At 41.8% G+C, this 115343-nt stretch carries 103 protein-coding genes and 3 tRNA genes (1 of these 106 cut by a window edge); 53 read left to right on the top strand and 53 right to left on the bottom strand.

All coding sequences use genetic code 11. The features are described from left to right. From V7L07_RS32540 to V7L07_RS32505, 8 genes are all read right to left on the bottom strand, one after another. Positions 1 to 1276: the 5' portion of a slipin family protein gene (locus V7L07_RS32540; RefSeq protein WP_335063912.1), read on the bottom strand. It extends 251 nt beyond the left edge of the window; the window shows 1276 of its 1527 coding nt (coding positions 1-1276); its start codon is at positions 1274 to 1276; its stop codon lies off the left edge, out of view. A gap of 893 nt (positions 1277 to 2169) precedes the next feature. Next, positions 2170 to 2244: transfer RNA gene (locus tag V7L07_RS32535), tRNA-Ile, on the bottom strand. Then, a tRNA-Met gene (locus V7L07_RS32530) sits at positions 2244 to 2319 on the bottom strand. Before V7L07_RS32530 ends, V7L07_RS32535 begins: the two co-directional genes overlap by 1 nt. Before the next feature lie 335 nt (positions 2320 to 2654). Next, positions 2655 to 3149: a COP23 domain-containing protein gene (locus V7L07_RS32525; protein ID WP_335063664.1), complete on the bottom strand. Its 495-nt coding sequence runs from the start codon at positions 3147 to 3149 to the stop codon at positions 2655 to 2657. A gap of 130 nt (positions 3150 to 3279) precedes the next feature. After that, positions 3280 to 3537 carry a hypothetical protein gene (locus V7L07_RS32520; protein WP_335063662.1) on the bottom strand — a complete coding sequence of 86 codons (258 nt, stop codon included), beginning with the start codon at positions 3535 to 3537 and terminating at the stop codon, positions 3280 to 3282. A 190-nt stretch (positions 3538 to 3727) separates the two neighbouring features. Next, positions 3728 to 5311, bottom strand: a complete 1584-nt coding sequence (locus tag V7L07_RS32515; RefSeq protein ID WP_335063660.1) for a phytoene desaturase family protein — start codon at positions 5309 to 5311, stop codon at positions 3728 to 3730. A gap of 23 nt (positions 5312 to 5334) precedes the next feature. Continuing rightward, positions 5335 to 5913 carry a hypothetical protein gene (locus V7L07_RS32510; RefSeq protein ID WP_335063658.1) on the bottom strand — a complete coding sequence of 193 codons (579 nt, stop codon included), beginning with the start codon at positions 5911 to 5913 and terminating at the stop codon, positions 5335 to 5337. A gap of 134 nt (positions 5914 to 6047) precedes the next feature. Beyond that, positions 6048 to 6884: an oxidoreductase gene (locus tag V7L07_RS32505; protein ID WP_335063657.1), complete on the bottom strand. Its 837-nt coding sequence runs from the start codon at positions 6882 to 6884 to the stop codon at positions 6048 to 6050. 692 nt (positions 6885 to 7576) lie between these two features. Between V7L07_RS32505 and nifE the strand changes: the two genes are divergently transcribed. The 3 genes from nifE to V7L07_RS32490 all read left to right on the top strand — a co-directional run bounded on the left by nifE (position 7577) and on the right by V7L07_RS32490 (position 11468). Next, a complete protein-coding gene (gene nifE / locus V7L07_RS32500) occupies positions 7577 to 8965 on the top strand; it encodes a nitrogenase iron-molybdenum cofactor biosynthesis protein NifE (RefSeq protein WP_335063655.1) in 1389 nt (462 codons plus the stop codon). A gap of 577 nt (positions 8966 to 9542) precedes the next feature. Continuing rightward, positions 9543 to 10340, top strand: a complete 798-nt coding sequence (locus V7L07_RS32495) for a class I SAM-dependent methyltransferase (protein ID WP_335063653.1) — start codon at positions 9543 to 9545, stop codon at positions 10338 to 10340. Between the two features lie 702 nt (positions 10341 to 11042). After that, positions 11043 to 11468, top strand: a complete 426-nt coding sequence (locus V7L07_RS32490; RefSeq protein WP_335063651.1) for a hypothetical protein — start codon at positions 11043 to 11045, stop codon at positions 11466 to 11468. A 162-nt stretch (positions 11469 to 11630) separates the two neighbouring features. Here V7L07_RS32490 and V7L07_RS32485 read toward each other — a convergent pair whose 3' ends face one another. Further along, positions 11631 to 12515, bottom strand: coding sequence for a glycoside hydrolase family 75 protein (locus tag V7L07_RS32485; RefSeq protein WP_335063649.1), 885 nt, complete (start codon positions 12513 to 12515; stop codon positions 11631 to 11633). Between the two features lie 335 nt (positions 12516 to 12850). Further along, positions 12851 to 14044: a calcium-binding protein gene (locus tag V7L07_RS32480; RefSeq protein WP_335063648.1), complete on the bottom strand. Its 1194-nt coding sequence runs from the start codon at positions 14042 to 14044 to the stop codon at positions 12851 to 12853. A gap of 545 nt (positions 14045 to 14589) precedes the next feature. On the opposite strand from V7L07_RS32480, the gene V7L07_RS32475 reads away from it, so the two are divergent. The 7 genes from V7L07_RS32475 to V7L07_RS32445 all read left to right on the top strand — a co-directional run bounded on the left by V7L07_RS32475 (position 14590) and on the right by V7L07_RS32445 (position 19903). Further along, positions 14590 to 16785: a sensor histidine kinase gene (locus V7L07_RS32475; protein WP_335063646.1), complete on the top strand. Its 2196-nt coding sequence runs from the start codon at positions 14590 to 14592 to the stop codon at positions 16783 to 16785. A gap of 234 nt (positions 16786 to 17019) precedes the next feature. Beyond that, positions 17020 to 17667 (top strand): class I SAM-dependent methyltransferase, encoded by a 648-nt coding sequence (locus V7L07_RS32470; RefSeq protein WP_335063644.1) that lies wholly within the window; start codon positions 17020 to 17022, stop codon positions 17665 to 17667. A 289-nt stretch (positions 17668 to 17956) separates the two neighbouring features. Further along, positions 17957 to 18880, top strand: a complete 924-nt coding sequence (gene ppk2, locus V7L07_RS32465) for a polyphosphate kinase 2 (protein WP_335063642.1) — start codon at positions 17957 to 17959, stop codon at positions 18878 to 18880. A gap of 22 nt (positions 18881 to 18902) precedes the next feature. After that, positions 18903 to 19175 carry a hypothetical protein gene (locus V7L07_RS32460; RefSeq protein WP_335063640.1) on the top strand — a complete coding sequence of 91 codons (273 nt, stop codon included), beginning with the start codon at positions 18903 to 18905 and terminating at the stop codon, positions 19173 to 19175. Between the two features lie 207 nt (positions 19176 to 19382). Then, entirely contained in the window at positions 19383 to 19532 is a 150-nt protein-coding gene (locus V7L07_RS32455; RefSeq protein WP_335063638.1) for a hypothetical protein, read from the top strand. Positions 19533 to 19547: 15 nt separating this feature from the next. Next, positions 19548 to 19652: a type II toxin-antitoxin system HigB family toxin gene (locus tag V7L07_RS32450; RefSeq protein ID WP_335063637.1), complete on the top strand. Its 105-nt coding sequence runs from the start codon at positions 19548 to 19550 to the stop codon at positions 19650 to 19652. Between the two features lie 17 nt (positions 19653 to 19669). Next, positions 19670 to 19903, top strand: coding sequence for a hypothetical protein (locus V7L07_RS32445; protein ID WP_335063635.1), 234 nt, complete (start codon positions 19670 to 19672; stop codon positions 19901 to 19903). Here V7L07_RS32445 and V7L07_RS32440 read toward each other — a convergent pair. Next, on the bottom strand, positions 19886 to 20026 hold the full coding sequence (locus tag V7L07_RS32440; RefSeq protein WP_335063633.1) for a hypothetical protein: 141 nt from the start codon (positions 20024 to 20026) through the stop codon (positions 19886 to 19888). The two genes, V7L07_RS32445 and V7L07_RS32440, sit on opposite strands and share 18 nt — an antisense overlap. 313 nt (positions 20027 to 20339) lie before the next feature. On the opposite strand from V7L07_RS32440, the gene V7L07_RS32435 reads away from it, so the two are divergent. The 3 genes from V7L07_RS32435 to V7L07_RS32425 all read left to right on the top strand — a co-directional run bounded on the left by V7L07_RS32435 (position 20340) and on the right by V7L07_RS32425 (position 21934). Continuing rightward, the gene (locus V7L07_RS32435) at positions 20340 to 21056 is read left to right on the top strand and encodes a hypothetical protein (protein ID WP_335063631.1); all 717 of its coding nucleotides are present in this window, start codon (positions 20340 to 20342) and stop codon (positions 21054 to 21056) included. Positions 21057 to 21417: 361 nt separating this feature from the next. Continuing rightward, positions 21418 to 21711, top strand: a complete 294-nt coding sequence (locus V7L07_RS32430; RefSeq protein WP_334943645.1) for a BrnT family toxin — start codon at positions 21418 to 21420, stop codon at positions 21709 to 21711. Beyond that, entirely contained in the window at positions 21674 to 21934 is a 261-nt protein-coding gene (locus V7L07_RS32425) for a BrnA antitoxin family protein (RefSeq protein WP_335063629.1), read from the top strand. The genes V7L07_RS32430 and V7L07_RS32425 overlap by 38 nt, the downstream gene beginning before the upstream one ends. 255 nt (positions 21935 to 22189) lie before the next feature. Here the strand turns inward: V7L07_RS32425 and nifD are convergent, their stop codons facing one another. From nifD to nifB, 7 genes are all read right to left on the bottom strand, one after another. Further along, a complete protein-coding gene (nifD, locus tag V7L07_RS32420; RefSeq protein WP_335063627.1) occupies positions 22190 to 23632 on the bottom strand; it encodes a nitrogenase molybdenum-iron protein alpha chain in 1443 nt (480 codons plus the stop codon). 166 nt (positions 23633 to 23798) lie between these two features. Further along, positions 23799 to 24680, bottom strand: coding sequence for a nitrogenase iron protein (nifH, locus tag V7L07_RS32415; RefSeq protein ID WP_179064204.1), 882 nt, complete (start codon positions 24678 to 24680; stop codon positions 23799 to 23801). A 349-nt stretch (positions 24681 to 25029) separates the two neighbouring features. Next, a complete protein-coding gene (locus tag V7L07_RS32410; RefSeq protein ID WP_335063626.1) occupies positions 25030 to 25386 on the bottom strand; it encodes a globin domain-containing protein in 357 nt (118 codons plus the stop codon). 317 nt (positions 25387 to 25703) lie between these two features. After that, entirely contained in the window at positions 25704 to 26603 is a 900-nt protein-coding gene (gene nifU / locus V7L07_RS32405) for a Fe-S cluster assembly protein NifU (RefSeq protein WP_335063625.1), read from the bottom strand. 98 nt (positions 26604 to 26701) lie between these two features. After that, the gene (gene nifS, locus V7L07_RS32400; protein WP_335063623.1) at positions 26702 to 27910 is read right to left on the bottom strand and encodes a cysteine desulfurase NifS; all 1209 of its coding nucleotides are present in this window, start codon (positions 27908 to 27910) and stop codon (positions 26702 to 26704) included. A 30-nt stretch (positions 27911 to 27940) separates the two neighbouring features. Beyond that, positions 27941 to 28297 (bottom strand): indolepyruvate ferredoxin oxidoreductase subunit alpha, encoded by a 357-nt coding sequence (locus tag V7L07_RS32395; RefSeq protein WP_335063621.1) that lies wholly within the window; start codon positions 28295 to 28297, stop codon positions 27941 to 27943. 118 nt (positions 28298 to 28415) lie between these two features. Continuing rightward, on the bottom strand, positions 28416 to 29861 hold the full coding sequence (gene nifB / locus V7L07_RS32390; protein ID WP_335063619.1) for a nitrogenase cofactor biosynthesis protein NifB: 1446 nt from the start codon (positions 29859 to 29861) through the stop codon (positions 28416 to 28418). A gap of 1376 nt (positions 29862 to 31237) precedes the next feature. On the opposite strand from nifB, the gene V7L07_RS32385 reads away from it, so the two are divergent. Next, the gene (locus V7L07_RS32385; protein WP_335063617.1) at positions 31238 to 31816 is read left to right on the top strand and encodes a Uma2 family endonuclease; all 579 of its coding nucleotides are present in this window, start codon (positions 31238 to 31240) and stop codon (positions 31814 to 31816) included. 61 nt (positions 31817 to 31877) lie between these two features. On the opposite strand, the gene V7L07_RS32380 is transcribed toward V7L07_RS32385, so the two are convergent. Both V7L07_RS32380 and V7L07_RS32375 read right to left on the bottom strand, forming a co-directional pair. Continuing rightward, positions 31878 to 32219, bottom strand: a complete 342-nt coding sequence (locus V7L07_RS32380) for a XisI protein (protein ID WP_335063615.1) — start codon at positions 32217 to 32219, stop codon at positions 31878 to 31880. Continuing rightward, positions 32201 to 32623, bottom strand: coding sequence for a XisH family protein (locus V7L07_RS32375; RefSeq protein ID WP_335063614.1), 423 nt, complete (start codon positions 32621 to 32623; stop codon positions 32201 to 32203). Before V7L07_RS32375 ends, V7L07_RS32380 begins: the two co-directional genes overlap by 19 nt. Before the next feature lie 319 nt (positions 32624 to 32942). Between V7L07_RS32375 and V7L07_RS32370 the strand changes: the two genes are divergently transcribed. The 5 genes from V7L07_RS32370 to V7L07_RS32350 all read left to right on the top strand — a co-directional run bounded on the left by V7L07_RS32370 (position 32943) and on the right by V7L07_RS32350 (position 38818). Then, positions 32943 to 33881 carry an NAD(P)-dependent alcohol dehydrogenase gene (locus tag V7L07_RS32370; RefSeq protein ID WP_335063612.1) on the top strand — a complete coding sequence of 313 codons (939 nt, stop codon included), beginning with the start codon at positions 32943 to 32945 and terminating at the stop codon, positions 33879 to 33881. Between the two features lie 548 nt (positions 33882 to 34429). Then, positions 34430 to 38053, top strand: coding sequence for a HEAT repeat domain-containing protein (locus V7L07_RS32365; RefSeq protein WP_335063610.1), 3624 nt, complete (start codon positions 34430 to 34432; stop codon positions 38051 to 38053). Between the two features lie 57 nt (positions 38054 to 38110). Next, positions 38111 to 38332, top strand: a complete 222-nt coding sequence (locus tag V7L07_RS33600) for a DUF6888 family protein (RefSeq protein ID WP_409339952.1) — start codon at positions 38111 to 38113, stop codon at positions 38330 to 38332. Beyond that, positions 38316 to 38564, top strand: coding sequence for a DUF6887 family protein (locus V7L07_RS32355; RefSeq protein ID WP_335063607.1), 249 nt, complete (start codon positions 38316 to 38318; stop codon positions 38562 to 38564). The genes V7L07_RS33600 and V7L07_RS32355 overlap by 17 nt, the downstream gene beginning before the upstream one ends. Positions 38565 to 38587: 23 nt before the next feature. Continuing rightward, on the top strand, positions 38588 to 38818 hold the full coding sequence (locus V7L07_RS32350) for a hypothetical protein (RefSeq protein ID WP_335063605.1): 231 nt from the start codon (positions 38588 to 38590) through the stop codon (positions 38816 to 38818). A gap of 57 nt (positions 38819 to 38875) precedes the next feature. On the opposite strand, the gene V7L07_RS32345 is transcribed toward V7L07_RS32350, so the two are convergent. Together V7L07_RS32345 and V7L07_RS32340 are read right to left on the bottom strand one after the other, a co-directional pair. Beyond that, entirely contained in the window at positions 38876 to 39103 is a 228-nt protein-coding gene (locus V7L07_RS32345) for a type II toxin-antitoxin system Phd/YefM family antitoxin (protein ID WP_335063603.1), read from the bottom strand. Between the two features lie 152 nt (positions 39104 to 39255). Next, positions 39256 to 41286: a tetratricopeptide repeat protein gene (locus tag V7L07_RS32340; RefSeq protein WP_335063601.1), complete on the bottom strand. Its 2031-nt coding sequence runs from the start codon at positions 41284 to 41286 to the stop codon at positions 39256 to 39258. Between the two features lie 252 nt (positions 41287 to 41538). Here V7L07_RS32340 and V7L07_RS32335 point away from each other — a divergent pair, with 252 nt between their 5' ends. Next, positions 41539 to 41766, top strand: coding sequence for a DUF433 domain-containing protein (locus V7L07_RS32335; RefSeq protein WP_335063599.1), 228 nt, complete (start codon positions 41539 to 41541; stop codon positions 41764 to 41766). 16 nt (positions 41767 to 41782) lie between these two features. Here V7L07_RS32335 and crtR read toward each other — a convergent pair whose 3' ends face one another. Next, positions 41783 to 42673 (bottom strand): beta-carotene hydroxylase, encoded by an 891-nt coding sequence (gene crtR / locus V7L07_RS32330; protein WP_334777967.1) that lies wholly within the window; start codon positions 42671 to 42673, stop codon positions 41783 to 41785. A 384-nt stretch (positions 42674 to 43057) separates the two neighbouring features. Between crtR and pyk the strand changes: the two genes are divergently transcribed. Next, the gene (gene pyk / locus V7L07_RS32325) at positions 43058 to 44827 is read left to right on the top strand and encodes a pyruvate kinase (protein WP_335063597.1); all 1770 of its coding nucleotides are present in this window, start codon (positions 43058 to 43060) and stop codon (positions 44825 to 44827) included. A 73-nt stretch (positions 44828 to 44900) separates the two neighbouring features. Here pyk and V7L07_RS32320 read toward each other — a convergent pair whose 3' ends face one another. After that, positions 44901 to 46682: a M61 family metallopeptidase gene (locus V7L07_RS32320; protein WP_335063596.1), complete on the bottom strand. Its 1782-nt coding sequence runs from the start codon at positions 46680 to 46682 to the stop codon at positions 44901 to 44903. A gap of 510 nt (positions 46683 to 47192) precedes the next feature. Here V7L07_RS32320 and V7L07_RS32315 point away from each other — a divergent pair. Both V7L07_RS32315 and purT read left to right on the top strand, forming a co-directional pair. Continuing rightward, the gene (locus V7L07_RS32315) at positions 47193 to 47675 is read left to right on the top strand and encodes a pentapeptide repeat-containing protein (RefSeq protein WP_335063594.1); all 483 of its coding nucleotides are present in this window, start codon (positions 47193 to 47195) and stop codon (positions 47673 to 47675) included. A gap of 64 nt (positions 47676 to 47739) precedes the next feature. Further along, a complete protein-coding gene (purT, locus tag V7L07_RS32310) occupies positions 47740 to 48903 on the top strand; it encodes a formate-dependent phosphoribosylglycinamide formyltransferase (protein ID WP_335063592.1) in 1164 nt (387 codons plus the stop codon). 401 nt (positions 48904 to 49304) lie between these two features. Here purT and V7L07_RS32305 read toward each other — a convergent pair whose 3' ends face one another. Continuing rightward, positions 49305 to 50666 carry a serine hydrolase gene (locus V7L07_RS32305; RefSeq protein WP_335063910.1) on the bottom strand — a complete coding sequence of 454 codons (1362 nt, stop codon included), beginning with the start codon at positions 50664 to 50666 and terminating at the stop codon, positions 49305 to 49307. A 297-nt stretch (positions 50667 to 50963) separates the two neighbouring features. Here V7L07_RS32305 and V7L07_RS32300 point away from each other — a divergent pair, with 297 nt between their 5' ends. Together V7L07_RS32300 and V7L07_RS32295 are read left to right on the top strand one after the other, a co-directional pair. Beyond that, positions 50964 to 51908 carry a hypothetical protein gene (locus V7L07_RS32300; RefSeq protein ID WP_335063591.1) on the top strand — a complete coding sequence of 315 codons (945 nt, stop codon included), beginning with the start codon at positions 50964 to 50966 and terminating at the stop codon, positions 51906 to 51908. Positions 51909 to 51965: 57 nt separating this feature from the next. Further along, complete coding sequence (locus tag V7L07_RS32295) at positions 51966 to 52355, top strand: hypothetical protein (RefSeq protein ID WP_335063590.1); 390 nt, start codon at positions 51966 to 51968, stop codon at positions 52353 to 52355. Here V7L07_RS32295 and crtH read toward each other — a convergent pair whose 3' ends face one another. Continuing rightward, complete coding sequence (gene crtH / locus V7L07_RS32290; protein WP_335063588.1) at positions 52356 to 53846, bottom strand: carotenoid isomerase; 1491 nt, start codon at positions 53844 to 53846, stop codon at positions 52356 to 52358. A 491-nt stretch (positions 53847 to 54337) separates the two neighbouring features. On the opposite strand from crtH, the gene upp reads away from it, so the two are divergent. The 3 genes from upp to V7L07_RS32275 all read left to right on the top strand — a co-directional run bounded on the left by upp (position 54338) and on the right by V7L07_RS32275 (position 55795). Further along, on the top strand, positions 54338 to 54988 hold the full coding sequence (upp, locus tag V7L07_RS32285) for a uracil phosphoribosyltransferase (RefSeq protein ID WP_334766317.1): 651 nt from the start codon (positions 54338 to 54340) through the stop codon (positions 54986 to 54988). A 75-nt stretch (positions 54989 to 55063) separates the two neighbouring features. After that, positions 55064 to 55417, top strand: a complete 354-nt coding sequence (locus tag V7L07_RS32280) for a hypothetical protein (protein WP_335063908.1) — start codon at positions 55064 to 55066, stop codon at positions 55415 to 55417. Positions 55418 to 55543: 126 nt separating this feature from the next. Then, entirely contained in the window at positions 55544 to 55795 is a 252-nt protein-coding gene (locus tag V7L07_RS32275; protein WP_335063587.1) for a YggT family protein, read from the top strand. Between the two features lie 193 nt (positions 55796 to 55988). Here the strand turns inward: V7L07_RS32275 and V7L07_RS32270 are convergent, their stop codons facing one another. The 3 genes from V7L07_RS32270 to V7L07_RS32260 form a co-directional block, all read right to left on the bottom strand. Next, the gene (locus V7L07_RS32270) at positions 55989 to 56420 is read right to left on the bottom strand and encodes a biotin carboxylase (protein ID WP_334711304.1); all 432 of its coding nucleotides are present in this window, start codon (positions 56418 to 56420) and stop codon (positions 55989 to 55991) included. A 167-nt stretch (positions 56421 to 56587) separates the two neighbouring features. Beyond that, the gene (locus tag V7L07_RS32265; RefSeq protein ID WP_335063585.1) at positions 56588 to 56773 is read right to left on the bottom strand and encodes a Uma2 family endonuclease; all 186 of its coding nucleotides are present in this window, start codon (positions 56771 to 56773) and stop codon (positions 56588 to 56590) included. Next, positions 56748 to 57098, bottom strand: a complete 351-nt coding sequence (locus V7L07_RS32260; RefSeq protein WP_335063583.1) for a Uma2 family endonuclease — start codon at positions 57096 to 57098, stop codon at positions 56748 to 56750. The genes V7L07_RS32265 and V7L07_RS32260 overlap by 26 nt, the downstream gene beginning before the upstream one ends. A gap of 310 nt (positions 57099 to 57408) precedes the next feature. Between V7L07_RS32260 and V7L07_RS32255 the strand changes: the two genes are divergently transcribed. Further along, positions 57409 to 58023: a hypothetical protein gene (locus V7L07_RS32255; protein ID WP_335063581.1), complete on the top strand. Its 615-nt coding sequence runs from the start codon at positions 57409 to 57411 to the stop codon at positions 58021 to 58023. 24 nt (positions 58024 to 58047) lie between these two features. Here the strand turns inward: V7L07_RS32255 and V7L07_RS32250 are convergent, their stop codons facing one another. From V7L07_RS32250 to V7L07_RS32235, 4 genes are all read right to left on the bottom strand, one after another. Beyond that, positions 58048 to 59250: an alpha/beta hydrolase gene (locus V7L07_RS32250; protein WP_335063579.1), complete on the bottom strand. Its 1203-nt coding sequence runs from the start codon at positions 59248 to 59250 to the stop codon at positions 58048 to 58050. A 77-nt stretch (positions 59251 to 59327) separates the two neighbouring features. After that, positions 59328 to 59993 (bottom strand): Uma2 family endonuclease, encoded by a 666-nt coding sequence (locus tag V7L07_RS32245; protein WP_335063906.1) that lies wholly within the window; start codon positions 59991 to 59993, stop codon positions 59328 to 59330. Positions 59994 to 60651: 658 nt separating this feature from the next. Beyond that, the gene (locus V7L07_RS32240) at positions 60652 to 62169 is read right to left on the bottom strand and encodes a M16 family metallopeptidase (RefSeq protein ID WP_335063577.1); all 1518 of its coding nucleotides are present in this window, start codon (positions 62167 to 62169) and stop codon (positions 60652 to 60654) included. A gap of 35 nt (positions 62170 to 62204) precedes the next feature. After that, the gene (locus tag V7L07_RS32235) at positions 62205 to 63848 is read right to left on the bottom strand and encodes a M16 family metallopeptidase (protein WP_335063576.1); all 1644 of its coding nucleotides are present in this window, start codon (positions 63846 to 63848) and stop codon (positions 62205 to 62207) included. 151 nt (positions 63849 to 63999) lie between these two features. On the opposite strand from V7L07_RS32235, the gene V7L07_RS32230 reads away from it, so the two are divergent. After that, positions 64000 to 64614, top strand: coding sequence for a TetR/AcrR family transcriptional regulator (locus V7L07_RS32230; protein ID WP_179063563.1), 615 nt, complete (start codon positions 64000 to 64002; stop codon positions 64612 to 64614). 59 nt (positions 64615 to 64673) lie between these two features. Here V7L07_RS32230 and V7L07_RS32225 read toward each other — a convergent pair whose 3' ends face one another. The 3 genes from V7L07_RS32225 to V7L07_RS32215 all read right to left on the bottom strand — a co-directional run bounded on the left by V7L07_RS32225 (position 64674) and on the right by V7L07_RS32215 (position 66269). After that, positions 64674 to 65120 (bottom strand): DUF4332 domain-containing protein, encoded by a 447-nt coding sequence (locus V7L07_RS32225; RefSeq protein ID WP_335063573.1) that lies wholly within the window; start codon positions 65118 to 65120, stop codon positions 64674 to 64676. A gap of 93 nt (positions 65121 to 65213) precedes the next feature. Further along, positions 65214 to 65447, bottom strand: coding sequence for a hypothetical protein (locus V7L07_RS32220; protein WP_335063572.1), 234 nt, complete (start codon positions 65445 to 65447; stop codon positions 65214 to 65216). 21 nt (positions 65448 to 65468) lie between these two features. Beyond that, positions 65469 to 66269, bottom strand: coding sequence for a PhzF family phenazine biosynthesis protein (locus V7L07_RS32215; protein ID WP_335063571.1), 801 nt, complete (start codon positions 66267 to 66269; stop codon positions 65469 to 65471). Between the two features lie 384 nt (positions 66270 to 66653). On the opposite strand from V7L07_RS32215, the gene V7L07_RS32210 reads away from it, so the two are divergent. After that, the gene (locus tag V7L07_RS32210; RefSeq protein WP_335063569.1) at positions 66654 to 66920 is read left to right on the top strand and encodes a hypothetical protein; all 267 of its coding nucleotides are present in this window, start codon (positions 66654 to 66656) and stop codon (positions 66918 to 66920) included. Positions 66921 to 66948: 28 nt separating this feature from the next. Then, positions 66949 to 68331, top strand: a complete 1383-nt coding sequence (locus V7L07_RS32205; protein WP_335063568.1) for an aminopeptidase P family protein — start codon at positions 66949 to 66951, stop codon at positions 68329 to 68331. A 474-nt stretch (positions 68332 to 68805) separates the two neighbouring features. Here V7L07_RS32205 and bchD read toward each other — a convergent pair whose 3' ends face one another. Then, the gene (bchD, locus tag V7L07_RS32200; protein WP_335063567.1) at positions 68806 to 70842 is read right to left on the bottom strand and encodes a magnesium chelatase ATPase subunit D; all 2037 of its coding nucleotides are present in this window, start codon (positions 70840 to 70842) and stop codon (positions 68806 to 68808) included. Positions 70843 to 70933: 91 nt separating this feature from the next. Between bchD and V7L07_RS32195 the strand changes: the two genes are divergently transcribed. The 4 genes from V7L07_RS32195 (at position 70934) to rnc (ending at position 74315) form a co-directional block, all read left to right on the top strand. Continuing rightward, positions 70934 to 71521: a Uma2 family endonuclease gene (locus tag V7L07_RS32195; RefSeq protein ID WP_335063565.1), complete on the top strand. Its 588-nt coding sequence runs from the start codon at positions 70934 to 70936 to the stop codon at positions 71519 to 71521. A gap of 43 nt (positions 71522 to 71564) precedes the next feature. Beyond that, a complete protein-coding gene (locus tag V7L07_RS32190; RefSeq protein ID WP_335063563.1) occupies positions 71565 to 72173 on the top strand; it encodes a hypothetical protein in 609 nt (202 codons plus the stop codon). A gap of 516 nt (positions 72174 to 72689) precedes the next feature. After that, a complete protein-coding gene (locus V7L07_RS32185) occupies positions 72690 to 73490 on the top strand; it encodes an NYN domain-containing protein (RefSeq protein WP_335063561.1) in 801 nt (266 codons plus the stop codon). Positions 73491 to 73628: 138 nt separating this feature from the next. Then, on the top strand, positions 73629 to 74315 hold the full coding sequence (gene rnc / locus V7L07_RS32180; protein WP_179067154.1) for a ribonuclease III: 687 nt from the start codon (positions 73629 to 73631) through the stop codon (positions 74313 to 74315). 151 nt (positions 74316 to 74466) lie between these two features. Here rnc and ftsH2 read toward each other — a convergent pair whose 3' ends face one another. From ftsH2 to V7L07_RS32140, 8 genes are all read right to left on the bottom strand, one after another. Next, entirely contained in the window at positions 74467 to 76353 is a 1887-nt protein-coding gene (gene ftsH2 / locus V7L07_RS32175) for an ATP-dependent zinc metalloprotease FtsH2 (protein WP_335063559.1), read from the bottom strand. A gap of 432 nt (positions 76354 to 76785) precedes the next feature. After that, positions 76786 to 77280: a hypothetical protein gene (locus V7L07_RS32170; protein WP_335063558.1), complete on the bottom strand. Its 495-nt coding sequence runs from the start codon at positions 77278 to 77280 to the stop codon at positions 76786 to 76788. Between the two features lie 223 nt (positions 77281 to 77503). Next, positions 77504 to 78949: a glutamate--tRNA ligase gene (gltX, locus tag V7L07_RS32165; RefSeq protein WP_335063556.1), complete on the bottom strand. Its 1446-nt coding sequence runs from the start codon at positions 78947 to 78949 to the stop codon at positions 77504 to 77506. Between the two features lie 138 nt (positions 78950 to 79087). Next, positions 79088 to 79161 (bottom strand) — tRNA-Asp (locus tag V7L07_RS32160). Positions 79162 to 79272: 111 nt separating this feature from the next. After that, positions 79273 to 80796, bottom strand: coding sequence for a serine/threonine protein kinase (locus V7L07_RS32155; RefSeq protein WP_335063555.1), 1524 nt, complete (start codon positions 80794 to 80796; stop codon positions 79273 to 79275). 104 nt (positions 80797 to 80900) lie between these two features. Continuing rightward, the gene (locus V7L07_RS32150) at positions 80901 to 82523 is read right to left on the bottom strand and encodes a serine/threonine protein kinase (RefSeq protein WP_335063553.1); all 1623 of its coding nucleotides are present in this window, start codon (positions 82521 to 82523) and stop codon (positions 80901 to 80903) included. A gap of 422 nt (positions 82524 to 82945) precedes the next feature. Next, a complete protein-coding gene (locus V7L07_RS32145) occupies positions 82946 to 84130 on the bottom strand; it encodes an esterase-like activity of phytase family protein (protein ID WP_335063551.1) in 1185 nt (394 codons plus the stop codon). A 264-nt stretch (positions 84131 to 84394) separates the two neighbouring features. Further along, entirely contained in the window at positions 84395 to 85855 is a 1461-nt protein-coding gene (locus V7L07_RS32140; RefSeq protein ID WP_335063549.1) for a TM0106 family RecB-like putative nuclease, read from the bottom strand. A gap of 126 nt (positions 85856 to 85981) precedes the next feature. Here V7L07_RS32140 and V7L07_RS32135 point away from each other — a divergent pair, with 126 nt between their 5' ends. The 7 genes from V7L07_RS32135 (at position 85982) to V7L07_RS32105 (ending at position 92877) form a co-directional block, all read left to right on the top strand. Further along, positions 85982 to 87175 (top strand): aminotransferase class V-fold PLP-dependent enzyme, encoded by a 1194-nt coding sequence (locus tag V7L07_RS32135; protein ID WP_335063548.1) that lies wholly within the window; start codon positions 85982 to 85984, stop codon positions 87173 to 87175. A 134-nt stretch (positions 87176 to 87309) separates the two neighbouring features. Then, complete coding sequence (locus V7L07_RS32130) at positions 87310 to 88392, top strand: glycosyl transferase (RefSeq protein WP_335063904.1); 1083 nt, start codon at positions 87310 to 87312, stop codon at positions 88390 to 88392. 368 nt (positions 88393 to 88760) lie between these two features. Next, the gene (locus V7L07_RS32125) at positions 88761 to 89174 is read left to right on the top strand and encodes a secondary thiamine-phosphate synthase enzyme YjbQ (protein WP_335063546.1); all 414 of its coding nucleotides are present in this window, start codon (positions 88761 to 88763) and stop codon (positions 89172 to 89174) included. Between the two features lie 386 nt (positions 89175 to 89560). Continuing rightward, complete coding sequence (locus V7L07_RS32120) at positions 89561 to 90310, top strand: hypothetical protein (protein WP_335063544.1); 750 nt, start codon at positions 89561 to 89563, stop codon at positions 90308 to 90310. A 32-nt stretch (positions 90311 to 90342) separates the two neighbouring features. Then, positions 90343 to 91131, top strand: a complete 789-nt coding sequence (locus V7L07_RS32115; protein WP_335063543.1) for a Nif3-like dinuclear metal center hexameric protein — start codon at positions 90343 to 90345, stop codon at positions 91129 to 91131. Between the two features lie 273 nt (positions 91132 to 91404). Beyond that, entirely contained in the window at positions 91405 to 91665 is a 261-nt protein-coding gene (locus V7L07_RS32110) for a hypothetical protein (RefSeq protein ID WP_335063542.1), read from the top strand. 900 nt (positions 91666 to 92565) lie between these two features. Continuing rightward, positions 92566 to 92877, top strand: a complete 312-nt coding sequence (locus V7L07_RS32105; protein ID WP_012408115.1) for a DUF6679 family protein — start codon at positions 92566 to 92568, stop codon at positions 92875 to 92877. Positions 92878 to 92935: 58 nt separating this feature from the next. On the opposite strand, the gene V7L07_RS32100 is transcribed toward V7L07_RS32105, so the two are convergent. Continuing rightward, positions 92936 to 94606, bottom strand: coding sequence for an MBL fold metallo-hydrolase (locus V7L07_RS32100; RefSeq protein WP_335063541.1), 1671 nt, complete (start codon positions 94604 to 94606; stop codon positions 92936 to 92938). A gap of 1051 nt (positions 94607 to 95657) precedes the next feature. Then, a complete protein-coding gene (locus V7L07_RS32095; protein WP_335063540.1) occupies positions 95658 to 96755 on the bottom strand; it encodes a hypothetical protein in 1098 nt (365 codons plus the stop codon). A gap of 369 nt (positions 96756 to 97124) precedes the next feature. Between V7L07_RS32095 and V7L07_RS32090 the strand changes: the two genes are divergently transcribed. From V7L07_RS32090 to V7L07_RS32070, 5 genes are all read left to right on the top strand, one after another. Next, on the top strand, positions 97125 to 98393 hold the full coding sequence (locus V7L07_RS32090) for a bifunctional sterol desaturase/short chain dehydrogenase (protein ID WP_335063539.1): 1269 nt from the start codon (positions 97125 to 97127) through the stop codon (positions 98391 to 98393). A gap of 410 nt (positions 98394 to 98803) precedes the next feature. Continuing rightward, positions 98804 to 100378, top strand: a complete 1575-nt coding sequence (locus V7L07_RS32085; RefSeq protein ID WP_335063537.1) for a CPBP family intramembrane glutamic endopeptidase — start codon at positions 98804 to 98806, stop codon at positions 100376 to 100378. Positions 100379 to 101472: 1094 nt separating this feature from the next. Then, complete coding sequence (locus V7L07_RS32080; protein WP_335063535.1) at positions 101473 to 101748, top strand: TM2 domain-containing protein; 276 nt, start codon at positions 101473 to 101475, stop codon at positions 101746 to 101748. A 498-nt stretch (positions 101749 to 102246) separates the two neighbouring features. Further along, positions 102247 to 104748: a heavy metal translocating P-type ATPase gene (locus V7L07_RS32075; protein WP_335063533.1), complete on the top strand. Its 2502-nt coding sequence runs from the start codon at positions 102247 to 102249 to the stop codon at positions 104746 to 104748. 322 nt (positions 104749 to 105070) lie between these two features. Continuing rightward, positions 105071 to 105568, top strand: coding sequence for an FHA domain-containing protein (locus V7L07_RS32070; RefSeq protein WP_334767028.1), 498 nt, complete (start codon positions 105071 to 105073; stop codon positions 105566 to 105568). Positions 105569 to 105650: 82 nt separating this feature from the next. On the opposite strand, the gene V7L07_RS32065 is transcribed toward V7L07_RS32070, so the two are convergent. Further along, complete coding sequence (locus tag V7L07_RS32065) at positions 105651 to 105998, bottom strand: hypothetical protein (RefSeq protein WP_335063530.1); 348 nt, start codon at positions 105996 to 105998, stop codon at positions 105651 to 105653. A 185-nt stretch (positions 105999 to 106183) separates the two neighbouring features. On the opposite strand from V7L07_RS32065, the gene thyD reads away from it, so the two are divergent. Further along, entirely contained in the window at positions 106184 to 107104 is a 921-nt protein-coding gene (gene thyD, locus V7L07_RS32060; RefSeq protein ID WP_335063528.1) for a thylakoid membrane protein ThyD, read from the top strand. Positions 107105 to 107205: 101 nt separating this feature from the next. Here the strand turns inward: thyD and V7L07_RS32055 are convergent, their stop codons facing one another. The 3 genes from V7L07_RS32055 to V7L07_RS32045 form a co-directional block, all read right to left on the bottom strand. Beyond that, positions 107206 to 107451, bottom strand: a complete 246-nt coding sequence (locus V7L07_RS32055) for a hypothetical protein (RefSeq protein WP_292845435.1) — start codon at positions 107449 to 107451, stop codon at positions 107206 to 107208. A 120-nt stretch (positions 107452 to 107571) separates the two neighbouring features. Further along, positions 107572 to 107994, bottom strand: coding sequence for a tetratricopeptide repeat protein (locus V7L07_RS32050; protein WP_335063526.1), 423 nt, complete (start codon positions 107992 to 107994; stop codon positions 107572 to 107574). Between the two features lie 86 nt (positions 107995 to 108080). Beyond that, positions 108081 to 108437, bottom strand: coding sequence for an iron-sulfur cluster assembly accessory protein (locus V7L07_RS32045; RefSeq protein WP_335063902.1), 357 nt, complete (start codon positions 108435 to 108437; stop codon positions 108081 to 108083). A gap of 593 nt (positions 108438 to 109030) precedes the next feature. On the opposite strand from V7L07_RS32045, the gene V7L07_RS32040 reads away from it, so the two are divergent. The 4 genes from V7L07_RS32040 to V7L07_RS32025 all read left to right on the top strand — a co-directional run bounded on the left by V7L07_RS32040 (position 109031) and on the right by V7L07_RS32025 (position 114835). Then, positions 109031 to 110662 (top strand): DUF6930 domain-containing protein, encoded by a 1632-nt coding sequence (locus V7L07_RS32040; RefSeq protein ID WP_335063525.1) that lies wholly within the window; start codon positions 109031 to 109033, stop codon positions 110660 to 110662. A 1793-nt stretch (positions 110663 to 112455) separates the two neighbouring features. Next, on the top strand, positions 112456 to 112632 hold the full coding sequence (locus tag V7L07_RS32035) for a CopG family transcriptional regulator (protein ID WP_292845444.1): 177 nt from the start codon (positions 112456 to 112458) through the stop codon (positions 112630 to 112632). A gap of 275 nt (positions 112633 to 112907) precedes the next feature. Then, a complete protein-coding gene (gene zds / locus V7L07_RS32030) occupies positions 112908 to 114347 on the top strand; it encodes a 9,9'-di-cis-zeta-carotene desaturase (protein ID WP_335063523.1) in 1440 nt (479 codons plus the stop codon). 44 nt (positions 114348 to 114391) lie between these two features. Continuing rightward, positions 114392 to 114835 carry an SRPBCC family protein gene (locus tag V7L07_RS32025; protein WP_335063521.1) on the top strand — a complete coding sequence of 148 codons (444 nt, stop codon included), beginning with the start codon at positions 114392 to 114394 and terminating at the stop codon, positions 114833 to 114835. Positions 114836 to 114909: 74 nt separating this feature from the next. Here the strand turns inward: V7L07_RS32025 and V7L07_RS32020 are convergent, their stop codons facing one another. Both V7L07_RS32020 and V7L07_RS32015 read right to left on the bottom strand, forming a co-directional pair. Further along, positions 114910 to 115128: a type II toxin-antitoxin system HicB family antitoxin gene (locus V7L07_RS32020; RefSeq protein ID WP_335063519.1), complete on the bottom strand. Its 219-nt coding sequence runs from the start codon at positions 115126 to 115128 to the stop codon at positions 114910 to 114912. Further along, positions 115121 to 115333, bottom strand: a complete 213-nt coding sequence (locus V7L07_RS32015) for a type II toxin-antitoxin system HicA family toxin (protein ID WP_335063517.1) — start codon at positions 115331 to 115333, stop codon at positions 115121 to 115123. The genes V7L07_RS32020 and V7L07_RS32015 overlap by 8 nt, the downstream gene beginning before the upstream one ends. Positions 115334 to 115343: the final 10 nt, after the last annotated feature.

Raw genomic sequence — 115343 nt, 5'->3', positions numbered from 1 at the left:
TCTCACCAGGTAAAATAATATCTTTGACACCTACAGAATCTACTTCAATTCCATATTCTGCGGCTTTCTGGCGAATGTATTCAGATATACTTCTATCAATTGCACCTTTATCTTCTAATAAACCATCTAAGTTGCGTTCGCCGACTGCACCACGCAAAGCAAACTGTAATTCCTTGTACAAGAAGCCGGAAATATCTGATAACCCGTTTTTTGCCCTCAATGGGTCTTGGATGCGGAAGCCTGCGGTCAAATTCAACCGCAGAGGTACTTTATCTTTAGAGAGGATGTCTTGACCAGATACTTCCATGTTTTGTAGTCGCAGGTCAATGGTTTCGGTTTGAAAAGAGCGTCCGAATAACCACCAAGCATGTACCCCTGGCGATCGCTGTCCTTGAAACTCTTGATTAATGTATACTAGTCCCACGTGCTGGGCGGGAACTTGGCAAATATGCAAACAGTTGCGACTGAGCAATTTCACTTCTGTTGAACCCTCAACCAACTCAGCCACTAAAGCAGGCTGTAACTGAGCATCAGCGCTGATATCGAGAATTTCCACTTCAACACCCTGCCAAAACAACTTACGGCTTGTAGGCGGCAAAATAGAAATTACTTTACCTCGATATCGGACAATTGCTACTTGTGAAGCCAGTAATTGCACGGTTTGACAGTAGGCAGCAATAAAGTCGGGATGTTTTTCAATGAGTACATCTTCCAGGGGAAAATCTGGGTTAGGGATAATTCGGCTGAGAGTTCTGACAGTAACATCTCTATCTACTGACCAAAAAGCATACTCTCCTGATTGTAGAGGTCGCACAAAATTATTTTGCAGATATAGCAAACCAATCTCAGACTCGGAGATTTGGAACTTTTTCAGTCCATTCAAGGCAACTGAGCGCAATTGCTGCACAAAAAAACTAGGCAATTCTAAGCTTTCTTCTAAGTTGAACAGGTGAGATTCTACCTCGATAAAACCACGCCAAAAAGCTCGTAATTGATTTGGTGCAACGCTTACCCAATTCTGACCACAACGGACTAAAGCAGCTTGGTTAAATGCGGTTCTGATAATCAATAAATGTTGTTGCAGTTCGGCTTCATGACTTCGCAACAACAATTCTAGGTTTTCAATCTGAGCTTGTGGCTGATTGAGGTCATAAATTTTGACTTGCCAATGCCGACCAAAATATGTGTGTGTACCTGGCTGCAAAATTTTCTTAAAGTCACTGCGGTGATATAAAATGCTGATTTCGTTGGGTTTAAGATAAAATGTTTGCCACATAGTAATTTGCATAAAGAATTTGCTTGATATTTTAGGTAAGCTTTGCAATGCCTGGGTTGGGTGTAGCGATGTCTACGACGGGCTACGCCAACGCAACCAGTTAAGAAGATTTGATAACAACATTTATAACCTTGCTTGAACTCAAATACCACCTATGTCTCACAGATCAAGTCCTGGAGTAGACAAAGGCTAAAGGATTGGTTTTCGCTTATGTACTACTATATACTACAAAAGATTTATTTACTCTGCCAGTGCAAGTTTTTACAGTTTCCCATTGCAAAGGCTATTTCGTCGGCAGTATTATATTCAGCTAAACCATGCGATCGCAAAAGTGCTAAATTATCAATTTACAACTTTTCTAGATTAGACATCTCCGAAAAAGAATTGTTTTGACGTAGCACTGCTACGTCTCTACAAGGGTTTTGGGTAACGCATCTTTAATTTCTGGAGATGTCTATTACTTTCAGTCGCTAATGGGGTAGTGCTGAGATTTTTGCTGTACAGAATACAAAATATTTTTTACTCTGCTAATGCAAGTGTTTACAGTTTAGGTGTGGGCAAAAGCTTCTCCAAAGCTGGATTAAGATTGCTGTTAATTTTCCCAAACTGCTCAATGGCAATCTAGAAAAAAGAACCGCGCTCAGATATGCCGTTCATTTGCCAATCTAGAATCCCACAGGAAAATTAGATGTAGGAAACGAAGGGACATACTCAAGTTAGGGAAAAATGCAGTTGCGCTTGCTCCTTAACTGTGGCTACCAAGCATCACGAGTGATGACCGACAGCAGAACACTTGCACCGCAGAGTTGAGAAAAGGAGGGGTCTCGAATCTGTTAAGATCCGTACCATATTGGCTACCTTGGGAGGGTATTGTCTTTTAACCCGGACAGGGTTGGGTGAAAGTATAGGAATCGAACCTACAACACATCGATTATAAGTCGATTGCTCTACCAGTGAGCTAACTTCCTGGGGTTTGATACAGGACTCGAACCTGTGACGCATCGATTATGAGTCGATTGCTCTACCAACTGAGCTAATCAAGCGATATAGTTTAAAGTACTCGGCGGTATACGCTTATGCAAAAGCTTGGCGCACCAGTTAGGCATACAGAACCTAAACTATAGCTTTGTAACTTTATTACTATCCCGCTTCAAATTTAGCACAGGAAAAACTATCTGTGGTAGCGGTACAGCAATGCTTGGGCGTGTCAAATGAAAGCCAGGGCGAATGGAATTCGCGGCTACACAAACGAAGTCCGCGGAGGCGGACTAAAGAAAAATTGAGTGTTTGAAACCCACGGAGGTGGGTTTTGCCTGTGTAGATACGGTTTATAACCGCCCTTTTCATGTTAAGTTGACTTACCTGGAAATAGCTGTATCTATTCTTTGGGAATCCCTAGATGTTCTCTCAAATCAACGTAAGGTGTTCTATTGCTTTTACTCAGGGGTTGGTGCCAAGCCAGGAGATTATTTAGCGCTTGCACACCATCTTCATTGGGTTTGAGGGTCAATATCAAGTTTTCACAGCGTCCACTAACTTGATTTGCGGTGCAAACCACATTTTGTCCATTCATTCTACCAACAGTAATAAACTTCAGTTCTCTGTTGCGACGGTAAGTTTCCAAGCGGTGGCTTACGTCTTGACAGCGCGTCAGTTTATTGTAACCAGCGTCTTTGAAGTAATTGGAAGTCCAGCGAATCCAAGGCTCAGAGACACCTCTGGAATTTGTGTACACAGTTACGGGTTTGTTTCCTGATGTGTCACAATAAAATCCTCGCCGACTTTCGGCTTGACTTGGCTGATTGATGGTTGCAGTCGCACCGAGAGCGATCGCACCTGCAACCAAAATATTTGTCAATGATGCCAATTTCATGAGTATCTCTCAAATATTAAGTAAAAAGTTTTTATTGCCTTGCATTTAACACTCTCCCTACTAAAAATAGAGAGAGAATATAAGAAGTGAAATCTTCTTATATCCTAATTGCTTAAGGTTTCAGGCATTTTTACTTGTATATATAATGAGCCGCAACCCACTTGCGACCATGATTTGTTTTTTCCCAATGTGCAGGAACTAGCACTTTCTTTTTCACTGGTGGTGTATAACGCTTAATTTGTGGTGGTTTGTTTGCGATTATTTGAGCAGGTCTATTAGGACTATGGGGATTAACAATAACCTGTGATGCTGACGCTTGCGAAGGAATGGAAGTAACAGCAAATGGTAAAAGAAGCACTGCACCAGCAAGAATTTGTTTGATATTCATGACTACATTTCCTTTGGTAAATTGTATGATTAAAGTTCTGGAAACCTTAATCTGGTTGATGTCTCATGTTTATAAGGATATGATTTCAAACAGCTATACACTAGTGATAAAAGTAACTAGTTAAATTATGACTTAAGTAACATCTCATGTCTGGGTTTATCAATGTCATATACTCGTAAAGCTTTCTCTGTCACCTTCTCATGATGGTTGTCATAATCTTAAAAAAGCCGAATGCTCCATTTAAAACACCTGCTGTTTTCACTCCACCCATCATCGCTCCCATAATGCCGAGTGAAAGTGTATCGACTCCAGTCAGGTATAGATTTTTAATTGGTGTTCTAGCCCCGATCCAGGATTGATCGAGGCGTTCAGGAATACAGGGAATGCCGAAGATAGCACCGCGATCGCTAGCATCAAAGTGTTCTACCGTCAGTGGAGTCGAGAGTTCGGCATACTCAATCAAATCCTGAAAGCCAGGATAGTGGCGCTCCACTAACTGAATCAGGGATTGGGTAATTTGGGCTTTCAGTTCAGTGTAATCCGTGCCTCGCCGTCGCCAGGATTGTTCCTGCCACTGCGAAAAGAAATCATAGTCAACGTAGGCAATGATTTCTGCCGTATGCCCCTCAGCTAATGGATCTTTCAGCGATGGAAATGAGAGATAGCAGAATTTAGGTAAATTATCAGCAGAGATGGGTGGATCTTGGGTAATTGCATCGTGGTTATAGGTCGTGTAAATCCAATGGTTCTCACCCTGAAACCCTAGTTGCTGTGGACTTTCTTTTAACCCTAAATATACCGTCACCATACTGTTACTTTTTGGAAACGCTTGAATTTTCTGGCGCTCTGCCAGCGCGTAGTTGGGTGGAATCAGCTTTACATAAGTATTGAAGGCTCCGGCATCAGACACCACAATAGGTGCAAAGTACGTTTCCAAGTCTGCCTTGGTATGTGCTGTATATTGGGCTTTCACTCCCACTGCCACCCCGGATTCCAACAAGATTTCTGTGACTCGGCGTTGGGTGATGACGACACCACCCCCCTGTTCAATCACGGGAATAATGGCTTGCGCGATCGCCTTTGCCCCACCCACAGGATACCAGCCGCCCTTAAAATAATGGGTAACAATCGCACCATGAATGCCAAAGCAACTTTGAGATGGCGGTAAGCCATAATTTCCCCACTGGGAAGCCAGTAATGCTTTGAGTTGGGCATCTTGAAAATGTCTGTTCAAATAATGCTGGGTCGTTTGTCTAGCAATAGCCCCAAAATGACGAACAAACCGCCTGAGTAGAGGATGCAGCAATACCGGAAATAGCTCCAACATTGAATGCGCCCCAAACCAAAATGCCGCTTTCTGGACATCCTTAAAGTACCGCCGAATAGCTGTCTGCTCGCGAGGAAAGCGCTGGATTAGATCAGACTGAAAGCGATTGGGGTCAGAATAAACCTCAAAGGTGAAGTTCGGGTAGACAAATTTTTCAAACGGATCGGGCATCTTATGCCAACTCAAATTGCCATTGGTGAGATAGTCAAACACAGCTTTGCCAGTGTCTCCATCTCCCATATTTCCAACATAGTGCAGCCCCACATCCCAAAGAAATTTTCCCTTGCGCTCAAAGGTATGGGTGAATCCCCCAGGGGTGAAATGCTGTTCTAACACTAAAACGCTTTTGTGATAAAGCTTAGATAGGAGCGCGGCAACCGTCAACCCACCAATTCCAGAGCCAATCACAATTGCATCAAACTGCTGCTGTCGAGTTGTTGTTAGCATAGTTCCTCTCACAAACTTATGGCTCAGTCTGGGAAAGCTAGACCAGTCATGGGGTCACGGATATATAACCCTAACGTGAGACTACGCATCGCTTCATCCCAAACGTGTATTAACTGTTCTGCTTGATCTGCCCAATAATCGAATGTAATCAAGCACTGAACATTTGAACCTAAACCAATGCAAGTCCGGGAAAAAGCTTCCCGTGGTTCTTCTTGAGTGTCAATAAACTTGATCTCTGTCCAGACAATTCTGGCAGTTTGACGCTTGATGGTAACAATTTCTCCTTTGGCAATAACGTTACGACTGTCGTCTTCCATAATTTTTTTCAAGGTGGGTTTTAGCGGAAACTGGCTCCAGTCGTTGGGTGGCAGGCGATTGAAAGATACTTCTAGGCAGCAATCATCGTTGGGCGGTTTTTTATCCATGAACTTAAAAGATTTTTCTTGTGGCTCAAAAACCCAATCCTGGGGAACATTGAAGCGAACAGCGCCTCTATCTGCTACAAAAATTTTGTAGCCTGATGGCGATTCCCAGCGATGATCGGGTTTGAGTTCAAGCGTTTCTTTAATCCACTGGAGATTGCTTTTTTTACGCTTTGCCATAGTGTTTTTGTTCTCTCTGCTGAAGAGGGCGTGACCCATCGTAGATATCGCCAAAGTTGGGTAACAGGCGATCGCTGACTTTGTTAATATTATCAAATTCCTAGTTAGAGAGATACGATAAATTGCCGTCTCTATTACCGTCGTGATGCTTGCTTAATCATAAATTGCATCAGGGAATCCATTAGCCCATCACTGGCAAATTTACGAAATGTTACTAAAAATGTTGCCCCACTTCCTGCTGCATAACGTGCTTTGGGTTTTTTCGCTTTGAGAGCTTTTGAGATTGTGTCTGCAATGACTTCGGGTTTTGATGCAAGTTTCTCGTCACTGGTGAAAGCTAATAATTTTGCTCCAGTTTGAGCCGCTGTTGCGTAGGCGGTGTTACCTGATGTCTGCAATAATTTTTCAACTGCGATCGCTCCCCACTCTGTCAGAGTTGCTCCTGGTTCCACAATAATCACATCAATCCCAAAAGGCTTAAGCTCCAAACGCAGACAATCACTCAGTCCTTCAACAGCAAATTTAGTTGAGTGATACCAACTACCCAAAGGCTCATAAATCTTACCTCCTATTGATGTAATATTTACAATCTTCCCAAAGGAGTTTTTTCGCATCTGTGGAAGCACTAACTGAGTTAGTCTTGCTAGTCCAAAGACATTTACTTCAAACTGATATTTAGCTTCCTCAATAGGAACATCTTCTAATGCGCCATAGGAGCCATAGCCGGCATTATTAACTAAAATGTCGATTCTGCCTGATTCACGAATAATAAAATCTACTGCTGACTTCATCGACTCATCTTGAGTAACATCCAATTCCAGAACTTTTGCACCCTTAGCAGCTAAAGTTTGCAATTTGTCAATGCGTCGTGCAGATGCGTAGACTAAATAACCATCATCAAGAAGTTTTTCGGCTGTAGCCTTGCCAATTCCGCTAGAAGCACCTGTAATCAGAACTATTTTGTTCATCATTAACTTCCAGAAATTCAAATATTGTTATATGCAAGCTATTGTAAACTGTGGAGTATCCTTTAGAGGATGTTTGAAAAGTATTAGGTGAATATAATTCGCTACTAAACAAACCAAGTCCACTTCCGTGAACTAATACAAAATCAAGGGCTTTTAACCCACGCAGGTGGGTTTTGTCTGTGTAGCCGCGATTTCTAATCGCCAGGAATTGAACAGTTAATTTGTGACAATTGCAAACCGCAGATCCCGATTGATCGCAAACGATTTAGTATTGCCATGAGTATTTTTACAGCAAAAAATCAAAAAGTTAATCATTTTTGAAAATTATGCTAGGCTAACATTTAGAGAAGCTAAGAATAGCAAAAGGATTAACAGGTCTTATTTCCTACGGAAACAAGATATGTGAGAGGAGTTGGCTGTTTTACCTGAAAGTGTTAGTGCATCAGTTACGATTTTTTGTAACTCTTTGAAGAACGCAAAAAGTGTCCAGATAGGGAATTTACTACCTGTTAAAGTTTGTGTGGTGTGTCGTTTGCAACTCAGCTTTCTCACAGGATATGTTCTAATTGCCCTTATTTAGTAGGGGTTTTAAACTCAGTTAACTTCAGTAATCAGCGAGGGTTACGCCCCGCGATGCTAACAGAATTCATTACTCTTCATCCCTTTTGTATTAATCTTCAGCGCGAGGCAAAGACATGAAAAATACCCAAGGAACAATCAAGGAATTACTCAACGATGCAGCTTGTGTACATAACCAAAAAAAATTGCATGAGAACAAAAAACTGTCTTGCAATAAAGCAGCACAACCAGGTGCAACTCAAGGGAATTGTCCTTTTGATGGAGCGATGGTTTCTGTGGGAGCAATTACTGATGCGGCTCATTTAGTGCATGGCCCTGTTGCTTGCACTCATAACCCTTGGGCAACTCATGGTAGCCTTTCATCAGGTTCTCAATTACACCAAATTGGTTTTACTACTAACTTTAGTGAAAATAATGTTGTTTTTGGTGGTGAAAAGAAGCTGTACAAAGCCATTCTCGAAGTTGTTCAACGCTACAATCCTGCGGCTGTATTTGTCTACGCTACCTGTGTCACTGCTTTGATTGGTGACGATATAGATAGTGTCTGTAAAACGGCTGCAAACAAAATTGGTATTCCAGTTATATATGTAGATGCACCAGGATTTTTAGGTAGTAAAAATTTCGGGAACCGCATCGGTAATGAAACTTTATTGAAATATGTAATTGGAACGGCTGAACCAGAATTTACCACACCATTTGATATCAATATCGTTGGTGAATACAACGTTGCTGGTGAATTGTGGAATGTTTTACCACTGTTCAAAAAATTGGGTATACGCGTTCTTTCTAAAATTACAGGTGATGCTCGCTATGAAGAAGTTTGCTATGCTCATCGTGCCAAATTGAATGTAGTAATTTGCTCGAATGTAGCAGTGCAAATGGCACTCTCAATGCAAGAAGATTATGGAATTCCTTATATTGAAGAATCTTTCTATGGCGTGGAAAACCTCAATCATTGCTTGCGAAATGTTGCAGCAATATTAGGCGATAAATCTCTGCAAGAACGGACAGAATGGTTAATTGGAGAAGAAACAGCAGCCTTAGATATTGCTTTGGCTCCCTACCGTTCTCAATTAAAAGGTAAGCGGATTATTCTTGCTAGTGGTGGTGTCAAAAGTTGGTCACTTATTTTAGCAGCCAAAGACTTGGGAATGGAAGTTATTGCCACTACTGACAAAAAGAGTACAGAAGAAGAGAAAGCTAAAATTAAGCAATTGCTTGGTGAAGATGGCATGGTTTTGGCTGATGGAACTCCCCCGACATTACTAAAGGTACTCAAGAATACAAAAGCTGATGTGTTGATTGCTGGGGCTGGCAATCAATATACAGCACTAAAAGCACAAATTCCTTTTTTGGATATTAACCATGAACGTCATCATGCTTACGCTGGTTATGCGGGGTTAGTGGAAATGGCACGGGAATTGCATGAAGCCGTGTATAGTCCTGTGTGGCAGCAAGTCAGAAAACCTGCTCCTTGGGATGAAAAAATTAGCTGTGGGGTATAAAAGAGCTAGTGAGTTGCATTATGCAACTTTTATCTAATAGACATCTCCAGAAATTAAATATGCGTTACCCAGAACCCTTGTAAAGACGTAGCAGTGCTACGTCTTTACATTCTTTTTCGGAGATGTCTAATGAGGGGCAATTTATGAATTGCCCCTACCTGAAAATTATGATTTTGGTTATTGTTTGCATAAGCTCTAGTTTTAACCAGCATAGTGCATCAGTGCGATCGCTGGTAAACTCGAATCAATAGTGACGCTTACTTTGTTAATGGTATCAAGTCGCTGTGCATTGCGCTTTGTATATTAGACATCTCCGAAAAAGAATGTAAAGACGTAGCACTGCTACGTCTTTACAAGGGTTCTGGGTAACGCATATTTAATTTTTGGAGATGTCTATTAGACATCTCCGAAGAAGAATTGTTTTGACGTAGCACTGCTACGTCTCTACAAGAGTTCTGGGTAACGCATCTTTAATTTATGGAGATGTCTATTCCATTTGCCCTAATGCAGACTTGTTAAACTGTTATCCAGGGCATAAGATAGCCAGCACTCAAAGAATAAACGACTGCATAAACCTATGACGGATGAGAGAAGTCAGTTAAAAACTACTTTTAATCAGGTAGCGCTGCTGTATGATCAGGTACGCCCAGGATATCCAAAGGCACTTTTTGACGATGTGGTGTCTCTATCAGGAATAACTCCACAAGCAAGGATATTAGAGATTGGTTGTGGTACTGGTCAGGCAACTATAACTTTTGCGCGTCGAGGTTATCGTATCCTTTGTATTGAGCTTGGTGAAAATCTTGGCTTAGTTGCTAAACAAAAGCTGGCTACCTATCCGCAAGTAGAAGTTCATATTGGAGCTTTTGAGGATTGGCCAGTAGAAAAGAATGCTTTTAACTTAGTGATTGCGGCGACTGCTTTTCATTGGCTCGATCCTACAATTGCCTATGAAAAAACTGTCCAAGCCCTCAGTCCTGGAGGAGCGATCGCGCTATTTTGGAATGAACACGTACACAGTGATGCTAGTAATGGCTTCTTTGAGGAGGTGCAGGAGTTATATCGTCGCTTAGTTCCTGAAATATTTAAGGATGACAAGCTTCTTCGTCCTGAGCATGAAGTACCTACTAAAACGCGCGAAATTGAGCAAACAGGCCTCTTCGGTGAAGTGACATATCGTTCTTATCGATGGGATGCAGAATATGATACTGCGACATATCTCAACCTATTAAATACCTACTCTGGGCATCTAAGTTTAGATAGCCTTAAAAAGGCGCATTTTTTCAATGCGATCGCTGAGTTAATTGATACTAAATTCAATGGTCACATTACCAAAGGTTACTTAACTACTTTGTACTTAGCCCAGCGATTGTAGTCTGAATTAAAGACCTTTTGCAAAAGTCCCTAACACCCCTCCCCTTGTTAAGGCTATCGTGTACACACAAATCGGAGTTACTTTGAAATCCAGGTTTTACCCCCTTAATCCTCCCTTACAAAGGCTACGGTGTACACACAAGTCGAAACTAAAATGCGGGGTGGGGTTCTTGATTTTTGATTTATCCAAGAGGTCTCAATACGGTTCGGTTAAAGCAAGAGACGCAATGAATCGCCGTCAAGACAAAAGACTGATTATTGTAGAGACGGCGATTTATCGCATCTTTGTGATCTAGAATTTTCATCAAAAAACCTTAACCGAACCGTATTGCAAGAGGTCTTTAGTAAGCAAAATGGCATTTGACTTACTCAAAATAAGCTTTTACTTACTCATTTTGGTGTTTTCCGCAAGTAAAATAAGCTTTTACTTACTCAAAATAAGCTTTTGCTTTCTCATTTTGGTGTTTTCCGCAAGTAAAATAAGCTTTTACTTACTCATTTTGGTGTTTTCCGCAAGCAAAATAAGCTTTTACTTTCTCAAACCCCAGTTTGCTTTCTCATTTCAGTATTTCGCGCATTTATGAGAGCGATCGCACTTGTAGCAAAAGCCATTGCAGATTTGCCAGAATTCTCTCAGGCTGATCTATACGCAAATTTTTTAAGGTAAAGAATATTAACCGTACTGGATTACAAGGTGCAGATCGTGGCTCGTAGAAAAAGAACTTCTTTAGTGTTAGAAAGAGCAGTGCGTCGTGCGGCTAGCATAAACTCTATTGATCCGAATTTAGATTTAGGCAATGGACTCACTTTACCTGCCTTCTCAACCCTGATCGAAACGATGCGAACTAGAGAAAATGCCTACAACACTGCTCTTTCCACTTTGGATAAATTATATCGTGAGATGCTAGAAACAGAGGGCGAGTTGGGAGATATGACAGAACACATGTTAATGGCAGTTGCAACTCGATATGGCAAAAGCAGTGTCGAGTACGGTATGGCGGGAGGAATTCCTAAAAATCAGCGACGTAAACGACTACGAGGCGAGTCACCAACTCCCAGCACTGAGCAACCATCATTCGTAGCCAGTGTGGAGAATAAGAATGGAAAGAAACCAGCAGCGACAAGTTAGAATGTGCGCTATTACTCAAAATGAAGGGAACAGGGAATAGAGAACAACTATCTATTCATCCGTTCCTTTTTTCTAAGAGTGATTCAGGAATCAAAGACGCTCGATAGCGCAGCGTTAGCGACGCAGGAGCGTCTGACTCGCTACCGCTTCGCTATCGGATTACTATAGAGACTTTATCCGTTCTATCCCACCCCATATTTCAAAAAGCCGTTTAGTTTCAGCTTCTATTTCTGAAGTTGTTCTTGGCTGTCCATTCCCCGAACCTGGAAAAACAACATAAACAATGTCTTTCGGAATTCCTCGCCTGACTCTTGAGCGGATTAATGGATCGTTTCCCAGAGCATGAGATAGAGCGATTGAACCCTCTCCTATCTGCTTTTTAGGGCCAATGTCAGCATAAATTGCAAAAGCAAGTTTTTCGTTACTAGTGTTGTAAACAACTGCAAAATCTCCTAATTTAACGCCTGTGAGCTTTGTAAACTCACTATTTCCCGGAAGAACAATATATGGAATTTTTGTGGAATCAACATATCGGCGTGGATCGTGTTTAACAAATCCAGAATCGAATAATGCAGTTGTAGAAATATAGTATCCAGGATATGGATCGGTACTGCTCTGAATAAAAGGATTGCCGTTTTTATTTACAACTACTGCCCACCAGTTACCTGGATTGCCAGCATTTGCCAAAAAATCAATTCCTGTATCTGCTGGATGATAAGCATTAGGCGCACCATCAGCATTAATGCTCATACCTGATTCATAAAAAATTGCAGATTCTCCATCTGCTTGTTTAATAGAAATTCCCCCAATTTCAATCAGAGTATTGATAGAAAAAGCTGTAATCTTACTAAGAAGTTTCTGAGATACAAAACCTTCTAAAATTTCCCCTTCGAGAATAGTTGCAACCTTAAACCACTTATCATCATTAGAATTTGCGATTTTAGATACAATGTGTGATTTCGGAAGAACCCCAATTAAATTAGTATCGTTAACAATAGGTGATGAACGTATATTTAAACTATCTGATGTTACCTTATATTGCTGCATAGATGACTCCAAATTGAAAAATTTAACTTATGAAACTAAATTTTAAAAAGCAAATTTAGTCATGTTGTTTGCAATCATGTTGCTGCTTTCTCCCTGAAAGAGAACTACCCCTACTTTGTTAATGGTATCAATTTAGTAGGGTAAGTTGTCACTTGTGTAACACACTACATCAATAATGTATCAATGTATCCTAAAAATAAACGCGATCGCCTGAATTGATACACTATATAAAATTTCCGCGCTAAAAATCCCCCAAACCCTCTTAAAATAAAGGTTTGGGGGATTTTAGATTTTACAGATTTTATGCAGTTAGGCGATCGCGCCAACTCCAACTTCTACGCCAAATTTACTGAACCTGTATATCCTTTGAGAATTCCCAAAGAACCACTACATGAACTAATTAGCGTATCATTTCCTACCTGGCTGAAGCTGGCATTTAAACCACTGACATTTAAGCGATCGTTGCTACCAAAGCCATAAATAGTAGCAAAGCCACTACTTCCCAAAATTATTGTATCTGTATCTTTCCCTTGACCCAAGTAGACCGTATCATTTCCCCCACCTCTTACCTCAATAGATGAACCAAAGAGGTTTGTATCTTTACTTAAAGAATTCGGTAGACAAACCGTTTCTCCTCGCAGATTGATTACATCATTTCCATTTCCACCATAGATAGTGTCATCACCTGAACCAGCAAAAATTAAGTCATCACCTGAGCCAGATCGAATAGTGCTGTTTGTATCGTTTGTAATAATTGTGTTGTTGCCATTACCTGCAAAAATTTTTGCAGAACTTGAGTTAGAGATTCCAGCAGCAAGAATAAAATCATCACCGCTACCGGTTTGAATTGTGGTTTCGCCATAGGAAACAACAGCAATTTGATTATCACCATTTCCAGCTTTGATAGTCTGGTTATATGATGGTAATTTTGCGTCAAAAATATAAGTCAATATTGAAGCATCACTGCTAATAACATCATTTCCTGAGCCTGTATTGATATTGGACTCTCCGCTTCCCAGCAAAATTAAGTTATTACCCTTTCCCGCATTAATAGTTCGGTTGGCAAATCCGCTTAAATAGAAAATATCATCGCCCGAACCGGCTGAAGCAACCAATTTAGAAATTGACTCTAAGCCAATAATATTACCATCAGTATCGAATCGATAATTTCCACCATAATCGTCCAAAAAGTTGTTTCCACTGCCCAAATAAATTGTGTAATTGCCTGATCCTAGACTGACGTAATCATCTCCTGCTCCAGTCCGAACAATTGCATCAAGCCCATTAGAATTACAAGGCAGTGGACTAGTTTGCAAAACCTGACCACTAAAAATGCTAGAATCAAAATTAAAAATTGAGTCTAGCTTTCTCCCTAATAAGACAACATCGTTGCCATTTCCCGTAGTCACAACATTTTTGTTACCTTCTACAATCAACCAGTCTGGATTAGCAGTACCTAAAACTTTTTTATTATTATCTGAAATAACTTTTTCAGTATAATTAATTCCACGAAAAAATTGTGTTGCCATCAACATTTCCTTTATAGTTAAATCCAGTGCAGCGAAGACAAAAAATGATGTAGATGAGCTATTATTCTGAAAAAATATATAGAATCCGGTGAATCTCAAAAAATCTTTCTCCGAATTATAAATTACACTTTACAAACATCTTTGAAGATATTTACCTTGTTCCCAGTCGGCAACTAGAAATACCTATTGGCATGGCAAGGCTAAAATGTTGCAAAAAAAATTGTAGGTTGGGGAGCCACTGCGTTGCGCGGGTTCCCCGCGTTGTAGCAAGTGGCGTTGGAGGCTTTGCCAAAGCCAACATCCTGATATCTGTTGGGTTGCGCTCCGCTCCACCTAACCTACGTCTGTATACACCCGTAGCCTTTTAGGAGAGAGTTCAATATATTGCATCGAAACGAGAACCGCTATATGGTAGTGCGTTGCACTTTGCTACAAAGCACTAACATAGTGTCTTTGACTCGAAAAAATTTAAACAAAGGTGAATATGTGGACATCTTGGGAACTATAGAAGTAAATAAAATTAGCAGAGCTTTCAGCTTCCAGCAATGAAGATCCACTATCTCAGTAAAGGTAAAGCGTTCCCGTTACAGATTGTTCTTGTTGTTCCTTTCCTGATCCAAATTTTTGGAGCAGTCAGTTTAGTGGGTTATTTGTCCTTTAAAAATGGGCAAAGAGCAGTTAACGATCTAGCAGGACAGTTAATAGATCGCACAACTGAGGTAGTGGATGAACACTTAAAGTCTTATCTTTCCATTCCGCAAACCCTGAATCAGATCAATGCAGATGCTATCCATAGGGGACTCTTGGATGTACGCGATCGCAAAATCCTGGGTAAGTATTTCTGGGATCAGATGCAGGCTTATAACCTGACTTATATTGGTATTGGACTAACAACGGGTGAGGGGCTAGGAGCCGCTCGTTATGATGGCAAGACGATCAGCATTGATGATTGGACTGCCAAGCTTCCCAATAATACTGTCACTTATGCCACAGATAATCAAGGTAATCGAACTCAGGTGAATACTCGATGGACTTGGAACAATTTTAGTGAATCTTGGTATACCCAACCCATCGCCGCTGGGAAACCTATTTGGGCAAAGATTGTGACTGCAAATTTTCCAACTGGCCCCTACATCAGTGCCTCTGCTAGTCGTCCGATTTATGATTCGCAAAATCGCTTATTAGGAATGATTGCAGCAGATATTCACCTGCTGAAACTCAGCGATTTTTTACGCAGTTTGAATATTAGTAAGTCTGGGCGGGTGTTCCTTTTGGAGCGGGATGGTACATTAATTGCCAGTTCTGGTAAGGAGAAGCCTTTTCTCCTCGTCAATCAAGAAATCCGACGATTACGGGCGATCGACAGTTCCGATCCAATCATCCAGAACATTGCCAGACACCTTCAAACCTCTGGGTTTAGGTCTATCAACAAAGATACAGATTTTCAACTTCAGGTACAAGGAAAACGGTATTTTGTCGATGTTTTACCTTGGCGTGACAAGTATGGCTTGAATTGGCTGATGGTTGTGAGTGTGCCAGAAAACGCATTCATGGAGCAAATTAACGCCAACACACGTACCACGATCGTGCTTTGTTTGGGTGCATTAGGCATTGCCTCAATACTGGGTGTGTTTACTTCCCATTGGATTGTACGCCCAATTCTGCGCCTGAATCGGGCAAGTGAGGCAATGGCATCTGGTAATTTAGCTCAGACAGTAGAAATTAGCGGCATTCAAGAACTGAATACCCTATCTAACTCTTTCAACCACATGGCAGGACAATTGCACGAATCGTTTACTGCTTTAGAAAAAAGCAAAGAAGAACTAGAAGATCGGGTAGAAGAACGCACTACTGAACTCAAAAATGCCTTAGGAGAATTGCAGCGTACTCAATCTCAAGTTATTCAAAGTGAAAAAATGTCTAGTCTGGGACAACTAGTTGCTGGAGTCGCACACGAAATTAATAATCCAGTCAACTTTATTCATGGCAACCTCGCCCATGTACAGGAATATACCCAGGATTTATTAGCAATTGTACAGTTGTATCAGCAGTATAATCCCAATCCTGCGACTGAAATTCAAACTGTTGCCGAAGATATCGATTTGGAGTTTCTACAAGAAGACTTGCCAAAAATGTTGTCTTCTATGAAGGTGGGAACCGATCGCATTCGCCAAATTGTACTATCTCTGCGTAACTTCTCGCGTATCGACGAAGCAGAATTCAAAAGTGTTGATATTCATGAGGGCATCGACAGTACCTTGATGATTTTGCAACATCGCCTCAAAGCTAAACCAGAACAAGCAGAAATTGAGGTGATCAAAGACTACGGTACTGTACCTTTAGTAGAATGCTATGCTGGGCAACTCAATCAAGTCTTTATGAATATTTTAGTGAATGCGATTGATGCCTTAGAAGAAAATAATACTAAGTATACTTATCAAGAAATCAAGGATAATCCCAGTCGAATTAAGATTCGCACATCGGTAGTTAATGCAATATGGGTAGAAATAGCGATCGCTGATAATGGAGTTGGTATTTCTCAAGAATTTCAGCAACGAATATTCGATCCCTTTTTTACCACCAAACCCGTGGGCAAAGGAACCGGCATGGGTATGTCCATCAGCTACCAAATCATCACAGAAAAACATGGCGGTAAACTAGAGTGCTTCTCAACTCCTGGAAAAGGAACCGAATTTATCATTCAAATTCCTCTCTGCTTGAAAGTTCATCAAATGGTTTAATGCGCCTCGAAATAAATGTTTCTATCCATTGGATAATTTATTTCTTGGAGTTTCCTAAATAAATTCAGGGGCTTGAATCCTCGCTTGCTAGGGAACTTAGAATCTTTCCCCCCTGCTCCCTGCTCCCCTGCCTCTTCTGGTCAAGTCATCTAAGTAGTAGTAGAATACACGAGGTTTGGGCGTTAACACACCACCAGTTGAACAGATACTTAAAAGAAGTAGTCTAAAAAATCTATGCAGATACATCAGGTAATTGAAACCTACGATCAAGGAGCAGTTGATTATGACGCAATTTTAAAGCGTTACTGGCACATCGAACGCGAACCCCTAATCGCTTCCTTGCAGCTGAAGCCCGGACAAACCGTACTGGATGCGGCGGTAGGAACTGGTCTTAATCTTCCAGCCTATCCTGAAGGTGTGCATGTCGTTGGTGTCGATCTTTCTCATAAGATGATGGATGAAGCACGTAAAAAGCGCGTATCCGCAGACATCACTTTCAAGGTATCGGATCTCTGCAATCTGGATTTTCCTGATAATAGCTTTGATGCCGCAGCGTCGGGATTTACCCTCTGTGTCGTTAGCGATCCAGTCCGCGCTCTTGCAGAGATTTTACGAGTTACTAAGCCTGGTGCATTGATTGCCATTCTCGATTACTGCAAATCGCAAGATCCAGAAGTTCAGAAATGGCAAGAGTTAATATCTGATGCTGCTTCACAGCTAGGCTTCCCAACTGGCAAGATCAAGTGGGATGCTTTGATGGATTACGACGAATTGATTTACAACAGTCAGCTGACCATTGAAGTACTAGCAGACGATCGCATAGAAAGTCCAAACCCATTCTCGTGTGGTTGTCAACTACTCCTGAAAAACTCCAAAAGTTAAAAACAGTCAACTTAAGACCTGGCGAATAGAATTCGCGGCTACACAGGCAAAGTCCGCCTCCGCGGACTAAAGTCAAATTAAGAGTTTGAAACCCAGGATTCGGTAGCTTTTGTTTGTATAGACGCGGTTTCTAACCGCCCATTTTACGTTAAGTTGACACTAATGAGCATTGCTGTGCCCTTACGACAGATGTGGTTCAAATACATCAAAACTGCTGTAAGGTATACATTTTATAGATAAACATAGGTAAACTCTAATTATGCCAATTAATTAGCATGGAATAGCTGTAATGTCAATTGATGAAGTTAAAAACCAACAAAATAATGATCTAGCTCAACCCGCTACAGACTTAAGAGAAAGCCTAGTAAAGACAAAAGACAAGAAAAAATCTAAGAAATCCAAACGAATTTTTGATGGTAGTACAGAAGCTTTTGCCAAAAAAATTCCCAAAAAGACTTTTGAGACTGAACTAGAGCAACTCCAAATTGAACTAGTCAAAATGCAATACTGGATTAAGCACGTCGGCTATCGGGTTGTCGTCATATTTGAAGGGCGCGATGCTGCCGGCAAAGGAGGAGTAATTAAGCGTATTGCCGATCCACTCAATCCTCGTGGCTGTCGTGTAGTTGCTCTGGGAACCCCCTCCGATCGCGAGAAAACTCAGTGGTATTTTCAGCGCTACGTGCAACATCTGCCGGCAGCAGGTGAAATTATCCTCTTCGATCGCAGTTGGTACAACCGAGCCGGAGTTGAACGAGTGATGGATTTTTGTACCGAAGCAGAATATCAAGAATTCATGCAATCTTGCCCAGAATTTGAACGAATGCTGGTGCGATCGGGCATTGTTTTAATTAAGTACTGGTTCTCCGTCAGCGATGAAGAACAAGAAAAACGCTTTCTTTCTCGCAGTCATGATCCAGCAAGGCGCTGGAAACTCAGCCCAATGGATTTGGAATCACGCGATCGCTGGGTAGAATATTCCAAAGCCAAAGATACCATGTTTGCATACACGAATATTCCCGAAGCCCCTTGGTTTACCATTGAAGCGGATGATAAAAAACGTGCGCGGCTCAACTGCATTCATCATTTGTTGAGTAAAGTTCCTTACGAAGACATGACACCTCCTCCCTTAGAGCTTCCGTCTAGACCTGTGGCTGAGGATTATGTTCGCGCCCCCCGCAATGAGCAGTTTTTTGTGCCTCAAGTCTATTAGGCAACATCCCTGAGTCAAAACTATGGCGTACAGCGACTTTACTCTAGAAAAAGTTTCGGCTGTTTTGGGAATCACTACCCAAGAAGCCGATCTATTTCCCAAGCTTGTACCTCTTTCTATTCCTTCGTGGTTAAATGAAACTTTAGGAAAGCGAACCCAATTAGCTCTGATTAGTGAAAAAGCTCGGAGCGAATTTATTATTGTACCGATTTTACTAACCTGTCGCGATCTCAGCCAAGATAGCTTGGCTATCTTCTCTATTTATCAAAAAAACTTTGGCGGTCAAACAACCTAACAACCTGCTTGGAGCGGACTGACAAAGTTAAATTGATGTGGTGCGTTGCGTGAAAAGTTTAGCCAATCACACCATTTAATCTAAACACACAACCTCTAAATATACAGTAGTGTGTTGTTGAATAAAGGCAATGATTAAAATATAAGATTATCACGGAGAGGTGAATTATATGCATTACAGAATTATTAAAACATCAGGGGTCTTCAGATGCACGTTATTACTCGTAAACGGCTGAATGAATTTGCTAAACTTTATCCAGATACAAATAACGCCTTGGCTCAGTGGTATCGATTGATCGAGGGAAATGAGTTTACCTCATTTGTGGAACTCCGTGAAATGTTTCCCTCAGCAGATTAAGTTGGTAAATTGACAGTGTTTAATATTGGTGGTAACAAAGTTCGACTCATTGCTGCAATTCATTACAACCGCCAAAAGGTCTACATTCGGGCTGTCTTAACACATTCAGAATATGATTAAGGAAAGTGGAAGGAATAATGCAAAGCTTAAACCTAGATCAAACCATTACTGCTTGGTCATCCATTGCCGAAAACGTCTTTGTTCCTCACACAGAAGAGGAATATGAACGCTTAGTTGAGATCCTTGATTGTCTCATCGAGCAAGTTGGTGAAGATGAGACGCATCCACTCGCGTCTCTAATAGAAGTTATCAGTGTTTTAATTGAAAACTACGAAACTGAACACATTCCTGAGTTAGAGGCGATCGCTTAACTTCACCCAGTATAAATATATAAATATGAGGATTGGACGGTTTAATGCGTAGGCGTAGCCCGTCGCAGACATCGCTACAACAGTCCACTTCTTGTGCATCTCACAGATAATCTTTAAAGGCACTTAACGCACCGTTACATAAGTATTAAACCACGTCTATCTTGAAACCTGTAGTTCTTCTGTGATGAAAAAGATTTGCCCTCATCCCCCAACCCCTTCTCCCAGATATGGGAGAAGGGGAGCTAGACTTCCAAAGTCCCTCTCTCAGATATGGAAGAGGGATTTAGGGTGAGGGCAAAAACTACGGTTCTCAACTTGGATGAGGTTTATATGTATGTTACATAAGAATTTTTCTACCATACTGACATAATATATTTATACTGCTTATTTACTTTCTAAGTAAAGAGTTTTACTAAAAAATACGTATACTAATGTAGTGAGTCTAGTTTTAGCCTCTATTAAGCGTGAATCAGCCCTGCTAGAGAATAAGAGAACTTATATCAATCCTGTTGAGCAAGTTGACACCTGTCATATTAAAAGTAAATCACTTCTGCTAGAAAATACAAAAATTATGTTGGAACAAATGTTTTTAGGAGTGAATCTTGTTGAAAAGATTCTAGATCAACTTCAAGAGGAAGACCGTAGAAAACATGAGCAAAAATTACAGGAACTTTCCATTATTGCTGACTCTAACATTCGAGATCAATTTGCAGCAGAACTATTAATGGATAAAATTCTGGCTCCTATTGAGAAAGCACAGTTTCAAATTCATGACGCAGCTAAACACGCTCAATATATGGCAGAAGTCATCGGTTATCACTATTCAGATCATGGACTTACTCAAGAGCAAGCCAGTAAGATTAGTACCCAATTCCGGTTTTTAGCTGTCCAATTGACAGCAGCTAGTTCCCTTTATAATTTGAAGCTTATCTATCAAGCCATAACACTATTCTTAGATCAGATTTCTGTGTTTAAGCATCGGGAAAGAAAGTATTCGATAGAGCGTGAAGTCCGTGAAGGAATTCTAGATCGCCTGAACACTTGCATAGCAAATTATGAGAATTTCCAAAGACGCACCGTTTTATTTTCAGGTAGCAGTCAGGATAATAAACTAAATATTGAGAAATCTAAGTTCCCTTTACCACCTACTTAGAGGTGTTAATCAGCGCTATCACACGAATAATATAGGGTGGCTTGTCACTTAGAGCAACGCACCATTTAATCTAAAAAATCTTCATTTTAAATAGTCTTTCATTTTACAGTTTTTCTTTGAGCAAAATGCAAGTAAAATCTAAAAACGAGACTGCATAAGAGTTATACTGTCTAAAGCATCAAAATAGATTGTTACTACATAACCCTAAAACTTGCATTTAGGCTAGAAATACGCTAATTTTTCTCTCGTCGCTAAAAAACCTTGCATTATATAATGTTGAGGAGCGATCGCTACCTCAGATTACCTATGTAGTCACATTACAGTTTTCATATTAATTGTCAGAATTCGATAAAATAAGTATATGAAGTTTGAATGGGATCAGCAAAAGAACGAGGTTAACATTGTAAAACACGAACTTGATTTTGCAGATGCGTATCGGATTTTCAGACTACCACTTCGGATTTCTCTGGATGACCGTCAAGATTATGGAGAAGATCGATTAATTGGGCTAGGAATGCTTGATGGACGTATTGTAGTTGTAGTTTTTACAGAACTAGACGAAGAAACAATCCGAATTATCTCACTTCGTAAAGCTTTACCTTATGAACGAAAACGCTATGAACAATACCTCAAGAACGAACTGGGAGAAAGTTGATTCTCTGACAGAAGAAGAAATTGATACATCCGATATCCCTCCTTTAGGTGAGGAGTTTTTTAGCAAGTCTCGATGGTGGAAGCCTGTTGCGTCGTTGAATGTTCTTGTTCAGATAGAACCTGAAACATTGGCTTGGTTCCAGTCTCAGGGTGAAGATTATGAAAAAAGAATGGCCGCAGCGCTGCGAATCTATGCAGAAGCTCACCAAATGGGGCAAAACTAAAAAGTTACTAGATAAACGTCATCGCACCAACGGTCTAGTCGATGTCTACGACGGGCTGTGACGCTCCTGCGTAGCGTTAGCGACGCTATCAGCGTCGCACCATTTAATCTAAAAAATCGTCATTTAAAATAGTCTTTTGTTTTACAGTTTTTCTTTAAGCAAAATGCCAACAAATCCTAAAAGCCAGACAGAATAAGAGTTATATTGTTTAAAGCATAAAAACAGATTATCCCTAAATAACCCTGCAACTTGCATTTAGGCTAGAAATAGGCTCTTTTTTCTCCTGCGGCGAAAAAAACTTGCATTATATGATGTTGAGGAGCGATCGCTAGGTTCGGAGTAATCCCAAGAGTGCATTTGACGGAAAGGAAGACCCATCTTTTGGAAGACGTACTTCTCTTTCACACCAGAAGCTACTAGGTCAGGCTTCAGCGCTTTGATAAATTCCTCGAATTCGTAAGCGGTAACGTCGTCATAAACGATGGTGCCGTTTTCGATGTAGTGAGTGGTACGTTTGTAGTCGTCATTATGAGCGAACTCATAACCAGTACCAATCATCTTCATGCCCAAGTCTTGGAAAGCTGGGACAACGTGGCGAGGACGTAGACCACCAACCATGATGGCTACAGTCTTACCATCCAAACGGGGGCGGTACTTAGCAACTACCGCATCCATTGTGGGTTGATACTTGGCGATAACCTTCTCAGCGTTTGCTTGGATTGTTTCGTCAAACTTGGAAGCGATTTCCCGTAAAGATTCAGCAATCTTGGTGGGGCCGAAGAAATTGTATTCCAACCAGGGTATACCATAAGCTTCTTCCATGTGACGGCTGATGTAGTTCATCGACCGGTAACAGTGGATGAGGTTCATCTTCACATTGGGGGTCATCAACATTTCGTTGATGGTGCCATCACCAGACCACTGAGCGACTACGCGCAAGCCGATTTCTTCTAACAGGATGCGGCTAGCCCAAGCATCTCCACCGATGTTGTAGTCACCAATGATGGCTACATCATAAGGAGTACCTTCAAACTTGAGTGTACCGTCTTTTTTCGCTTGGTCGGATCTGGTGAAAACCCAGTCACGAACCATGTCGTTAGCAATGTGGTGTCCCAAAGATTGGGAAACACCCCGGAAGCCTTCGCAACGCACAGGTACAACTGGCTTGCCGATTTCTTTCGATGTCTTCCGAGCAACAGCTTCGATGTCATCCCCAATTAGACCGATGGGGCATTCAGATTGAATGGAAACACCACGGTTGAGGGGGAAAAGTACATCTAGTTCTTGGATGAGTTTGACAAGTTTCTTGTCACCACCGAACACGATATCTCTTTCTTGGAAGTCAGAGGTGAAGTGCATGGTACCAAAGGTATCAATACCTGTGGTGCCGATGTAGTAGTTACGACGACCAGACCAAGACCAGTAACCGCAACCTACAGGCCCGTGGCTGATGTGGATCATGTCCTTAATAGGACCCCAAACCACACCTTTAGAACCGGCGTAAGCACAACCACGAGCGGTCATTACACCTGGAAGGGATTTGATGTTAGACTTAACGCCGCAATCGGACTTACCTTCTTCGTATACACTTAAGTGCTTTTCGCGCTTTTTAGCAGCTTTTTCTGGGTAAGCACTGAGAACTTCTTTAATTAGTTCTTTTCTTTCTTCGATGATGTTTTGATTTTCTGGAGGTGTCATACTTAGCCTCTGTGACTCGTAAGGATCGGGGCATAGGGGGACTAGGAGTCCCCTCTAAGGTTAGGGGGGAGATGGAAGAGAGAGGAAAAGGTAAGATATGAAACTCTTCCTTTTTCCTTGTGCTAAAGCGTTATTTCTTAGCAGCTACTACTTGACTACAAGAGCTTTATTCAGCAGCAGTCTGAGCAACTAACTTAGCAGTATTTTCTTCGCTTTCGAGAATACCGAATTCAATCAACAATTCTTCTAGTTCTTCCATTTCGATGGGTGTAGGAATAGCCAGGTTTTTGTTGTTAATGATCTTGGTAGCCAATGTCCGATATTCGTTAGCTTGGTTGCTTTCTGGTGCGTATTCGTTAACGGTCATGCGGCGCAATTCAGCGTGTTGAACAATGTTGTCACGGGGTACGTAGTGAATCATTTGGGTGTTCAACCGTTTTGCCAAGGTTTCGATCAATTCGATTTCCCGGTCAGTGTTACGGCTGTTACAAATCAAACCACCCAAGCGCACGCCACCTGTGTGAGCATACTTAAGAACACCACGAGCGATGTTGTTAGCAGCGTACATCGCCATCATTTCACCTGATGTCACGATGTAGATTTCTTGTGCCTTACCTTCGCGGATAGGCATTGCGAAACCACCACACACAACGTCACCTAATACGTCGTAAGATACGAAGTCTAGGTCTTGGTAAGCACCGTTTTCTTCTAAGAAGTTGATGGCGGTGATAATACCACGACCGGCGCAACCTACACCGGGTTCTGGACCACCAGATTCTACGCAACGAACGTTACGGAAACCGGTTAACATTACTTCTTCGAGTTCGATATCTTCTACTGCACCACGTTCGGCAGCCAAGTGAAGAACGGTTGTTTGAGCTTTGCTGTGCAGCATCAAACGGGTGGAGTCAGCTTTAGGGTCGCAACCGACGATGAGGATGCGTTGACCCATTTCTGCCATAGCTGCCAAGGTGTTTTGGGAGGTGGTAGATTTACCGATACCGCCTTTACCGTAGAAAGCTATCTGTCTAATGTTTTCTTCTGTCATTGTTCGTGTTTCCCTGCAATTGGTTGGTTGGTGGGTCTGTGCGTTTGTCAGTTGCGTTCACGCCAGTTGAGCGACAGTAGTGAGCGCGTGTAGAGCATCGTTGGTAGCGTTGGCATAAATGCCTGCTGGGGGCGATCGCTCCACAGCCAAAATTATTGACAGTAAGTTCATCGATCTTCCTCGTTAAAATTTTTTTCTTTTGGTTTTTTGTCCTTTGTCCTTTGTCATTTGTTTTGACAAAGAACAAAGAAAATTACGCAATTTACAAATACGTCATAATGTGTTTCAGCTTGCAAGATTCGATAGGACTTGATGTTGTTATTTGTCAACAATCAATGCATAAGTCCTATTACTTGTTCAAAATAGCGCCCTTCATGTTTGTGACGCGATCTAGTGCAGCTTTGGTGTTTTCTGCTGACACTCCACGCACAGCCATTGCTTCACCGAGATGCTTGGCGATCGCATCGAAGTGTGGTTGCTGTAAATTCAATCCTGCGTGGGTTTTGTCCATTGGACGACCGCCGTATTGCTTTGGCCCTTCAAATATTTGAGCTAAGAAAGCAACTAGATGATTACGTTGCTTCGCCATGTCTGTACCAGCAAAAACGGGACTGAGGAGGCTGTCTGTAGCAATGCGTTTGTGGAGTTCATCTACTACTTGTTCAATAGCCGGTTGTCCGCCAATGTTGTCGTACAATGTACTCATATTCTGTTCCTTTGAAGCGAGTTGGATGATGAAATTTGCAAGTAGGCACTTAATCTTTTTGCCTATATGCTATTAGCGGTAATTGTGGTAGGACTGATACCAATTCGTAATTCGTAATACCTTGGGGGGAGCGATCCTTCGGGTGTCTACGTAATTCGTAAAAAAGATAAGTTAGATTTCAATCTGTATCTTTCTTTTGGCGAATTGGGATGAAGCATTGAGTGGAGACAATGATTCAATTCAAATCCTACTTTCTGTTCCTGGCTGAATGCATATTAGGGCGTATTTGTAGAATACGTTAAGTCCTACAGCAATTCCTAAACTGCTTCGACTACAAGGCTCTTGCTGACACGATCTTGTAATCTGGCTTCGATCGCAATTTTGAGAGTTGCTGTACTACTAGAACAGGAACCGCAAGCACCTTGCAGTACAACTTTAACGCGATCGCCTTCGACATCATAGAGTTCTACATCTCCCCCATCTGCAATGAGTACGGGTCTGACTTCTTCATCAAGAACCTTTTGAATTAGAGCAATCTTTTGGACGTTGGTTAGCGCTCGTTCCTTAGATGTAACAATTTCTGTGGCAACTTTTACGCCGTAATTGTTGAGAGCAGGTGAGGCGTATTCCTGTTGAACTGATCTAATAATATCATCAATGTTCGCCAGACAGGAACCGCATCCGCCACCAGCTTTTACATAATTTGTTACTTGTTCGGCATCCGTGAGATGATTTTCTAGAATCACGCGACGAATCTTAGATTCGCTGATGCCAAAGCAACTGCAAACTAATGCACCTTCATCATCATCATCGTGGGTAGCTAGAGGTATGCCACGATAGTTATAGATAGCGGCTTCTAGGGCTTCTTGTCCCATGACAGAGCAGTGCATCTTTGCTTCTGGCAAACCACCCAGGTAATCTGCAATGTCTTTATTGGACACTTTCAGGGCTTCATCTAAGGTCAAACCTTTGATCATTTCGGTTAATGCACTAGAAGATGCGATCGCACTAGTACAGCCAAAGGTTTGAAAACGAGCATCTAGAATCTTATCAGATTCTACTTCCACTTTCAGGTGCAATCTCAGAGCATCGCCGCAAGCAATGCTACCGATTTCGCCCGTTGCAACCTTAACTCCAATTTCGTCCGTTTCTTCGATTGCTCCCTGGTTTTTGGGATCGTAAAACAGTTCTAATACTTTATCGGTGTAGTCCCACATATTTAGTGCTGAGTAATGAGTGCTGAGTGCTGAGTGGGGAGTGGGGAGTAGTAAATTCTTTATTCCCTATTCCCTATTCCCTATTCCCTATTCCCTAATTAACGATGCGCCAATGCTTGCTCTTGTCCTTGCAACCAACCCGCATCATCATTTTTGAAGGGTGAGAGGGCGCGTAAACGTTCTACAATACTGGGCATTACCTCTATTACTCGATCGATTTCGGCTTCGGTTGTGTAGCGACAAAGACTGAAGCGGATAGAACCGTGCAAAGTTGTGTAGGGTAAGCCCATTGCCCGCAGGACGTGGGAAGGTTCTAGAGAACCGGAGGTGCAAGCAGAACCGGATGATGCACAGATACCGTATTTATTCAAGGATAGTAAGATAGCTTCACCTTCAATATACTTGAAGCCGATATTTGTGGTGTTGGGCAATCTCTGCGTAACGTCACCATTGACTACACAATCAGGAATTTTAGCTAGTAAAGTTTGTTCGAGGCGATCGCGCAGCTTTCTTTCTCTGGCGATCGCTTCTTCTAAGTGTAATAGTTCTAGTTCGGCAGCTTTGCCCAAGGCGATAATTGCTGGAACATTCTCAGTTCCCGCCCTACGTCCGCGCTCTTGGTGTCCCCCAATCATGAAGGGACGGAACCGCACCCCGCGCCGAATATATAAAGCACCAATTCCTTTGGGCCCGTGTAGCTTGTGACCAGACAGGGTTAACATATCGATGGTGCTAGTCTTCATATTCAAGGGGATTTTTCCCACAGCTTGCACCGCGTCTACATGGAAGATAGCGCCAGATTCTTTGACGCGCAACCCAATTTGCTCAATTGGGAAAACCGTGCCAGTTTCGTTATTAGCATACATAATTGTCACCAAGGCGGTGTTACCCGTTAAGGAAGCTTCTAGTTCATCTAGATCCAGCTGCCCTTGATGATTTACTGATAGATAGGTAACACTATAACCTTGGGTTTCTAATTGTTTGCAGACATTCAGTACTGCTGGATGTTCAACTTGGGTGGTGATGATGTGTCGCTTTTCTGGTTGCGCTAACAGTGCGGCTCGAATCGCCGCATTATCTCCCTCAGTACCGCAACTTGTGTAGACAATTTCAGACTCATCGGCTCCCAGGATGGCTGCAAGTTGTTCTCTTGCGGTTCTCACTGCTTTACCGACTTGCCCACCAAAGGTATGCATACTGGAGGGATTGCCGTAATAATCTGTGAGGTAAGGTAACATTACCTCTACAACTTCTGGGTCTACCTTAGTGGTGGCATTATTATCAAGATAGATGCAGTTATTTTGCATTGTTGTCTTCAATTAAGAATTACGAATTATTTAAGCTTCTGCTGCCATTTTTTGGGGTTGGCGCTTTTGCAACTGTTCAGAGTATTTCTGGGAATAGCAGTTAAACCAACGTTCCCAGTAATCTTGTTTATTTGTTAATTTAGCGACTACGCGGTTGTAATTAGCAAACCAGCCTTCCCAATAATCGCTAGGCTGCTTAACGCAACCGTCGCAGGTGGGACAACCAGCTTTACACTGGGGCACGGTATGAATACTACCAATACAGTTTGTACAAAGTTCAGGGTCAATCCAGTGCTGTCCTTCAACCACTTTAATTGCATTTGTGGGACATATCGTTAGACAGAGATTGCAGGAAATACACTGGCTAGTAAGAATTTTGTAAGCCATGATTTATTCTCCTTTTGGGGATTGGGTACTGGGGATTGGGTACTGGGTAATCGATACTGGTTACTGGGTATTGATTGGGAAAATTCTTCCTTAATTCCCAGTCCCCAGTCCCTAATCCCTAATTCCCTAATTCCTTAACGTATTGCTCGTAGAACTCCAAAGCAACCTTTTCAATTACGTCGTAAGCTTCAATTGTCTGTATTCCAGCTTCTTGCAATTTTTCTTGAGGACAGTTACCAATCTTAGAGACTAAAACTGCTTTGCAATCTGCGATCGCTTTCATAATATGCTCAAAAGAAGCTTCTTCGCCGTATCCACCTTGGCAGTATTGGTCAATTTTGCGATGACCGATAAAGCGAACTTCGTTTCCACCCACTTCGTAAATTTGGAATTCTTTCGCATGACCGAAGTGTTGGTTAACTAATCCGCCGCCTTTGGTTGCTACTGCAACTAGAACTTTCGGACTGTTGACAATTTTCTTACCGGCTAGCGCCTTATCTTTGGCTACTTTAAGTTCTTCTTTAAACTTCTCAATTCCTTCATGAACAGTAGCGCGTTGTTCTATGTCATATTCGGGAGCCATTTCCAAGAATTTCTCTTTAGAAAACTCTTGGCTGCGGTCTTCTCCTAACAATCCGACTGCATCGGCACGACACTGGCGACAGTGGCGCATCATTTTCATGTTACCAGAGCAGTTGTCTTGAACTTCTTTGAGTTCTTTGGGTGTGGGGCCGCGTTGCCCGGTTAAACCGAAGTGTGTGCCATGTTCTGGTGCAGAAATCAATGGCATGATGTTGTGCAAGAATGCACCTTTTTCACGGATGACTCGATTCACTTCAACTAAGTGATGGTCATTAATTCCGGGAATCATCACAGAGTTGACTTTGCACAAGATATCTGCATCTTTGAGGGCTTGCAATCCTTCCATCTGTCTTTCGTGGAGGATTCTCGCGCCTTCAATGCCTCTATAACGCTTGCGTCTGTAGTGAACCCAAGGATAAATCTTAGCACCGATCTCTGGATCTACCATGTTAATGGTGATCGTTACGTGATCTATATTTAATTGTTTAATGCGATCGATGTAATCTGGCAGCATTAAACCATTGGTTGATAAGCACAGCTTGATGTCTGGTGCTTGCGCTGCAATCAACTCAAATGTGCGGAAAGTTTTTTCTGGGTTCGCCAATGGGTCACCAGGGCCAGCAATTCCCACAACTGTCATTTGGGGAATCTTGCCACCAATGACCAAAGCTTTGTGTGCAGCTTCTTCTGGTGTTAGCAATTCACTAACTACTCCAGGACGGCTTTCGTTAGCGCAATCATATTTGCGGTTGCAATAGTTGCATTGAATGTTACAAGCTGGTGCAACTGCAACGTGCATCCGGGCATAGTGGTGATGAGCGTCTTCGCTGTAGCAGGGATGTTTAGCAATGCGTTCTTGGAGTTTTTCGTCTCTTTCCACGGTGGCGCTGCTGTTGCTGTCGCAGCCGCAACCACCGGATTTTGCTTGGGTTGGCGATTCCGTAGCGTTAGAGTTGAGGAGTCGTGTAGACGGTGATGTCATTGAATTTCGCAAAAAGGTCGGTGGACTCGGCTGCCACTGTGGGAGATGCTGTTGCTACTCTTTCATGCCCAGAATTGAAGTCGCGTCTTCCACACTGCCTGCAAACCCTTGGGTTCGGGCGACTTGTTTTCAAGTCAGGCAGGCGATAGATATCTGATGTTCGGCTGGTGTGTGTCAACGTTCGGTTCTTGGGTAGAATTGGTGCTTACAGCCGCGACTTCTCTTCACTTCAGGCATGGTGCTATGTCATCCCTCCACTCACTTTTCGCTTTGTTTTGTTTCAGAGCGTTAAGTGATTGGCGATATAAGATTTATAGCAGCCGTCTCCCAGCTAGATATTGCGTCTCTCTAGGATAGAATTTATTGGATTTATTACTTTTGTACTCAAATACTAAAAACCCTAATTCTTCAAGCATTACAAGAATTAAAAAAGTTTTTTTCAGGTAGGGGTTCTAGTATTTTTTGGTTGGGGTTCTAGTGTTTATAGATAGGGGTTCAGGATTTCTTTGTACTCAGTCAAAACCCAACCCTAGCAATAACTTTAACTAAATTGAAACTGGGTTTGGGTTATTTAAATGTGTACTCAGATTGCCCTCAATTTCCGTCAAAAGCAATCAATGCCAAGGGTTTGAGGGTGAAAAACTGGAGTAGTCTATATCGTTCTACTCCAGAAACGTGCGAAATTCAATTCTGTATCTAACATATCATTTTTTTGAGGGTAAAAATGCAATTCATATTTTTTTAATTTTTGCTTTGACAAGCATATTCAGTTGTGGTTGTAAGTCTTGTCTGATCGGCGATATGAGGTAATGAAAATAGGTGTGTTGCTGCATATCATTTTCAAAAAACTTAACTTTTAACTCCTTTTTTTCATTCCCACAATGAGGAGATGGGTAGGAAACTGTCAGATTTTGTGTTTAAGAGAAACAACAAACTATAATCTAACATGATTGTGCGATCGCAATGAATTTTCTGAATTGCTCACTACAAACCTTAACGAAAAACCCCATTCCCGACACGGGAATGGGGAAAATTCAAAGTCTCTCTTCTAAAAGGCTACGGTTGTTACCCCCCTTACTCCCCCCGATGTATTGGGGGGAAAGCAAGAAATCTTGTTCCCTCCCCTTTATAAGGAAAATCTGATATTGACACGGATACTACTAAAAACCAGGGAAAGCAAGAAATCTTGTTCCCTCCCCAATATATCGGGGAGGGTTAGGGTGGGGTAAAACCTTGGGTTTTTCAGCTATTTCAGACTTGTGTGTACACCGTAGCCTTAAAGGAAGAGAGAAGTAGAAGAGAGGTTTTCCCGATACCGCTGAATTGTCAGAGTGTCATTTAGCTACAATCAAACCAACCGTGAAAAAATCTGAGTTATGATAGCCATCGCCCAACAGCCGCCAAAAATGACCGTTGAGGAATATCTAGAATGGGAACCTCAGCAAGATCTTCGCTACGAATATGCCAATGGCGAAGTATTTGCTATGACAGGCGGTACAATTCCCCATAACGACATTGCACTAAATCTCTACAGACCCTTGTACCCTCATTTGCGTTCCAGGGGTTGTCGAGTGAATGTGTCAGACGTGAAAATGCAACTTACTCCCCAGAGTCGCTACTATTATCCTGATGTTATTGTCAGTTGCGACCCTCAAGACCTCAATGCCCGCAAATTTATTCAACATCCCAAGCTGATTGCTGAAGTTCTTTCGCCAGGTACAAGCGCGAAAGATCGGGGTGAAAAATTCACTTATTATTTGACAATCCCCAGTTTGCAAGAATATATCTTGATTGACTCGGAACAAATCTCCGTTGAGCGTTACTGTCGAGGTGAGGGTAGGATGTGGCTTTACTATCCCTACACGGCTGGAGATATCGTCACTCTATCGAGCATTGAATTTGAATGCCCAATTGAATTGCTGTATGAAGGTGTTGTATTTAGCACTGAAGAATAAAGAGAATGTTCCGTGTTAACTTTTAAAGAGCGATGTCTACGACGGGGTGCGCCTACGCACCTTAAGCAACTGCATAGCCTGTGTAGGGTCTTAATTCCGGTGGACGAAACCCCAGAACAATATGTTCTTTAGGAATGCCAGCTCGTTCTAAATCGGCGGCAATGCCTTCTTCAGTGCCATCCCGTTGAATCCAGATTTTGCCATCAATCAGGTCAATATGAACCAGACAGCCATGAATGCGGCGATCGCCATCCCAACCTAGATCCATCCACAAATAGCGATCGCGGCTTCGATCGAACACCACTTCTGATTGAATCTTGGCATAGGAATAAGGTAGTGAAGCATATTCAGTGAGGATAGTTTCAATCACCTGGCGATAGTGGTCTAACTTGGTATAATCCATTGTTTAATGACCTCCTGTTTTGGATCAAAGGTAATCAGCTTTAAACGATGATTTCTCAGTAACAGTTTGCCGATAGGTTCTTCAAATAAATCATCAAAAACACTGTTAGGGACTGCAAGATATAGTACTCGTTCTGGCTCCAATTCAATCAATATATCCTGATATAAAATATACTGACCCAACGCTTTTTCTAAATCATCAACATCTGATCTACCGCTAAAACTTTTAATCTCAACTGCAATTTTAGATTCTGCTTTTTGCGCCGCTAAAAGTTGTCTAGCACCTAAATCAATATACAAATCTTTTTTACCAAATTTAAGAGTCAGTGGGTCATGAGTAATTATCCATTTATCTTTAATCAAAGCATTTTTGACACTATTATGATATATGTCTCTAGCTGGCATACAGGTGTAGTCTTAGACTGATATTGATATTTTAGGAAATTTCTGGCTGCGCCTAGCATCTTCGTTAAATGCCATGCTCCGGCGTAGCCAATCGTAGAAATCGCTACACTGTAGTCATAAGCTGTCTAAGAGGATGTCTGAAAAGTTTTTTGTATACACTGAACGCTTAGAGATCCCCCTAAATCCCCCTTATAAAGGGGGACTTCGAGACTCTTATTCCCCCTTTTTTAAGGGGGGTTAGGGGGGATCAAGAAATATTTGATACTTCTCAGACATCCTCTAAGTTCATTCACGAAAACAGGGTAACAGGAGGAATACAATGAAAGCAGTGCTTATTCGTCAGTATGGTGCGACTGAAGTTTTGCACTATGAAGATGTGGAACAGCCGAAAATTGAGCCAACTCAGTTACTTGTAAAAGTTCATGCTAGTAGCGTCAATCCCATTGATTGGAAAATCCGCAAAGGGATGTTGAGTTTGATTACCGGCAGTAAATTTCCGAAGATTCTGGGATTTGATGTAGCGGGAGAAGTCGTAAAGGTTGGCTCTGGGGTTACGCGTTTTAAACCTGGAGATGCTATTTATGGCAGTACTAGCTTCCCTGGAGGAGGTTACGCGGAGTTTGCAGCCATCCCAGAAAACTTGGCGGTGCTGAAACCAACGAATTTATCTTATGAAGAAGCTGCGGCTGTGCCTTTAGCAGCGCTCACGGCTCTACAAGCACTGCGAAATCAGGGAAATATTCAAACAGGACAAACTGTGTTGATTAATGGCGCTGCGGGTGGTGTAGGGATTTTTGCGGTGCAAATTGCTAAGGCTTTAGGGGCAGTGGTGACGGGAGTTAGCAGTACCAAAAACTTGGATTTGGTGAAATCTCTGGGTTCTGACCGCGTGATTGATTATACGCAGCAGGATTTCACCGCAGATACAGCACAGTATGACATTATCTTTGATGCAGTGGGTAAGCGATCGCTCTCAGAAACCAAAAGAGTTCTCAAACCCAACGGAGTTTATATCACAACCGTACCCAGCCCGAAAGTCTTCTTAGAGATCGTCTTAACAGCGTTCCTTCCGGGTCAAAAAGCCAAATCGGTGTTTGAAAAGCCTAACGCGAAGGATTTAGTTTATCTGAAAGAATTGATTGAATCTGGTAAAATTCGTGTGGTGATTGATCGCACATATCCCTTACAAGAACTAGCGGCGGCTCATGATTATAGCGAAACTGGGCGGGCAGTGGGGAAAATTGCGATCGCCATTTAGGGTAACTGAGATTTTTCACCCTCTAAGGCTTAATATCATTTGTGTCACAATTGAGGAAAATAATATATATCCTACGACCTGGCAAGCCCTTATGTGTGTGATGATTAATAATCAGGATTAGGTGTGTGGTTAGTACATTTTACTGAAAATCTTGGCGATCGCAATTTCCAATTAATCTAAAAAACCAACGCAAAACCTAACCCCCTAAGAGGATGTTTGAAAAGTTTTTTTTATACGCCTAACCCTTGGAGATCCCCCTAAATCCCCCTTAAAAAGGGGGACTTTGATTCCGGTTCCCCCCTTTTTAAGGGGGGTTAAGGGGGATCAATGAGTGCCTAAAATCACACCTAACTACTTTTAAAACAACCTCTAACGCTCTTCCCGACGCAGAAAGGGTGAAAATTCAAAGTCTCTCTCCTTTTAGGAGAGAGATTTAGAGAGAGGTTCTTCAGATACCTGTGATATTTCTGCAATCACCCTGAAATCAGGAAACATTACTCCAGCTAGTGGATATACTCGTAATCAAACTCTCAACAGAAGCGAGTATTATGCTGGACTGGTTAGCTTATTGGGGTGTAACTCAGGCCGCCGGGTTGATTTTTAAACCCATTCTGGAAGACTTAGCCAAGGATGCTGCTAAAGATTGGGCTAAAGATTTATTAAAAGGCATTCCTGGCAAGATTTTCCAGAAACTTAAGAAGGAAGACATAGAAATTGCTGCTGGTAAAGCCTTAAAGGAATTTTTGCAACTCATGCAGCAGCAGTTAAAGGTTCGTTGCAAACTGACTGAAGCTGAGATTAAAGAGTACACCACAGACATCCAGAAATTTATCAGCGATAAATCGGTTACAGAAATTCTTGGTAAGGCTTTTGATATTAATTGTGAATCTCTAGATGCTAAAACCCTAGAAGATAGTTGGAACAGGCTGCAATTAAAACCTCTGCCATCTAAGTTTAACTGGCAATCAATTACAGAACAGTATTTAATACAAGTCCAAGAAATTCTTTTAGATTCAAAAGAATTACACCATATCCTAGAATTACAAAATTTATCTGATATTGAAATAAATACCAAAGAAATTGCTGGTGTTATTGTAGATTTTAATTTAGTTAAATATCAAGAAGGAATCCGCGAACGCTATGGCAATCTCAAGTTAGATAGCTTAGATACTAGCGGCTATGCCTATAACGAACTTAAATTATGGCGGATTTTTACTGCTCAAAATGTCCGGGAAACTCATCAAGTTTTAGCACAAGTTCACGAACTGCCTAAAGAACATCTTAGACGGCTGCGAGAAAGCGATCAAGTAGAAGCAGAAGTGGAATTAGAAGAATTAGAACGCCACAAACGGGTTTATTTTGAACAGCCGATCCGTTCAGTATTAGATGTTGTCAATAAAAAGCAAGATTATAAATATCTTGTGATTTTGGGCGATCCTGGTTCAGGTAAGTCTACATTATTGCAATTTCTGGCTTTGAATTGGGCAGAGTCTCCACTGGATAATGTTATCTCATTACCAATTCCCTTGCTAATTGAATTACGCACTTATATGCGGCGACGGGAAGATAAAGAGTGCAATAATTTTCTAGAATTTTTTCATAACTGTAGTGGTGCTGTTCATCATCTCAATCAGCTTGAACTAGATAAACAATTAAAAGCTGGTAATGCCTTAGTAATGTTTGATGGTTTGGATGAGGTATTTGACCCTGGTAAGCGAGAGGATGTAATTACTGATATTCATCGCTTTACTAATGACTATCCTGATGTGCAGGTAATTGTCACATCTCGGATTATTGGCTATAAACCGCAACGATTGCTTAATGCTGAGTTTCGCCACTTTATATTACAAGATTTAGACTCAGAACAAATTCAGGATTTTATCTACCGTTGGCATGAGTTAACTTTTACCGATGCAGTAGATAAGGTGAGAAAACGGGAACGGCTACAAAGAGGAATTGCAGCTTCCAAATCTATTGCAGAATTGGCGGGAAATCCTCTGCTGTTGACGATGATGGCAATTCTTAATCGGAATCAAGAGCTACCAAGAGATAGAGCTACACTTTACGATCAAGCATCGCGGGTACTGCTACATCAATGGGATGTGGAACGCGTTTTGATAGAAGATAAGAGGTTAGATCCCAAAACGATTGATTATAAAGATAAGCAAGCGATGCTGCGTCAGGTTGCTTATCTTATGCAAACTGGTGATAAAGGTTTGGCAGGTAATTTGATTAATGAAAATGATTTAGTCAAAGTTCTGACTGATTATCTCAAAACCATAGAATTTGATAAACCCAGAGAAGTTGCGCGGGTGATAATTAATCAACTGCGGACTCGTAACTTTATGTTATGTTTCCTGGGTGCAGATTATTATGCTTTTGTGCATCGGACATTTTTAGAATATTTTTGTGCTTGGGAGTTTGTCTGGCAGTTTAAAGAAACGCAAATTCTATCAATTGATAACCTAAAAGAGGATGTATTTGGTAAGCACTGGTGGGATGAATCTTGGCATGAAGTTTTGAGATTGATTGCAGGGATGATTGATACTCAGTTTGTGGGGCAAATTATTACTTATTTGATGGCGATAGATGGGGAACACGAAAAGTTTGTTAACTTGTTTTTAGCAGCTGATTGTTTGGCAGAAGTAAGGAATCGTCGGGTAATTGAGTCAACAGCAGATGAATTACTGAAGCAAGTAAAAGATTTAATTAAATATGACTTGCCTTACTACTACTTCAGGAATCTTGTAGAATACACAAATCTATTCGATAAAATTCGCGCGCGCGCAGTCAAAGTAATTGCTGTAATTTGGACAGAAGAACGTAACACCCTCCCTTTTTTGAGAGAATGTGCTATTAATGATGACGATGAGTATGTGCGAAGTGCAGCGTTGTCAGCATTAGCTACCTATTTCAAAGAAGACCCGGATACCCTCCCTTTGCTCAAAGAATGTGCCATCAAAGATGCTTATGCAGTTGTGAAAGAAGCAGCAGTGGAAGCGTTAGTCAGCAGTTACAAAGAAGACGCGGAAACTCTCCCTTTCCTCAAGGAAGGCGCTACTAGTGATGATTATGGGTGGATACATCGTACAGCGTTGTCACCATTAGTTACCTATTTTAAAGAAGACCCTGACACTTTGAGTATCATTAAATACTGGTCTACTCTCGATGACTGGCGTAAGCGAAGTGCAGCAGTGGAAACATTAGGCAACAATTACAAAGATGATCCTGATACCTTTAGCATCCTCAAACACTGCACCTCTACTGATAATGACTGGCGTGTGCGAAGTGCAGCAGTACGAACATTAGGCAACAATTACAAAGATGATCCTGATACCTTTAGCATCCTCAAACACTTCGCCTCTACTGATAATGACTGGCGTGTGCGAAGTGCAACAGTATATGCAATAGTTAGCAACTTTAAGGAACACCCTGACACTCTCCCCTTCCTCAAACATCGCGCCACTGCTGATAATGATGAGAATCTGCAACGTGAAGCAGTATACGTAATAGCCAGTAACTTCAAGGAACACCCGGATACCCTTCCATTCTTGAAACACTGCGCTACTGCTGATGATCGTCAGGGTGTAAGAAGTACAGCCGTGGGAAAATTAGCCGAAAATTACAAAGATGACCCCGACACCCTCCCTATCCTCAAACACTTTGCCACTGCTAGCGATGAGATGGTGCAAAGAGCAGTGGTGCAAGGATTAGTCTACAACTACACAGATGATTGCGACACCCTTCCATTCCTGAAACACTGCGCTACTACTGATGATTATGAGCGGGTACGCCGGATAGCGGTGCAAGGATTAGCCGACAGTTATAAAGATGATCCCGACACCCTAGCCATCCTCAAACACAGTGCTACTAATGATGATCATGCCGAAGTGCGGAGTGCAGCAGTGGAAGCATTAGGCAAATATTTCCAATATCAGCCTGAGTTATTTGATATCTACTACAACTGTGCTGTAAATGACCCTTTTCAGCATCAAGAAAAACGGAAAATCGTATGGGAAATCAACCCTCGGCGCATTGCGCTGGAGATAATTATTAAGCAATTTCCTCAGCATCCCAAGACTTTACCACTGCTGCGCGATCGCACAGAGAATGACCCAGATGAGCAAGTGCGGGAATTTGCTCAGAAGAAGTTAAAGCAGTGGGAAGGGTAAATGTAAGCTGAGTTATGCCCAAGACAATCACAGAACTCAAAGCAAAAAAAGCTTACTATTATCTATGTCACAATTGAGGAACAGACAATAAACCCAACCAATGAACAAGCACAAGCCTGTGTGCGAGTCTGCCAAATGTTATCAAACACTTACAAAGATATCCACCTGTTTCGGTTTCAAATCCAAACTAGAGATGTGTATATTTTGGCAGGCGAGAATATTGAAATTATCGTACCCCCTAGTGGACTCTGGAGGTTTTTGAATGAAACCGAACTTTGAAGCAATGACTAACAAAGAACTGACAGCCTATATACTTGCACATCGAGATGATGATGAGGCTATTCGTGTCTTGTTTAGTCGCCGTAATCCTCCTGATTCAGAAGCAACATGGTACGGGCCAATGGTAGCTGAAGACGGTACGCCAATAGAAGAAAATATTCGCATTGCAGAAGAAGCAATTAGGCAACGCATTGAGCAAGCAAATCAAAGCAAGCAAGATTCTCAAAGTTAAGAATAAAAGATTGGCTAAAAATTATGAACAACACAGAAGTTCGTCAGCAAATCAACCAATATCTGGATGTATTATCTTCAGAACACCTACAACTTGTTGCTGACTTTTTAGCATATCTAGCAGATAAGGAGAGTGAAGACGCTACCCAAGAGTTGCTTGATATCCCTGGATTTATTGAATCTTTTAAAATAGGTAAAAAAGATATTGCTGAAGGTCAAGTAAAAAACTGGAGAACACTCTCATCTTCTCACTAAAATTTTCATTTCCTTGGAAAAACCAAATCAAAGTATGAGTATCTAATAACACCTGCATTACATATAATCCTGCAATTCTTCTAATGGCTCATCAAAGTCATCTGATATTGTAATCAAATCTTTGGCACTACCAAATAAAGGAGAGCGTTTTTTTTCTGAAATCACCGGAGTTAGCTTAACCATCGGCTGTTCGTCTTTGGTAATAATAATTTCCTCGCCATTGATTGCTGCTGCGATTAATTCATGTAAGTGTTGTGATGCCGCGTCAATCGTAATGTGTTGCATAACTATCACCATTTAATTAATTATTTTATAGCATTACGAATAGACTTTACCATTGTTGCGCGATCACGCCGCCCATCTATGCGAGTATTGTTTATATCCAGAATTAGACGGCTTAGGTTTTCAAGTTGCGAATTTTCTTCAGCACAGAGTTGCTAACCTAACTCAAGTTGTTTAATGCGTTTTAGAGCATCTTGATAGTCACTTTCTTTTCCTTGTTGCTTATACAAATCGGCAGATTTACGAAAATCTTCAATTGCTGCTTGCTTATTTCCTAAATTAGACTGAGAATTACCCCGGTTGTAGTAAGCATTTGCATAGTTGGGATTAATTTTTATGGCTTGGTTGTAATCTTCAATTGCTGCTTGGTTATTTCCTAAATTATACCGAGCTAAACCCCGGTTATAGTAAGTATTTGCATAGTTGGGATCAATTTTTATAGCTTGGTTATAATCTTCAATTGCTGCTTGGTTATTTCCTAAATTATACCGAGCTAAACCCCGGTTGTAGTAAGCATTTGCATAGTTGGGATTAATTTGAATGGCTTGGTTGTAATCTTCAATTGCTGCTTGGTTATTTCCTAAATTATACCGAGCTAAACCTCGGTTGTAGTAAGCATTTGCATAGTTAGGATTAATTTGAATGGCTTGGTTATAATCTTCAATTGCTGCTTGGTTATTTCCTAAATTATACCGAGCTAAACCGCGAGCCATGTAAACATTTGCATAGTTGGGATTAATTTTTATGGATTGGTTGTAATCTTCAATCGCTGATTGGTTATCTCCTAAATCATAGCGGACTAAACCGCGGTTGTAGTAAGGATTTGCATCATTGGGATTAATTTTTATGGCTTGGTTGTAATCTTCAATTGCTGCTTGTTTATCTCCTAAATCATAACGAGCTAAACCCCGATTTATGTAAGCATTTGCATAGTTGGGATTAATTTTTATGGCTTGGTTGTAATCTTCAATTGCTGTTTGCTTATCTCCTAAATCATAGCGAGCTAAACCCCGATTCATGTAAGCATTTGCATAGTTAGGATCAATTTGGATGGCTTGGGTATAGTCTTCAATTGCACCGCGAAAATCTTTGTTGTTGTATTTTTCTAATCCTTCATTATAGTAAGTCTCAGCACTTTTACTTTTCTGTTCTATTGTTACTGGATTTGTCGGTCTTAGCAAATAAACAGCACCACCACCCGTCAATACAATTAATGGAATAACAATAAGATATATAGGAATAGAGTTTTTTTGCCGAGGTGGTGGAGTAACTGGAGGTGTAACAGGCTGAGTTACTGGTATTGGCTCTGAATTTAACGCTTGTAAAACTTCCGTCGCTGACTGATAACGCTGCTGGTATTCTTCTTGCAACAATCTATCCAGTATTCGCCCTAAATCCTCACTTATTGGTTGCTGCAAATACTGTCTCCAACTAGCAACCCAACCATAACCTTGTCGTTGCCAAAGTTCCCAAGGGTGAATTCCACTCAACAGGTGAAAGCAAGTTGCACCTACACTATATAAATCACTCGCCGGGTAAGCTTTACCTCCCTGCATTTGTTCTAGTGACGCATAACCAAAAGAACCAATGGTTGTTCCTATTTGTGTCATCACTGTTGCTGTCAATTGTTTGGATGCACCAAAGTCAATCAGCACTAACTGCCCATCACTACGACGAATGATATTCTCTGGCTTGATATCGCGGTGAATGACTTGCTGTTGATGAACTGTTTTGAGAATATCTAACAAATCGAGCAATAATTCTCTAACTTTCTGCTGATTGAAAATTCCCTGCTGTTTTAATTCATCTAATAAATTCTGTCCGTCGATAAACTCCTGCACCAAATACAGGCGATTATCTTGGTTAAAATACGCCAATAGTGTGGGAATTTGGCGATGGTTTCCTAATTGTTGCAGTTGCTTTGCTTCTTGCTCAAATAGTTCTGTGGCTTTTTTTAGTGCGGCAGTTCCCTGGACTTGCGGTGCAAATTGCTTGATGACACAATACTCATTGAGTTTGTCTATATCTTCTGCTAAATAAGTTTTACCAAATCCCCCACCACCTAATGATTTAATCGGGCGATAGCGGTTTCTCAGCACTACCAGTCCTGTACCGCAGTTGAAGCAAAACATTGTGCGATCGCTATTGGGCGGATTGTGGCAATCTGGATTTAAGCAGCAGATCATAGCTATGCTTTCATTAGGAAATGTAATTATTATCGCTTAACTACAAGCTATTCCCCAGAGAAATCGCAAAAAACCTCGTCAGTACATCAGTGCGGAGTAAGTATTTAAAATGTCTCGTCCATATATTAATACAGAATTACGGCGTTTAGTTAGCGATCGCGCTCCGCAAAAGGATAATAAAATATATGCTGAGATTTCTGAGACTACGAGAGTTAGGATCAGAAAGTAGTCTGTCGAACACATGTTAACTATATGACAACCACATCGCGTGTTGTTCATAGCGACCCCGATATATTGGGGGGAACTCCTGTTTTTGTTGGTACTCGTGTGCCGATAAAAACCTTGCTTGATTATCTAGAAGCGGGTGACTCACTGGATGAGTTTTTAGATCACTTTCCCAGTGTCAGCCGTGAACAAGCGATGTCTACGACGGGCTATGCCTACGCCGCTCTAGAATTAGCAAAGGAAATGCTGACGTGAGCTTAATACAACAACTCTATTCTTTGTGATGATGAAACCGAATTCCTAAAAAGATGTCATAAACAAACTCAAAAAAGTCCTTTTTCTGCAACAATCCTGAAGTTTGATAACATCCTTTTTCATCTAAGAGTGGCTTCATGACATAGTATGCAGGCTGGTAATTATACCAAGGAATAGAAGGCCATAAATGATGAATTAAGTGGTAATTCTGTCCCATAATTAGGATATTGAGAATCGGGTTCGGATAGACGCGAGCATTTTTCCAGCGATCGCGCTCCGCAAAAGGACGATGGGGCAAATAGTCAAAAAATAATCCCAGTGCTATCCCCACCACAAAAGCCGGTAAAAACCAAAAATTCAGAATATAACCCAAAAAGTGGTATTGCACTGATATGTAAACAATTGCGCCTATAATTAAACGGCTGATAAACCATTCTAGTAGCTCATATTTCCGCCACAGTCGCCGTTGAAAGAAAAATACCTCGTGGTACAAAAACCGCACTGCAATCAGCCATAGCGGCCCACCCGTAGAGACATAATGATCTGGGTCGTCTTTGGGATGGTTGACATGACCATGATGCTGTAAATGCACCCGCGTAAATACTGGAAAAGCAAAAGCTAGCATCAAAGCGCTACCATGCCCTAACACCGCATTCATCACACGGTTACGATGGGCAGATTGGTGACAGGCATCATGAATTACTGTTCCAGCACAATGCAATGCAATGGTGTTAACGCTAAAACACAGCCAATGCGGCCATTCCCAAAGCCAGTAACCAAAATTGGATAACACCAACATTGCCACAGCTACGGAAAACAGCAGCAGCGTGGGATTGAAATCACCAGGAGGCGCTAAAAATTCCTTGGGTGGGATTGTCAGTGGCTTTTGTGCCTCCGATGCGATCATCTCTAACATTGACTCCTTCTCGATCAAACATTACGAATATACGATCAATATTAGTGAATAATAAAGATTTACAAAGTTTTGTATAGCAATATTTATCCGCAGCTTTGCATATCAGCAGATGAATAACGTTATGATTCCAGACGAGGACTAGTCTTTACTGATAAGTGGGGTATGACAATCGGCAAAAAGTTTATGGGATAAACTCCTTCGTGGGGAGGATGGATACAAAAATTGATGTAGTATATCTAGTCTATCCCACAGCCCCCACTCTCCAATAAATTCTCTCTAACTGCTTATATCTATTTATTGATATAGCAGTGACTGAAAAGGAGATGCGACTTAAGTTACGATGACTTCCCAGATAGCTCCCTAACTTCAGCCCCTATGCAATTAAGAGATTCTCTGCGCCGAACAAAAATTGTCGCTACTATTGGCCCCGCTACTAGCAGTCCTGAAATGCTCAAGGCGATTATTGAAGCGGGAGCCACGACGCTGCGGCTAAACTTCTCCCACGGAACTCATGCCGACCATCAGCGTAGTATTCGCTTAATTCGGCAAACCGCTTTTGAACTAAATCAGCCAGTGGCTATTCTCCAAGACTTGCAGGGCCCAAAAATTCGCTTAGGAAAGTTTGACAATGGGTCTATAGTTTTGGCAAAAGGCGATCGCTTCACCTTGACAAATCGTCCGGTGGTAGGTACTCAAGAAATTAGCTGTGTCACCTACGATTATTTAGCCGAAGAAGTCCCAGTTGGCGCAAAAATCCTCCTCGATGATGGACGAGTAGAAATGGTTGTAGAGGAAATTAACCGGGATAAAGGTGATTTGCATTGTCGCATTACCGTGCCTGGTAAACTTTCTAACAACAAAGGCGTAAACTTTCCCGGCGTTTACCTGTCAATTAAGGCAATGACCGACAAAGACCGAGAGGATCTAATGTTTGGTCTAGATCAGGGTGTCGATTGGGTGGCACTTTCCTTTGTCCGCAATCCTCAGGACATGATCGAAATTAAAGAACTAATTTCTAGTACAGGCAAGCAAGTGCCAGTGGTTGCCAAAATTGAAAAGCACGAAGCCATTGAACAAATGGAGGCGATTCTGGCTTTGTGTGATGGCGTGATGGTTGCCAGAGGCGATTTAGGGGTGGAATTGCCAGCAGAAGATGTTCCCGTACTCCAAAAACGGCTAATTGCTACAGCAAATCGCCTGGGAATTCCCATTATCACCGCTACTCAGATGTTAGATAGCATGGTGAGCAATCCCCGTCCCACTCGCGCTGAAGTGTCGGATGTGGCCAATGCAATTTTAGACGGCACGGACGCGGTAATGCTCTCCAACGAAACCGCCGTGGGTAGCTTTCCTGTAGAAGCAGTGGCGACAATGGCGCGAATTGCCGAACGTATGGAGCAGGAAGAAGCCCAACACTTAAACCTACGTTCTACGAGAGATGCCCGACGCTCCATTCCTAATGCGATTAGTCAAGCTGTCGGTCAAATTGCCGAACAATTAGGTGCAGCAGCAATTATGACCTTAACCCAAACCGGGGCAACAGCTCGCAATGTCTCTAAGTTTCGTCCTCATACACCGATTTTGGCAGTGACACCCCATGTAAATGTGGCGCGACAGCTACAGATGGTGTGGGGAGTAAAGCCGCTGTTGGTGTTAGGATTACCTTCCACTGGTCAAACGTTTCAAGCTGCGATTAACGTGGCTCAAGAGCTTAAGTTACTATCTCAGGGAGACTTAGTAGTGATGACTGCTGGCACACTCCAGGGGGTTTCTGGCTCTACAGATTTGATTAAGGTAGAGGTGGTAACGGCGGTACTAGGTCACGGAATTGGCTTGGGACAAGGTTCAGTAAGTGGTCGCGCACGGGTGGCAAATACTGGTATGGATGTGAGTAACTTTAATCATGGAGATATTTTGGTTGCATCCCGCACTAGTGCCGATTTTGTTGAAGCAATTCGGAAAGCTGCCGGGATTATTACCGAAGAAGAAAGTCTCACAAGTCACGCGGCAGTGATTGGCTTACGTCTCGGTGTACCAGTGATTGTCGGCGTGAAGCAGGCAACGCAGGTGATTCGCGATGGGGCAATTATAACGCTCGATCTGCAACGGGGTTTGATTTACTCTGGGGCGGTGAGAACGGCTTAGGAGTGGGGACTGGGGACTGGGGATTGGGGACATGGAGAAGAGTTTTCCCAATACCAATGCCCCATGCCCTTTATTAAACAGTTGCGATCGCAGCCCCAAGCCATCCAGCAAAGTTTTGCTGCTGGGTAGAGTTAGGATGTTCAACAGGTTTTACTTGATATCTCATTGGACGTGGTGAGGTGAGGGTGATGGAATAAGTACGCAGTTCGTCTTGGTGGAACACTGCAACTTGAATGGTGTCCCTTGGTTGGTAATCTTTTAGGCGATCGCTTAAGCCACCCGCCGCTAGCTTAATTCCATCAATTGCTAACAACTCATCACCTGCATCAATTCCGCCTACTTGTGCAGGTGATGCAGTCTCTACAAACTTAATAATCTCTCGCCCATTCTCTGTATTTATTTTCACACCCAAGTAAGGTTCTTCTTGCTGATCAGCTACCAAGTGCAAGCCAAAGGGTTCTAAATACTGATTGAAAGGCAAATCATCAGTACTATCAACGTAGCGTTTAAAGAAATCAGTCAAATCGATGCCGGCAACAGATTCTATAACTTCCTGCAACTCTTCTGGGGTGTAGCCAATTTCATCTTGTCCAAATTGCTGCCACATTTTCAGCATCACGTCATCGAGGGAACGCTGATTGTTATGAGTCGAGCGAATCAGTAAATCCAGCAACAACGATACCATTTCTCCTTTTAAATAGTAGGAAATTTGGGAATTGCCGCTATTGGCATCTGGGCGATAGAGTTTTATCCAGGCATCAAAACTCGACTCGGAAACAGGTTGTACTTTGCGCCCCGGTGTCGTTTCATATCTGGTAATTTCCTTACCCAAGTTATTCAAATATGACTTAACATCATAAATTCCCGCCCGCAAAGGAATTAACAAGTCATAGTAACTAGTAGTGCCTTCACAAAACCACAATGATGGTGTGTAATTTTCTTGATCGTAATCAAAAACCTCTAATGCTTTTGGGCGAATTCGCTTGACATTCCACAAGTGAAAGAACTCGTGTGCAACTAATTGGAGAAAGCGATCGTACTTATCCTGAAGGCGAAACCCAAAACGGTGGTAAATTAACGAGCAAGAATTTTTATGCTCCAAACCACCAAAAGCTTGGCTAAATAAATGTAGCAGAAACACATATCGTTCATAAGGCAAACCGCCGAACATCTGCGCTTCTACCTGAATAATTTTTTGGATATCAGCAATCAATTGCTGCACTTGGTAATTACCTTGCCCCCAGATTGCCAGTTCATGGGGTTTTCCCAAAGCCTCAAATTTATACAATTGGTGGCTACCAATCTCAAAGGGAGTATCCACCAGAGTATCAAAATCGTTAGCTAAGAAAGTATTTGTTTCTTCAGCAACGGGTGGTAAGGCAGTAGTTACCTGCCATTCTGGGCGTGGTGGTACGACAGTAACGCGAATGGGTTGCTTATCCCAGCTTGGTATTCTAAAAAATAGTGCCGCACCGTTGAAGTAACCGTGAGTGGTATCGAGGTGATTTGTCCGTACCGATAGCTCATTTGCAAAAATGCGGTAACGTACAGTTAATTCTGAAATACCTGTTTTGTCTACCTGCCAGTGGTTTTTACTAATCTTCCGCCAAGATAAAGGTTTATCCTCTGCAAAAGCCACAAAATCTTGTAAATTCTTGGCATATTCTCGAACTAAGTAGGAACCGGGTGTCCACACCGACAGTTTTAAATCGAGAATCGGCGAGTGGTAATCCACAAGGCGTAAAGTCACCTCAAACAGATGGGTTTCTGGTTGGGACATTGCCACCAGGTAATGAATCGTTGGCCCGGTTTCCTGAATGTAGGTGTTAGGACGAGTTGCTGTTGCTTCAGTCATCTTGTGTGCTGAGTTAATAGTAGATGGGTAATTTTTCCCATCATGACAAATTTACCGAAGAAGAATTCAGAATTTAGTAGCCCCAATTTTCTAAAAGCCAGTTTCAATTTCTGAAACCAGCCTGACAAAAGCTTTAGAAAAGGCTAGGTTAAGTGTTAATCAAAAGCCGCATCAAGTTTTAGAACTGATCCAACTAGTTATAGAATACTCTAGGGTCAATACGCTTGGGTTAAGGGCTACTGGCAAAAGTTTTGGGTTTTCGAGACGCAATAAATCGCCGTCTCTACAAATCTTTTTCTCTTATCTGAACTGTATTGACTCTGGGGTGACAACAATTTTTATGGCATTTCTAGCTGAGTTGAGTGTTCTAGCGTTGTTAAACTTCCAGTTGGCAAGGAGGGTAAAATTAGCAGGCAAATCTGCTACGAAAGCATTGTTGGTAGGACGTTAAATTAGATCCCCGACTTCTTAAATAAGTCGGGGATCTAACATCGTTAAAATCGAAGAATTATGTTAAATATCCCTAATCAAGACTTACGCCACAAAGCCATTCATTTTTTAGAACAAAGTCCCTCGCAGCGTCTACAATTTCTTAAACAGATGGGCATAGCTCGTTATGATTTTTTAACTAAAATACAACTCAATGAAGCCAATATCATTTGTATGATGCGGTTTTTAAAGTATCCAAGTCAGTTAAAGTTTCCGAATCTTATTGGAGCCGATTTATCTGGTTTAATTTTAGATGGTGTCAACTTCATTCGCGGAAACTTATCAGAAGCTAATCTACAAGGTAGTAGTTTAGTCAATGCAGACCTCTTATTTGTAAATTTTACGAAAGCTGACTTGAGAAATGCAGATTTGCGAGGTGCAACTTTGAATGAGACTATTTGGTTAGAGACTCTCGTGGATAAGTGTGAGTTTGGCGTGGGTACTGGTTTAGATTATCTACAACGTCAAGATTTACAACTACGCGGAGCTAGATTTAATTCTTGAGAAGACGGTAATTAAAACACAAAAAATTATAAGATTATTGAGTTGAAATTGACTGGATAAGTTAATGAGTATTAAGTTACCCCAAAAATTGATGTTGCTGGGTTCAGGAGAACTAGGCAAAGAATTTGCGATCGCGGCTCAACGTCTTGGTAATTATGTGATTGCTGTTGACCGCTACGCCAATGCTCCGGCGATGCAGGTTGCTGATGCTTATGAAGTTATTTCTATGCTCAGTGCTGATGATTTAGAAGCTGTAGTGACAAAACACCAGCCAGATATAATTATACCAGAAATTGAAGCAATCAGAACAGAAAAACTGATCGAATTTGAACAGCGAGGGATTACAGTTATACCAACTGCGGCTGCTACTAATTATACAATGAACCGCGATAGAATTCGGGAACTGGCACATCAACAATTAGGCATCAGAACAGCTAAATATGGTTATGCAACAACTCTAGAAGAATTGATTGCAGTTTCGGATAGAATTGGCTTTCCCAATGTTGTTAAACCTGTGATGTCATCCTCTGGGAAAGGTCAGTCTGTAGTGCCGGATCAGAGTGAGGTTGAGAAGGCTTGGAATTATGCCATTGCCAATTCTAGAGGTGACAGTCAAAAAGTCATCGTCGAAGAATTTATTAACTTTGAAATCGAAATAACTTTATTGACAATTAAACAGTGGAATGCACCCACAATTTTCTGTTCTCCTATTGGTCATCGCCAAGAACGAGGAGATTATCAAGAATCGTGGCAACCCGCAGAAATTTCTGAAGACAAGATATTAAAAGCTCAAGAAATAGCCATAAAAATCACTGATGCTTTAGGAGGAGCCGGAATTTTTGGCGTTGAATTTTTCATTACCAAAGATGAAGTGATTTTTTCGGAACTTTCTCCCAGACCCCATGATACAGGAATGGTGACGTTAATCTCACAAAATCTCAATGAATTTGAATTACATCTACGAGCTATTTTAGACTTGCCAATTCCTCATATAGAACAGCTAGGAGCCTCAGCCAGCGCGGTGATTTTAGCTTCAGAAAAATCTGATTCTATTGCTTTTGCTGGTGTCGCCGATGCTTTGTCAGAAAAAGATGTAGATATTAAATTATTTGGTAAACCTAATGCTCATCCATATCGGCGAATGGGCGTAGCTTTGGCGAAGGGTGTGAATATCCAAGAGGCTAGAGAAAAGGCTACGAAAGCTGCAAGTAAAATCACAATTATCTAATTACTATAGGGGCTTAAGTAAGCCTGGGCGAATGGAATTCGCTACTATACAGCAATACAGTTCAGTTAATACCATTTATTTGTGAGGCTGCGCCAAATTTTCTTTCTTTGTGTCCTTTGCGCCTTTGCGGTAGCCTACGGCAAGCCGCTCCGCGTCTACGTTTTTCTTTATATGGTTTAGCGCATCTTCATACAGAATTGTTATAAGGCTAAAACTTTTTGCCAAAGTCAATTTTTTTGACGAACCGCAAAGGACGCAAAGGACGCAAAGGGAAGAAATAAATGCTTAACTGAACCGTATTGGGCTATACAGGCAAAGTCCGCCGAGGCGGACTAAGGGAAAATTAAGGTTTTTTAACCCACGAAGGTGGGTTTTGTTTGTGTAGACGCGGTTTCCAACCGCTATCTCGTAACACCATAAGATGAATTAACCGCAGCAACCGGATTCATCTGATTCAGGTAATTGTAAACAAGTTGGGAAACTTGACGAATAAAGTCTCTCCCCCTGGTGTCTTTATAGGGACGGGTAACGAAAATGGAAGCTAAGTAGCGCTTACCATTGGGCATAGTTACAAATCCCGCATCGCCAATGAGAAAGCCGATATCTCCAGTTTTGTTGGCGATGACAGCACCTTTCCCCAAACCTGCGGGAAGCAGTGTGTGAATTGTGGTATGGCGCAGAATATCTAAGGCTTGCTCCCGACTTTGTGGCGAAACTAACTTGTTATTCACAACCAAAGCCAGCACCCGCGCCATATCTTGAGAACTTGTGGTGTTGGTTCCTCTCAAGTCAGCTAAAAGATGCCGAATTACTGTGTCTTTCAGTCCCCAACTACGGAAACGCTGATTTAGTTTCGCCGCTCCACCTAAGCGATCGATAATCATGTTGGTGGCGGTATTATCACTAATGGTAATCATCTTAGTGATGGTTTCCAAAGCTGTGTACTTCTTACCAACTCGTTCATACTGCATACTTCCAGAACCATTGGTAACTAAGTCACGCCGCATCGTCAGATTTTCCTGAAGGGTGACTTTACCTGCATCTAAATCCTGAAAAAAGGCGATGAGTATTGGCAGTTTGATTGTACTAGCAGCAGGGAAAACGCGATCGCCTCCAATATCCAAATAATCCCCAGTATCCAAATCCAGAAAAAACATTCCTGTTTTCAGAAAACTGTAGCGATTCATCAAGGCTTTAATTTGAGGTTCCAGCGCTTTCATTGGTGAATGCATCGGAACTACGCCAGCAAAGAGAGTGCTATTATCATTCACTCTTGGAGAAATACTCGGAGTTATTTCTAGATATTGCGGCTGGATTGCAGTCTGTTGTATTGGCTTGGGTAACTGCACAGACCAATGATTGGGGGATTCCTCTTGCAGTTGCACCTGTGCTAAATCAAAGGTGTAACCAGGTGCTAAAGCAACTACCATGCGGGTAGTCTCTGCGTTAAACTGCTCGATGCGAATATTTTGAATTACTGGCCCCACTCTTTGATTAGTCTGCGGATATCTTAATGTAACTCCAGGCAAATCAATTACCAAACGAGTCGGGTTGTTAAGTAATTGTACTTTCGGTTGAACATTCTTATCTGTAGTGAAGTCCAGATGATTTCGATTGCTATCAAAATGCCAATTGGCGATGGCTACGCCCGCCGCAGGCATCGCACCATTAGCTTTAACAGTGGAACCAAGCAGCAGCAAGCTTAAGAAGCTGGGTAGAAACCAGCTAAATTTTACAATGTTTTCTTTGTGTGTGAGTAGCATCAGCGATCGCTTTGTGTGTGAGGAAGATTTTAAACGAACAAAAGCCGCCACTATTAAAGCACAATTATAAAAATTTTTGTAAATTATGCGCTTATACGAAAAAGCATCTGTTAAAACAAGTGTTTAATTTAATCAGTATATAAGCTTTCCGCGATCCTCTACGGTTGCTCAAAATTCCAGATTATTGGGAAATAAAGATTTAATTCGGACACAATTAGCTTTTTCATCATTTCCATACTGATGATCTCATGTTGATAAATAAGTAATAACTATATCTGGGTACAGCTAAGTATGTCTATGAGAGTTTCCGATATCCAGAAATTCAAATTATGGAAATTTTGGATAGTAGCCTGTACTATCAGTTTCACCATCAGTGGTTGTACGCCTGAAAAACGAGCGATGCTACGAATAACTGCTGAGAATTTTCGCGATCGGGCTGCTGATGCTATTACATCGGTGAAAAAAATTTACCAACTGAATAATTTACCTATAGATGACAATTTAGTTGTCGATCAATTACTCACTGATACCAGTATTGAATTTGGAATTCCTACAGAAGTAAATAGCATTATCACCGGAGAAAGTCAGCAAAATTCACAGTCATCAGATGTCGATCAAACACTCGATGCTTTGAAAGCAGAATACGATACAGCAGTCGAGGTATTTAACAAGCTGGAAACAATTGATTATGAAAGTAAAAGGATAGTTGCTCAAACTGCCAAGCCAGCAAGATGTTTAACAGTAAAAATGCTACTTTTAGCCAAAAGAATTCAAGAAAAACCACCAAGACCAATGGATTGGGAAAGGGTAATCATCAGTTCCAAGTTAAAGGATCTCGGCGAACGATATAGAAAGTTAAGTACATCTTCACAACCAGAAGCAGAAGAAATTAAGCGTCAAGTTATTGAAAAGATAGATGATTGGCGCAAGGTTAATGCTACTGAACAACAAAGTTTAAATGAATCTATCTCTAAACTTTTAGTAGCGGCTGACACTGGTCGAAAATTATCAGAACTTATTGATGACTATCCTAATCTTAATTTTGAAGTCATTGCTGCTAGAGTTACTCAGATTTTTGGGGTAGCTACTAGTTTCACTGGTAACGACTACAGTTTAACACTCACAAAGATTAGCACTCTTGAAAGAGAAGTTAACAAAGATGAAGTTTTAAAGGAATTCATGAAAGAAGTATCCCTGAGAAACAGACAATTACAACCACAAAATTCTCAATTATGCCAATAATTTCTAGTGTAAAACTAGTCATAAATCATGTTAAAAACTTAACTGAATATATAAAACATGACCACCAATAATATTTTAGATACTTTTGCAGAAATAATTTCTCAGCTTAAAGAAGTTCCTGGCAATCAAATTGACTTAGGACAACTCAATAAGACAGAAGAAAAATTGCAAGATATTCTTTTTCAGCTTAATTTTGAGCTTGTCAACGCCCAACATCAAAAAAACTGGGAAAACGTCAACAAGTATAAGTTAGCAGTTAGCGAATGCAAACTTACTCTCGATCGGGTAAGAGCAGCAATTATAAATGTTAGTATCATCGGCATCGATCAAAAAAATCTGGCACAGATGCAGAAAATATTAGAGGAAATCGAGACTGCACGTAAAACTCAGGTAAACATAGATTTGGCTATCCGTTTACTAGGTTTTTTGCGTAAGCTGTTCCTTTAATCACAATCCTAAATCTACGGCGATGCGATGGGCACAAGCAAACCCAGAAAAAGCGACTGCATTCAACCCTTGACCGGGAAAGGTACTATCCCCTACACAATAAAGTCCTGGAATAGCTGTGCGATTAAAGGGCATATTCAATAACCCCCACAACTTACGCCGGGGAATTGGCCCATAAGTGCCATCTTCACGACCCAAAAAGCGGCGATGTGTGCGTGGTGTCCCCACTTCTAAATAATCCAATCCGGCATCTAAACCGGGAAAAAGCTTCTCTAGGCGGTCAATAATTCGCCAAGCTGCCTTTTCTTTCTTCGCTTCGTATTCACTCACAGAAAGTTTTTGCCAATCGTCAATCCAGTGAGGCGTAAATGCATGAATGATGTGATAGCCATTTGGTGCTAAATCTGGATCAAGTAATGTGGGAATCGAAACAAATATTGTGCCTTCTGCATCTGTCATCTTTTCCCAATCTTCCAGCAAAATATGGTGACACTCTGTCCCCACTGGTAAAACTGACTCCTTTACGCCAATATGCAAACTCAAAAAGCTGGGAGATTTTTGGTAATTTTGTTGCCATTTTTTCTCATTATCTGGCATTGCTTCTGGTAGTAATAATTGTGCAAATGTATCCCAGCGTGTAGCATTAGAAACTATGCGTTTACCCCGATATACTTTACCATTCGCTAGTTGCACACCTACTGCTTTTCCTTGTTCTGTAAGAATTTTGGTGACTCTAGCTTGGTACTGAATCTTACCTCCAGCCTTTTCTAGACCATCTACTAGTTTTTGGGCAATTTGTCCGACTCCGCCTTTGGGATAGTTAACTCCGCCATAATGCCTGTCAGAAAAGACCATCCCAGCATTAATCATCGGTGTCATATCTGATGGAACTACCGACCAGCAATAACATTCCATATCGATAAATTTCAATAATTGCGGGTCTTTGATGTAACGCCGCGCCACATCTCCGGCATTTTGAGGCAGATACTTGGCTAAACCGAGACAGGCTAAAGGATGCTGGAAAAATACGCGCAGTAGATACCGAGGTTCTTCCAGCGACAGCAAATCCATACTGTTGAGGCACTTGAATACTTTTTGGCATTCGTCATAAAAGCGACGAATCCCTTTTTCTTCATGGCGAAAATGAGCAATAAGATTTTGCAAAAATTTTTCATAAACCCGGTCAACCTTCAGGTCTAAACCTTGGGGTAGATGATAGTGAATCTGTACCGGATCTGCGATCGCTTCTTGGCTGACATTTACACTTGATAATGCACGAGTGAGTAAGTTGGTAGTACCATTTTTTCCCAGTCCAAAAATCATTGACGCCCCAACATCGAATCGATAGCCTTGGCGTTCAAAATAACCAGCGCTACCACCTGGAATCAAATAACGTTCCAGTACTAGTACTTTCGCTCCCTTGGCTGCTAACTGGGTCGCTGTTACTAATCCGCCAATCCCAGACCCAATCACGATCGCGTCATTTGTCATTTGTCCTTTGTCCTTTGTCATTTGTACTGAGCGTATCGCTAAAGCTCCACTAACGCGTAGCGTCTCCTAGAGAAGTATTTGTCCTTTATCTAGAGTCAATCAATATTTAATTTAGGGAACTCCAAGAAATAAATTATCCAATATTGTGGGGTGGGCGTCTCGCCCGCTCTATGGACTGGGCGCTCATGTTGCCCACCCCACAATAGTTAATTGAATATTTTTTATTTGGAAGTCCCTTAACTAATGACAAATGACCAATCAAAAAAAAGAGGGACGAGCCTGCTACTGCTGGCTAATCCCGTCTGCCGATCCTTAAAAGAGAGGAGAACACTGTATAAGAATATAGCCTTGATTGAGAATAGATGTCAACTACTAATGAAAAATATTCTCAATAGAATTGAGTGCGTTAATTTTTAGCTGTCAGCCGGATGCAGGAAAGAGTATTATGGTGTTTCAGTTCTTATACAATAAAAAGGCGCCTATTTCTGGCTATGACGCTACAATTGCGCGTTTATGTTCCACCCCATCCCCTGATCAAGCACTGGCTAGCAGTTGCCCGTGATGCAGGCACGCCTTCAGTATTGTTCCGCAGTGCGATGACTGAGTTGGGAAGATGGCTGACTTATGAAGCTGCACGAGACTGGTTACCGACCCAAGAAACGGCGGTGCAGAGTCCCTTAGATACCTGTCCCGCAACGGTAATTGATCCGCAAGTGCCGATGGCAGTAGTGCCAATCCTCCGGGCTGGCTTAGGATTACTAGAGGGAGCGCAGACTTTATTACCTCTAGCATCGATTTACCATCTTGGCTTGGCACGAGATGAAGAGACACTGCAACCTCATTGTTATCTGAACAAGTTACCAGACAAATTTGATCCTCAAACACGAGTGTTAGTTACCGATCCAATGTTGGCAACTGGAGGGTCAATCATGGCAGCAATGGCAGAATTGACACAACGGGGGGCCGATCCATCTCTGATACGAATTGTTTGTGTAGTGGCGGCTCCACCCGCTTTGCAAAAACTGAGTGAAGCTTATCCAGGTTTAATAATTTACACCGCTACTATTGACGAAAAACTAAATAGCAAGGGGTATATTGTACCGGGATTGGGAGATGCAGGCGATCGCATTTTTGGGACTTAAGCTACTATGCAGCTAGGGCAGGAAAATGGCATAACTACTGTAAAAGTTGCAAGCTTTGTTGAAGGCGGTAAAGATATGAGTCAGCGAGATGGTTTTGGCAGTGGCTTTTTAGCAGGGGCCTTTGTTGGTGGAATATTTGGCGGTGTGATCGGGGCACTGATTGTTTCTCGACGCGAGCCAGAATTGCTAGCAGAAGAAGAAACAGAACTGACAGATAGCCAAGCCGAAGCTAAGAAAATAGTAGCAAAGCGGCGTCAGATGAAAGCCTCAGAAAGTGAGAGCAACAGCATAGAAACGGCCAGGCGATCGCTAGAAGATAAAATTGCCCAGCTAAATGCCACAATTGACGAAGTACGAAATCAACTAGGAAACGTGAATAGTAGTTCACCCCAACCAAGCAATGACCGCTCCCTCACTAAAGACTCCTGAGTTTGTTCAGGCGTGGTGAAAGTGTCAAGTGTGATAAATGTGTAATCCGTAAACACCATGACATGGACTAAATTAAAATTAAAAGATAAGACCGCGTTTGACACTTAGTAGGAAACCAACAAATCCATGTACCTTCTGATTAACACTCTGTCCAGTTTCATCCAGATTTATACTGTTCTGCTAATTATTCGGGTTTTATTGACCTGGTTCCCCAATATCAACTGGTACAACCAACCATTTGCCACTTTGAGCCAGATAACCGATCCTTATCTGAATCTGTTCCGCTCAATCATTCCCCCTTTGGGCGGTATAGACTTTTCAGCAATGTTAGCTATCATACTGCTTCAAATAGTAGGTGGTGGTCTGCAATCCATCTGATAACACAGAATTTGCAGTTTGTTCCATGTCCAACTAATGAATTTTAGGTCTGGGCTAACTAGCTCAGACTTATCCAGTTTCAAGGCTAATCATGGATGCGATAATTGAAAACTGACGCTATATTTCAAGAATTTCCTAGTATTTTATCGAAAATCTGGGTTTGGGTTTAAAACCCCGTCCTTCTAGAACGGCTTTACTTACGTACTTGACCGCTAAACCCCGCAGCCTTGAATTGTTTCAGCTTCAACGGAGTAGGCTGATTCGCAGGTACAGAAATTCTCAATTCAAAATCACTAATACCTGGTGGCACCTCAGTAATGGAGCCTAAGCGAGTACGGTTTTGCATCACTGAGTCATTATTAGCATCATAGATACGTCCAAAAATATCTGCGTCGTAGACTGTTTTATTAGTGCCATTTTCTGCCTTGCCAATGACAATAAAACAATTGGCAGCTGTGCTACCACTACTGAGAACAGCCCCTTCTGCAAGTTCTGGTGGGCAATCTTTATAAGAGACATCAAATAGTTTAATCTGTGTCAGGGCTATAGCTGGGGGAACAATCACCCACGATAGAAAGGTGATAAGACAGGAAATAAAAATGACCGTGAGTGAGCGCAACCGCATAAAAAACCCCGTGACTTAATTTAATAATGATTTAACTTACAACCTCAGCTTACAACATACCCCTACTCCGTTTCTCTACTTCCCTGATTGATTAGCAACTGCAAATACCTGCTCTACTAGCAATTCACAATTGGGTGCTACATCTGATGCAATGGTCGCTGTATTCTTCAACACCGTATCCTCATACTGTCCCTCCACCACTTGCAAATGGTAATTTGTTTTAACTCTGGATCAACAATCCAGTATTCGGTAATGCCTCTAGCTGCATATTCCGTGCGTTTGTAACGGTAATCGCGGCTGCGGTTCTCAGTTCCGGGACTGACGATTTCAACCACCAGCGCAGGTGGGGGCATATCGCGGGTAATTAATTAGATTGCGGGGACTGCCAATCAAAGCCGCTTTCGACTCTTCTGTGTGTACTACCAGATCCGGTAGCCGACAGGTTGCTCGTCGCCCACTAACTTCAACTTCAATGTCTTTGTAAGCTAGCAAGGCGATCGGAAAATGCTTTGCCAACTCGAACAACAGAAATTTGACAATATCACAGTTTTCCTGGCTTTCAGTTGGCATCTCTACTAGCTCCCCATCCACTAATTCATAGCGGGTATCAGTGCGATCGTCATAAGCCAGAAATTCCTCAAAAGTCAGGAGTTTTGTGGGATGCTGAGTTTGAGTCATGGGAATTTTCCTAACTAAGTAGAAAATATCAAACCGATACCAAGAATTCAGTAGACAGAAGACAGAATAGAGTTTTTCTCCTTACTTCCCTGAATATTAAGCATCTTAAATTTAACGTGAGTTCGACAAGTCTTATTTGACCTCTCCCTCCCAACCTCCCTCTCCGTGTCGGAGAGGGAGGTTGGGAGGGAGAGGTTCATCGAACTCACGTTAAATTTAATTATGTCCAGATTTAACGACAAAGGGATTGGAGACTTTAATTTAACTTTTGTAATAATTAGGGAAATAAGCTCTCAATTGCTATTAAATTATGACTCCAGATGAGATTGAAACAGCTATGCTTGCAGCCTTTAGTAGTTGTGATGCCGCAAGCTGTCCTCTCACTGACACGCAGAAGCAGATATTACTGCGACTGGTCGAGCAAATTCAGGGAAATTCTACCTCTGGGATGGCAAATATTGCTAATCCCTTAGATGAACTTACCCCAGAGGAGTTAGAAGTATTTTTACAATTTGTTAAGGATGAAGAACAACGCAACCGTACTTGGAAGGTGCAATTACTCAACGACTGGTTGCTGGAAAATGACTCTGGAACGGTGCAATTCATTCGCCAACGCTATGGTTTACAGTGGTTGAATCGGGTTGAGGCGTGTCATTTTGACAAGTATTCTTATTTTGAGGATGCACTAAAGTTAAGAGTAGGCGATCGCATTGAAGTTTCTAATGCACTATGGGAATGGGTGCAAGAGGATGGGCCTTGTCAGCGCGAATGGTTTCCCTGTATGGTGATCAAGGTCGAGGAAATTAGCGAGCGCGATGATTCCTCTACTAATTGCGTCGTCCGCTTCTTCAACGGCGCCGAGTATGAAATTCAAGGAATTTATGAATGGAATCGCTATAACTGGCGCTGGCCTCATAAGGAGTAAAGAGTGCTGAATTTTATAATAAAATCATTGCTTGAACAACGCCCAAGCCAAAAATCTCTCAGTATAATACAACGCTAATTGATTGCTCACACCGTTGAAAACAGCATCAAAAGCGTGTTCCGCCCAAGGAATTTCTAGAAAAACCGCAGTATTACCAGAGTTACGTAAACGTTCATACATCTGTCTGCCAAATCGCGCTTCAACTAAATGGTCACGACTGCCGTAAATTAATAAAGTTGGCGGTAAAGGGTGCGTTAGGTAATTTATCGGTGAAGCAATTTGATACTGATTAGGCAATTCTTCTACAGAACCACCAAGAAATGCTTTTAAAACAGCGCGGCTATTTATAGGATCGGGATTTGGCGGTGTTTTGTATCCTTCTGTTAAGTTAACAGGCCCGTAATAATTCACTACAGCACGGATGGGTGGTGCATCTGTTTGATAAGCCGCTAACATTGCTAGATGTGCCCCCGCAGAACGTCCTAAAAGTACCATACGTTCTGAATCAGCTTCATATTCAGCCGCATGTTTGCGAATAAAATTTAGGGCTGTACGCACATCATCTAACTGAGATGGAAACTGATATTGAGGTGCGTGTCGATAATCGATCGCAAATACCGTATATCCATGATTAGCAAGATATTGATTAAACTCAGAATTGGCATGAGGATTTCCATATTGCCAAGCTCCACCATAAATTACTACCACTGCGGGATATTTTCCTACCTCTGAGGGTTGGTAAACTTCCATTTTTAAAGGCACTCCCGCAGGAGAAGCAAAGAGAATATCTTTTTGATGGCGCGTTTTACCTAATGGAATACCCCGCAAAAAATTAACTAAGTCAAAGGGATGGGTTTGCATTTTAGCCCTGACTTTGGGTGGAATTTGCTCTAAATAATTTGCTCCTAACCCTTGTTTCATGGCTTTAGCCATCTGTATTTGAGTTGGTGGGATATTTATTAGCACCCATCCACAAATTAGTAATCCAATTAAACTGAAAATGCAAACTATACGTTGTATTTGACGGCGACGAATATAGAATAAAGACAACAATAAAAAGAGCAAATTTAATAAAAATAACCAAGGACTGATTTCTGGCGCTCCTACTGCTAACGTGAGTAAAAACATATTTGGAGCAGGGAGAATAATCCAAGAACTAAGAATTAGACTGGCAAAACTGAGTAATAATACAAGCCAGGATAAAAGTATTTTGGGTTTAGCAAACATAGGTTAAAGTGCGGTATCCTTGGTAGGGACAATTCCTAAATTGTCCCTACGTCATTTTCGGAGGTGTCTATTGTGAATTATGGTGACAGCAATAATTTATGCTGTTGTATTTGCTCTTGTACCCAAATCCGAAAAGCTTTGAGCATTGCATTTCTGCCTGCTGTTATACTTTGCTCTAAATGTTGGGGAATTGCTTCAATTAGTGAGAATAGAGGAAAATTTAGGCTTTGCTGAGATTCTACATAATGACCATCTTGCAAAACATTAATTTGGAGCTTTCCTCGATCGAAACGCCAAAGTTCAGGCACTTTTAGCGCTTCATAAATATTAGGATGAGTGCGAGAAGTAATATCAATTTCTAGAGCTAAATCTGGAGGAGGGTCTACTGCTAAATCTAGCCGCTTCTTGCCGCGAATCTTAGATTCATTTTTTATATAGAAACACTGATCGGGTTCTATACCTTGAGCCATTGCTTGGTTTTTGAAAGTGGTAGAACCAAGGCATCTAAACTCAATGTCTAATTCTTCCAAAAGCGCTTTGACTAAATCGCTAATAATTTCTTTGTCAAATTCATGTTCTGGCAGTGGTGCCATAATTTCCAGTATTCCCCGATCATAAGCAATTCGTGCTGCTCGGTGTTCCCCTAAATCCTCTAGAATTGCTTCTAATTCTTGCCAGGTTACATCTCGTAGTAGCACTCTTTGTCCTGGTGGAACATGGATGCGCTTTAATTCCAACAACATCATTTCCACTCCCAGTAGTTGAAACCTAAATTTAGCTTACTCTAGTTGACTAATGCGCTGCGACAATTTTTGCTGCTTCATAGCTAGTGATACTGGGGCGATCGCTCCAAAAAACCAGAGTAAAGAAAAAACCTCTGGAATTCCCAGAGGTTTTGGTTCCTGATTTAGTTTCTAGTTGTTACTCCAATTTGTCCTCAGTCATTTCCTGATAATCAAAAAAAATTATTTGAACAATAAGATCCCCGACTTCTTAGAGAAGTCGGGGATCTTAGCCTTGCGATTTTATTTGTATAGGGACTTCCAACAAATAAATTACCCAATCTTGTAGGGTGGGCATCTTGCCCATACGTGTCAACTTAACGTGAAACCGCTTGTCCGCCGGAAATTGAAATTCCCGTCTCATAGCTAAAGTCATCTGAAGATGACTAAATATCGCCAAAAATCTCCAGTCTACTTCAGTAGACTTAAGCTATTAGCCAGAGAATTTATTCCCTGGCGGGCATGGAAGCCAACAGATAAGCTATTTCCAGCTTAAGTTGACACAAATGCATCTTGCCCGCCTTTAGATATGGGCGGGCAAGATGCCCACCCCACAAGAAGTAGTGGAGTATTTTTTTATTTGGAAGTCCCTATATTGAGTCTCAACCTATCTACGCGATTAATTCTTCGCCTGTGGCTGCGAACCAGGAATCGTTACATCTATTGGTGTCACCTTTGCTGCTAGCTGTGTCAACGGTGGTTGAATGGCGGTTTGATTCCCCACTACTAGAGTCACAATTTTTTCTGGCTTGAGGTATTCTCGTGCTACCCGTTGCACATCAGCAGCCGTGGTGGCGGCGACGGCTTTTTGATAGCGAAAGAGAAAATCAGCAGGATAGCCGTAATATTCGTATCGCATTAACCGAGATAAGGTTTGGCTGGGATCTTGAAAGTTAAACACAAAGGAATTGAGTGTAGACTCTTTAGCAAAAGCGAGTTCTTTTGCAGTCACTCTTTGAGTTTGGGTGCGTTTGATTTCAGCTTGTAAAGCTTTGACAAACTGGACAGTAGCATCCGATCGCGTTTGTCCACCAGCAATAAAGATGCCAGGATAATCGTAGCGGGGACTCCACTGCCCATAGACAGAGTAAGCTAAACCTTGACGCGATCGCAATTCATTAAATAAGCGTCCACCAAATCCATTTAACACCCCATTTAATACATCCAGCGCTGCATAATCGGGATTGTCGAAACGTCCACCTAAATGTCCCAGAAGTACACTACTTTGCGTTAGTTGTGGCTGGTTGACAAAAAATACTCCACCTGTATTAGCTGGCAAAACCTTTGGTAATGTGGGTTTAGCAATACCTGGATTACGCTGCCAATCGCCAAACTTAGCTTGAACGAGCGATCGCATTTTCTTACTATCAAAATCGCCCACAATCCCCAAAATTATATTATTGGGGTGAAAATATTGTTGATAAAACTTGAGCAAATCCTCACGCTCAACTTTATCAACCGTTGCATACTCGATAGTGCGAGAGTATGGGCTATCTTTGCCATAGATCAATTTTTTAAATTCTCGATTAGCAATCCCATCTGGATTGTCATTGCGACGAGCAATGCCACCTTTGGCTTGTGTCTTAGCTAAGTCTAGCTTTTCTTGAGCAAATACAGGCGATCGCAGCACCTCTGCAAACAGCCCAAACACCGTTTCTAAATCTTCGCTGAGTGCGTCAAAGCTAGCACCACCAGAAGTTTCACCAATACTAGCTTCTACAGATGCCGCCCGTTGTTCTAATATTTCGTTGAGTTCATCAGCCGAATGCTTCTTAGTTCCTCCAGTTCGCATTACCGCGCCTGTAAAACCAGCCAGCCCGACTTTCTCCGGTGGTTCTAAGCGATTCCCTGTGCGTACAAAGGCCGTTCCATTCACCAACGGTAACTCGTGATCCTCCATCAAATAGACAACCAAGCCATTTTGCAGCACAAACCGTTCATACTTAGGTAACTTAATCTCAGGTAGCGGTGGCAGTTGCAAATCTGTATAATGTTTTGCCTCAGTCGTCGCCGCCAGAGAAAAATTACAAGTTAAAAGTAAACACGCAAAAACAGCAACCAAAGCATAAATCAGCCCCTTCCTATTTTGAATTTTCAACCCTATCTGCCTTTTACCCTTCACCTTAAACCTCTGCATATTTCTCTTCCTTTGCGCCCTTTGCGGTTCGTTTCTCATGCTTCTTTCGACAACAACTTCCCAATCGTGCGATTTTCTGGCGTAAATGTCTCCTTTGCCACCCGCACAATATCAGTCGTCGTCACTGCTGCAATATCATCCAACTGCTTAAACAAATTCCGCCAAGAGCCAGTTTTCACCTCATATTCCAACAATTGTTGAGCCATCCCCGTATTAGAATCGAGGGTACGCAACAAACTTGCCCGTGCTTGGGTTTTCACCCGTTCTAAATCAGCCGTCGCTACAGGCTCAGTTTTTAATTTGTCAATTTCTTGCCGCAAAGCCACCGCCAACTCATCAACTGTATGACCAGGAGCCGTGAGAGCATAGAAAAATATCAGATTTGGGTATTTATCTCCAGGAAATCCGCTGTAACCTTGGGCATTTAGCGCCAAACGCTGCTTTTCTACCAAAGACTTATACAGCCGCGACGTGCGTCCATCACTTAATAAACTGCCAATAATTTCATAGATTGCATTATCTGGATGAGTTACAGCCGGACGGTGATAACCTTCTAAATACCAGGGTTGAGAAGATAGCTGTAAAGTAACTTCCCGTGTTTGTTTTTGTGGCGGTTCCACCGGAATTTTTTCCACAGCTTTGGTTTTTGCTTGAAAGCGGCCAAAATAAGTTTGCGCCAGTTTTTTCACTTGAGCCGGATTGACATCTCCGACAATGGCAATGGTCAAATTACTTGGTACATAGTGAGTATCAAAAAAATTCTGGACATCTTCTGGTGTCAGATTGCGAATATCTTGGTCATAACCAATCACCGGACGCCTGTAGGGATGAACTTTGTAAGCCGTATCGATAAATTTTTCTACCATCAAGCCAATGGGGGAATTCTCCACCCGCATCCGTCGTTCTTCTAAAATTACATCTTTCTCTTTATAAAATTCACGACGAATTACCGGATCGAGAAATCGTTCCGACTCCAGCGACATCCAAAGTTCTAGCTTATTGGCAGGAAAGCTATAAAAATAACGAGTGGCTTCAGTCGAAGTATTGGCATTTAAACCCACACCTCCCGCTTGTTCGACAATTTGCCCCAATTCGTTTTGCTTGACTAGCTTGGCTGCTTGCGATTCCACTTGCTTAAATTCAGTTTCTAACCGAGTAACCTCAGCTTTTTTGCCATCGGCTTTCGCGGTTTTAATTTGGGCATTCAATTGTTCTAAGGCGTCTAGTAGCGGTTTTTCTTTTTTGTAGTCTTGCGTACCGATGCGCGTTGTACCTTTGAATGCCAAATGTTCCAGAAAGTGAGCTACACCTGTTTTGCCATCGGCCTCATCAACACCACCAACATTTGCATAAGTGAGAAAAGAAACCACAGGCGCTTGATGCCGTTCCAAGACGATGAATTTCAAACCATTGTCGAGGCGAAACTCCGTTAACTGTTTGATGACTCGATCTAGATAAGGTTGGATCGAACTTTGAACTGGCGGGGTTTGAGTTTTGGTTTCTTGAGGAGGGGGTGCTGTCTGAGTTTGAGCTAGAGCAACTTCTGGTAACAATCCCCACGAGAAGACGATCGAAGTCAACAAAGCGATCGCCAACCGTCGCAATATGACAGATACTCGATCTGACCAATCCAAAATCTTCAATTTAAAATCCAAAATTGACCGACTGCTCTGGCTCATAAGCGAAAACTACGATAAAGTTACATTACCTAAACAACAGGATACTTAGCAAAAGAGCGTTAATCTTGTATTAAGCTTTCAGTGGCTCTTTATGCCTAACGTTAGACAATAATGCTACAAATCCTGTTACGGATATCTAACCATAACTGTTATGCGAATTTTTAATTCTTCCCCACCTTCAGAAGCTCAGACGCGCACCCGGATTTTAGAGGCTGCACAACGATTGTTTGCCTCTCAAGGATTTGATGGTACTACCACCCGCGATTTAGCACAACAAGCAGGTGTAGCTGAAGGCACTCTATTTCGTCATTTTCCCAATAAAAAAGCGATTTTGGTGGAAGTAGCCACGAGTGGCTGGGTAGAGATTCTTACAGATTTGCTCACAGAATTAAGTGAAATGGGCAGCTATAAAGCCGTAGCTCAGGTGATGCGCCGCCGGATGTGGAATTTCCAAAAAAATGCCGATTTGATGCGCGTTTGTTTTATGGAGGTGCAGTTTCACCCCGATTTACGCGATCGCATTCAATTAGAAGTCATTACCAAAATGACTGATGTAGGCGAAGCATTCTTTCAAACAGCAATGGATAAAGGTATTTATCGTCAAGGGGACGCCAAGCTAGTTGCAAAAGTTTTCTTAGGAATGTTTGCGATCGCAGGTTTTTCTAACAACACGCTCATCGAGCCTGACGCCTCGCCTCAACAAATGCAAGAAATGGCCGAAGGACTCGCTGATATTTTCCTGAATGGTGTTTTAGCTAAAGAGTAGGGATTGGGGATTGGGGATTGTTTATTTCTCCCCGTGCCTCCCCTGCCTCCTCTGCTCCCTTATCCCCCAGTCCCTAATGTTTTCGCTTGCTGACTCCACTGCTGTACTAGCTCAATTGCTGGACACAAATCTCGGCGCTGCATTGTGGCTACTTGCAAACGCATAATTTGTTGGTGCAATCTGTGAGTGGGAGTTTGAGCTAACTGCACTACAGAACCAATACCCGCATGAAGCAATAAACCACAATATTGTGTCCCGACGCTGGGAATACGCGCCAAGTCAGCTAAAGCCATCCATTTATTTACATACTGAAGATGAATTTGTAGTTTATTTGCTAACGCTAGTCTTGACTCTAGAGTTTTACCTTGTTTGAATAGCGCTACTGTGCTGGTAATTCCACAATTTTGCAGTTGCGATTGTTCATCGTGGCTCAGTCCAGGTAATTCCTCAATTGGCCAATCACGAGATTGGATAAGACTTCTAACATCTTTTTGTTTAGCAGACATATTTAAAATTAAAATATTAGGCTTCTTTAAATATTGTGACACTCACTTCTTGGCAAGAGCGTACTTTTGCAATTCAGTGTTTGTATTGCCGTGCTATTTTAACTCAATCTTCTGCAATAGGATTGTTTTGTCTAACAATGCGATTGTTTCGCCTGACAATGCAATTGTTTCGCCTGACAATGCAATTGTTTCGCCTGACAATGCGATTGTTTCGCCTGACAATGCGATTGTTTCGACTAACAATGCAATTGTTTTGCTTGACAATGCCATTGTTTCGATTAACAATGCGATTGTTTTGTCTGACAATACGATCGCATCGGCTTGCAAAAATTAATTAGTCTATGAGGTTTAGGCGGTAATTAACTCGCCTCGCAGTACAGTTACCGCTTGTCCAGAGAGAAAGACGCGATCGCCTCCGTCATAATATACTTTCACTACTCCGCCGCGACTGGATGCCTGATAAGCCAAAAACTCATTTTTGTGCAAGCGATCGCGCCAGAAGGCAGCAAGGCAACAATGAGCCGCCCCAGTCACCGGGTCTTCATTAATACCTAATTTCGGTGCAAAGAAGCGCGAGACGAAATCGTATTCGGAATCAGAATTGGCGGTGCTAGTGACGATTACATCACCAATAGACAACGTTTTCAGGAGTTGGAAATTGGGCTGTACTTGTCGTACTAATTCTTCAGATTCTAATTCCACTAAATAGCCGAGGGAATTTTGGAAGACAGATTTAAATGGTACACCCAAAGCTTCACTAAGTTCTGGAGGTGCGATCGCTACTTGTGAGTGATTCACAGGAAAATTTAATTCAATCCACTCACCTTGCAACTTTGCAATCAGCACTCCACTTTTGGTATAAAAACGCGCAATTTCATCAGATAATAAATGTCCTTCTGACCAAAGTACATGGGCGCTAGCTAAAGTTGCATGACCACAAAGCGGTACTTCCACTGTAGGCGTAAACCAACGCAGATTGAAACCATCATCCTGTCTGACAAGAAAAGCCGTCTCAGATAAATTCATCTCTTGGGCTACGTTCTGCATCCAGCCTTCATTTTGGGGAGTAGGCAAAACACAGACAGCAGCAGGATTACCTGCAAAAGGTGTATTGGTAAAAGCATCAACTTGAGTAATAATTTGTCCCATTAGAGTCACTTCGCTTCGCTCACAATTCAAAATTTAAAATTTAAAATTCAAAATTAATGATCCCTATAAATAAATTTAGACGTAGCGCAACGCAGTGCATTGGTGGTCTACTGAAGTAGACTGGAGATTTTTGGCGATATTCAGTCATCTTCAGATGACTTTAGCTATGAGACGGGAATTTCAATTCCCGGCGGACAAGCGGTTTCGCGTTAAGTTGACACTAATGAACGCAGTGGCTCCCCAACCTACATTTTTTGACAACATTTTAGCCTTGCTACGCCACTACGTTGTGTTAATCCAAATGAGAACCGCTATATACAGTACCTTATAAATTAGGAATATAATCTCCAAAAACTAGAGTCAATGTTAAAGCAAAACGAAAATATGAGGATAAAAATCTTCAGAAGCATCTTTGCTGCTGTCAACTTAGCGCTAATTTCTGGAGGATTAGTTAGCTGTGTTGTTGAAGTACCACAGCCACCTGTTCCAACTGAGCAACAAAAACCAGTCGTACAACCTAGCCAACAGCCTAAGCAGGCAAAGCAGAACGACAAAGATGATGATGACAAACATAGCGATCGCAAAAATGATCAAAAAGATGGCGATCGCAAGGATGATAAAAAAGATGACGATAAAGACGATAACGACTAAATAAAGGTAAAATCATCACCTTAAATTTATGCTTATCCCACAAACTTCTACTTCCCTCATCGAGACTTTACGCCGCCGCCGCCAACAATTAGCCAATCTCATTGATTTTCCAGTAATTCTGTGGTCAGGTAGCAACAATCCGCGCAACTTTCCGGCAAATTCCTTTCCGTTTCGTGCTAGCAGTCATTTCCTCTATTTTGCCGGACTGCCATTATCAAAGGCGGCAATTCGTTTAGAAGCAGGCAAGCTAGAATTATTCATCGACGATCCGTCACCCAGCAGCGCCCTTTGGCATGGAGAAACGCCAACGCGCGAGGAAATAGCCGAGAAGATTGGGGCGGATGTGGCAGGGCCAATGGCAGAATTAGAGTCTTGGGTAGAAAATGCCGCTACACTTGCTGCCCAAGATGCAGCGACTTGGACGCAGCAATCACAGATATTAAATAAATGGGTTTTACCGCAAAGTCCTCCCCAAGGAATTGACTTAGAGTTAGCTAAGGCGATCGTTTCTCTGCGCCTGATCCATGATGATGCGGCATTAATCGAGTTGCGAAAAGCTGCTGCTGTGACTGTAGAAGCCCACAAAGCTGGGATGGCTGCAACACCCCAAGCCAAATTAGAAGCAGAAGTTCGGGCAGCGATGGAAGGGGTGATTATTGCTCACAATATGACCACCTCTTACAACAGTATTGTCACTGTTCACGGTGAAGTTTTACATAACGAGCATTATCACCATAGTTTGCAACCAGGTGATTTACTCCTTGCCGATGTTGGCGCTGAAACCGAGATGGGTTGGGCAGGTGATGTAACACGCACGTGGCCAGTTTCAGGGAAGTTTTCATCTACCCAAAGAGATATTTATAATGTGGTGTTGGCAGCTCATGATGCCTGCATTGCCAAAATACAGCCTGGTGTAGAGTATGGGGATATTCATTTACTAGCGGCTATAGCGATCGCAGAAGGTTTAGTAGAGTTAGGCATTTTACAAGGAAATCCCCAAGATTTAGTAGAAATTGATGCCCACGCGCTGTTTTTTCCTCATGGTATTGGTCATCTACTGGGTTTAGATGTCCATGATATGGAAGATTTGGGTGATTTAGCAGGGTATGAAGAGGGACGTTCCAGGAGCGATCGCTTTGGCTTAAGCTACCTGCGTTTAAATCGTCCCCTGCGTCCAGGAATGTTAGTCACAATTGAGCCTGGTTTTTATCAAGTACCAGCAATTTTAAATGATGCTAATGTCCGTTCAAAATATCAGAATGTGGTGAATTGGCAGCGTTTATCTGAATTTGCCGATGTCCGAGGAATTCGCATTGAAGATGATGTTTTAGTTACTACAGAAGGCAGCGAAGTCTTAACAGCCGCATTGCCAAACGATGCTGATGCTGTAGAAAATCTAGTCAATGGCTGATTTCATTTCTTTGTGAGACTGCACCAAACCCTTTTAACTTCCTTCTTTCTTTCTTTGTGTCCTTTGCGCCTTTGCGGTAGCTTACGGCAAGCCGCTCCGCGTCTACGTTTTTCTTTATTACTTTTAGATATGGTTTAAATAGATATGGTTTAAAACCCCCTCATCCCCCAATACAGTTCGGTTAAGGTTTTGTGATGAAAATTATAAATCAATACAGTTCAGTTAAGCTTCTCTTCCTTTGCGTCCTTTGCGTCCTTTGCGGTTTGTTAAAAAAAGGATTTTAGCCTTAACTGAACCGTATTGAATTATAAATCTCAAAGACGCGATAAATCGGCGTCTCTACAATAATCAGTCTTTTGTCTTGACGCCGATTCATCGCGTCTCTTGCCTTTACCGAACAGTATTGAGTCATTAGTCATTAGCACCAATGACTAATGACTTCGATTTCCCCTCGACTTCAAGCCGGGGGATGAGTTAACGAGATTTTAAATCAGCGATCGCACCTTTGGTCATAGCAGCAATAGCTTGATCTGTCGCTTTCGGCAAATGATAATATTTACCGCCTGCTGTTTGCGATAATTCCTTAGCAAAACCCGTAGACACAAATTTACTTTCCGTATCAATTACTAATAGCTGCATCCCCAAAGCCCGGATTCTCGCAGCAATTTCTAATAATTCTCCTTTGATATCTGGCTTTTCTCCTGGTTCTAGCTGTTCACCTAAAGAACGCGCTAAGGGAATATTACCCCGCCCATCGGTGATTGCGACAAGAACAACTTGCCCAATATCTCCACTCATCTGAGCATTTAAGCCGACGCGCACAGCTTGAGTTAAACCATGTGCTAAGGGCGAACCTCCACCACAGGGCAACCTTTCCAAACGGTTACGCGCCAAAGCAATAGAACGTGTTGGAGGCAATAATACCTCTGCCTGTTCTCCTCGGAAGGGAATTAATGCTATTTGGTCGCGGTTTTGATAAGCTTCAGTCAACAGTTGCATCACCGCACCTTTAGCCGATTGCATTCGATTCAGTGCCATTGAGCCAGAAGCATCTACCACAAACACTACCAACGCCCCGGCTTTGCGTACCAGGCGTTTCGAGCGAATATCAGGCTGTTCGACAATAACTTTTCTATCTGGTTGTCTTTCTCTTCGTGCTTTTTGATAAGGAGCCGCAGCTCTTAAGGTGGCATCTACCGCAATGCGTCGCGCTTTCCCCTTGGGCAACATTGGCTTAATGTAGCGTCCCCTGTCATCAGAAAAGATGACACTGCGACTACCAGATTTACCTTGCCGCTTCGCCATTTGAGTAAAGTAAAGCACGTTGTCATCAAGAATTACCCCTTCTGGATCAAAAATGAATTCTTCCGGGATGCTAGGGGGTTCTTGCTCTTGATTTTCTTCCTGTTCTTCCTGTTCGTCTTGTTCTTCCTCTTCTGATTCGTCCTGGGGTTCTTCTTGATTCTGTTGCGGTGGCGGTGGAGGCGGTGGTGGTGCTTGATCTGGTGGTGGTGTCTGCACAACTGTGGCGCGTGGTACTATTACCAATTCCACAGCACGGCGCAAATCTTCGGCATTCACTGTTGTTCGTCCCTCCAAAGCCGCCGCCGCTTTGGCAACCCGCGCGGCGAATAACTCGGCGCGATGTCCCTGAACTCCGCCGCGAATCGCCTCATCTACTAAATAGGCAATTTGTTCATGGGTGATGATTACTTCTTTCAACCATTCCCGCGCCAAGATGATTTGGGTTTTGAGGGAGTCTAAGTCTTCGTTGTACTGTTTGAGGAAGTCTTGGGGGGATTTAGAATAAGCGATCGCTTGTTCAACTGCTTCTACTCTTTGATCTAAACCGAGTACACCGTCAGCAGAGAGTGCGATCGCAATTCTATCTAGCAAATGTTCCCGTAATCCGCCTTCTTCTGGATTATAGGTGGCAATAAATAGGGATTTACACGGATGCTGAAAACTAATCCCTTCCCGTTCAATCTGGTTACGTCCCTCAGATAATACTGTTAAAAGCTGATTTGATATTTGGTCATCTAATAAATTAATTTCATCTACGTATAGTACACCACGGTTAGCTGTAGCGAGTAAACCGGGCTGAAAAATCGTATCACCTTGTTTTACTGACTTTTCCACATCCACGGAACCTAATAGTCGGTCTTCAGTGATACCTAGAGGAATTTGCAAAAAAGGTGCAGGGATAATTTCGACAGGAACATCTTGAATGTCTTTATCTGCGTACTCCGCCAATAATTGATCGTCCCATTCTTCTGGGTGGTTGGGGTCACAATTACTGATTGAACCTTTGACAACTTCAATGGGCGGTAGTAGAGCATGGATAGCACGAGCCATCACAGATTTTGCCGTACCGCGACGACCTGCGATCGCCACTCCTCCCAAACCAGGATCAACTGCGGCTAACAGTAAGGCTAATTTTATTGCTTCTTGACCGACTACGGCTGTCAGAGGAAAGGCAGTGATTGTGGGATTGATAGTAGGCGCAGGCATTGTTTGCTTTCATAGCGAGTCTCGGCCTTTAGCATACCAATTTCTGACACATTTAGAATAAGTATTATGGCAATGAGAGAAAGGTAAGGTTATGAGTATTGCTCAGGCTAAACGCTTCACACTAGATGAATACCACAGGCTTGGAGAATTAGGCTTTTTCCATGAAGATGACCATATTGAATTAATTAACGGGGAAATTATTGAAATGGCATCCAAAGGTACAGCCCATGAAACTTGTTTAAGAAAACTGTGGAAGGAACTCCCCAAAATACTGGGGGACAAGGCTACTTTGCAATCACAAGCGCCGATTGCTTTGCCACCTAATAGCGAACCTGAGCCTGATTTTGCGATTGTTCAAAACCGTGCTGATGATTATCTGTCGGGTCATCCTAAAGCGGCTGATGTATTTTTAGTAATGGAGGTTTCAGATTCTTCTTTGGCCTATGACCAAGACGTTAAAATACCTCTCTATGCTAAAGGAGGTATTACTGATTATTGGATATTCAATTTATTCGATAATTATTTGGAAGCTTACAGTGAACCATATCAGGATAATCAAGGCAGATATGGTTATTCAAATAAGCGAATTTTCCTGTCAGATGAGATCATAACTTTTCCCTGCTTCCCTGATTTATCTCTTGATTTAGCTAAGGTGTTTCCGCCAAAGCGGAATTTTTAAACTTTGTTATATGATTCAGTCATAAGACAAAGGAGGAGGTTTTATGGCTTATAGTGATTTTAAACTTCTTGAAGTTATTGATTCTTTTGGGTTAGTTATCCACGAATCATCTGGACTATTTGCAAATGTGCAGGAGCAAGAATGTAGTGATTTATTATCTACTATTCTTAGGGAAAATGTTGACTTAGCAGTAGCGATAAGTTCGGAAAAAGCTCGAAGTGAAATGATAATAAGTCCAATTTTATTAGAAATTAGACGCAAATTTAATTATGAAATAAGCTTTTTTTCTGGAGTTGATTTTACTGTTGATAGTCAACGAGGATTAAACGGCTTTTGTGATTTTATTTTGAGTCTTTCTTCGGAACAGTTGCTTGTACGCAGTCCGGTGATTGTTTTAGTAGAAAGTAAAAATGAGAATTTGAGGTCTGGTTTAGCGCAATGTATTGCCGAAATGGTAGCTGCTCAGTTGTTTAATGAGAAAAGTGGAAATCAAATCAAAGCTATATATGGTGCTGTTACTATCGGTACTATCTGGCAATTTCTCAAGCTTGAAAGCAATGTAGTTTCGATTGATTTGAGTGAATATTATATTAAGGATATTAAGAGAATTTTGGGGATTTTGTATGGTGCGATCGCTCAAAGCAAACCGTAAATTATTTATTAAATAAAATATCTTTGAAAAAATACCATAGAGCATTTTTAAAGTTCATGAATATGGGTGAGCGCTTTTACGAAATCTTCATAAATAAGTATATTGACAATCCAGGGTCATCCATGTCACTCTGTACATAAGACAGAACAAACAACCGCACTCTAAAGCGCAGGTTTTTGGTGTTGTCTCAGCAGCAGAATTCCTAGTTTCCTGCCAAGCTTCGCGTCATCCCTCCGGCTGAATTTTCAGCCCGATGTCAGGTCAACTGATTGACTAGACATTCAATGGGAAGACAAGATATCTGGGTGAATATTCAGGGGAAGGGATGACGCGAAGCTTGCTAGGAGACTAGGAGTTCTACTGCTGAGACTTAAGCCAAACGAAAGCGATGGTAGAGAGCTTTATGACAGAGAAGTACTTTTTAAGTGCAAATTTCTCGTCTAAAGTTCTGCTGCTAGATGTATGTGTAATTTGTTGAAGCTGTCCAGTTCACTAAACAATACTGGATAAATTGCAATGACACACCCTGATCAATCTTCCAAAAAACAAACAAGCCAGCAGAAAAATTCTATCGGTATTTTTGCCGATATTCAAAATGTCTCTTCAATTAAAGGAAAGGGTCATTTATTGCTGAAATTTGCCCAATCTAAGGGGCATATAGTCTGTAAAAATCTCTACTATAATTCACACGATATAAACCAAGTTTGTACCAAAAATGAGCTAGAAATTCTTAGTATGAAGGGTGTTGATGTTCCTGATTATTCAGAGAATAGTGCAGATTATAGATTGATGGCTGACTGTGTTAAAGCAGTTGCCTTTAATCCTTCTCTAAAAACAATTATCCTACTTTCAGGAGACTGGGACTATGCTGGCTTAATTTGTATTCTAAAATCTTTGGGTAAAAAGGTGATAATTTTTGCTCAACGAGGTAGTGAGAGTCCAAAGTTGATTAAACTGGTTGGTAATGATAACTTCCACTTTGTAGATGAATTACCTCAGCTAGTTGCCAATAGCAATAAGACTCAACCTCAAAACACAGATATTGTGTCTCAGATTAATTACAAAGAGGCTATAGAGTATTTAATTGAAGCTATCAAAACTGCCTCAAGCCAAGGTAAGCCTACCGTATTTGGTTGCATTGATAAATTGATGCGTCAAGGTTGTGCTAACTATCAAGGATACTTATCTATTTCTACAGATGATAGTAAGAAATTTAAGAGTTTTAGCCAGTTTATTGATGTTGCTGTCAAGGATGGCAAAGTCCGAAAGCAAAATCAGGAGTTATTTTTAACTGAGTTAGATATACTGGCTGCCTAAAATAGTTTTGAAAAACCCAGTTGAATAAAAAACTGGGTTTTCCCAAAACACCGCGATTTGCGGTTTTTTCATGTCTGAAGACAATCACACTTGTAAAGTTTCCCAACAGTAAATTTCTGCAACAAGACACAAGATAAAATGCACAAACTTCTAATATTCCATAATGAAAAACTTCTACGCCGTGCGCTTACGCATCGTTCGTATGTGCATGAAAATCCCGGAGAAGGCGAACACAATGAACGCCTAGAATTTCTCGGTGATGCTTTGCTGAATTTCTTAAGTGGCGAGTATCTATATAGTTGTCACCCAGAAATGGGAGAAGATGAATTAACACGGCGGCGTTCGGCGCTGGTAGATGAAAAGCAATTAGCAAAGTTCGCTGAGGAAGTAGGTTTAGACTTTAGAATGCGGTTAGGAAAAGGTGCAATTCGAGATGGAGGCTACCAAAATCCTAATTTGCTCAGTAGCACCTTTGAAGCTGTACTTGGTGCTTATTATTTGGATAATGATTCGAATATTGAAGCAGTTCGCGCAATTGTAGAACCACTATTTGATTCTGTAGATCCAAAAAATATAGTTGTGTCTCGTTCTAATGTAGACTCAAAAAATCGCTTTCAAGAATGGGTGCAACGTAATGTTACTCCAAATCCCCCCAAATATTTCACAGAACAAATAGGAGGCCCTTCTCACGCGCCAGAATTCATCGCAAAAGTATTGGTAGATGAAAAAATTTATGGCGAAGGTAAGGGACGCAATAAAAAAGATGCAGAAAAAGCTGCTGCTGAAGATGCGCTTGCTAAGTTGAAAAAACAAGGTTTGTTATAGAGTTTATGGGTTCATAAATTTTAAGAATTTTAAAATTAGAAATTTCCTAACACTGAAAAAACGCAAAAAAATGAGGATGATATACTCCACCCTCATTTTATTTTTTGTCACTTTACTCATTTCCAGATAGTAGCCAGAAAAGAGTCAACTATTACAGTTGCGGTACGTACTGTTGCTTATCTGGGACTTCAGCATATTCAGCCACAATCTGGCGGAATTCTTCGCCATCAATGGTTTCTTTCTCGATGAGCAAATCTACTAAGCGATCGGTGACAGTGCGATGGTCACGGATGATCTTTTTAGCATTGTCGTAGCACTGCTCAACAATTTCCCTGACTTGTCCATCAATGCGGGAAGCGATGGATTCAGAATACTCAGATCGAGTTGTCCAATCACGACCCAAGAATACTTCTCCCTGCTGGCTTTCTAACGATAGTGGCCCTAAATCGGACATTCCGAAACGAGTCACCATCTGCCGTGCCATTCCCGATAACTGCTGCAAGTCTCCACCAGCGCCAGTTGTGACTTCCGCAGCGCCAAAAATTACCTCTTCGGCGGCGCGGCCACCCAAAGCACCAGTAATTCTCGCTTTCAACTGAGAACGGGAAATTAACCCCTGTTCTTCGTTGGGTGTAAACCAAGTTAAACCCTGTGCTTGTCCTCGTGGAATCAGGGTAACTTTCTGTACTGGGTCATGGTCTTTTAACAAAGTTCCCACTAAGGCGTGTCCGATTTCGTGGTAAGCAATTAAGCGCTTGCTCTTGCTATCAACCAAGGGAGTACCTTCCATACCAGCAACTACCCGATCTACTGCATCATCAATTTCGCGGAGGGTAATGGCTTCCTTGCGTCTTCTCGCAGTGAGAATTGCTGCTTCGTTGAGTAAGTTGGCTAAGTCAGCACCAGTGAATCCAGGAGTGCGGCGAGCGATCGCATCCAAAGATACACTAGGGTCTAGTTTCTTATTCCGCGCATGGACTTGCAAGATTTCCAAACGCCCTTTGATATCTGGTGCGTCGACTGTTACTTGGCGGTCAAAGCGACCGGGACGCAATAATGCTGAGTCTAGTACATCGGGACGGTTGGTAGCAGCAATAATAATGATGCCTGTGTTACCTTCAAACCCGTCCATTTCGGTGAGCAATTGGTTGAGGGTTTGCTCTCTCTCGTCATTACCGCCGCCGATACCAGCGCCCCGTTGTCTGCCCACAGCGTCGATTTCATCGATGAAGATAATACAGGGGGCGTTATCTTTAGCTTTCTTGAACAAGTCGCGGACGCGGGATGCACCCACGCCAACGAACATTTCTACAAATTCCGAACCGGAAATACTGAAGAAAGGTACACCTGCTTCGCCTGCGATCGCTTTTGCTAGTAAAGTTTTACCAGTTCCAGGAGGCCCAACTAACAGTACTCCCTTGGGAATGCGTGCGCCTACAGCGGTAAATCTTTCTGGCTGCTTGAGGAAGGTGACGACTTCTTGTAGTTCTTCCTTAGCTTCTTCGATGCCGGCTACGTCGTCAAATTTGACCCCGGTTTTTGCCTCCATTTGGAAACGCGCTTTGGATTTGCCGAAGTTCATCGCTTGACCTGGCCCGCCGGGGAGGTTACTAGAACGCCGGAACAAAAAGAACAGTCCGGTAATCAATAAAACTGGAAAGACGAGATTACCCAACAATCCCCAAATTGCGCCATCATTCCGCATCGGGTGAGCATCGAAACTAATGGCTTTTTCTTTGAGCTTACTAATTAACTCAGGAGCGTTAATAGGCAAATCTACACGCCACCTTTGGACACGATTTTCAATGTCTGGATCGCGGGCTTCTATAATTGCTGTCCTACCGCCTTCGTAAAGATCCACGCTGGTGACGCGATCGCCATCCAAGTATTCTAGAAAGCGACCATAAGTCATACGGGTATTGGCTGTATTCCTATTCATGTCAGCAGGAGCGCCTGCAAAGGCCCCTTGCCAGAAGAAAAAGCCAATTACCAGAGCCGGTAATGTCCAGAGTGCTACGACTTTCCAAGAGAATTTCATCTTAATTTGCCTCTAGATGCCTATACAAATCATTAGCTCTAGCCACAGAATGTTCATCACTCTGTCACTTTAAGCTGTTAAACGGATGTTTATAAATCCATTTTGTTTAATTTGATCTCTTATATGCAGTGTCATAAAGCAACTAGAGCATTATGACAGTGCATATAAGAATCTTAATCAAAGTTAACTTAATTTTAATACAAAATCGCACGATAAAAGGAAGCGCAACGGGATGCAAAGACACGGATAATTTCTCCAGAATGCTCCTCGTATCGTTTCAAGTCTTTCTCAATCATGATTCTGGAGGACTGGGGACTAGGGATTGGGGATTGGGATTGGGGGAGATGAGGGAGATGAGGGAGAATAATTCAACAAGTTTTTTCCCAATCCCCAGTACCCAGTACCCAGTACCCAGTACCCAATCCCCAATCCCTACTTAACTTCTGTAATTTTGAGAGTGTAAGGAAGATACTTGCCTTTTTCGTAGGAGCCAACCCAAATTTGGTAACTTCCAGGTAGCCATTCACCAACAATGCCGGCATTTTTGCCATCAAAATCGTCATTGCACCAAGTACCACCGGGGCCCTTGATAATTATGGTGGTATCTTCAGGACTTTGAACTTGCAGCTTTAGGTAGTCAAATTTACTTGTTAGCACTAATGTGTGGTCTGGTGTTTCATCAACAAATCCAGTACAAGGGCCGGTGGCTGTTTCGCTTCTCCCACCTATTTGACTCCCAGATATTGAACCACCACTCATCCCGCGAACTGTCAACGGGTCTGGGGAAAACTGAGGGCCAATGGTGACATCTCCAAATATTGTTGGCGCTTCTTGAGCATCAGTCACAGCATTAACTGTCGAGGTGATGAAGAGCGTAACTATCATGAACGATAATCTCATCCCTCTATTGAGCGCTTTTGTCGGCATTGTAATTACGTTCGCTTCTAAGTGTTTTTGAAGACATGAATTTTACACACCAAGTTCCCAACATGAGGAGAATTGACTAACTATTTTAGATGTGAAATTGAGAATAATTCATTAGTAATTAGTCAATGATTTCTTGTTCCCATAGTTGCTCTACCTTATGGATAGGGGCCCACAAATGTGCGCCCCTAAAATCTAAAATATTTCTAAAATTCAAAAGTAATCGCTAATTCACTTCTGTGATTGCTCGACTCAAGCGCGGTTTATCTAAACCAATCTGATTTAGTAGTAACCAAGATTGGATTAAGTCAGGGCCATGAACATCTCCAGTTAAGGCTGCTCGGAGCGATCGCATTACTAAGCCTTTTTTGACTTTTTGTTCTTTCACTACTTGTTTAATAATCTCCTGGGCAGCGGCTTCTGACAATTGCGGCTGATTTTCTAAAGCTGTGACAATCGCTTCAAGAACAGCCGCCGAGCCTTCTTGCTTCAGTTGCGTACTACCTTCCTCGCTAAATTCAACTGTATCGCTAAAAAACAGTTGGCTTTGAGCTACTGCATCTACCAGGCGAGTCAAACTCTGACTAATTAAAGTTACTAGCTGTTCTAACCAGGGGCGTTCTCTTCCACCATCAAATTTATACCCAGCCGCTTGCCAATAGGGGATGAGCAAATCGGTGAGTTTATCTACTGGCGTCTTGTGGATATACTGACTGTTCAACCAATCCAGCTTGTCCCAGTCAAACTTTGCACCTGCTTTATTGACGCGCTCAAAGCCAAATTCTTTCGCTGCTGTTTCTAAGGTAAATATTTCTTGAGTCGAATCTGGTGGCGACCAACCTAGCAATGTCATGTAATTTACCAAGCCTTCAGCAGTAAAGCCCATTTTCTGAAAGTCAGAAATGGAAGTAACACCATCTCGTTTAGAAAGCTTGCGCCCTTCCATGTTCAAAATTAGCGGCGTGTGAGAAAACTCCGGGATTTTTGCCCCCAAGGCTTCATACAGTAAAATTTGCTTGGCGGTGTTGGCGATGTGGTCTTCTCCCCGAATGACGTGGGTGATTTGCATATCGATGTCATCCACGACAACGACAAAGTTGTATAAAGGTTGACCGCTAGCTTCTTCTGAGGCGCGGGCGATGACCATATCACCACCTAAATCGCTACCTCGCCAAGACATCTTTCCCCTTACTAGGTCATTCCAGACAATTTCCCGCCCATCTTCGATTTTGAAGCGAATTACAGAGGACCGACCTTCGGCTTCAAAGGCGGCGCGTTGTTCTGGGGTGAGGTTGCGGTGACGGTTGTCATAGCGGGGCGCTTCACCTCTAGCTTTTTGGGCTTCTCTGAGTGCCTCTAGTTCTTCAGAAGTGGTGTAGCAGCGATAAGCTAATCCTTGATCTAGCAGTTTTTGTACTGCTTCTTTATAAAGATCCAGGCGTTGAGATTGGAAAAATGGCCCTTCATCCCAGTTCAGTCCTAGCCAGCGCAATCCTTCAAGAATATTGTCGGTGTATTCGGGACGCGATCGTTCTAAATCTGTATCTTCTATTCGCAGGATAAATTTCCCACCGTGGTGGCGGGCAAATAACCAGTTAAATACAGCCGTTCTAGCTGTACCAATATGTAAATTTCCGGTTGGACTCGGCGCAATACGGACTCTAACAGTCACAGTTAACTCTCTCTTTCGCAAAGCATGATAAATGTAGCTTATATTCAAATCCTGAATTCTGAGGCAATGCCTTTGGGGAATTCAAAATCCAAAATCACCAGAGTTCAGTTCAGTGATTTACTACTCATAAATTTATAACGGGACTGACGGGGCTCGAACCCGCAACTTCCGCCGTGACAGGGCGGTGCTCTAACCAATTGAACTACAGTCCCTTGTTTGGCAACTTTGCTATTATCACTATTTTTTTTCTACTTGTCAAGCGTTTTAGAGTTGGGAATTAGAAATTATTTTTGTCCATGTCTCTCCAAGGTGCGAATTTTTCGTTAAAACCTTGATAATGCAACCTGTGGCTCTGATTCTAAATGCTGCAATATCCGAGATTGTATTTGTTTATACTGCTGCTTTAATAGTTGTCTGCTCAACTGGGCTTGAGAAGTGGGTGGTAGAGTCTGGCTCTGTTGCACCCAGGTTTTCAACAATTGCTGCTGAGTTGGCTCAATGCGACTGCTAAGAACCTGGGTACAGGAATGCGGTTCTTCCAGAGTAAAGAAAATCAAAGGATAGTGTGCATTTTCAGTCAGGAGACTTACCATCTTAATATTTTGGGGATTTTGCATATCTAAGTAGCATGGTAGCCACTTAGGAGCCAATTGCCGATTGTAGAGTACTGTCACCCACAACAGCATTGGGTGAGGGGATGTGATGAAGATAAATCGGCTGTAACGGGTAGAAGCCGCATAATTTTTGATTTCTTGTTGAGACAACATCAACCATAGTGTTGTCATCGATCCTTGTGCGGTGTCTAGAATTTGAGGAAAAACAATTTCTTGAATTGGTTTATTTTGAGGCCATAAAAGTTGCCGACAGCTTTGTTCTATTGCAATTGGTAATACAGAATTTAAAGGATGGCTCAAGATGGAACTAGAGGCTATATTTGTAGGTACGCTAGGAAAATTTAATGATTCTAGACTGTTTAATACTTGCAAAATTTGAGCGATATTTTGGGGGCGATCGCTTGCTTTTTTAGCCAGACAAGCCATGATTAAATTATTCAGCTTTTGAGGTATTTTCAGAGTGGGTTTAACCTCTGCGATCGTTTTTGGCTGTTCAAAGTGATGTGCCTTATACCAAGCGCCAAAGTAATCAGTTTCAGGCTGCCAAGGTTTTTTACCTGTGAGCATCTCAAACATCATCACACCCAGACTATAAATATCAGAGCGGCTATCTAATTTTTCTCCATCTAATTGTTCTGGAGAACAGTAGGGTAAAGTGCCATTAAATCCCCTACTTGTACTGGCTGTTGACGCATAATTTAAAAATCTAGCAATCCCAAAATCGAGAATTTTAACTAACTGACCCAATATCGGATCGGGAATAACTAATATATTAGCAGGCTTGATATCTCGATGAACTAATGGGCAAATTTTGCCATCAATGTTAATACCTTGATGAGCGCATTGTAAGCCCAAACAAATCTGGCGAGAGAGAGTCAAAAATATATGTAGAGGCAGCGGAATTAAATCCTTTAAACTCTTGCCAGATAGATATTCCATGACATAATATGGTTTTCCTTTCTCATTCACACCATAATCATAAGCCCGTACTATATGTATACTTTTTTGACTCAAAGCTGCACTCATTAAAGCTTCACGAGCAAAGTCTTGTTGCATCTTGCTATCGACAACAGTTTTAGTCAAAAATTTGACAGCAACCGGTATGCCTCCTAGCAAAATATCATTTGCTAAAAAAACTTCACCCATACCACCGCTACCAATTAATTGCTTAAGTTGATAACGATTGGCAAGCAAGCCCGTAGTACTTGAAGATGTAAATAAGCTCTGATTCACTTTATTTACCTCTGCTGTTGAGTCTATTTAAAGTTAATAATATACACATAAGAAGATCATTAGACAATTGTAGCAAGCATAGCAAGAATTGTAATCGCAAACTTTCAAGGACGTGATAAGAGTTTTAAAAAAATCTCCAAAAATTTAACCATCCAATTTTTTAAACCTTCTTTCTCCGCTTTTTGATGTGCAGCTAACTTGTGTAAAATCTCTAACTTCAACTTTTCATATTCTGTCTTCAAAACATTTTTGGCTTGATTAGGTGAAATTAATTCATTTGACTGTTGACTCATATTTAACCAATCTACAAGTTGCTGCCGCTGGTTGGCTGTAAGGTTTAAAGTAGTTACATGAGAGCAACGTGTTGGATCTTCTAGAGGAAAAAATAGTAGATGATAGTAGCCTACTTCTGCTAAACTACGTGCTATATTTTGACCCTTATTATCTTTCAAATCTAGAAAATAAGGTAGCCATTTAGTCATAGAAGGTTGGGCATCGTATAATACTGTTACCCACAATAGCATTGGGTATACATTCATTTTACTAATAAATTCAGTGCCATGTATGTTATCCAAAAACTTTGTAATATCTTGTTTGGGTAACATTGCCCAAAAAGTTGGTATTGGTCTTTGAAGAGTATGTAGTAAATGCGGAAATCCAATTGGCGCAATTGGTTTATTTCTCGGCCAATTTTTCTGCAAACACTCTTTTTCTGATAGTAAAGTTGCTGGTACTAACTGAACCGGAAATGAGACTTTAACAATGTCAGTACTATTGCTAGGAATAGCATTATTAAGCTGAAAATTAACTTTTTCTAAACCTTCTAATATTTGGTTGATATTTTGAGGGCGATCGCTGACTTCTTTCGCTAAACAACTCATCAATATCTTTTCTAATATTTCCGGTATTTTGACTTGCGGATTTACTTCTGTAACTGTAGGTGGAATTTGAAAGCGATGAGCTTGATACCAAGTACCAAAGGAGTTACTTTTTGTTTGAAATGGATGTTTTCCTGTCAGCATCTCAAACATTAGTACTCCCAAGCTATAAATATCAGAGCGGACATCTAGCAGTTTACGCCCTTCCATGTGTTCTGGAGAACAGTAAGGCAAACTGCCAATAAAAGAATCTGTGAGAGTCATCCCACTTCGCTCTGTGAGAAATTTGGCAATACCAAAATCTAGTATTTTAACAATTTCTCTTTGTTTACTATCTTCAGTAATAAATATATTTTCTGGTTTAATATCCCTATGGACAATAGGATAAATTTCTCCTTTCAGGCTGATACCTTGGTGGGCACATTGTAAACCTAAACAAATCTGATTACAAATCTCTAAAAACTTCGAGATTGTTAAGGGCTGAACTTTAAGAATTTGTTTGAGATTTTTTCCTTGAAGATATTCCATTACATAAAATGGAGTTTTATCTTCAGTAACGCCATAACTTAAGATACGAACAATATGTTTACTTTTGCGACCCAATTGAGCGCCAATAAAAATCTCTCTGGCAAAACGTTGAGACATTTGTTGGTTTGCCAAACTAAGTGATAAGATTTTGACTGCGATCGGCATACCACCTTTAGCAGTATCTTCCGCTAGATAAACTCTACCCATCCCCCCTTTGCCAATCAAATCTCTAATTAGATAGCGATTGTTTAAAAATTGTCCAATATAATCGTCTAATTCTACTTTTTGCCCTACCATACTCTCAATTTTATTTTCTGGCATAAAAATCATTTATGAAAAATGTTATTGGCAAAATACTTTAATTAAGTCTAGCTAATTATTAAATTGAAATCTAAAAAATATCCTATTTTTGAGAAAATTAATTATATGCTGTAAATATGCTTAAGCTCTCTGCAAAATCTCCTAAACATTGTGTAACATATTTGTTAAGGATTACGGTTGAGAAATTACACGTAAACTACAATCAGGGTAGATAAAGTTGTCTAGTAGATTCCGTAGATACACACAAATAACCAGAAAAAAGAATTGAAGAAGAATTCAGCTATTCTGAATTCAGGAGTCAGAATCAAGACGCTCGATAGCGCAGCGTTAGCGACAGAGAAGTGTCTGACTCGCTAACGCTGCGCTATCAGTCGCGGGTCTGAATTCCCGACTGATTGAAAACCACCAAAATATCTGTGCAGTTAAAGGTTAAGATTTGGGAATAAACGGCGTAATAATCTCATTATCGGAGTTTCAATTTTAATTTTAAAGGCTAGTATTTGGGTGCGTTGCAGGGAGTTAAAATTGTTATCACTGATGAGAATTAATGATTGCTGACCATCAGGTAGTTTAGGGCCAATAGTTAAGCCTTCAATGTTGTCTAATAGTACGTCTAGGGTTCTCAAATCCAACAGCAGTTTTTTCTGAACTGGTTTAATATTTTTGGAATCAACTGCTAAAAGGCTATCAATATTATGAATATCATCGGCTCCTTCTAAAGAAACCTGAAACAGGGAAATAGCAAATCCTAAACCAGTAAAAGACCTTTCTAAACTTAGGAAGTGTCCTTGATTATCGAGAGCAAGTAAATCGGGTAATCCACTCGCGAATTTGCCAATCAGATTCAAAAATGGTGCAACTGGTTCAGTTTGGTAAAGAAATTCTTTTTCTGGCTGGTTGTTAAGCAAGTTATATTGCAAAATCCGGCAAGGACTACCGATATTAGGTTTAGCTGCGACACCATCTTGAATTAGAGCGTTTTCGGTAGCTGTGAATAGATGCTTTTTATCAGGTGTGATGGTGAGGCTTTCAAAAGCCAAATTGTTACGGATACCTTTTTGACCATTCTTATCTGGCAAAAATTTGTTTGGGACGGGGAGTGTTACAATTTCTTTGCCAGAAGATAGTGAAAACTCTTTAATAAAAGGATTAATTAATTTTACAGCATCACCTTCAGAAGAAATAAACACAGTTTCTTTATTAGTTAAGGCAATACCTTCTGTATCAGTTTCACCAGGGCGAAATGTTTGACCATTTTCATTTAGTAATGTGGTAACGCTGACTGGGGTAATTCCACCTTTTTGTAGAACCCCTTTGCTCAAGTCGATTTTTAATGTGTAGAAACGAGCGGCAGCCTTTTGTCCACGGTCATCGGAAATAGCATAATAAAGGTTGCTTGTGGCATTATATGTAATTCCAGATAAACCTCCAATTTCCGTTTTTTGAAAGATTAAACCTTTTGGTAAGGTGGCTTCCCCGATAAATTCTATGCTATTGATTTCAACAGCATTTGACATTAAGTTTGTGAATACGAAGCCGATAATTATAATTGGGAGCAAAAAGTAAAGAATTCCTGGGAATACAAAGATTTTTTTAATTAGCTGCATAGATTTTTTTGTTAAATAAATATGCGTTATAAACCAATATGGTTCAGTTAAGGATTGTTGGTGTAGATAATTGGTCTTTTAAGACGCGATTTATCGCGTCTCTACATGATGGTTTGTATTGGCATTATAAATGCCTAGTTGTGCATCTTTATAAAGAATACCAATGAAAAAACAATGTTAAATGACAGATATAAGCCTGGAAACCTGATCAAATCAGGCTTTATTAATTGTTAAGTTGAAAAGCTTTAGAAAATAGGAAATTACTTAAGCTAGTCGCAAACCATATTCATCTTGGAAAAAATTTACAAGCCAATCTTTCACTTGATGAGTAGCACGACAGTCATCTTCATTGTAGCGTTGGATGATTTCTAGTAAGGTGCGATCGCCTGTTTCTAACCATTCATCGTACCAGTAAATACACTTGGCACCACTGGCTTCTTTATCACGCCACTCGAATCCTATCCAACGAGCGATCGCTTTCAAGGCATAGCTTTCTATCGGTAATGCTACACTTTGGGTTAATTGTTCATACACATCTACAAAACGATTCAGTACAGGACGCACTAAGGAGTGTGGAGTGCCGTAAAGTTTTGCCAACCGTTTGACTGTATCAAACTCGTAGACACAAAAATGATAAATTGGCGCTTCGGGATATTGCCAAACCAAATCCAAAAATTGCTGCCAAACTACTTCTTCGTCTTCTGGTTTGTCTGCTAAAAAGGAATAAAACTGTTCTGTATTAGTTTGTCTATTAACGACCAAAACCCCTAAGAGATAATCTAAATCTAAGTCTGGCTGGGCCTCAATGTCAAAATAAAGCTCTATGGGTGCTGTAAATGTAATATCTTCTGTTGGTAGCGGGTAGGGTAAAATTAACGGTCGTTTTTCTAGTGCAGATTGAGCTTGCACTACTAACTTGGGTGCTACTTCGCTGTCAAAACCAAGTAGATTTTCTAAGTTGCTGGGACTGGTATTAGCAAGAGATTCCAGTGTGGTAATGTCTAAGGCTTGGAGTTGAGTGTAGCGAAGGGGTGTTACACCTGGTAACAATGAGAGATGTTTTTCAGATTGAGCGATCGCATAACATTCACTATACCAATGGCAAAAATTGCACTTTTGGCGAGAAATAAACACCTCTGGCGGATTCGGTAACTCTAAAACTTGAATAAACTCTTCCAGAATTAGCTGCATCCGTGGCATCCATTTAAATAGATCCACTGCATAATTTGTATTTTTACTTCGCAATATGAGTGAAGCTGTTCCAGGTGGAACTCCCTGCACTGTTGTCAACACTTGGGCATGAAATGCCGCGACAACCTGATATTCTTGCTTAGGGCGCTTACCCAGTTCAATACTCGCCGGGACGTAGATCCAATCTCCAAAATTTGATTGTCCCGGTTGTTTCACGAGTAAATCTGGACGACTTAGCAAGGTGTCTGCTTCAGAATAAGTTGCTGACAACACTCCTTTATAGATGTACTCAACCCCACGCTGCATCAATTCTAAAGTTGCCTTCTCTGCCCTTTCCCAGTTTCCATAAGAATAATCTGGTTGGTGATAAGTCACATTTGTCAAAATACTCAACTGATGAGCGATTTTGTCCTGTTGCAGTTTCCTTAGCAACTCATTGGGAGCATCGCGCTGACTTTTGTCACCGCGGATATCTAAAAAAGGTCGGCGTTTACAGCGTTGGTATTGCAGTAGGAGTTCAGCATTAATTAGCATCCTTTTAAGTTAACAAGATTTAGCACACTCTGGGAGTAACTCAGACAATTAATAATGGAGTGGGAGATGAGGGAGATGAGAAACTAATGCTAATCCAAAATCTAAAATCTAAAATCCAAAATTGATATGACTAGTACTTCTGTTGCACAAACCAGGTTGCATAGCCATCGAGAGCAATTTCCGGCTTTAGCGAATAAGACTTATTTCAATTATGGGGGACAAGGGCCAATGCCCCAAAGGGCAATGGATACTATGGCCCAAACTCAAGCTTATGTTCAGCAAATAGGCCCCTTTGGCAATGAGGCATATAGCTGGATAGCGCCTCAGACTCAAGCTGCTAGAGTTGCGATCGCTTCTGAGTTCCATGCACCATCTGAAACAATTACTCTCACCCAAAATGTCACCATTGGCTGTAATATCGCCATGTGGGGTATTGAATGGCGGGCTGGCGACCATCTGCTACTCTCTGACTGCGAACATCCAGGCGTAATTGCGACATCCCAAGAAATCGCACGGAGATTCGCTGTGGAAGTTACCACCTGTCCCCTCAAGGCGACTTTAAATGAGGGCGACCCCATAAAAATCATTGCCCAGCACTTACGCCCCAATACCCGTCTTGTAATATTAAGTCATGTTTTCTGGAATACTGGTCAAGTTTTACCTCTGGACAAAATTGCCGAAGTATGCAGAAATAATCATTCTGCACTATTAATAGATGCTGCCCAATCTGCTGGTTTATTGCCTTTAAACTTGACAGAATTGGGAGTAGATTTTTATGCTTTCACTGGTCACAAATGGTTATGTGGCCCTGCGGGTGCTGGTGGTTTGTATGTCCGCCCAGAAGCACGAGAAAGCCTGAAACCTACGTTTATTGGCTTGAGTGGCATTGTTGTGGATAGTCAATCTCAGCCGGTGGATTGGCTGCCAGATGGGCGACGATACGAGGTTTCTACATTATCTTATCCGTTATATCTTGGGTTAAAAGAAGCGATCGCAATTCATCAGCAATGGGGAACCTCACAAGAACGTTACGAGCAAATCTGCCACAATAGTGAGTACCTCTGGCGACAATTGACGGCGTTACCCAATATTAAATGTTTGCGAACTTCCCCACCCGAAAGCGGTATAGTCTCCTTTCAACTTACAAATAATCAGCCTCAAGCTCATTTAAAGCTAGTGCAATTTTTAAACTCACAAAGGATATTAACTCGGACAATTGCTGATCCTAGCTGTATACGCGCCAGTGTCCATTACTTTACTTTAGAATCGGAAATTGACCTATTGGTTGAGGCGATTCAAAATTTTGACAAACAAAATTAATTAAAAGTTTAGGAGTTGTAAGTTATAAGTGTGAAAATTATAATTTTCACTCCTAACTCTGCCAATTTTGGATTTTTCCTTCAATCCAAAATCCAAAATCTAAAATCCAAAATTGAATGACTCCTAACTATCAAATGGAACGTCCAATCTTATACATAGCCATAACTAACCACGGCTTTGGTCATGCTACCCGCACTGCTTCTGTTGCTGCAACAATTCAAAAATTATGTCCAGAGGTTCTACTAATTCTGGCGAGTACTGCCCCACGCTGGTTGCTAGAATGTTATATACAAGGTGATTTTATTTATCGTCCCCGTGCATTTGATTTGGGTGTGGTGCAAGCGGATAGTTTGACAATGGATAAAGTAGCAACTTTAGAAAAGTTGCTCGATATTAAGAAGCATCAAAATTCGCTGATTGCCTCAGAAGTCAATTTTATCCGCCAAAATCGCGTTAATCTCATTTTGGCAGATATTCCCTTCCTCGCTCCTGGGTTTGCCAAAGCTGCAAATATTCCCTGCTGGATGATGAGTAACTTCGGCTGGGACTTGATCTACCGTGATTGGGGAGGGGAATTTACCGCAGTTGCAGATTGGATTAGTGATTGGTATTCAAAGTGCGATCGCTTATTTCGTCTCCCTTTTCACGAACCAATGCCAGCTTTTAACAATATCACAGATGTCGGCTTAACAGGCGGTTCCCCTCGTTACTCTGCTGATGATTTACGTTCTCTTTGGGGAATCACTGCACCAGTCGAAAAAACTATTTTGTTGACCTTTGGCGGCTTGGGTTTACAACAAATCCCTTATGATAATCTACAGCGATTTCCAGATTGGCAATTTATCGTCTTTGATCAATCTGCACCTGATTTGCCTAATTTAGTGAAAATTAATGACCGCAAATACCGCCCTGTAGATTTTATGCCTATTTGTGCGCGAGTCGTCTCTAAACCTGGGTACGGTACTTTTTCTGAAGCCACACTATTAGGATTACCCATTGTTACCATACCGCGTGAGGATTTTGCCGAAGCAACTTTTATAGTAGAAGGTATAACTAATTACAACCAGCATCAAATCATTACCCCATCTGAGTTTTTTCAAGGGACTTGGAATTTTCTCCATGAGTTACCCCAAGCACCAAAGCAATCTCAACCAATTGCTAAGGATGGTAATGAAGCGATCGCTAAAGCTGTGATCAATTATTTACAGACAAAATAAAGTTATTCAAAGTAACATCAATTAATAATGAAATCTTCAACCATAGATAAAGAAACTCTAGAATTAGCAACCCAAGGAATATAGATTAAACATGGATTAAATAAGATGCAAAACTTCATCCTGTCTCTACCTTCTCTCTCCTTTATAAGGCTATGGTGTATACACAATTTATCGAATCACAACCAGTTTGTCGAATTACCCCACCCTAACCCTCCCCTTATAAAGGGGAGAGAACTAGATTTCTTTTTCCCCCAATAGGGGGATTAAGGGGGGTAGTTCTGGGATATAAGGGGAAGCTGGAATTGCTGTAGTTGCATTGTTACACCAAGTAACAGTAATTTTGAATTTGGAATTCGGAGCGAAGCGACGTGACTCACTACCAAAAGTTACTAAAAATTTCCACTACTGGTAAATCTTTTTACAACATAACTGCAAAAATTGCAGATGCAGTTGCAGAATCGAGAGTTGAAACTGGTCTTTGTACTTTATTTTTACGCCATACTTCAGCCAGCTTAGTCATTCAAGAAAATGCCGATCCTGATGTTCTTGTGGATCTAGCTAATTTTATGGCGAAACTCGTCCCAGAATCGGGCAAATACATTCACGATGCAGAAGGCCCCGATGATATGCCAGCACATATTCGTACCGCACTTACCCATACTTCTGAACATATCCCCATTAACCGTGGCCATCTGGTACTGGGAACTTGGCAGGGAATTTATATTTGGGAACACCGCCAGCGCAATCATTCCAGAGAATTGGTGATTCACATTTCTGGATAGCCGATTTTCAAGTTTTATTTAAGGTGTAATTAGATAGAGTTTAAATACTCTGGTTATACTGCCTAACTTTTGAGTATAATCTACTCAACTCGCGGTGATATGCATTGAATAAATTTTGCTGTGATAGCTTTATCATCAAAATTATTGATACAAAACTAACCAGATATAGCAGTCCTAAATCATTCGTGAACAATAAGATCCCCGACTTCCCAAGTAAGTCGGGGATCTTATTCTATCGATTTTCACAACTCCTTTAGGATTGCTATATAGACTAAATAATTCGTGTATATTTGTAAATTCAAAAGTTAAGTTTATTTGTGATTATTAAATAATCTACTTATGCCGATATATACTAATATTTAGTGTAAGCTGTGTGCGCTATTTCTATGAAGCAAAAACTGATACAAACTAATAATTTTCAATTTATTGATGAAGTCCTTGCCCAGCAGTCTGTTAACTTATTGTCACTTAGTCCGGAAAAGACATTAATTACCAGCTTTGCAGAATTAGGAAATTTGATTACTGAACAAAACACTGATATTCAAATTATCATAACCATTCAACAAACTCTCGAAAGTATCGTCCGTACTCAATTGCAAAACTTCCCAGAAAACATCTTCTGGGACTTTGATTTTCTTGTAAGTAGTATGCTTAAACAGGCTTTAACCGCAAATGAGGGCGCTATTCCATTCTTAAAAGTTTTTGGTGAAAAGATGGTTTCTTTGACGGAGATGTTTGGAAATAAAACAGAAATGCGCTTCCGTTATGTTCATGATTTTATATATGGATTTGAGTGGGCAAGATGGGTACAAAAAGAGCCACAAAAACGCGCACATATAGAGCCTTTTAGTCTGTTATTTTTGGATTATTTACTCGTCAAAGGTAAGGAACTTTTACAACGGATTAATCATGGTCAGGTCGTATCTTATAAACTGTGTGATACAGGCTACCGCAACCCCTTCACTTTTTCTCGTGAACCAGAAGATGAATACCGTCTGTTAACTTGTCTTGCTGAAGAACAACTTATTCCAGTAGCAGTATGGAACTGGAATGCTAGCCCTGTATGGAACAAACCTTTCCAAGAAATGCGCCAGCAATTAGCATTAAAATTAAATATTCAACCACAGAGACACTGATGAGCAATTAAAAATTGCTGAAGAAAATAATTATGAAAATTGCTGATTTAATTACTTGGTTTGAAGCATGGGCAAATCCCGCTTGGTGCGAAAGTTGGGATAATTGTGGCTGGCAAATTGAACCAGGAGTTTTACAAGCAAAAGCACGGGTTTTAGTGTGTTTGACACCAACTTTGGCGGTAATGCAGGAAGCGATCGCAGAAAATGCTAATCTGATATTCGCCCATCATCCCTTGATTTTTAATCCTCTCAAATCTTTACGCACTGGTGAAGCGATCGCAGAAATGGTACGGTTAGCTTTTACCCACAATATTGGTATTTACACTGCTCACACGAATTTTGACCAAGTGCAAGATGGCACTGCTGACGTTTTAACTCAGATTTTAGAACTCAAAGAAGTTACTCCCATAGAACCGACACAAGGAGGATTAGGATATGGTCGTGTTGGTTTGCTAGAGCCATTTCTGATATTACAGGAATTACTCATCACAATTCAAACCCGACTTTCTCCCCCTAATTTAATTTTTTCCCCAACTGCTGATTTACAGAAAACAATTTCACGAGTTGCTGTTTTGGGTGGTTCAGGGGCTAGTTACATTTCAGCCGTCGCCAAAACTGGTGCCCAAGCTTATCTGACTTCTGACTGTAAATTCCATCAGTTTCAAGAAAGCCGCGATTGCAATCTTATTTTAATCGATGCTGGACATTACGCTACCGAACGTCCAGCTTGCGATCGCTTAGTGCAAAAATTCCAGTCCTTAAACCTAGACTGGGTGCAATTAAGTCAAAAAGATGAAGATTTTCGCCAGTTTTTTGCTTGATTTTTTCTGCTTCACTATATTCTTTGGATGCTTGCTAAAAAATTTTTGAATCATGTAGGCTAACCGTATTAACACTTATAAATACAATGAATATTAATACTTGTAAATTAATAAATAAATGCATATAAAGTTCTATTTTTAACCATTGTTGTGATTAAAATCACTTAATACGTGTAATTATAATCACATATTGTTAATGTTCCATATCAATTAGTAGCAGAGGAAAATGTTCCAAACTTGACATAACAAATTGTTTACTCTGCCCTAATCAAGATGATTCGCACACTCATTGAATCTGCTTTTGAAACTGGATATCTTAGTGTTGAATCTGAGGGTTTACTCCAGCAAGTACTGTCCACCAAATGCTATCAGTCAGAGGATTTGCCTTTTCTCGCATCTCTATACAACGCAGTTCGCGCAGGTCAAATTAAACGAGAAGCGTCCTCGTCGAACGTGCTTATGGAATTTCCTCTATCGGTTGAAGGGGGCAGGAGGCAGGATGAGCAAACTCCAAGAGGATTCGACCCCGAATGATTTGGAGTCACTGAACGGAAATTCAGTGATAGTCTTAAACCACAAGCTCCATCTGGTCGCTTTACTGAAAGTTTTCCTCCTGTCTCCTAGCCTGTCTACGACACCCTACGGGAACAGCAAGAACTGCCTTTCTTGATAAGGGACTTCCAAATAAAAAAATAATCAATCGCTTTGGGGAGACTTGGGAGAGATATTGCTACCTTGTCCCCTGCTCCTTCCTAATTGGATGCAAAAATTGAGTAATTTAATTTTTGGATGTCCCTAAATCTTGCTGACACTCCCACAAAAGAAGCAGAAGAGAATCTTCTCAGGGTATTTACCCTCTGCCCCTTATCTCTTTTGTCTATCTGCCTTTTCCCCAACTCCGTTGCCTTTTTCTTAGTTATAATCAGGCAAAAATCTTAAAAACTCAAAACTCTTTGGGTGTTCTTGTAGAAAACCGTCAAGGTCAGCAAGAGAATGAGTTAAGATCAGATACAAGTGGGTAAAAGTAAAACCAAGTCCCCGGACTTCCCAGTAATGCCAATGATTAAAAGTAGGCAAATTAAACAACCGCAATCAACGATTGTTTTGGAGTATTCTTTATTACACAATGGTAAGAATGACTCACCAACAAATATGAACCTGGTTAGGACAGGTACCGAATTGTTTGACTTCTTCGATGAAGCAGACATTCCCTAGAATGAGCCGGAGGGAGACTTAGTTCATTGTGAGAGCAACCACTGATTCATGATCCAACATTTCCCGATATTTTGACAACTAGAACCAAGTCTTGGGATTGGGTGATGAAGCGTACTTGTTCCGAAGAGTGAAATTAACCTCTTAAAGGTGTAATGTAATGGGGTAGAACCCAGATTTTGACAGGTTTAACTACGTTGTTTAAAAAGGCAGAAACAATACATGCTACACCGCAAGATTTATCAACTGTGTTGCGATGGGCGCGAGGTATGTGTTTTCTTGCGGGACCAGCAACGCTGGATTGAACGCGCCCGCATCATAGACATAGAGGGAGATTTAGTTACCCTACGCTATGAAACAGAAGAAGAGGATGAAGTTTGTTCTTGGGAAGAAATGGTTCGCCTTGAGAGCATTGGTGCTGTAACTCAAAAATTGGCTTCAGTACCGCGCGGGAATGTGGAACCTCTGATGACTGAAGATTGTCCCGAAGCAGAGCGCATCCACAACCGTTACACTGACTCGAATCCAGAATAAATAATCAGTGCTGAGTGCTGAGTGCTGAGTTAAAAAATCCTAACTCAGTATTGAGCATTCAGGACTCAGGATTAGATAAACTTTCAAAGGCAGGACAGTAACCTTCGAGAGTTACTTTGAAGTTATACAACGGGGAAGCTGGATTCCAACACCGCTGCCCCCTTTGATGTCGACAAGTACCACAACAGTCTACATCTGTCCATGTATAGCGATCGCTATTTTGGTTGAGCAGTTCTCGTTGAGACAATCCCCTTAATACCAGTTCTTCTCCTTGCCAACGAGCTTCGATTAAACCAGTGTCGGCAAATTGCCGCCAACGCGGATCAGCAGTAATCACATTGGGTAGGGTGATTGTGATTACTGTTCCCAACTCTGTCAGTTCGCCTTCGTAGTTAGTCTCTGGTGCTGCCGGTTGTAAAAATGTATCGCCGATTGGTAGTTCTACTAAGGTGTCAGCCGCCGGGGAATGTACATGGTAACGGTTTTGCAGTTCCTCTAAACTAGTCAAGTCTGCCAAGTAGGCAGGAGAACCGTGGACAAAAATGACGTGCTGGGGTCGCAAGTTATGAATTAGCTGCGTAGTACCAGGACCATCACTATGTTGAGCTAAGAGATAGGTTTCAACACTAGTAGGTGCTAAATATTCTTTATTAACTTTTATATCAATTTTTTCTGGTAGGAGAATCAGCCAGGGACCAGTGTCTAGTTGGCAATATTCACCTAAATCAGATGTCGAGTCGGTGAGGACAATACAAGGTGACTTGCCCACATTGGAACGATGTTCTGGTTGCAAACGACGCACGCGGGGACGTACCCGTTCATCCCAAAATAAGGGTTGATGGCGGGCGAAGTTCTGTACTGAAGGGGGGAGGTGGGGTAGTAGCTCTAGATAGGCATCACACCCAGTAGCGACCGCACCATCTACCCAAATATCTAAATCTCGTCCAGTGAAATGGTGATGCGATCGCAAGAGCATTAATAATTCTTGACCTAATCCTAAAGCTGGAGTGGGAAGGATTACAGAACAACGGTCGGCGATCGCGCGATTAATTCGCTCGGCTAGTTGATTTTCTTGGTTGCGGCGGTGAGGATGACGGGATGTGCCATAACTACCTTCAATGATTAGCACATCCAAGTCTAAGCCCCGCAGTTCCTCTAAACGCAAACCTTCTACCAATCGGGAGTTCGATAAGAAAAAATCTCCTGTATACAGTAGCTTGTATGTACGCTGCTGGGTAGTGTAGGTAAGGAGAATTGCTACTGCCCCTGGTAAATGCCCTGCGGGAAATAATTCTACTACCAAACCATCTTGGAGTTCCACAGGCGATCGCAACGGCAGCGCATGACAAAATTTGGAAATTTTCTCAGCATCTTCCTCTGGCCAATTCAGCGGCAGCAACTTGCTAGTCACCTCACTACCATAAATAGGTAACTTGGGAAAAGCTTTATTCAGTGCCAGTAAGCCTCTGGAATGATCTGGGTGGGCGTGACTAATCAAAACTAAATCTGCTGGTAGGGGCGAACTAGCTCCACCTACCGACTTATTAAGCCCCTTAGCCAGCGATGAAACATCCTCCAAACCGCAGTCCAATAGAATGCGGTGTGGGCCCATCTTCACCAATAAACATACGCCCTCATTGTCATGCTGGACACTATAGGGCAAACATTCTAATTCACTACCCGCTTCCGCAGCATCTAAGCGAGAGGATGCCGACAGATTATCCCTCATGCTCTCCTCCCCTCAAACCTCATCATCATGGACATATCCCAAAAGCCAAAAGTTACCGAAGAAGAATTCAGAAGCCAGAATCCATTCTGGATTCTGTGCGACTGGATGGAGAATCGAGGTTTAAAACCCCCGATTTTAATCGTGAAGAAGAAAAAATTCTTTCCTTGCTGAAACCCCTGACTTGATAGCTTGGGGTATTCTGAATTCTGAATTCTGTCTTCTGACTCCTTCTCATACAAATTTTGGTTTTGTGACTTAGGGGTAAGTTTTATCGTGCGCCCCTACACCCTGAGAATACAGATTTTTGATTGGGGAGGACGCCTCCACCAAACCCGCACTGGTTCGGAAAGGTGGGCTAACGAGAAGCTATCAAACTAGAAACCAAAAGAGTTTGCCTCTTGTTTCTTTTCCCTTTGCAAGTTCGGAGCTATCTTAGCCAACATCACCGAAACAGTGCTGAGTGCTGAGTAACGAGTGCTGAGTAAAAAAAGTAAAATTGCACTCAGCACAAAAGGTCTGTACCCCTACGGGGAAGTAAGCTACGCGTAGCGTCTCCAAGAATTGCCCCTGCCTTTAGATATGGAAAAACAAAAAAAGATTTATTTCGAGATGCGTAGCACAAGAAATAATGCGTCCTTACTTAAATCCCTTAGATTTATCTATGGGGTTACTCAGCACTCAGCACTCCTGAACTTCTGGGAAGTCGATCGAGCGTCTACAGACTTATCTCAATGTGCGGAGCCATTGCCGTGATAGTTATCTGAATCATAGAATCCATTTTTCGTGCCAAAAAATAAGCACGAAAGCGTAAATATAACTGTTAATCCAGCTAGAATCAGCTTTACATCCATTTGTTTGCTGCCCTTTACTCAAAGACTTTCCTATATTAATTTAGTGCTTCCGCAATCAAACGGAATCACTAGAAAATCTTTACTATGCCTATATGGATTGGGCAATAGGTAAATTTACCACAATCAGTCAGATTGTAGAACCTTTCGGTTCACCTGTCCATCAATCTAGAAATGATACTCGCTTCGCTCGAATTAAAATGTCACTGCTTTCGGCGTACATAGCTAACTCCATCGAGCCAGATGATACTCTTGGGATCTTTCGGATCGGTGATCAAGATGCGACGCTCGCTTGAGCCATCGTCGTAGGTGATGTACAGCGTCAATCCTTCAACGCGATAGCGACCGCGCTGATTTGGTGCTGTGCTGCTAGTAGCGATCGCGGTGCCACCAGATTCGGCGCTTCCACCAGCACCGTTGCCGCGCACGACTCGACCATCAGCCGAGAAGCGATAATCTTCCCAAGCAGCGACCGACTGGTTGCCTCCGATCGCAACCGTCCCGGTGCCAGAAAGTGAGCGGAAGAATCCATCAAGCTTGAAGTTGTTTGGCAATTTCGGATACGTCGTTTGGAAAGGTAACGCCTCCCAACCGTCCTTTTGTGCAAGTTGCAATTTGCCACCCTGACGACGCCAACGCGTCCATTCATCGGGGTTTGCGCGTTTGTGGGCTTCGAGTCCGCCGCTGAAGGAAAGCCCTTCGACGTTGGTAAGCACATCCCCGTTACGAAAGAGTACAACGGGATAGATATCAAGGGCAATAAAGCCACCGATGCCCATCTTCGGACGCGAATTGAAGCCGAAGCTATCGATTTGAGCCACAGTTTTGGCGTCCGATTGGGAAGAAACAATTGCAGGTGTGTTGGAAGGCGTTCGTTCGACTTTCTTGGGTGTTTTAGGGGGGTTGCTCACCGACGCAAGGAGTTGTGGCGATATCGTTGCGAACTGCGCGTCGGGCAACTTTGACACCGACAACGCCACAGTACATGCATCAATATTGACGTACTGACGTTCAATTTTTTGAGTAATCTCAGCCACAGCTTGGTCGAGTTGCTGCTTTTGGGTAGGGTGGCGATTGAGGTCGCTCAGGCGATCGCGGATCTGGGCGACACCATTCGCGGTTTGCCAAGACTCGATCTTGGCGGCATCAGTAGCAGCAAAACCACTACCCTGCTTACATTTCGTAGCAAAGTAGTCGAATGTCATCACCGTTAGTGCAGCCCGCATGAATGCCTTACTGGTGATGTTGGTGTCTTGCGCGTAAGCACTCTGCGCTGCAAGCAGTGATACCAACAGAGTCATAGTAATAACATTTACTCGCATACACGCTCCCATATCGTGAATGATGTATTATCTCGCGATCGCTTGCTCTCTCTCTGTAAAAATCTTCATCTAGAATCTGAACAATCAAAAAGCACAAAACTTGGCATTATCAATATATAGTTATATAGATATAGTTATATAGCTAAACATTATTTATTATTGATTTTTTCTGGCAACTCCAGTAATGAGGCTCGAATACTTGCTAATGTTGCGCTAAGGTAATTCGTAATTTGGCATTGCTTATTTTTCCCCCACTCTCCATTTTGATTTTAATTTGCTCTAGACTCGACCTTAACGCACCTTTATCAGATTATGAAGAATGATTAAGAAAAACGAGTATAGACAAACATGATAAAAATGTTAGCCGAAAACTTGATTGGAATTGAGGCAAGATTACAAATTAATTGGGTTTGGCTAAATGCCAGCTTACAGTTCGCTGGTTGGGCACTTTTTTCACTTTTACTCGCTGAAGTTTTGAGAGACACATATCATGCTTTGTGTCACCAAGTCAATTGGCTTGCTAAATGGCATAACAAGCACCATAGCGCCTACCGCCGCGATTTATCAATAGTTTCTCTGAAAATTTATCAAGAATCCCAGCTATATCACGACATTTTAGAGTCGAGTCTCCTGTTGTTGATACTGCTGATAATTGCTTTAATTATCCACCAACCGGGGTTGGGATTAGGAGTTGTTTATGCTTGCACCTTCTTGTATGGTGCGTCTGTGCGGTATTTTCAAGGAAAAATTGACACAGACTATAACCATTTACCCGGCCCTTTAGAGACAATACCATCTGTTTGGTGGGTGAATCGGTCTTACCATTGGCGGCATCATTTTGATGATGTCAACGCTTACTACAGTGGTGTCTTTCCCTTAGTGGATAAAATTCTGGGTACAGGATTGTCTCTCAAGGGGAAAACTATCGCTTTAACCGGAGCATCAGGAGCGTTGGGACAAGCATTAGCAGCTGAATTTGTCAAGAATAATGCTAAAGTCGTGGCATTAACCACTAATCCAGAAAAATTAGGAGAGCAAGTTGGCGTGAAAGTAGTTCCCTGGCAGTTGGGAAATGAAGCCAATTTGAGAAATACTTTAGAGAAAGTAGATATTTTAATTATCAACCACGGAATCAATGTCTACACCAGCCGCACACCAGAGGCTATTAACTCCTCTTATGAGGTGAATACCTTTTCGGCATTGCGGTTGATAGATATATTTTTGACAACTGTCACAGGCCCACAAACAAAAGCAACGAAGGAAATTTGGGTAAACACTTCTGAAGCTGAGGTTTCTCCAGCCTTGAGTCCGCTTTATGAACTCAGCAAGCGATCGCTAGGTGATATTATTACCCTCAAGCGTTTGGATGGGGATTGTGTAATTCGCAAGTTAATTCTTGGCCCATTTAAGAGTCAACTGAATCCTTATGGAGTGATGTCTGCACAGCAAGTTGCTGGTGCGATCTTATTTTGGGCACGGCGCGACTTCCGAAATATTATTGTGGCAATAAATCCTCTCACCTATCTGCTGTTTCCCTTAAAGGAAACTAGTACGTCGCTATACTATCGACTTTTTAGCCGAACAGCGAAAAGTGAACCGGACTTAGGCAAACAATAGCCGGAAAGAATAATTTTCTGTAGGGGCAATTAATGAACATTGGTGTCAAGTTAAGCTAAAACCATTTTCAAATCTCGTTTCCAGTCTGAGGCTGGAAATGCTGCTCCTGGCGGCAGAGCCGCAAGCAAGAGAGGCGGAGCCTCAAGGACAGGTATTCCCAGTCTGAGACTGGGAACGAGACATACCCCCACTAAATCTTCAAAGTGGTGCAACAATTCAGTGGTGGGTCTGAATCCCCCACTGATAGCGACACGGAAAGCGAGTCAGATCCTACGGACGCTCGTACCTCGCTAACGCTGCACTATCGAGCGTCTTGATTCTGACTCCTGAATTCTGATTTCTGAATTCTTCTTCAATGCGATAATTCGCAAGGGGGACACGCTCCTCACTGGTTAGTCAAAGGGGGATAGATGACACTCAAGCGATTGATTTTATTTTTTGTACTGACGCCGATAGCAGTTCTGTTGGCAGTTTCGGCTTTATTCGGTAGTTGGCAAGAACCTCAATTTCAAAGTCGCCTGGAATTATACCAAACCAATATTGCTTTACAAGCCCAAGCTTGGCAATCAGAAGATAGCAACGATGACAATCTCCAAGCGATTCGGGAAGCAATACTTGGTGAACAACCCCTGGAGAATGCTACAAAGCAGTATCAGGAGGCGCGTCAGTCAGTTCAAGCTAATTTAGATAAAGTTAACAATCAACTTGCAGAATTACGCTCTCAAGCTGAAATAACTCCCACGCCTCCGAAACCTCTACCGGAGGTTCCTCCCCCGACTAAAGCCTCTAGACAGGGAAAGCAACCGTTACAGCAATCCCTCAAGCAATTACAAAAATTACTCGCTGAATTAGACTTACGCCTGGGAATTTTACAAGCACAGCAAGGACAAACGGATACAGCCTCCAAGACTTGGAGCGAATTACAACAACGCTCAGATATCAATCCAGAATTTGGACAAACTGCTGCTGTATTAAGTGGACTGTGGAGCAATCCTCCTCGTCTCCTCCCAAATGCTCAAGAACCGATTCAAAAGAATTTAGAAGGTTGGTTTCGCTCTACTGCTTTGGTTAAGTTATATCAACTCCAGCAACGACAAGATGCTTTATCAGCAGTAAAAGCTGCACAACAAGAATCATCGGCTCAAGCTGTGTTGAAATTGGCGGTTATTGGCACTATTCCCACTTTGGCAGCTTTAATTGGTTTAATACTGCTGATTTTATTATTTGCTCAACGCTTGTTGAAAGGAAAAACCTCGTTATTAGCTCAAAATTCTGATATCCCTTGGTCAACGCCTTGGGATGGTGAAACAGTTTTGCAGGTTTTTATCATCGGCTTTTTCTTCATGGGGCAAATTTTTGTACCCTTGGTAATCTCGGTGCTACCTATCCCGCGTCCGATTGTGGATGTGCGACTTCAGGCGTTTTCTGTCTTGGTTAGTTACCTATTAGTGGCATTAGGTGCGCTGTTAGTGCTGTATTTTTCTCTCAAGCGCTTTTTTCCATTACCAGAATTCTGGTTTCGCTTCCGTTTTCAAGATAATTGGTTTTGGTGGGGACTGGGAGGCTATTGCACGGCTTTACCTATAGTTGTGGTGGTATCTTTGATTAATCAACAGCTATGGCAAGGACAGGGTGGTAGTAATCCCCTGTTGCAACTAGCCCTAGAAAGCCAAGATGGTGTAGCACTTGGCATATTTTTCTTCACAGCCGCGATCGCAGCGCCATTTTTTGAAGAAATTCTGTTTCGTGGTTTTTTGTTACCCTCTCTAACTCGTTACTTACCCGTGTGGGGATCGATTCTGATCAGTAGTTTGTTGTTTGCGATCGCTCACCTCAGCTTATCAGAAATTCTTCCCCTCACCGCATTAGGCATTGTCTTGGGAGTAGTTTACACGCGATCGCGTAACCTCCTCGCTCCGATGCTCCTCCATAGTCTCTGGAATAGTGGTACACTATTAAGCTTATTTGTATTAGGTAGTAATTAGTACTAAGATAGTACTGTTGCTCAAAAACAAAATATTTGCTTTTATCTCCATAAGTAGAGACAATTAACTAGTTACAATTGGTTCAAGCATAAATACTGGCTGAAAACCAAATTGAGATCGTGGCAGAAGCAAATCAAAGAATGCTATTAACATAGGCAACAAACTATCTAGTACAAGAAGGCAAAAGTAAAAAGGCAAAAGTAAAAAGAAAGAATGCTTATTTTGTAAGCTTTCTGGCTATTTTAAATGGGTGGTTTCTTTACGCCGTGTTGTACTAGTTAAGCATTTATTCTCATTCGGATGATTTTAGCCATTTTCGAGATGTTAATTGTCTTCCTGAACCATTTTTAGCTGTCATAAATTGGATTGCAATTCCGTTTTGCGCTCATCGAAGTGGAAATTGGCAACTAAAAGGGGGTTAGAAAGAAGTGGAAGATGCTTCTTGCGCTTCTAGATTCCTACTAGCCACAGAGTTGGTTTTTTCATTGGTGCGATCGCATTTTACACCCGCTAGCGATTGCCAAAAAAATCCGGAAATAATACTGATGGACTTGTAAAAAGTTGTGATGTAGTAGCTTTTGCTGATGATTGAGGTTCATTGTTCTCAAGATAAATGTCTTACCTAAAAATCTGCAAAACTGCTGCACCAGAGTTGCGATCATGAAGAGTGCTGAGTTCCGTTAGCGGTAGCGGGGCGTTTAGCCCGTGCTGAGTTAAAAGACCATGCCACTTGCGGGTAGGGTATCAACCTTCTCTCAATGCATGAAGATTCCGCGCCACTTGCGGGCGCGGCTTGTACCAAGTACATAAGTGCTGAGTAAGTAAAAAACTTACTCAGCACTCTAAGCCGAGGCACTCAGGACTGAGCGTTGTCAAATCCATCAAAAGTGATGAAGGAACGCCAGATTTTCAGTCTATGCCGCAAGACTTAGCGTTCCCTCTGGAATAGAAACACGCTGATTTTGGTTATTCGTCTTGAGGCTGACTCATACTGAAAAAATTAAAAATATATTTATTTAAGTAAGTAAACGTATTTGCCTTCATTACAATAAAGACTTTATTTTTATACTCACTCATTAAGGAGCAACACTTATATGGCAAATCTCAACCCCAGTCACCCCACCAAGCAACTTCTATCTGGTTACTCTGGCATTATCCTGGGAGCATTTGGGGTTCATAAGTTTATTCTAGGATACGCTGCCGAAGGCTTCATCATGTTGGTAATTTCTGTAGTTGGGGGTTCTTTCACCTACGGCATTGCCTTGTTAGTTATGCAGCTTGTAGGTTTAGTTGAAGGCATGATCTACTTGAACCAGCCCCCTGAAAAATTCGTAAATACCTACTTTGTGAAAAAGCAGGGCTGGTTTTAGTAGTTTTCCAGCAAATTTGATACGTGTAGATTGGTAAAAAATCTCTTCAAGGAGGCAGGAGGCGGGAGGCAGGAGGAACAATTAGGTGGGATTCAGACCCCGCGCGCCAGTTCTTTTATGCCGGGAAACCCTATTCCCTATTCCCTATTCCCTGCTGTATATACAGCACCTATTTATACTTATATGCCGACTCTTAAACCTAAACATCTTACCTTGGTGATGTTCCTTGTGTTGGGCTTAGGATATTTCAGTGCTATGTCTAATTTGGAAGTTAACTATTTTTTAAAAAGCCTAATTTCGCTGATGCCAATACAGGTTGGAGCTATTATTTATATAACTTATCTACGATCGAGCCGTCGTTAACCCTCAGCGAAGTACGATAAATTAATAATTTTAATATGGTTGACGTTCAGTCGTAGTCCGATATTTCGCCTACGCTCAAATTAGAGACGCTTTTAGTCAGGCGTTGAATTTCTGTAGCGAATCTAAACACAAGCCATGCAACTTGTCCCGAAAACTAAGCTAGTCCCAGAACTTGAACCAATTCTAGAGAAAATTATTCTCGATGTTGGGGGCATGAAATGTGCTGGGTGTGTGAATGCAGTAGAGCGACAGCTAACCCAACATCCAGGAGTTAAAAGTGCCTGCGTAAACCTGGCCACAGAAGTAGCAGTTGTAGAGTCAGAAGTTGGTGCAGTAGATGCAGATGCACTGGCACAGCGATTAACAGGCGTTGGATTCCCGACTCAACCCCGAAAAGCTATTGACACAGTAGCAGGTGAGATATCTACCTTACCAGACCCAGCAGAACGCCAACGCCGCGAAATGCGATCTTCGGTAAGACAGTTAGCGATCGCTGCGGTGTTGCTGTTATTGTCGGGAAGTGGACATTTTGGTAATCTTGGTAGCTCAATGCTGCCAATGCTAAATAACATCTGGTTTCACTGTGGACTGGCGACAGTGGCGCTATTAATTCCCGGTCGCCCGATTTTAGTAGATGGCTGGCTGGGGTGGCGGCGAAATGCACCCAACATGAACACCCTAGTGGGATTAGGAACACTCACAGCCTACCTTGCTAGTTTAGTAGCGCTACTCTTTCCCAAAATGGGTTGGGAGTGCTTCTTTGACGAACCAGTAATGATGTTAGGCTTTATTCTCTTAGGAAGGACATTAGAGCAACAAGCTAGAGGTCGCGCCGCCGCCGCATTTAGGAAATTGCTAGCACTCCAGCCAGTTTTAGCGCGATTGATTGCCAATCCAGATAAAGTTGGAATGGGTTCTTCTAGTATAGAAATTCCTGCGGAACAGGTGCGTGTCGGTGAATGGTTACAAGTGCTGCCAGGTGATAAAATCCCAGTTGATGGTGAAGTGGTTGTTGGTCAAACAACAGTCGATGAGTCAATGCTAACTGGGGAAGCCGTGCCAGTAATTAAGCAACCAGGGGATATGGTGACAGGGGGGACACTAAACCAATCAGGAGCGATCACTATTCAGGCAACCCGGATTGGAAGTGATACAACTCTAGCTCAAATTGTCGCCCTGGTAGAAGCTGCCCAAACTCGGAAAGCCCCAGTACAAAAATTAGCAGATACAGTAGCAGGTTACTTTACCTACGGGGTGCTGACGGCATCTGTATTAACATTTATCTTTTGGTACTTTTTCGGCACTCACATCTGGACTGATATCACCATGTCTGGTGGTATGGAAATGATGAACCACGCTACAGATGAAGTTCCCCACTCCCCTTTATTAATTAGTTTAAAACTAGCGATCGCAGTGATGGTAGTCGCCTGTCCCTGTGCTTTAGGACTTGCCACACCAACAGCCATTCTTGTCGGCACTGCTATGGGTGCAGAACGGGGTCTGTTAATCAAAGGTGGCGACGTTTTAGAAAAAGTACACCAACTAGACACCGTAGTTTTTGATAAAACAGGCACTCTAACCACAGGTAATCCCATCGTCACAGATTGTCTGTTAATTGAGGGATTGGGGACTGGCGGCTGGGGACTGGGCACTGAAAATTCCCAATCCTTAATCCAACTAGCAGCAGCCGTAGAAAGCGGTACTCACCACCCTCTAGCAAAAGCGATTCAGCAAGAAGCACAGCGGCAACAGTTATCTATTCCAAAAGCTGTGGACTTTCACACGGAACCGGGATTAGGGGTATCTGCTGTGGTAGATAACACAGTTGTGCTATTGGGTAACTGGGACTGGTTGAGTTGGCACGGCATTCCCATTAGTGAAACTGCACAACAGATAGCACAGGATTTGGCAACAGATGGTAAAACAGTCGTTTGTGTAGCAATTGGGGGAACTTTAGCCGGGCTAATTGGTGTTTCTGATACCCTCAGGCCAGATGCCCAATCCACCGTAGACAAATTGCGTCAGATGGGCTTACGGGTAATGCTGCTCAGTGGCGATCGCAAAGAAGCCGCTAGTGCCATAGCTAAACAACTAGGATTAGACAGTGCTGATGTCATCGCAGGTGTCCCCCCAGCTAAAAAAGCGGCTGCAATACAGTCTCTTCAGTTAGGAGGGATAAGGGGACAAGGGGGACAAGGAGATAAGGGGACAAAGAAAACTCCTAACTCCTCACTCAGCACTCAGCACTCAGCACTCAGCACTCAGCACTCAATTGTCGCAATGGTAGGAGATGGAATTAATGATGCTCCAGCTTTATCTCAAGCAGATGTAGGAATTGCTTTACACTCTGGGACAGATGTGGCAATGGAAACTGCTGAAATTATTTTAATGCGCGATCGCTTAAACGATGTCGTCGAATCTATTCAGCTGAGTCGTGCCACCTTCAACAAAATCCGCCAAAATTTATTCTGGGCTTTTGCATATAATACAGTTGGCATTCCTTTAGCAGCAGGTGTTTTATTCCCTAGTCTGGGTTTTCTCCTGAACCCATCCGGTGCTGCTGCATTAATGGCTTTTAGCTCTGTGAGCGTCGTCACCAACTCAATATTATTACGGCGATTAGCTCATCACCCTTAGAATACTTTTTTTCTACACGTAAAATTTCCCAGCACCAATCTTGGTAATTCCCATATAAGGAACTTCCAAATAAAAAATATCCAATTAACTCTTGTGGGGCGCTCATGTTGCCCACCCCACAATATTGGATAATTTATTTCTTGGAGTTCCCTAAAGTTAAGCTGAGTCGGTATTCAAGTTTTATCGGCTCACAAATCTTCTTTAGAGACTTACCAAAGCTATCATAGCTACTGGAGTAGAACGGACATGTTCTACTCTTTCAAGGTATTATGCAATTTTAAAGCTTATTTAGATCAGCACCACAGATTTATGGTGCGCGAAAATGACAGGATACGATACTAAACAAATCTTGATTAATCATAGTTCTACCGATTTGTCAATGGCAGCAGAAACCAATGAAAACCATCTACTGATTATTGAAGACGATCAAGGTCGCAAAGAATTTTCTCTAGAGCACCCCGTCTACTCTATCGGTAGAGATCGCGAATGTAATATCCGTTTGATGTCGCAGTTTGTCTCCCGCCGCCATGCCACATTAGTGAGATTGCCACGAGAGCATAATAGTCATAGCTACTATTACCGGATTGTAGATGGCGATGTCAAAGGTAAGCCTAGTTCTAACGGTTTGATGATTAATGGACGCAAGATACCAGCCCACGATCTCAGAAATGAAGACGAGATCGTTTTTGGCCCTCAAGTACGTGCCATTTATTACCTTTTAAGAAACACTCAGCGTTTGGGACAAACGGATTCGAGTGAATACGACATTACACTAATAAACCCCGGTATGGCCGAGGATTTAGAGGATATAGGAGAGTGAATTCTAACTACCAATCACTAACAATCATAGTCTGACATTCCCACAACTTTAAGCAGTGGGAGTGTCAATTCAATCACCAAAGCTATCCTGCAAGACTTTCAATCAAATGCCAATGGCGGCTACTTTCAATAGCCTGCTTGATAAATTCAAACATTTGTCGGCAGTAATTATCTAATTGAAGTGGTAGTTCTTCGTTTTTAATCACAATACTCATCCGGGTTTCTGTTTCAGTAGATTTTGATTTGTCAATCAGTACTTCTACTGTTACCAATTTAGGAAAAGGAACATTGCCAGGAACTTGACGAGCGATAATGTAATCGCCCGTGTGGTATTGAATATCCAACTGACAGTCCTGTAGAAGTTCTACAAGTAACGGCAACAGATGGTCACTAGGAACAGAAACAACAAATGAACCGGTATAGCGAGCCATAATAGCCCCACGCCTTGCAACACTCCGTCCATCCTATAATACCGAAGCATCTAAACAGATAGTCATTAACAAAGCAAAGTTTTTGAGATCAGGCATGACTAACATCTGTTCTATCGACAAGGAAAGTACCGTAAGCTGAAAGCTTGATCAAAAACTTTACAATAAAGGTTTGGCTGAGATAGAAAATGAAAGTCGCAATTACTGGAGCAACAGGATTTGTTGGTAATCTTTTGGTACAACGACTCCACGCTAAAGGTCATAAGATCGTAGTATTAACTCGGAACACCGCCTTTGCTCAAAAGGTTTTTCCATCTGAGGCTTTTCCCAATATAGAAATTGTTGCCTATACACCAAATGCATCAGGTTCTTGGCAAAATGTCATCGCTAGTTGTGATGGTGTAGTTAATTTGGCAGGAGAACCCATTGGTGAAGGGCGTTGGACACCTGAACGCAAACAAGAAATCCTCAATAGTCGAAAGTTAGGCACACAAAAAATAGTTGAAGCAATAGCTAACGCTAACCCCAAACCAACAGTCTTAATTAACGCTTCCGCTATTGGTTACTACGGCACCAGTGAAACGGACACCTTTGATGAAACAAGTCTGTCTGGTAATGATTTTCTGGCCCAAGTCAGCCAAGCCTGGGAAGCAGAGGCAACAAAGGTAAAAGATAGTGGTGTACGACTAGTAATTCTGCGTTTTGGGATTGTTTTGGGTAATGGTGGTGCTTTAGGTAAAATGATTCCACCTTTCAAACTCTTCGCGGGTGGCCCTATTGGCAGTGGGCGTCAGTGGTTCTCATGGATTCACGTAGACGATTTAGTTAACTTGATTTTGCAAGCTTTAAGTAAATCGGAAATAGAAGGTATATATAATGCCACTGCCCCTAACCCAGTTCGGATGGCAGATTTAAGCCAAACTTTGGGACAAGTCATGAATCGCCCTTCTTGGTTGCCTGTTCCTGGTTTTGCGATCGAAGCTCTTTTAGGAGACGGAGCTATAGTAGTTTTAGAAGGTCAGCAAGTCATCCCAAAACGCACCGTAGAAACTGGCTTTGAGTACAAATATCCTAATTTGCAATCAGCATTAACACAAATTCTTAATTAAAAGGGACTGGGGACTGGGGATTGGGCAAAACAGGCAGAGGCGCAGAGGAGAGAAATTTTACCCCTGCTAATCTGCTTTTTTTTCATTACCCAGTCCCCAGTCTATTGACTAGAAAGAAATTTTTTGGAAACCCAACTGATAATACCGCTGAGAATAGCACCGCCCATGAGGATGCCGATCGCTGGGTTAAATAAGGGTTGCCACAGTTGATGCCACAAATCCAAGCCCAGGTTTACTCCCACTGCATCACCGATCGCAGCGATCGCTAACCAGCCAAAGCCAAACAAAACCAAAAAAACATCTGCGACTAAAGCCATGTTTAGCCAATTTAACAATTTATCTTTCATGATTAGAGTGGGAATTGGGGATTGGGGGATTGGGGACTGCGGATTGGGAAGAGACAACTTAGAGACTGACTTCAATAAATTCCCCCTAGTCCCTAGTCCCCAGTCCCCAGTCCCAAACCATCATTCTTCAAACAACCAATTTTTGACTTTTTTCAAACTCTGCCAATCTGGTTTTCTACTTAAACCGTCTTCAATACTATTTTTTATTTCATCACTCCATTCTTCATTGACAAAAATCAACTGCTGTGCTATGTCAATGTGTTCCCGTAAACCTTTTTGACCTGTTTCTAGCATTGCTAGGGCGAGATTTATTCTGGCTTGGGGATCTTGTGGGTTTAACTTGACTGCTTTTTGTCCAGCTTTGTAAGCCAAGCTGGGTTTGTTATCGAGTAGATACAACCACGTTAAACAAACCCAAGCAGCACTAGTTTTAGGAGCGCGATCGCACACTTCTTTAAACACAGGGATTAAAGATTCTACTGATTCTCCAGCTTTATAGCGTTCTAAACCTGTATCAAACAGGGATTCAACTGTTTGAGTCATAGTAAATTAATCATGAGTCATTAGTCGTTGGTCGTTTATCATTTGTCTTTAGTCCAATGACAAGGGACAAATGACAAATGACAATATTACACCCCAAATGACTTACCGCAACCACAAGTTTGGTTGGCATTGGGATTAGTGAATTGGAAACCACCGCCAATCATGGCATCGCTATAATCGAGCATTAAGCCGTAGAGATATAAAAGACTCTTGCGATCGCTGACAATTTTGAAGCCATCATAGTCAAAGACTTCATCCTGGGGGGTGATCTTGCTAGTGTCTTCAAAGTCCATCATGTAAGACATCCCCGAACAGCCACCCTGACGCACTCCTACCCGTAAGCAGAAGTCTGTGCCTTGCTTGTCCCGGAGGGATTTTACCTGGTGCAATGCGGCTTCGCTCAACATAATTCCGCGTTGTTGAGCCTGAATTGCTTGTGTCATCTGCTTTTTAAACTCCTTAATTAGTCTAAGCGTTACCCGATATCGGCTTGTTAATGCCTCTGGGTTGCTCTTGAGTGTTTTTATATTCATTCTAGCGGCTTGGAAGTCGCTAGATGCCAAATTGTAAACACTCTGTTAAAAGCAGCCAAAGATTTTTATTCTAGAATTGAGAGACTCAGTATATTTATACGAGAAGGCAGAAGGCAGGAGGAAAGAATTATGAATGAAAACTTTAGTTATCGGTATAAAATCCAGTTTAAAAAGAAGAATTGTATCAAGTCATTTAACCCGTGCTGAGTAAAAATCCCAGTCTCTAGAACATTTTCATACAAGGCTTTAAAAACTCATTTCATCGGGATTACCTTCTGACTTGAAAGTGCTGAGTAAAAATACTAGTTCCCAGTTCCCAGTCCCCAGTCCCCAGTCATTCTTTCATTCAAGGCTGTGAAACTTGTTTGATCAGGACTGCCCCCTGCCCCCTGCCCCTGCCCCCTGCCCTGAGAAGCAACCACCCTTCAGGTGCAGCCATAAAAATTTAATCCGAGACTAACTATCTCCCAAAGTTTACTTCCAAATTGCTTCTTTTGATCTCTATGACAAGTTTTAATCGCTCTACCAGTCGTCGGTTGAAGAAATTAACTCAAATTCCTTCTGTATGGGAGGGCGATCGCCGTCCGTTGTCATCACCAAACCAGTTCTCAGACTCAGAGGCAAAGGGAGAATGCATTCTTTGGGTAGATTACTCCCAAGGTGTTGTTCGAGGCATGGACGTAGTAGCCTCAGATATTGGCCCAGAAGCAATAGTTCGCACCTTAATGCAAGCTATGGAGCATCCCCAGAGTCCGGCAAGACCTGCCAGACCCCAAAGAATTGTAGTCAAAGACCGCGAGATCCAATTTTACCTGCGGGGAGTGTTACAAGATTTGGATATTGCTATTGACTACGCACCAGAACTGCCTTTAATTGACGAACTATTTCGTGGATTTGCTGACATTCTCGATAGTCAAACCCCCGACTTACCCCCACAGTATGCACAAATCTTACGAGAAAAAGCATTTGCAATTTGGCAAGCAGCACCTTGGGAATTTTTGGAAGAACAGCAAATTTTGTCAATTGAGATTAATAAGTGGGATGTTGGTACACTCTATGCCTCAGTCATGGGAATGCTGGGAATGGAATATGGGATTTTGTTCTATCGTTCAGAAGAGTCTTTAAAACAATTTCGCGCCGCAGTTTTAACAGATCAAGAATCCACAGAGCATTTAGAAGAAGCGTTCCTCAAGCAAGATTGCTTGTTTCTCACTTTTGAGAGTGCTGATGAAACCGATGAAGATGAGGATGAAGAAGATGATTTGGCGGATCTGCCATTATCAGAAATTGACCCCAGTTTCGGTAATATCCACCCCTTAGAAGGACTACGGTCTGTTTTGTATGACGAAGAAGCATTGGTAATCTTGGTTGCAATCGAAAGCCTGAGCCGCTTTATTCGCGATCATCGTCGCCAGCTTCATGAAGATATCTTCCCGAGTCTGAGCCGTCGCTATCGTATTTCTTTGCCGCCATCGGAAGAATCAACTAAATCTGTGCCTGTGACAGTCTCTACCATGCCGCAGTTAGCAGCAGAATTAGAGGAAATGGCAGGTTTTGATATCGACGATCAAGAGATTGACAACCCTGACTTCCAATCATTGCAAGATGACTTGATACCAGAAGATTCCTTCCTCAGCTTAGGTGTGGTGTCCTGGGAAATGTTGGAGTCCCTGCGAAAGGGAGTCAGCTACCATCAGGCTGGTGAAATCAAACCAGTGGGTGACGGTTTACCAGTGATTTTAATTCAAACTTCCCGACCCAAGGCGAAGACTGTAATTGAAAGAATTGAAACAGCAGGCGGACTGAGAGCAATTTGCTTTAATCCGGGTGCTGACCCCTTCGATGGCGATCGCTACGATCTGGGTTTATTGCAAACTCAAAATGGCGAATTGTTCCTATTTGGTGAATTTTTAGACGAAGATCCGACTCATGTCGAAGCCCGAAAAAAATGGAATCAGCGGTGTAAAAATACTAAGGGCTACTGTGGTTTAATCATTGCTAAAGGGCTAACGGGAGCTTCCCGTGGCAATCCTCAGTTACGAGATATGATGGCTTTGTTTGAAGCGCGATCGCTCTCACCCAAAGATTTAGGTATTGGCACTCTCCAACTGATGCCCCAACTTAAATTTGAATAGTTGCACGAATTTCTATAATTCTCAATCTCACATTGATTTAAGGAGTGCAAAAAATTCTCAAGATCCCCCAATTGATCGGGGGATTTAGGAGGATCTTCAATGGTTGCGGTTTTGTACAAAGATGTCTCTAAACCGTAGTTATAGCGTTTCCCGACAAGTGTAAGGTACACCCATATTCGATATTCCATACACCTTGGAATATAATGTTGTACCTCATCTAAATAGGAACCACTATATACCAATTTGAAAAATGATTGCTAGAGATGGTTTCACAAAAACCAGACACAGAAAGCGATTCCCAATCCAAAATCTAAAATCTAAAATTCAAAATGGTATTACTAAGGGACGGGTGGGTTATCTGTCGGAAACATTTTTTGAATTGGTATAGCTTTACCTGAAGTTCATGAAGTACCTGTATTTTCATAATTTTTCATTCATCTTATTGAAATATCTTCAGTATAAATAGCTACAAATTACTAAAAACTATCTGCAAAGTTTGCTTTAATCAAACCTAACTGATGCATTTAGATATCTGAATCTTTTTTTAGCAAGTTTTTTTATTTCAGCATCTTCTTCTATATCAATATCATTAAGCAAAAGTTCAGATGTATATCTTTTTCTTTGTAATTTTTTTATAAAGCATGAAAATTAGCTGATTGAATGTCTAAATGAAGATTATTTAAAGTACGTAAATAATGGCTATAATGAACAAACCACCGGAGGAGATTGAAATATACAATTATTTTTATAGGTATACTTACCAAATAATAAATAGTTGTAAATCAATTTTTTCTGGCAATAGTTTATCTCTTAGCTTAAATCTGATAAGAAGATTTACTGTTGAATTTTTAGTGCCGTGATTGACTAAAAATTATTTACATAACCTATAGATAGATGAATAGAAAACATGCAAAACAGTCGTTGGATTGAAAGCAAATTATATCGCTAGAGGGAAGATAAAAAATACGCAAAATTTAATCGTATATTTACGGGAACTTTAGTGTAAAAGTATGAAATACAACTAAAATATTATTATCGGCAACAGTCAATTAACATCACATCTATCTGGGTTAATTCATCTGTGTAAAATTACAGATAATACTGTCAAAATTTACCAAAATAATTGACCATTTACACCCAGTAGACTGAGTTTTGTTCCCTTTTTTATAGCTACTAGATTGACACTGAAAAGCAATCAGCTTGATCAAGGTAAGCCAACATTTATAGCCGTTCAAGTAGCTCTAAATTCTTGCTTACAGTAATGGGTGCAGATGGGAGTTTGTTCTGGAGCGATCGCTTATTTGCCTACTTTATAAGTGACTATTCACGCTCTACACAAACCACTCTAACCCGCCTGTAAGGCAGCATTTCAGCACGATTGTGATTCTGAAGTTTTATTTTCTAGTGTTCTAGCAGATGTTCTCTCCAAACAGCTTTGGCGAACTTAGTTAGGAGAGAAGGTCAAGTGCTTTTGATGAAGAATAACTTTGTAAATCTTCATTGAGTCAACAGTAGGTGTCTCAAATTGATTTATCAAATTTCATTGTCAGTATTTACTCATGCTGTTAGTAGGGTTATTATCTTCAAAAGCAACTATGTGCTAATTATGCTGTCACAATAGTAACAAATAAAGTATCGCTTTTTAATTTTTTTAGAAAATTATGAATCCTTTGACAAAACTAACATTTTTAATATTAATGGTATTACTTGTTTCCTGAGACAAACTCTGATAACCTTATCGGTTCCCTCTTTAATTTAGACTCTTTCGACCATCTAAATATACAGCAGATAGCATGATAATGACAAATAAAAAATGGGCCGTTAAACGCATAACAGTTAATCTCGCAACACAGGAAGCGGAAAAACTAGAAAAATATTGTCAGCAAACAGGCAGACCTGCAACTGACGTGATTCGTGAACTGATTAGAAGTTTGCCTGTTTCCGACGACAGCAAAGATGGAAATAAGTAAGAATTTACTTTCATGACTTATCCAGAAAACTGCTTTGCCACCAAAAAATATCTATGATACTTTTGAGAGTCCGCTGCTATGGACAAGAGTTTGTCTAGATGATACAGACGCGTTTTTCTCGCGTCTGGTCATTTGCTGGGACTAAAAGAAGTAATCAAAGAGGTTTTAGTATCGACATTGCCATGCCTTAATATGCTGGTGGAGTTGATATTAAGTAGCAAATTCCGACACCAACCCAGTTACAATCTGTAAAGAAACTGAAAAGGAACGACGGAATGCGTGTTGCAATCGTAGGTGCGGGACTGGCTGGACTAGCAACCGCAGTAGATCTAGCTGATGCTGGTTGTGAAGTCGAGATTTTTGAGTCTCGTCCGTTTGTGGGTGGTAAAGTTGGCAGTTGGGTTGATGGAGATGGCAACCATCTAGAAATGGGGCTGCATGTATTTTTCGGGTGCTACTACCAACTATTTGACTTAATGAAGAAAGTGGGGGTGTTAGAAAACTTACGCCTCAAGGAACATACCCACACTTTCATTAACAAAGGGGGCCAGACTGGTGCTTTAGATTTTCGCTTTCTTACAGGTGCGCCTTTCAATGGCTTAAAGGCATTTTTTACTACTTCTCAACTATCGTTGCAGGATAAATTGCAAAATGCGATCGCTTTGGGTACTAGTCCGATAGTTCGCGGATTGGTGGACTTTAACGGGGCAATGAAAACCATCCGCAATTTGGATAAAGTTAGCTTTGCCGATTGGTTCCGCAGTCATGGTGGGAGTAATGGCAGTATCAAGCGTCTGTGGAATCCCATTGCCTACGCATTGGGGTTTATTGATTGCGAAAATATGTCTGCCCGTTGTATGTTAACGATATTCCAGTTATTTGCAGTCAGAACTGAAGCTTCAGTTTTACGAATGCTGGAAGGTTCCCCTTATGAGTATTTACACAAGCCCATTCTGGAGTATCTGGAAGTTAGAGGCACTAAAATTTACACGCGTCGGCAGGTGCGGGAAATTCAGTTTACTGAGTCAGATGAACAAACCCGCGTCACTGGTATAGCAGTTGCCCAAGGTGATGCCGTAGAAACAATCACTGCTGATGCTTACGTTTTTGCCTGTGATGTTCCAGGAATTCAACGCATCTTACCCCAAGAGTGGCGTAAGTGGTCAGAATTTGACAATATTTACAAACTGGATGCAGTGCCAGTGGCGACAGTGCAGTTACGGTTCGATGGTTGGGTAACGGAACTGAAGGATAAAGAGCAACGTAAACAGCTAAATCATGCGGCTGGAATTGATAATTTACTTTACACAGCCGATGCTGACTTTTCTTGTTTTGCCGATTTGGCGTTGACTAGTCCTGCTGATTATTATCGCCCAGGACAGGGATCTTTGTTGCAGCTAGTCCTGACACCGGGAGATCCGTTTATTAGCCAAAGTAATGAAGCGATCGCACAGCATGTCCTCAAACAAGTCCATGAACTGTTTCCCTCATCGCGGGAGCTAAATATGACTTGGTACAGTGTGGTAAAACTTGCTCAGTCTCTCTACCGAGAAGCGCCAGGAATGGATGCGTACCGTCCCAACCAAAAAACACCAGTAGATAACTTCTTCCTGGCTGGCAGTTATACTCAGCAAGATTACATCGACAGTATGGAAGGTGCTACTATTTCTGGACGGCGTGCGGCAAAAGTAATTTTAGAGAGTTTGAAGAAATAACGAACAGCGATCGCGCAGCGTCTCGTAGAGAAGGAAGAAGAGAAATGTCAGACTGGTTAGAGCATACTGTGCAGGTAGAAGTAGAGGCTCCCATAGATTTAGTATGGAGCCTCTGGTCTGATTTAGAGCAAATGCCCCGGTGGATGAAGTGGATTGATTCGGTGAAAATTCCCCCAGATAATCCAGATATATCTCTTTGGAAATTAAAGACGGGCAGTCTAGAATTTAATTGGCAATCCCGAATTCTCAAAGTTGTTCCCAACCAAATTATTCAATGGGAATCAGTTGATGGTTTGCCAAATCAGGGAGCAATTCGCTTTTACGATCGCCACAATACTAGCATTGTGAAAATGACTATTTCCTACGCCATTCCTGGCATTATTGGCAAAATTATGGATAACTTATTTTTAGGACGGATAGTTGAATCAACAATTCAAGCTGATTTGGAAAGGTTTAAAGAATACGCGCTGAACATTAAATCTACTTAAGCAAAGATGGACTTTGTTAATAGTAAGTTTCCTTAGATTTTTGTGATAAAGCTGTGAGAATTTCAGAGCCGAAACTATGCAGCTTTATAAACTGTTGGTTCTGGAAGTGAATCACCCGTAGCTTCGTAAGCGATGATAAGAGACTCTAAGGCTTCAATTCCATTTGCCACCGCTAACTCGTAAGTATCACCATGAGTCCGCCAGCGTTGTCCTGGAAAATCAGGGAATCCTACTAAATAGCAATCATCTTCATCAGACCATTGAATAAGCATTTGGTACTTCAGCTTACTCATCTTCTTTCTTCTCCTCTAATTTTTTAATTGCCTGTTTTACTTCCTTTTCTTGGTAACATTTGGCATTTGCTCCATCTTTGCCTGAAAGCGTAATTTTTCCATCATACAAAGGATGCACCCAGTTAGTGTGACTGCCTTTTCCTGGGACTTCTGTAAAACCTGATTGGCAAAGCATTTGCTTCAGTTCCCGGATTTTCTTTGGCATTAATTTTATT

It is taken from the genome of Nostoc sp., assembly GCF_036916985.1.
GTDB lineage: Bacteria > Cyanobacteriota > Cyanobacteriia > Cyanobacteriales > Nostocaceae > Nostoc.
Note: the sequence above shows the minus strand (reverse complement) of the source record. Positions and strands in the feature narration are given on the sequence as shown.

Bases quoted from the DNA above. Each gene is read 5' to 3' on its own strand.
- V7L07_RS32025 (WP_335063521.1), top strand. From the start codon at position 114,392: ATGTCAGACTGGTTAGAGCATACTGTGCAGGTAGAAGTAGAGGCTCCC.
- nifE (WP_335063655.1), top strand. From the start codon at position 7,577: ATGAAAAATACCCAAGGAACAATCAAGGAATTACTCAACGATGCAGCT.
- V7L07_RS32515 (WP_335063660.1), bottom strand. From the start codon at position 5,311: ATGCTAACAACAACTCGACAGCAGCAGTTTGATGCAATTGTGATTGGC.
- V7L07_RS32185 (WP_335063561.1), top strand. From the start codon at position 72,690: ATGACACACCCTGATCAATCTTCCAAAAAACAAACAAGCCAGCAGAAA.
- V7L07_RS32410 (WP_335063626.1), bottom strand. From the start codon at position 25,386: ATGAGTACATTGTACGACAACATTGGCGGACAACCGGCTATTGAACAA.
- V7L07_RS32065 (WP_335063530.1), bottom strand. From the start codon at position 105,998: ATGGCTCGCTATACCGGTTCATTTGTTGTTTCTGTTCCTAGTGACCAT.
- V7L07_RS32230 (WP_179063563.1), top strand. From the start codon at position 64,000: ATGCGAATTTTTAATTCTTCCCCACCTTCAGAAGCTCAGACGCGCACC.
- V7L07_RS32505 (WP_335063657.1), bottom strand. From the start codon at position 6,884: ATGATGAACAAAATAGTTCTGATTACAGGTGCTTCTAGCGGAATTGGC.
- V7L07_RS32350 (WP_335063605.1), top strand. From the start codon at position 38,588: ATGAACAACACAGAAGTTCGTCAGCAAATCAACCAATATCTGGATGTA.
- V7L07_RS32075 (WP_335063533.1), top strand. From the start codon at position 102,247: ATGCAACTTGTCCCGAAAACTAAGCTAGTCCCAGAACTTGAACCAATT.
- V7L07_RS32485 (WP_335063649.1), bottom strand. From the start codon at position 12,515: ATGCAGCAATATAAGGTAACATCAGATAGTTTAAATATACGTTCATCA.
- V7L07_RS32270 (WP_334711304.1), bottom strand. From the start codon at position 56,420: ATGCGGTTGCGCTCACTCACGGTCATTTTTATTTCCTGTCTTATCACC.
- V7L07_RS32395 (WP_335063621.1), bottom strand. From the start codon at position 28,297: ATGGCTTACAAAATTCTTACTAGCCAGTGTATTTCCTGCAATCTCTGT.
- V7L07_RS32040 (WP_335063525.1), top strand. From the start codon at position 109,031: ATGACAAGTTTTAATCGCTCTACCAGTCGTCGGTTGAAGAAATTAACT.
- V7L07_RS32355 (WP_335063607.1), top strand. From the start codon at position 38,316: ATGAAACCGAACTTTGAAGCAATGACTAACAAAGAACTGACAGCCTAT.
- V7L07_RS32480 (WP_335063648.1), bottom strand. From the start codon at position 14,044: ATGGCAACACAATTTTTTCGTGGAATTAATTATACTGAAAAAGTTATT.
- V7L07_RS32280 (WP_335063908.1), top strand. From the start codon at position 55,064: ATGAGTCAGCGAGATGGTTTTGGCAGTGGCTTTTTAGCAGGGGCCTTT.
- V7L07_RS32335 (WP_335063599.1), top strand. From the start codon at position 41,539: ATGACAACCACATCGCGTGTTGTTCATAGCGACCCCGATATATTGGGG.
- V7L07_RS32085 (WP_335063537.1), top strand. From the start codon at position 98,804: ATGACACTCAAGCGATTGATTTTATTTTTTGTACTGACGCCGATAGCA.
- V7L07_RS32320 (WP_335063596.1), bottom strand. From the start codon at position 46,682: ATGACTGAAGCAACAGCAACTCGTCCTAACACCTACATTCAGGAAACC.
- V7L07_RS32020 (WP_335063519.1), bottom strand. From the start codon at position 115,128: ATGAGTAAGCTGAAGTACCAAATGCTTATTCAATGGTCTGATGAAGAT.
- V7L07_RS32015 (WP_335063517.1), bottom strand. From the start codon at position 115,333: ATGCCAAAGAAAATCCGGGAACTGAAGCAAATGCTTTGCCAATCAGGT.
- V7L07_RS32520 (WP_335063662.1), bottom strand. From the start codon at position 3,537: ATGAATATCAAACAAATTCTTGCTGGTGCAGTGCTTCTTTTACCATTT.
- ftsH2 (WP_335063559.1), bottom strand. From the start codon at position 76,353: ATGAAATTCTCTTGGAAAGTCGTAGCACTCTGGACATTACCGGCTCTG.
- V7L07_RS32455 (WP_335063638.1), top strand. From the start codon at position 19,383: ATGCACGTTATTACTCGTAAACGGCTGAATGAATTTGCTAAACTTTAT.
- V7L07_RS32070 (WP_334767028.1), top strand. From the start codon at position 105,071: ATGACAGGATACGATACTAAACAAATCTTGATTAATCATAGTTCTACC.
- V7L07_RS32460 (WP_335063640.1), top strand. From the start codon at position 18,903: ATGGCGTACAGCGACTTTACTCTAGAAAAAGTTTCGGCTGTTTTGGGA.
- V7L07_RS32250 (WP_335063579.1), bottom strand. From the start codon at position 59,250: ATGTTTGCTAAACCCAAAATACTTTTATCCTGGCTTGTATTATTACTC.
- V7L07_RS32225 (WP_335063573.1), bottom strand. From the start codon at position 65,120: ATGTCTGCTAAACAAAAAGATGTTAGAAGTCTTATCCAATCTCGTGAT.
- V7L07_RS32170 (WP_335063558.1), bottom strand. From the start codon at position 77,280: ATGCCGACAAAAGCGCTCAATAGAGGGATGAGATTATCGTTCATGATA.
- V7L07_RS32470 (WP_335063644.1), top strand. From the start codon at position 17,020: ATGCAGATACATCAGGTAATTGAAACCTACGATCAAGGAGCAGTTGAT.
- V7L07_RS32340 (WP_335063601.1), bottom strand. From the start codon at position 41,286: ATGATCTGCTGCTTAAATCCAGATTGCCACAATCCGCCCAATAGCGAT.
- zds (WP_335063523.1), top strand. From the start codon at position 112,908: ATGCGTGTTGCAATCGTAGGTGCGGGACTGGCTGGACTAGCAACCGCA.
- purT (WP_335063592.1), top strand. From the start codon at position 47,740: ATGAGTATTAAGTTACCCCAAAAATTGATGTTGCTGGGTTCAGGAGAA.
- V7L07_RS32215 (WP_335063571.1), bottom strand. From the start codon at position 66,269: ATGGGACAAATTATTACTCAAGTTGATGCTTTTACCAATACACCTTTT.
- V7L07_RS32315 (WP_335063594.1), top strand. From the start codon at position 47,193: ATGTTAAATATCCCTAATCAAGACTTACGCCACAAAGCCATTCATTTT.
- nifB (WP_335063619.1), bottom strand. From the start codon at position 29,861: ATGACATCACCGTCTACACGACTCCTCAACTCTAACGCTACGGAATCG.
- V7L07_RS32130 (WP_335063904.1), top strand. From the start codon at position 87,310: ATGGAACGTCCAATCTTATACATAGCCATAACTAACCACGGCTTTGGT.
- V7L07_RS32510 (WP_335063658.1), bottom strand. From the start codon at position 5,913: ATGGCAAAGCGTAAAAAAAGCAATCTCCAGTGGATTAAAGAAACGCTT.
- V7L07_RS32255 (WP_335063581.1), top strand. From the start codon at position 57,409: ATGACTCCAGATGAGATTGAAACAGCTATGCTTGCAGCCTTTAGTAGT.
- V7L07_RS32210 (WP_335063569.1), top strand. From the start codon at position 66,654: ATGAGGATAAAAATCTTCAGAAGCATCTTTGCTGCTGTCAACTTAGCG.
- V7L07_RS32475 (WP_335063646.1), top strand. From the start codon at position 14,590: ATGAAGATCCACTATCTCAGTAAAGGTAAAGCGTTCCCGTTACAGATT.
- V7L07_RS32135 (WP_335063548.1), top strand. From the start codon at position 85,982: ATGACTAGTACTTCTGTTGCACAAACCAGGTTGCATAGCCATCGAGAG.
- V7L07_RS32525 (WP_335063664.1), bottom strand. From the start codon at position 3,149: ATGAAATTGGCATCATTGACAAATATTTTGGTTGCAGGTGCGATCGCT.
- V7L07_RS32235 (WP_335063576.1), bottom strand. From the start codon at position 63,848: ATGAGCCAGAGCAGTCGGTCAATTTTGGATTTTAAATTGAAGATTTTG.
- V7L07_RS32050 (WP_335063526.1), bottom strand. From the start codon at position 107,994: ATGACTCAAACAGTTGAATCCCTGTTTGATACAGGTTTAGAACGCTAT.
- V7L07_RS32120 (WP_335063544.1), top strand. From the start codon at position 89,561: ATGAAGCAAAAACTGATACAAACTAATAATTTTCAATTTATTGATGAA.
- V7L07_RS32295 (WP_335063590.1), top strand. From the start codon at position 51,966: ATGACCACCAATAATATTTTAGATACTTTTGCAGAAATAATTTCTCAG.
- V7L07_RS32100 (WP_335063541.1), bottom strand. From the start codon at position 94,606: ATGAGGGATAATCTGTCGGCATCCTCTCGCTTAGATGCTGCGGAAGCG.
- V7L07_RS32045 (WP_335063902.1), bottom strand. From the start codon at position 108,437: ATGACACAAGCAATTCAGGCTCAACAACGCGGAATTATGTTGAGCGAA.
- thyD (WP_335063528.1), top strand. From the start codon at position 106,184: ATGAAAGTCGCAATTACTGGAGCAACAGGATTTGTTGGTAATCTTTTG.
- V7L07_RS32265 (WP_335063585.1), bottom strand. From the start codon at position 56,773: ATGCCCCCACCTGCGCTGGTGGTTGAAATCGTCAGTCCCGGAACTGAG.
- V7L07_RS32240 (WP_335063577.1), bottom strand. From the start codon at position 62,169: ATGCAGAGGTTTAAGGTGAAGGGTAAAAGGCAGATAGGGTTGAAAATT.
- V7L07_RS32035 (WP_292845444.1), top strand. From the start codon at position 112,456: ATGATAATGACAAATAAAAAATGGGCCGTTAAACGCATAACAGTTAAT.
- V7L07_RS32345 (WP_335063603.1), bottom strand. From the start codon at position 39,103: ATGCAACACATTACGATTGACGCGGCATCACAACACTTACATGAATTA.
- V7L07_RS32110 (WP_335063542.1), top strand. From the start codon at position 91,405: ATGATTCGCACACTCATTGAATCTGCTTTTGAAACTGGATATCTTAGT.
- crtR (WP_334777967.1), bottom strand. From the start codon at position 42,673: ATGATCGCATCGGAGGCACAAAAGCCACTGACAATCCCACCCAAGGAA.
- V7L07_RS32385 (WP_335063617.1), top strand. From the start codon at position 31,238: ATGATAGCCATCGCCCAACAGCCGCCAAAAATGACCGTTGAGGAATAT.
- V7L07_RS32275 (WP_335063587.1), top strand. From the start codon at position 55,544: ATGTACCTTCTGATTAACACTCTGTCCAGTTTCATCCAGATTTATACT.
- nifH (WP_179064204.1), bottom strand. From the start codon at position 24,680: ATGACAGAAGAAAACATTAGACAGATAGCTTTCTACGGTAAAGGCGGT.
- V7L07_RS32370 (WP_335063612.1), top strand. From the start codon at position 32,943: ATGAAAGCAGTGCTTATTCGTCAGTATGGTGCGACTGAAGTTTTGCAC.
- V7L07_RS32090 (WP_335063539.1), top strand. From the start codon at position 97,125: ATGATAAAAATGTTAGCCGAAAACTTGATTGGAATTGAGGCAAGATTA.
- V7L07_RS32095 (WP_335063540.1), bottom strand. From the start codon at position 96,755: ATGACTCTGTTGGTATCACTGCTTGCAGCGCAGAGTGCTTACGCGCAA.
- V7L07_RS32140 (WP_335063549.1), bottom strand. From the start codon at position 85,855: ATGCTAATTAATGCTGAACTCCTACTGCAATACCAACGCTGTAAACGC.
- V7L07_RS32245 (WP_335063906.1), bottom strand. From the start codon at position 59,993: ATGTTGTTGGAATTAAAGCGCATCCATGTTCCACCAGGACAAAGAGTG.
- V7L07_RS32365 (WP_335063610.1), top strand. From the start codon at position 34,430: ATGCTGGACTGGTTAGCTTATTGGGGTGTAACTCAGGCCGCCGGGTTG.
- V7L07_RS32195 (WP_335063565.1), top strand. From the start codon at position 70,934: ATGAGTATTGCTCAGGCTAAACGCTTCACACTAGATGAATACCACAGG.
- crtH (WP_335063588.1), bottom strand. From the start codon at position 53,846: ATGACAAATGACGCGATCGTGATTGGGTCTGGGATTGGCGGATTAGTA.
- V7L07_RS32445 (WP_335063635.1), top strand. From the start codon at position 19,670: ATGCAAAGCTTAAACCTAGATCAAACCATTACTGCTTGGTCATCCATT.
- V7L07_RS32430 (WP_334943645.1), top strand. From the start codon at position 21,418: ATGAAGTTTGAATGGGATCAGCAAAAGAACGAGGTTAACATTGTAAAA.
- ppk2 (WP_335063642.1), top strand. From the start codon at position 17,957: ATGTCAATTGATGAAGTTAAAAACCAACAAAATAATGATCTAGCTCAA.
- V7L07_RS32115 (WP_335063543.1), top strand. From the start codon at position 90,343: ATGAAAATTGCTGATTTAATTACTTGGTTTGAAGCATGGGCAAATCCC.
- V7L07_RS32190 (WP_335063563.1), top strand. From the start codon at position 71,565: ATGGCTTATAGTGATTTTAAACTTCTTGAAGTTATTGATTCTTTTGGG.
- V7L07_RS32380 (WP_335063615.1), bottom strand. From the start codon at position 32,219: ATGGATTATACCAAGTTAGACCACTATCGCCAGGTGATTGAAACTATC.
- V7L07_RS32375 (WP_335063614.1), bottom strand. From the start codon at position 32,623: ATGCCAGCTAGAGACATATATCATAATAGTGTCAAAAATGCTTTGATT.
- nifD (WP_335063627.1), bottom strand. From the start codon at position 23,632: ATGACACCTCCAGAAAATCAAAACATCATCGAAGAAAGAAAAGAACTA.
- pyk (WP_335063597.1), top strand. From the start codon at position 43,058: ATGCAATTAAGAGATTCTCTGCGCCGAACAAAAATTGTCGCTACTATT.
- V7L07_RS32495 (WP_335063653.1), top strand. From the start codon at position 9,543: ATGACGGATGAGAGAAGTCAGTTAAAAACTACTTTTAATCAGGTAGCG.
- V7L07_RS32055 (WP_292845435.1), bottom strand. From the start codon at position 107,451: ATGAAAGATAAATTGTTAAATTGGCTAAACATGGCTTTAGTCGCAGAT.
- V7L07_RS32300 (WP_335063591.1), top strand. From the start codon at position 50,964: ATGAGAGTTTCCGATATCCAGAAATTCAAATTATGGAAATTTTGGATA.
- nifU (WP_335063625.1), bottom strand. From the start codon at position 26,603: ATGTGGGACTACACCGATAAAGTATTAGAACTGTTTTACGATCCCAAA.
- V7L07_RS32425 (WP_335063629.1), top strand. From the start codon at position 21,674: ATGAACAATACCTCAAGAACGAACTGGGAGAAAGTTGATTCTCTGACA.
- V7L07_RS32150 (WP_335063553.1), bottom strand. From the start codon at position 82,523: ATGCCAGAAAATAAAATTGAGAGTATGGTAGGGCAAAAAGTAGAATTA.
- V7L07_RS32080 (WP_335063535.1), top strand. From the start codon at position 101,473: ATGGCAAATCTCAACCCCAGTCACCCCACCAAGCAACTTCTATCTGGT.
- nifS (WP_335063623.1), bottom strand. From the start codon at position 27,910: ATGCAAAATAACTGCATCTATCTTGATAATAATGCCACCACTAAGGTA.
- V7L07_RS32305 (WP_335063910.1), bottom strand. From the start codon at position 50,666: ATGCTACTCACACACAAAGAAAACATTGTAAAATTTAGCTGGTTTCTA.
- bchD (WP_335063567.1), bottom strand. From the start codon at position 70,842: ATGCCTGCGCCTACTATCAATCCCACAATCACTGCCTTTCCTCTGACA.
- upp (WP_334766317.1), top strand. From the start codon at position 54,338: ATGACGCTACAATTGCGCGTTTATGTTCCACCCCATCCCCTGATCAAG.
- rnc (WP_179067154.1), top strand. From the start codon at position 73,629: ATGCACAAACTTCTAATATTCCATAATGAAAAACTTCTACGCCGTGCG.
- V7L07_RS32145 (WP_335063551.1), bottom strand. From the start codon at position 84,130: ATGCAGCTAATTAAAAAAATCTTTGTATTCCCAGGAATTCTTTACTTT.
- V7L07_RS32205 (WP_335063568.1), top strand. From the start codon at position 66,949: ATGCTTATCCCACAAACTTCTACTTCCCTCATCGAGACTTTACGCCGC.
- V7L07_RS32260 (WP_335063583.1), bottom strand. From the start codon at position 57,098: ATGACTCAAACTCAGCATCCCACAAAACTCCTGACTTTTGAGGAATTT.
- V7L07_RS32105 (WP_012408115.1), top strand. From the start codon at position 92,566: ATGCTACACCGCAAGATTTATCAACTGTGTTGCGATGGGCGCGAGGTA.